Genomic DNA, 115,343 nt, shown 5'->3' on the forward strand with positions numbered 1-115,343 from the left:
TAAACATCCGCAAGCGTCTTCGTGATCGCCGCCGTCAGCGTCGTCTTCCCGTGGTCAACGTGACCAATCGTTCCAATGTTGCAGTGCGGCTTCGTCCGCTCGAACTTTTCCTTAGCCATATTTCCGCTTCCCTAAGCTCGTTAACGCCCTTGTGCGCCCGGTAGCGGGACCGCACCCTGTCACACATCCCGACATCCGTACCGCGCCCGCTTCGTTACCGTCCGGGGGCCCGGAACCGACGTCTTCAACCTGGAGCGGGTGATGGGAATCGAACCCACGTAGCCAGCTTGGAAGGCTGGAGCTTTACCATTAAGCTACACCCGCAAGACAGACCCTCCCGGGAAACCAACCCCGGAACATAACCAAGGACGCCCGTTCCGGAATTTCCGGACCGACCGCCCTTTTCGGGTCCCAAGCCATTCGGATCGGCCTACCTAGTCGGCTGGCGTGCCAACGGTGTCGTCGGTGGTGGAGGGAGTTGGATTCGAACCAACGTAGGCTAAGCCAACGGATTTACAGTCCGTCCCCTTTAACCACTCGGGCATCCCTCCACGGAACACCGACAAGACCGTTCCTTACGGCGGGACGGGGTTTAAGGTTCCGATCCGTCCTTGTCAACGGGCAATCTAACGGAAATCTGAAACCGGCTGCCTCTTGCCCGCGACGTCCGTTCGTCCTAAAGACGCAGGCATGAGCAAGCATCGGAAATCAGGACCTTCGCCGGATCGCGGCGGGCGCGGCCCCCGCGGCCCGAACCACGGCCCGAAGCGCGATTCGAAACGGGGCGGCGGCCCGCGCGCCCAGCCGCCCAAAGGCGCGGGCGGCAACCGCTATTGGCTGACCGGCACGCATCCGGTGCGCGCTGCGCTGTCGAATCCCGAACGCGCCTGCCACCGGCTGCTGTGCACCGACGGCGCGCGGGCCGATATCGAACCCTTGGCCCGTCAACGCGGCGTGCCGCTAGAGGTTACCGACCGCCAGGAAATCGACCGTTTGGCCGGGCCCGACATGGTGCATCAAGGCCTCGCCATGGAAGTCGAACCTTTGGAACCGCTGGCCCTTCAGGACCTGCCCGACGCCTCACCGGGCCGCCCGCTGCTGGTGTTGGATCAAGTCACCGATCCGCGCAATGTCGGTGCGATTCTTCGTTCCGCCGCCGTGTTCGGTGCTATTGCCGTACTGGTTCAGGACCGCCACGCCCCGCCGGAAACCGCCGCCCTCGCCAAGGCCGCATCGGGCGCCCTGGAATCCGTCCCTCTGGTGCGCGTCGGCAATCTGGCCCGCGCCCTGGACGAGGTGAAAGAGGCCGGCTACTGGACCGTCGGTCTGGCTGGGGAGGTAGACGATACGCTGAACGACGTGCCGTTGGATCGGCCGGTCGCCCTGATCCTGGGCGCCGAAGGCGACGGCATGCGCCGCCTGACCCGCGAAGGCTGCGATCAGGTCGTTCGAATCGATATGGTGCGGAACGAGGTCGGGTCCTTGAACGTCTCCAACGCCGCCGCCGTCGCCCTCTATGCCGCGACTCGTCCGGCGCAACCGTAATCCACGATTGATTGGCGATTGATTTTGGGGCCGCTTGGCAGTAGACCCTGCCTGCCCGACGCGGCACGCCGGATTAGCTCAGCTGGTAGAGCAGCGGTTTTGTAAACCGAAGGTCGCGGGTTCGATCCCTGCATCCGGCACCATCCTTTCCGAAAATGATGATCCCGAACGCTCTGCCGTCACGGCACCCGTGCGATCATTTCCACCTCGATCTGGAATTGCGGATCGGCCAGCGCGGCGACCCCGATTCCCGTGACGCTCGGTTGCGCCCCATCGAACAAGGCGAGAAGGCTGGGCATCGACGCATTCATGCGGTCCGGCGTCAGGTCGACCACATAAACCCGCACCATGACGAGATCCTGCGGCGTCGCCCCCGCCGCCGCCAGCGCCGCGCGGGCGTTACGAACGACAATATCCGTTTGATCCGCAAGACCGGACGGCACCGGCCCGCCATCCGGGTCAATCGCGACTTGCCCGGAAATATACGCCATCCGCCCCGGCTCGACGGTCGTGATCTGGGAATATCCGATCGCCCCGGCATCGGGGAGAGAGGGCGGGTTCATTCGTTGGATCATTTGTGTCATGGTCGTTCCTTGCAGAGCAGAAAATAACTAATGTCTCAATAATCACTACAAATGTAGAGTTTCGATGTCAACACAAGTTAAAGACCGCCGCACCGCCATTCTGGACGCCGTGATCCAACTCTTGGCGGAAAAGGGGCTTTCCGGCGTCACCCACCGCGCCGCCGATATGCAGGCCGGGCTGCCGCAAGGGTCCACGACCTATTATTTCCCCAAAAAAACGGCCCTGCTGCGGGAAGCGGCCGCGCATCTGGCCCTGGAATTGGAAAAGGATTGCGACGATCTGCAAATCGCCTTCGCCGATGTCGTGGCCAAACAGGGGATGGAAGCGGCGATCGACCGTGCCGCGCAGGGATTGTTGGCCTCCGCCGACAAGGGCAGGGAACTGCTGTTGGCGCGGATCGAACTGACGCTGGCGGCGGCGCGCGACGAAGACCTGTCGGATGTCGGCGAGCGATTGTCCGTGGCGGCACGGCGACCCATCGAATTTTTCGTGAATCTGGTGACCGGCGGCCGGAACACGGTGCCGATGGAAACCTGCGTCGGCCTGATCGACGGGATTGCCCTGATGTATGCGACGGGACAGGGGCCGAAACCGACCGTCGCGCAGGTTTCGACGGTCCTGCGATCGCTCACAATCGATTGAGGATGCGCAATTCGCTTTGATCCGGCGAAAAAAATGGCATCCTGCGCAACATATTTCGACGGATCGCGCCGCTTGCGGCGTCCTTTGTGAGATGTCCGGCAAAAAAATGCCGGACCGTAACGGGTGAGGGTAAAACGTTCGATGGGGATGCTGCGGCAGTTTTTCGTGATTCTGGTCCTCGCCGGTCTGGGCGCGGCGGCTTGGCATTTGGGCAAGCCCGATACGACCGCCGACAACGGGACCCGGGCGACGCGGAACGATACGATCACGGCGATCGCGGAATCCGTCGGCACGGCGTCCGAGCGAATCCGCCTGGAAGCCGTCGGCACCGCCCGCGCGACGCGATCGGTCACCCTGCATCCCGAAACGGCGGGAGAAGTCGTCGCCGTCAACTTCACCGCCGACTCCCTGGTCGAACAGGGACAAGTCCTCCTCGACTTGCGACAGGACGCGGAAAAGCTGGATGTCGACCTTTCCCGCGTCATGGTCGCCGATGCGCAGCGTACCTTCGACCGCCTTGAAAAGCTCAGCAAAACCGGAACCTCGACCCAGGTCGCGCTGGATGAAGCGCGCACCGCCCTGCAATCCGCGCGCATCGAATTGCAGCAGGCGGAAGTCGCCCTGTCGAAACGCAGTGTCCGCGCACCCTTCACCGGGCATATCGGGTTGAGCGATATCGAACCCGGCGACCGGATCGACTCCGATACCGTGATCGCCAGCCTGGACGACCGATCGTCCCTGCTGATCCGGTTCGACGTGCCCGAAGCCCTGTTGGGCCGGATCGAACCGGGATCGGTGATTCAGGTGTCCTCCTGGAACGACGACCGCAGCGCCGACGGTATCGTCGTCGATGTCGACAGCCGGATCGATTCGACCACGCGCACCTTCCCGGTTCGCGCCGAAATCGACAATGCCGACGATCGATTCCGACCGGGCATGAGCTTCCGCGTTGCAATGGATATCCTGGGGCGGACATGGCCGACCGTCCCCGAAATCGCCATTCTGTGGGGTGGAAGCGGCGCCTATTTGTGGACGATCCGCGACGGTAAGGCGGAACAGGTCGGCATTCGGATCATCCAACGTCAGGAAGCATCCGTCCTGATCGACGCCAAGATCGAACCGGGGGAACCGGTCGTGGTCGAAGGCCTGCACCGCATGCGCGAGGGCCGTCCTGCGGAAGTGACCCTGCGCGACAATCCGGTAGCCGCGGGGAACGGGTCATGAGTACCGAACAATCCGAAGACGCGAAAGTCGACACCGGCAAGGAGGATCTGTCCTCGCTAAGCGTCCGGCGGCCCTTGCTGGCGCTGGTCATGAATCTGCTGATCGCGCTGGCCGGAGTTGCCGCCATCATGGCGGTGGAAGTCCGCGAATTGCCCAATGTGGACCGCCCGGTGGTGACCGTCCGCGGCATCCTGTCCGGGGCATCCCCGGAAACTCTGGACGCCGAAGTGACCAGCATCGTCGAAGGCGCGGTCGCAAGGGTCAGCGGGATCAAGGAAATCCGATCCGCCAGCGAGGAAAACAATTTCCGCGTCCATCTAACCTTTTCCTCCAATGTCGATCTGGATCTCGCCGCCTCCGATGTGCGCGAAGCCTTGAGCCGGGTCGAGCGCAACCTGCCCGACGATGTCGAGGAACTGACCGTCATCAAGGCCGATGCCGACGCCGACCCCGTGATCCGGCTGGCCGCCATCGCCGATACGTTGAGCGAGGAGGAACTGGCCCGTGTCGTGGAAACGGATATCGTCCCGGCGCTGATTTCCGTGGACGGAGTCGCGGACGTGACCCTATTCGGGGACCGGCGGCGCATGTTGCGCGTCGTCCTGGATCCGATGCGCCTGACCAGTTTCGGCCTATCCGTCGCCGATGTCGCCGACGCGCTGGAAAACGCGCCCTTCGACATTCCGGCGGGCAGTTTCGCATCGGTCGATCACGAACTGATCGTGCGTGCCGACGCCACCGCCGATACTGCGGCGGAAATCGCCGGTATCGTCCTGCGCGATCCGGTGCGGATCGGCGATGTCGCGGATGTGTTCTTCGGGCCGGAAGACGCCGAAAGCTATGTTCGTGTCGACGGCCATACCGTCATCGGCATGGGGGTCGTCCGGCAGGCGTCGTCGAATACGATCGAGATTTCCGACGGTATTCAGGCCGCCGTCGCTCGACTGGCCGACCGGCTGGACGGCGTCGACATCGCCATTGTCACGGACGACGCGCAATTCATCCGCGGATCCGTCCGGGAAGTGATCGTCACCCTGTTGCTGGCGGTGATCATCGTCATCGCGACTCTATGGCTGTTCCTGGGATCGCCCAGCGCGACATTGATCCCCTGCGTGTCGATTCCGATCGCCTTGATCGGGTCCGTCGCCGCGATCTGGGCCATGGGGTTTTCGATCAACATCCTGACCCTGCTCGCCCTTGTCCTCGCGACCGGGCTGATCGTCGACGATTCCATCGTCGTCCTGGAAAACATCCAGCGCCGCCGCGGACACGGGCTGCGTGGCCGCGCCGCCGCGGTTCTGGGCGCACGGCAGGTCTTCTTCGCCGTTATCGCAACCACCGCGACATTGATTTCCGTTTTCGTGCCGATTTCCTTCCTGCCCAGCGATGCCGGACGCCTGTTTCGGGAATTCGGCTTCGTCCTGGCCGTGGCCGTCGCAATTTCCAGCTTCGTCGCCTTGACCATCGTCCCGGCCCTGGCCGCCCGCATGGGCGATGCGCCGCCCAGCGTTTTCGGAATCCGAACGGCGATCGCCCGTCTGGGCAATGTGACCGTCCGTCTTTATACCGCCGTGCTGAATCTGACCTTGCGCGTGCCGCTGGTGGTTTTCTTCCTGGCCGTCGTCGGCGCCGGCGGCGCGTGGTTCGCCTTCCAGAATATCGACCGGGAACTGCTGCCGGTGGAAGACCGGGGTCGAATCCTGATTTTCGGTCAGGGACCGGACGGAACCGGCCTGTCCTATACCGACCGTCAGGCGCGCCAGATCGAAGCGATCCTGACCCCCTATCTGGACAGCGGGGAAATCGAAACCGTTTTCACCATCGTCGGGCGTTGGGACCCGAATCGCGTCTTCGCCAGCGCACAGCTCGCCCCCTGGCATGACCGCAGCCGCCCGCAAAGCGAGTTGATCGCCGAATTGCGACCGCTCATGAATCAGGTCACCGGCATGCGGGTCAGCGTGATCAGCCCCAACAGCCTGAACCTGCGTGGCAGTTCGACCGGCCTGCGCGTCGCCCTGATCGGCAACGACTATCTGAAACTCTATGATGCAACGCTGGCCCTGTCGGATGCCATCGAAGACGAATTGCCGCGCCTGTCCAATATCCGCATTTCCTATCAGCCGACCCAGCCGCAATTGAAGGTCCGCATCGACCGCCGACGCGCCACCGATCTGAACGTGCCGTTGACCGACCTGTCGGAAACCCTGCGCGTCATGATCAACGGGGACGAGGTCGTGGATCTGAGCATCGGCGACGAATCCGTGCCGATCCTGCTGGAAGCGCGCGGCGGCGCCATCGACGATCCCAGCGATTTGTTGAACCTCTATGTCCGAACCGGCGACGGCGCGCTGGTCCCGATGTCGTCTCTCGTCTCCCTTCGCGAGGAAGGCGTGGCGGCGCAATTGGACCGCTATGTCCAGCGACGCGCGATCCAAATCGATATGGACTATCCCAGCAGCTACCCGCTGCAACAGGCCTCCGCCGATCTGATGGCATTGGCGGAACGCACTTTGCCGCCGGGGATGGAGCTTGTCCTGCTGGGCGAGGCGGCCAGCCTGGCGGAAACCGAACACGACGTCGCCGTGACCTATGTGATCGCCATCGTCGTCGTCTTCCTGGTCCTGGTGGCCCAGTTCGAAAGCTGGACCAGCGCCGCCGTGGTCGTCCTGACGGTGCCGTTCGGCATCGCCGCCGCGCTCTATGCCCTGCTGCTGACCGGCACCACGATCAACATCTATTCGCAGATCGGGCTGGTGATGATGATCGGACTTATGGCGAAGAACGGTATCCTGTTGGTCGAATTCGCAGATCAGCTGCGCGACCGAGGGCTTTCCGTCTTCGACGCCGTGCATCAGGCCGCCATCGTGCGCTTGCGGCCCATCGCCATGACGTTGATTTCCACCGTCGTCGGCGGTCTGCCGCTGATCCTGAGCACCGGCCCAGGGGCGGAAGCGCGCGCGGCCATCGGCTGGGTCGTGTTCGGCGGTCTGGGCCTCGCCGCCGTGTTTACCTTGTTCCTGACGCCGGTCGTCTATCTGGGGCTCGCGCGTCTATCCAAACCGCGCGCTCAAGAGGCCGGACGGCTGGATGAGGAACTGGACCATGCCCGCGCTATTCCGGATCGGACGACGTGACGGCGACCAAATCCGCCGGCGAGATGCGCCCCCGTAGAATATAGTAAATGCTGCCCATCAGTTCGTAGCTCAACTGCGACCAAGCTGTCAGGCCGGAAACCGACGGCACGAAATCCACCCAACGCAATTCCGCCACACGCCTGCTTCGGGTCGGAACAACGGCGTCTATCGGCACATCCAAGGCCCGCATACAGGCGGCGAGGCGGCGCAGATGAATACCGTCGCTGACCAGGATATAACCCCCAGTCCAACCGTTTTCCTGGCGGATTCGCTGCGCCCCGACCGCGTTTTCCCAACTGTTCATCGCCCGGTCGTCCATAAGAATGGGCACGTCGGTCGCCAGATAACGGCTTAAGACTTCCGCTTCCGTCGTCTTATCGCGGTCCAGCGTCGGGCCGCCACTCAACACCATGGGAATCGACAGACGCCGCGCGACATCCGCGCCGACCACCCCACGCCGATAGGTTTCGATGGACGGCCAGTACAGACCGCGCCCGTCACGGGACACCCCGCCACCGGCGATGAAAACCGCGTCGCTGTCCGTCCTCTGCCATACGACGCGCGGCGTGCCGTCCAAGGTCCAGGCCTCAATTGCCCATTTCGGCAAGACGGGAACGGACAGCACCAACAGCAAAACCGCGAGAACGCGTCGCACCGTCGTCGCATGGGGCACGTTCCGGACAAGAACGGACGCGATCAATGCCCAAAACAAAAAATTGGGCAGTAAGGAGATGGCAAACTCTTTCATAAAGGAATCATTCGATGATGGTGGTTTCGATTTGTCCGGAATCGGTCGCGGCGGGCGGCGAGACCAGACGCCTAGTCAGGTCCTGGCGTGCCGTCAATTCCTGACGCTTCAGGCGGATGAGTTCCCGCAATTCCGGAAAAGCCCCGCGCGATCCTTGAACCGCCGCGCGGTAGGGATCCCGGATGCCGGCCCGCGCGGCGAATTCGGCGGCGATTGCGGTATAGTCATTGGGATCGGCGGGGACGCTTCCGCTCCGCGCCCGGTCCAGCCATGCGAAGACCGCCGCGACATCGACGCTACCGCCCAGCCTGGGATCGCCGTCTTCCAGCAAGGCACTGGCCAGATTGTATTGCGCGGCGGGCAAACCGTCTTCCGCCGCTAATAACAGCCATTGACGACCCAAGGAGCGATCCGCCGCATCAATCGACCGCCGTAACGCCAAACCGTATAGGTTCCGCGCCCTCGCATCCCCGTCTTCCGCCAGCAACCGCAACTTCGCCAATTGATCTAGCCCCGCCCCGGCATTGAGGCGGTCGCGCACCGCTTCATATGTGTCCTCAGGCAGAAGCACGGGATCGCCGATCCCTGTTTCCGACGCCGCCCCCGTTGCCGCCACGCCGGAAAGACTGCCCGGCACGATACCCGCATCTTGCGCGATGCGTTGCCGGATGTCGGGTTCCAATGTTGCGGCCATGGCAGTGCGTTGGGCAACCGCCCCCTCCGCCCCCAATGCCTCGGCCTTAAGGAACCAGAAATAAGCTTGTTCCCCATCTTTCGCGACGCCATATCCATTGGCCAGCATCCATCCCAGGTCCAACGCTGCGGCGGGATGGCCATTTTCCGCCGCCGCGCGCAACCATCGCACGGCCTCGAAATCATCTTGAACCTGCCCCTTCCCGCTTTCGAAGGCGCGCGCCAATTTGTACTGCGCCTGCGCATCGCCGGTTTCGGCGGCGGCGCGAATGGCGGTCCAATCCTGCGCCCATACCGGGACCACGGCAAAAATGCCGACCCAAACGGACAGGATTAAAGCGATTGTAAGGCGTATCGCGGTCATGCCTATTCATGCCCATAGGGGTGAAAGGCTGGCAAGCCCGAAGCGACGGCGAAACGCGGATTGATTGGACGAAGGGACGAATCACGGCGTAGGATGGAACAAGTTTCGAAGACTGGAAGAGTAGCGAAATGGCAAGCGAGAATGGAGCCCTGACAGAAGCCGCCGCCGCCGCAATCGGCAAGGCGGGCCGCGTCAGCGCCGCGAACAGGATCGGCGTGGAAATCACCGCCGTTCTGGGCACGGCGGAAATGAAGGTCTCCAACCTGCTGAAAATCGGTCGTGGCGCGGTTATCGAGCTGGACCGGCGGGTCGGCGACACGGTCGAAATCCGCTGCAACGGCCTGCCCATCGGACGCGGCGATATCGTGGTGGTGGAAGATCACCTAGCCGTGTCGATCACCGAAATCTACAGCCGGGCCGAAATCTTCGACTAATCCAGATCGCCCAGCGACGGATCATCCCGCTTTTCAATTTCATACCGGAACACACCATCCCGTTCGGTCGACGAATGCAGGATATGGCCCTGACCTTCGCAGAAGGCCCGCATATCGGCGGGTGAACCGGGATCGGTGGCGGATACGCGCAAGATATCGCCCGCCTGCAGGCGGTTGAGCGCGCGCCGGGCCTTCAATACAGGCAAGGGGCATTTCAACCCCGTCGCATCCAGTTCGGTTTCGGCCATCCGTGCCAGCACCTTCCATCACTTTCGTGAACCGCATCCCGATATAAAACACCCGCCGCATTGACGAACAAGCCCGGCGCGGGTCATGGTGATCAGGGATTCCGGAGAGTTACAGCGAACGCCACACCCCCCGGATAAAATTCGAGACAAAACAGACCGGCAGCACGTAAGGACCGGCGAGACAATGCACATCTATCTGCCGATCGCCGAGATTTCGGTGAATATCCTGGTCATTCTCGGGATCGGCGCGGGTGTCGGTTTTTTGTCGGGAATTTTCGGCGTTGGCGGGGGCTTCCTAGCCACACCATTGCTGATCTTCCTGGGCGTTCCGGCGGCGGTCGCGGTCGGAACCGGGGCCAATCAGATCATCGCATCCAGCGTTTCCGGCGTACTGGCCCATTGGCGGCGCGGCAATGTCGACATCGCCATGGGGCTGGTCCTGTTGGCGGGCGGCGTCTTGGGGTCCACCCTGGGGGTCTTCATATTCAAATGGCTGCAATCCCTGGGTCAGATCGATCTGGTGATCAAGCTGTGCTACGTCATCTTCCTGGGCATTATCGGCGGGTTGATGGCCTTCGAAAGCGTGGGATCGCTGCTGCGGTCGCGCCGCAAATCGGCGCTGGGCCAACATGCCAAGCTGCATCACCACAATTGGATGCATGGCCTGCCTTTCAAGATGCGCTTCCGGAAATCGAAACTGTATATCAGCGTACTGCTGCCCGCCGGGATCGGCTTTTTCGTCGGCATCCTGACCGCGATCATGGGCGTGGGCGGCGGGTTCGTCATGGTGCCGGCCATGATCTACCTTCTGGGCATGCCGACCAGCGTTGTCGTCGGCACCTCGCTGTTCCAGATCATCTTCGTCAGCGCCAACGCGACCTTCTTTCAGGCGACGCTGAACCAGACGGTGGATGTCGTGCTGGCCCTGATCCTATTGGTCGGCGGCGTCATCGGGGCGCAGTTCGGCACCAAGATCGGCGCGAAACTGAACGGCGAACAGATCCGCAGCCTGCTGGCCTTCATCGTGCTGGCGGTCTGCGGCAAGTTACTGCTCGACCTCGCCATCGAACCGTCCGACATCTATTCCATCGCGACCCTCACGCCGAAGGGGACGGTGCAATGAACCGCCGCATCGCCTTTTTCGCGATCTGTCTCACCGTCTTGACCGCGTCGCGTGAGACCGTTGGCGACGAACCGCTGATCGCGGATTTGGACAGTCATCTGGTTGCGATCACGGCGGGCTTCACGGGCACGGAACTGCTGTTGTTCGGGTCGATCCAGACGGATGGCGACGTCGTCGTCGTGGTCAGCGGACCGAAGCAGGACGTCACCGTCCGCCGCAAGGATCGCGTCGCCGGAATCTGGATCAACCGGGATTCTGTCGAATTCACCAGCGTTCCATCCTTCTACCGCGTCGCGACGACCGCGCAGGAAGGCCTGGATCTGCCGTCCAGCGCGCTGCGGCGGCACCAGATCGGCATCCAGAATATCCGCATGCGCGGCCCCGCCGGGGCGATGGCGGATCAGGTCGCCACGTTTGAGGAAGCCTTGTTGCGCAACAAGACCACGGTTGGGCATTACGACCCGATCCCCGGCGTGGTCGAACGGCGCGGCGGACGCCTGTTCCGCACATCGGTCCTGATCCCCGCAAACGTCCCCATCGGCACCTATACCGTCGAAACCCTGCTGGTGCAGGACGGCCGCGTGATTTCCGCTCAAACCACGCCTTTATTCGTGAACAAGGAAGGTTTCAGCGCCCAGATTTTCCGACAGGCCCATCTTCATCCGATGCTGTACGGCATCGTCGCCATCTTCCTGGCGGGGTTCGCCGGTCTGGCCGCGAACTGGGCCTTCCGGAAGATATAAGATATGTCCCCCGCGCCGTCACAGCCCCGCGACCGGGCCGACCTGACGCCGGACGCCATCGACCGAACGGAATTCACGACCTGTTACATGTGCGCCTGCCGCTGCGGCATCCGCGTGCATTTCAAGGACGACAAGCTGCGCTATATCGACGGCAACCCGGATCACCCGGTCAATCGCGGCGTCCTCTGTGCCAAGGGGTCGGCGGGGATCATGAATGTCCTGTCGCCCGCCCGATTGAAAAAGCCGCTGAAGCGGGTCGGACCGCGCGGATCGGGGCAATTCGAGGAAATCGACTGGGACGAAGCGATGGCGATCGCCGAGTCCTGGTTGGGCGATATCCGCAAAACCGATCCGAAGCGCCTTGCCTTCTTTACCGGGCGAGATCAGAGCCAATCGCTGACCGGCTGGTGGGCGGCTCGGTTCGGCACACCGAATTTCGCGGCCCATGGCGGGTTCTGTTCGGTCAACATGGCCGCGGGCGGTCTGTATTCCATCGGCAGTTCCTTCTGGGAATTCGGCGAACCGGATTGGGAGCGCACCAAACTATTCCTGATGTTCGGCGTTGCCGAAGACCATGACAGCAACCCGATCAAGATCGGCCTGGGCACCCTGAAAAGTCGGGAGGACGCGAAATTCGTGTCCATCAATCCGGTGCGCACCGGCTATTCCGCCATCGCCGACGAATGGATCGGCATCACCCCCGGCACGGACGGGCTGTTCGCGGGGGCGCTGATCCACGAATTGCTGCGCGCGGAAGCGATCGATTGGGATTATCTGGCCCGATACACCAATGCGCCCTGGCTGGTCTATCAGGCGCCGGGTCGACCGGAAGACGGGCTGTTCGCCCGCGACAAGGACGGTCATCCGCTAGTGTTGGACGGTATCACAAAGGCACCGAGCGACGCCCTGTCGCCGGATGCGAAACCGGTTTTCGCGGGGTCCGTCGAAATCGACGGGCTGCGCGCGGTTCCGGCCTTTCAGATCATGGCGGAACGGTTTCTGGACGACGCCTATGCGCCCGATACGGTCGCGGAGACCTGCGGCATTCCGGCGGCGACGATCCGGCGGCTGGCGGCCGAACTGTCCGAAATGGCGTTCAAGCACCAGATCGAACTGGATATCGACTGGACCGATTGGGCCGGAAGGAAACAGACGAAAGTCGTCGGCAGACCGGTTTCCATGCATGCCATGCGTGGGATTTCCGCGCATTCCAATGGGTTCCATACCTGCCGCATCCTGCATCTGTTGCAGATGATCCTGGGTACGATCGACGTGCCGGGCGGCTTCCGGTCCAAACCGCCCTTTCCCCGGCCCATCCCGCCCGGCCCGAAACCGGCGGGCCACGATGTCAAACAGTCGACCCCTTTAGATGGCATGCCGCTGGGCTTTCCGACCGGCCCGGAAGACCTGCTTGTCCATCCCGACGGGACGCCGAAGCGCCTGGACAAGGCCTATAGCTGGGATCATCCGCTGGCCGCCCATGGCCTGATGCAGATGGTCATCCACAACGCCTGGAAGGGCGATCCCTATCCGATCGACACGCTGTTCCTCTATATGGCGAATATGGGCTGGAACAGTTCGATGAACGTCCCGGCCACGCTGCACTATCTGACCGACACGGTGGCGGATGGCGGTTACAAGATTCCGCATATCATCGTGTCCGACGCCTATTATTCCGAAACCGTGCCTTATGCCGACCTCGTCCTGCCGGACACGACCTATCTGGAACGCTGGGACTGTATCTCGCTGCTGGACCGCCCGATCTGCAGCGCCGAAGGACCGGCGGATGCGATCCGTCAGCCGATCCTGAAACCCGACCGCGATGTCCGACCGTTCCAGGATGTCCTGATCGATCTGGGCGCGAGGCTGAAGCTGCCGGGTTTCGTGACGGCCTCCGGGGACCCCGCCTATCCCGGTCTCTATGCGGATTATATCGTGCACCACGAACGCGCGCCGGGAGTCGGGCCGTTGGCGGGATGGCGCGGCGAGGACGGTGACCAAAGCGGGCGCGGCGATCCGAATCCGGATCAGCTTCAACGCTATATCGACCATGGCGGCTTCTGGCACCATCCCTTCACGGAAGGTCAATCGTGGCTGAAGCACGGCAACCGGGACTACCTAACCCACGCCCAGTCCATGGGCTGGATTCCCGCCGCCGACCGGATAGTCATGCAGATTTATTCCGAACCGCTGCAAAAATTCCGTCTGGCCGCACGCGGCCATGGGCCGGTCCTGCCGCCGCCGGGACATCGGGCGCGGATCGACACCTATTTCGACCCGGTTCCCTTCTGGTACCCGCCGTTCGAAGGATCGTCGGCTGACATGGGGACGGGGGCGGACTATCCGCTGCATGCCGTCACACAGCGCCCGATGCATATGTACCATAGCTGGGGATCGCAGAATGCCTGGCTGCGGCAGATCACCAACCACAACAAGCTGTATCTGCATCCGGATACGGCGGCGGCGCACGATGCCCGCGACGGCGATTGGGTTTGGATCGTCAGCCCGATCGGCCGCGTGAAGGCGCAGATCAAGACCATGCAGGGGGTGGAACGCAGCACGGTCTGGACCTGGAACGCCATCGGCAAGCGGCGCGGCGCCTGGGGGTTGGAAGCGGGCGCGCCGGAATCCGAAAAGGGCTTCCTGTTGAACCATGTCATTTCCGAATTGCTGCCCGCGACGGATGGCGGCTACCGTCACGCCAATGCCGACCCGGTCACGGGGCAGGCCGCGTGGTACGACTTGAAGGTCCGGTTGGAAAAATGCCTGCCGGAAGAAGCCGGAACGACAGAGCCGATGTTCGAACGGTTCGACGCGCCGAACCTCGCCCCGTCCCACGCCGTTGCCGGAACGCTTCGTTTCGGGGCGGATAGTACCGGCACAGCATCCGGCAGGCCGCCAACCCCGCACCGCGAGTTCGTGCGGAAGGACGGGGGCGCATGACCAGCCTTCCCCACCAGACGGACAAAAAGCTGGGCCTCGTCATCGACTTGGATATCTGCGTCGGGTGTCATGCCTGCGCCGTGAACTGCAAGGAATGGAATACGGGCGGGCATTCCGCCCCCCTGACCGACAATGACGCGTACGGTCCCGATCCGTCCGGTGTCTGGTTCAACCGGGTCCATACGTTCGAGGTCGTGTCCGAAGACGGCTGCGGGCGAATGGTGCATTTCCCGAAATCCTGTCTGCATTGCGAGGACGCGCCCTGTGTGACGGTTTGTCCGACCGGCGCGTCCTATAAACGGGTGGAGGACGGAATCGTGCTGGTCGATGCGGACCAGTGTATCGGCTGCAAATTGTGCAGTTGGGCCTGTCCCTACGGCGCGCGGGAATATGACGAGGACGCGGGTGTGATGAAGAAATGCACCCTGTGCATCGACCGTATCTATAACGACACCCTGCCGGAAGACATGCGGGTCCCGGCCTGCGTCTCGACCTGTCCGGCGGGTGCGCGCTCCTTCGGCGATCTGGGCGATCCGGACAGCGCGGTATCCAAACTGTCCGACCGCCGGGGCGGTTATGCCTTGATGCCGGAACAGGGGACGAAGCCGGTTAACCGCTACCTGCCGCCGCGCAAGCCGCATCGCACCGACGCCCCGAACGCCCTATCTCCCGTCGCCGCCGATGGTGCCGGGACGGTGGCGCGGTGGCTGGATAAAATTCTGTCTCTATAGGGTCCGACATGCATCCCGCGAAGTCCGTCATTCTGTTCACCACCGTATCCGGCGCCGGATACGGTCTGGCCATCCTGTTCGCCCTGTTCGATCTGGCGGGCATGGTACCGCCGCATCCGGCGGTCAGCCTTGCCGGACTGGGCCTCGCGCTGTTGCTGGTGGTGATCGGTCTTGTCGCCTCCACCTTTCACCTCGGCCATCCGGAGCGGGCCTGGCGGGCGTTGACGCAATGGCGGTCGTCCTGGCTCAGCCGCGAAGGATGCATGGCGCTGATCACCTTCATGCCGACCGGCCTTTATCTCGCCGCCCGCCTGATGGGGAAAACGGACGTGATCCCCGTTCTGGCGGGGGCGACGGTGGTCTGTTCCGTGCTGACGGTTCAGTGCACGGCCATGATCTATGCCTCGTTGAAGCCGGTGCCTGCCTGGGCAACACCGCTGACACCCCTTACCTACCATGTCCTGGCACTGGCCAGCGGCGGGTTGGTCCTGAACGCGCTCGCCCACACTCTCGGTTTCTGGCGGTCCGACTTCGTGGATATCCTGTCGTTGCTGTTGCTGTCCGGGATGGTCGTGAAGATCGTGTATTGGCGGAAAATCGGCCGGGCCTCGGCGACCGCGACGGCGGAAAGCGCCACCGGTCTGGGCGAGATCGGCAAGGTCACGCTATTCGAAGGCCCGCATGACGCCGACAATTATCTGATGAAGGAAATGGGGTTCCAGATCGCGCGCAAACACGCGATGCGCCTGCGCCGCCTCAGCCTGCTCTGGGGGTTTCTGTTCCCGCTTCTCGCCGTCAGTTTCGCATCCTTCACGCAAGGCGTCGGCGCCAGCATTCTGGTCGGAGTCTCGCTCCTGACCGCCGCCGTCGGTCTGTTCGCCGAACGCTGGCTGTTCTTCGCCGAAGCGAAACACGCGGTCACCCTGTATTACGGGAATGACAAGGTTTAGCTTTTGCCGATCCCCAGCATGGCCCAACGGCGGTAATAAATCGACTTGAACGCCGTCGCGGCCCAGGAAATCGGGACCAACAATACGCGGAGCAGCGGCTGTACCGGCGAGGGGCGTAGGATATCCATGAAGACGACATAGCGCCGCCCGTCGTGATCGTTCACGGATCGGTGCATCAGCGTATCGTCGAAAATGAACAGAGGATTTTCCGCCCAATAGTGCTTCGTCTTGCCGCATTCGATGAAAACTTCCGCATCCTTCACCGGGGTCAGATTGAACAACACCCGCAAGGTGAGGCGCAGCGGCCCGAAATGGAAATTCGTCCGCTCCGTTCCCTGGAAAACGGAAACGGCGATGGTGCGAATATGCTTGAAGTCGCCGTTCAGGGCCTCGAATTCACGATTGTAGCGCTGTCCGTACCAGCGGAACAGGAACATGCCGCGCTTCTCATCGCCCAATTCCCGGTCGATCCGGGCGATGACGGCGTCCTTGTTGTCGCGAAAAAAGCCCAGGGTCCGGTCCAGTTCCTGCCGCGCTTCCCCGGAAAAATCCTCCAACCGATAAATTTTCCGGTTCCGATAGGACAGCAGGTCCAGCAGCAGGTTCAACGGCGACACCAGCCATGTGGTGAAGCCGTTGCCGCTGAAGTAGCGTTGGATCAGATACCAATCCCGCTTTTCATTGCGCAGGACGTCCAGAGACCCGGCCAAGATATAAATCGCGGTCGCGATCGGCGATAACGCGACAGCCACGGTCAGGAAGACCGCCGCAATGACGCCTTGTTTGATCCGCTTCCGGCTGACCCTGGACGCCATCCCGCCACTCCCTGCCGCTAAATCCTAGCGTCGCAGCTCGCCGCCGGTGCTCTTCGCCACATTGCCGACGATCTTTTCGGCAACGGCGTCGATTTCCTTGTCGGTCAGGGTCGCATCGACGGGCTGGAGGGTGACGGACAGGGCGATCGATTTCTTGCCGCCCAGTTCCTCGCCCGTATAGACGTCGAACACTTCCGCATTCACGACCAGGGCCTTGTCGGCGCCCAGCGCGGCGCGCACCAGCTTTTCCGCCGGAACGTCGCCATCGACCAGGAAGGCGAAATCGCGGTTCAGCGGCTGGAAGGCCGAATTCTTCAACAACGGACGTCCCTTGCCCGCGCCTTTCTTCACCTTCGGCTGCGGAATCGCTTCCATGAAGATTTCGAACCCGGCCACACGGCCCTTCAGGTCATAGCGCTTGGCCACCGCCGGATGGATTTCCCCGAACCGCGCGACCAGGATCGGGCCCAGACGGAAGGTGCCGGACCGACCGGGATGGTACCAATCGGGCAAATCGTCCGTGGATACTTGCAGCTTGTCCACCGGCGCGCCGCACACTTCCAGCACCGCCAGAACATCGGCCTTCGCATCGAAGGTATCCGGCTCCCGCGTCTTTTCCTGCCAATGGCGCGGGACCGCCTTGCCGCAGCGGATGCCCGTCGCGACCGTATCCTGATCCTTGGGGCCGCGCCCGCGATAGGCGGGGCCGACCTCGAACAGGGCGACATCGGGATAGCCGCGCCCGCTGTTGCGTTGCGCCGCCGCCAACAGGTTCGGCAGGATCGACGGCCGCATGGCGTCCAGATCCGCGCTGATCGGATTGGCCAGCGCCAGGGTTTGCGCGTTGCCGCCGAAGGCGACGGCCTCGCCCTTGGGCATGAAGGACCAAGTCACGGCCTCCAGCATGCCGCGCTGGGCGAGCTGCTTCTTGGCGAAGGCGACGCGACGCTGGGCCAAGGTCAAGACGGGCTGCGGCAGGGCGCCGTCCCGTTCCAGCGACACCGCCGGAATTTTGTCGAAACCTTTGACCCGCAACACCTCTTCGATCAGGCACTGTTCATGTTCCACGTCATTGCGCCAGGACGGCGTATTGACCGTGATCATGCCGTAGGGATGCATGGTGACAAAGCCCAGGCGTTCCAGGATTTCCGTCGCTTCCTTGTCCGGCACCGCCAATCCGCCGAAGCTTTTCAGCTTTTCCGGTCGCAGGGCGATGGTCTTCGTATTGTCGGGCTTCGTCCCGGCCTCGACCACGCGGGAGGTCTCGCCGCCGCACCATTCCAGGATCAGCTTCGCCGCAACGGCCGTGCCCCAGGTCAGGCCCGCCGTGTCCAGACCGCGCTCAAACCGGTAGCGTGCATCGGAATCGATGCCCAGCTTGCGGCCCGTTTCCGCCACCGCGACGGCGTCGAACCACGCACATTCCAGGAACACATCCGTCGTCTCGTCGGTGCAGCCGGACAATTCCCCGCCCATGACGCCGCCGATCCCTTCCGGACCGTTTTCGTCGGAAATGATCGGCATCCCTGCTTCCAAGGTATAGTCCTTGCCGTCCAGCGCCAGGATGGATTCACCGTCCTTCGCACGCCGCATCAGCAGCGTGTCGCCCTTCACCTTCGCCGCGTCGAATACATGCAGCGGACGCCCCAGGTCATGGGTGACATAGTTGGTCACGTCCACCAGCGCGGAAATCGGCCGCAGACCGATCGCCGTCAGGCGGCGCTGTACCCAGGCCGGGGACGGGCCGTTCTTCACGCCGCGGAAATGCCGCCCGGCAACATAGGGACAGGCATCCCCGATATCGTCCGACCGCGCCCATTTCAGCGGCGAGTCATAGGTGCCTTCAACCGGTTCCAGATCGATCGGCTTCAGGATACCCAAGCCTTTCGCGGCCAGATCGCGCGCAATACCGCGCACGCCCAGACAATCGCCCCGGTCCGGCGTGATGGCGATTTCGATCACCGGATCGTCCAGCCCGGCATATTCGGCGAAGCTCGCCCCGACCGGCGCGTCTTCCGGCAGATCGATGATGCCGTCGTGATCGTCGGACAGCCCCATCTCCCGTTCGGAGCACAGCATGCCGTTCGATTCCTCGCCCCGGATCACCCCCGGTTTCAGGGTCATGTCCGTCCCCGGCACATAGGCGCCGGACGGCGCGAAGACGCCCTTCATCCCGGTCCGCGCATTGGGTGCGCCGCAGACGACCTGCACCACCTCGCCGTCGCCGGTTTCGACCATGCAGACACGCAGACGATCCGCATTGGGATGCTGCTTCGCCTCCCGCACATAGGCGATGGTAAAGGGCTTCAGTTTCGCCGCCGGATCGTCGACGCCTTCAACCTCAAGACCCAACGAGGTCAGCGCCTCGGTGATCTCGGAGAGCGTCGCCTCGGTTTCCAGATGATCCTTCAGCCAGGACAGGGTGAACTTCATGGCGTAAGCCCTCGTACCAAAGAGGCCGCTTCCAGCGGCACGAAACCGTAATGCTTCAGCCAACGCATATCGGCGTCGAAGAAGGTGCGTAGATCGGGGATGCCGTATTTCAGCATCGCGATACGTTCGATCCCCATGCCGAAGGCGAAGCCTTGATATTCTTCCGGGTCGATACCGGACATGGTCAGGACCTTCGGGTTCACCATGCCGGAGCCGAGAATTTCCAGCCACCCGTCGCCGTCATCGCCCTGATGGCCGATGGTCAGCCCCCCGTCCTTGCGGTTGCAGCCGATATCGACTTCCGCCGACGGTTCGGTGAAGGGGAAATAGCTGGGCCGGAACCGCAACGGAATGTTTTCCACCTCGAAATAGGCGGAGCAGAAATCCTGCAAGCAGCCTTTCAGATGTCCGAAATGGGTTTTCTTATCGATGACCAGCGCTTCGACCTGATGGAACATCGGCGTATGCGTCATGTCGCTGTCGGAGCGATAGGTCCGCCCCGGCGCGATAATGCGGATCGGCGGCTTCTGGTTTTCCATGGTGCGCACCTGCACCGGAGAGGTATGCGTGCGCAGCACCGCCGCCATATTCGCGCCACCGGATTCATCGGCCATGTAGAACGTGTCGTGCATCTGACGCGCCGGGTGTTCCGGCGGGATATTGAGGGCGGTGAAATTGTGGTAATCGTCCTCGATATCCGGGCCTTCGGCGACGGCGAAGCCCATTTCGCCGAAGATCGCGATGATCTCGTCCAGGGTCTGGCTGATCGGGTGCAGGCGACCGATCGATTCCGGACGCGGCGGCAGGGAAACGTCGACGCGGTCGCTTTCCAGCTTCGCGTTCATTTCCGACAGTTCCAGCGCGGATTTGCGGGTTTCGATCGCGTCGGCCACACGGTCCTTCACCGCGTTCAGCGCCTGTCCGGCGGCCTTGCGCGCCTCCGGATCCAGACCGCCCAGCGTCTTCATTTCCGCCGTGATCCGACCCTTCTTGCCCAGGGCTTCGACCCGGACATCGTCCAGGCTTTTCAAATCCGCCGCCGCTTCGACCCGCGCGAGGAGTTCGTCGCCCAGCGCTTGCGCATCCACCGTCATATCCCGACCCCTAAAAGAAAAACGCCGGCTCTCGCATCACCCTGGTTTCGGGGGAGGGAGAACCGGCGTCTTACGTAACGTAAACCCGACTGTCCGTCGACAGTCTATCGCTGGCTTAGTTCGCCGCCAGAGCTTCCTGAGCCCGGGTCACCAGCGACTTAAACGCTTCCGGGTCGTGAACGGCGATATCGGCCAGAACCTTGCGGTCCAGTTCGATTTCGGCCTTGTTCAGACCGTTGATGAAGCGGGCATAGGTCATTTCATGTTCCGACGCATCGCGGACAGCGGCGTTGATGCGCTGAATCCACAGGGCGCGGAAGTTCCGCTTCTTCGCGCGGCGGTCGCGATAGGCGTACTGACCGGCCTTCTCCACCGCCTGAACGGCCGTGCGGAAGGTATTTTTCCGGCGACCGCGATAACCGTCGGCCTGCTTGATGATCTTTTTGTGTTTGGCGTGGGTGGTAACACCCCGTTTGACGCGTGCCATGTCTCGGCTCCTCGAATTCTAAAGTCTGATCGATGCGATCGGGGCGCTTACTGGCCGCGCAGCCAGTTGCGTTTCACCACGGTCGCGTCGGACGCGCACATGATCTGACCGCCACGGTTCTGGCGTTTCATCTGCGTCGGACGATTCGAGGTGTTGTGACGCAGGCAGGCGCTGTAGAAGCGGACCTTACCCGTGCCGGTGATCTTGAACCGCTTTTTGGCGGAACTTTTCGACTTGATCTTGGGCATTTTCAAACTCCATCACTGGGCGGATTGTCCCGGAAAACCGGTCCTTATCCGCTTGTTCATTCTGGCGGCCGGGCATACCCATCAGGCCCGGACGCGCCGCTCCACCTCCCCGACCGAAGTCGGGAGACGCGGGCTTATAGCCGTCCGCCTCCGATCATGCAAGGGCCGTCTCGACGAAGAAGGCCGGAAATCCGCCGATCAAGCCTTATCCCTCTCCAATGCCTCGACATAGCCGGTCAGCCAGTCGGTCAGGTCCTCGACCTCGTGATGGACGTGTTCGTTGCCCACCCCGCCATGGGACCATTCGTGATCGGTGCGCACCCAGACCGTCCGCATGCCCAGTTCCGCGGGTACGATCAGGTTTTGGGCGATATCTTCGACCATCACGGCACGGTCGGCCGAGACCTCGTGGTCCGCAACCATCCGATGATAGGGTTCGGCGTTCGGCTTCGGCACGAAATCGGCGGCGACGATATCGAAAATCCCGTCGAACCGGTTGGCGATTCCCAAGCGATCCAGCACGGCTTCGGCATGGGCGACGGTGCCGTTGGTGAAGATCAGCTTACGCCCCGGCAGCCGATCCAAGGCCTCCCCCAGTGCCGCATCGGCCGGAATCGGGCTGTAGTCGATATCGTGTACGAAGGCCAGAAAGGCATGCGGGTCCGCGCCGTGATGTTCCATCAAACCGCGCAGTGTCGTTCCATATTGCCGGAAATAGCCTTTCTGCAGCGCGCGGGCCTCTTCATAGGCGATGTCCAACAACTGCGAGATGTAACCGCCCATGCGGTGATCGACCTGCTGAAACAAGTTGCAGGCCGCCGGATACAGCGTGTTGTCCAGATCGAAAATCCAGGTATCCGCCCCCCGCAGGCCGGGATCCGCGTGGTGTGCCGGTACGGCGGGGGCGTCAGGCTTCTTCGTCATCATGTCTGGCTTCTTTTCTGTCACCGGCGGTCGCCCACCTAAGAACTTTCCATATCGCCGTTTCGGACCGTATTCGCGGCTTTCCCGATGCGGCGCGTCGATATCCTTGAATTAGTCAAGATCGGAACTTGCCGCAATCCCTTCGGACTTTTACCCTTTTTTCATCTTGTACTGCCTACTCTGTTATACCCATGTACTTAATAGGCAAATCCGGGCACCGTGTTGAATGGCCGTAAAAATCGAAAATAAGGCGGGAAACCGTCTGTCGGCGATGGCCGAGATATTCGATACCTATTCAGGGCCCGTGCTTCTGTTGGAAGACGACGCGCAATTGACGGCGCTGAACGGCCCGGGCGTCGAGGTCGTGGAAGCAATCGGCATCGATGAAGGCCTGAGCGTCATGCCCGCGGTCATTCAACTGGCGGTGAAGACGCGCACGGAAAATCGATCGCGGACCCGTACCTTCTCCCTTCCCGCATCCGGACGGCAGATCGAATTCACCATGCTGCCGCAGCGTGACGGCACGCAATTGATGATCGGCCGCGACGCGACCCTGGAAGTAAACATCCGATCCGCACTCGCCGAATCCAGAACACGCTTCAAGGATCTGGTCGACGTTGCCGCCGACTTCGCCTGGGAAACCAACCGTGACGGTCTGATCAGCTATATCTCCCCGCGCGGCGCGATGGGCTATTCGCCGGAGGAACTGTTGGGCGAACGGCCGCAATCCTTCCTGGTGGCGCCGGAAAGCGCGCCGACCCCGCTGCCGTTTTCCGCGCAAACCACGGTGCGGAACGTTGAACTGTGGGTGCGCACGCGCGACGGCGAGGATGCCTGTATCCTGGTATCGGCCGTGCCGGTCTTGGGGAAGGACGGCCTGCCGTCCGGCACGCGCGGCATCGCCATCGACGTCACCGAAGAACGAAACCGGCAGAGCGAGCTGGCACGACTGAAAATCCGCGAACGCCTGGTCGCCTATATCGTCGATGCGCTTCGTAATGAGGTCACGCCGACGGAAATGGTGCATTCGGCGGCGTCCGCCCTGGGCCGATCGACATCCGCGGCGGCCTGCAGCGTCCTGGTCCGCGGGCCGAAAGGCGGGGTTCTGGAATTCGCCGGATATGGTGAAGGACCGGCCCAGGAACTGGTCGACGAGATCGCGAACCGCCTGACCCGCGAGGACGGGACGGAGGAAGGCGTGATCGGGGAATTTTCCTACCTTGCCATGCAAACGGCCTATCGCGGCGCCGCCAACGGGTCGATCATCCTGTGGCAACGTCAGGGCGACGCCGTCTGGGAAAACGACGAACCCGCGCTGTTGAAGGCGATCGAACCGCAATTCGGCATCGTCTTCCGCCAAATTTCCGACCAGTACGTGTTGGAACATCTGTCGCGGACAGACGAATTGACCGGATTGCAGAACCGCCGGGCCTTCATGGAAGACCTGTCGCGGGAAATGTCGCGCTACGAACGCTACGGCAGCGGTGGATGCCTGTTGTTCATCGATCTGGACAACTTCAAGACCATTAACGACAAATACGGGCATGAAGCCGGGGACGACGCGCTTCAAGCCATCGCCCAGATTCTATTGGACGGTACGCGGACCTATGATCTGACCTGTCGTCTCGGCGGTGACGAATTCGCCGTCTGGATTGAAGGCGCGGATGCGGGTATTGCTAATGCCCGCGCGGAGGCGTTTCTTTCGAAGCTGGCCGCGTGGAAAAAGGCATATGGCAAAAATATTGACGATTTCGGCATGTCGATTGGTATTTCAGAATTTCATCCCGGCCTGAACGAGACGGTGGAAGGCCTGATCGCCAGAGCGGACAGGGCGATGTACGACGCGAAGAAGGGCGGGAAGCAAACCATTGTTTTCGCACCGGGGAAACGCGCCGATGGTTAAATCCGGACACAGGCAGGACGGTTCCGACACACCCTTCGTCGAGTTGCCCCTCGACCGCGTCGCACGGAATGGCGATTCTTACGAAAAGCAGAAAATTCAAGCGCGGGACCCGGATCCGGAAATCCGTGCCGCGCTGGCCGCCGCGCCGGATACCCTGCCGGAAATCCTTTACTATCTGGCAGAAGACAACAACGAACTGGTCCGGCATAAGGTCGCGTTGAACGATCAGGCGCCGCGTCAGGCCGATCTGCTGTTGACGCAGGATGCCAGCGGCGACATCCGCGGCGACCTTGCCGCGAAAATTGCGCGGCTAACTCCGGAACTTCCGGTCGATCGGCGCACCACGCTTTACAAACTGACGGTGCGCGCCTTGGAGGCCCTGGCGGAAGACCAGATGGTGCGCGTACGTGAAATTCTGTCCAACGCCCTGAAAGACGTGGCCAACGCCCCGGCGAGCGTCATCCTGACCCTGGCGAAAGACAAGGAACTGAGCGTCGCCCAGCCGATCCTGGAATTTTCACCGGTCCTGTCCGATCGGGACTTGATGGAAATCATCAATTCCGGCCCGATCCAAGGCGCGATGGGGGCAATCGCGAAACGGCGCGCCCTGCGCGACACGATTTCCGACGTTATCGCCCGGTCCGGGGACGAGGAAGCCGTCGCCGCCCTGCTGTCGAACGACAGCGCGCAAATCCGCGAAGACACGCTGGATTTCATCATCGACCGCGCCCCGCAGGCCGTCACCTGGCACGAACCGCTGACGATGCGTCCGCGCCTGTCGCCGCGCGCCGTGCAACGGATCGCCAGCTTCGTCGCGATGAATCTGCTGGACCGGATGCAGAAGCGGCTAGACCTGGACGACGCGACGCTGATCGCCGTCGCCGATACCGTGGAACGGCGCCTGGCCGAGGATTCGGCCCGTCAAACCGCCGAACCGGAATGGGCCACCGCGGATAATATCGGGGAAACCGTCGAACAGATGTACAAGGCGGGCGAACTATCCGCCGAAACGTTGGAAGCCGCCCTGGCGCGCGGTGAAAAGCGGTTCGTCCTGTATGCCGTCGCCCGGCTGTCCGATCTGCCCATCGATACAATTCACAAGGTCGTCGCGAACCGCAGCGCGAAAGCGGTCGTCGCCCTGTCGTGGAAAGCCGGCCTGACGCCGCATTTCGCATCGCAGATGCAAGCGCAGGTCTTGGGCCTGTCACCGAAGGAAATGATCGTCCCGCATGGCGAACAGTGGCCCCTATCCTTCGAAGCCATGCAGTGGCAGATCGATTTCTACGAAAAGGCCCAGACTTGACAAGGTCCTGCGATCCGCCGGGCAGGGGGCGATCCGGTCCCGTTAGTCGGATGTCGATAAGCTGACGATTTCGTTCCGCGCCCGGTTCAATTCGCTGGTCGTCAGGATCAATCGTCGCCCCAAGTCGCGCGTCATTTCAAACGCGAAATGTGGGTCCTGACGGGCCATTTCGGAGAAAACCTCACGATTGAGGCGCAGAGCCGTCGTTTTCTTCCGCGCCCGGACCGTCGCCGTCCGTTCGGAATCGCATAGCAGCGCCAATTCCCCGACCAGTTTGTTGGCGCCGAGTTCGAACAAAACCTGTTCCTTGCCGCCGCTGACGATCACGACCTCCGCCGCGCCGTCCAGGATAACATAGGCGGCCTCGCCCTCGTCGCCCTGCTGCATCAGAACCTCGCCGGGATTGTAGGTCAGGCGCTCGCTGGTAAAGGCCAGGAACTTGAGCTTGTTGGCGTCCAGATTCGAAAACAGCGGCAATTCGTGAAGACTGCGCGCTTCCGCCGTCAAGGCTTCGTCCGCACTGCCTTCCTCCCGCTCGTCGGCGTCCTTTTCGGCGGCGGTATGTTCCGTGATCTGCTCTGCGTCGCTTGCCTCGAACACGCGCCCGTTCTTCAGTTCCAGATAGCGATCGAAAGCCACACCGTCCGGCGTGGACGACCCGATCCAGATCGTCGTCGCCTGGGGCAACAGTTCCCGCAATCGGCGCATGATCCGGTCGCGCTGCGCGGTATCGACGCCGCTGAGTCCATCGTTCAGGATCAGCACATCCGGATTTTTCAAAAGACTGCGCATCAGGTTCAGTTTCTGACGCTGCGTCGTCGACAAGCGACCACCGCCGATCCCGACCTGGAAGTTCAGGGCCGTTCGGATGATGTCGTCTTCGAAATCCAGGTCGCGTACGACCTCATGCACCAGCGCCCCGACTTTCTCCCAAGCGTCCGCGCGGCCGTGCACGACACGACCGAACAGAATGTTGTCGAGAATGCTGAGCCCCTGGTTGATCCGGGCGGCATCATAGGATTCGACCCCGCCGCCCGGTTCGAACACTTCCGGGTGACAGTCGCGCAAATCCTTACGCAGCGCGACGAGGCGGCGCTGCATGGTTTCGTCGATCACTCCCAGGCGATGGCGCTGTACCGTCAGACTGAAGGGCAGGCTGGTTATAAGACGGCGTTCCTCCTCCGTCACGTCGCCGGCGCCGTTTTCCTGATCCGCCTTGCGGACGATCATCTTCAGTTCCGGCAGCAGCTCTTCGTTGACGAAACTGTACTGATCGAAAAATGGGTGTCCCGGCGGCACATCCTTGAACAAATCGACCATCAACCCCGCGATACGCAGGCCGATATCGTAGAATTCCTTAAGGAGTTCATGTTTCTTCATCATCGCCAACATGGTCGGATTGGTCATCCAGTTGGCATATTCCCATTCCGGCTGCGTCGCCTTGCCGAAGATGATATTGCCGCCGACGGAGGCATAGGTGTTGAAGCGATCGAAATCGTAGGTCTGAACCAGATCGTCCATCGCCCGCGCCGTCAGCGTTTCGTTGATGCGCGGCCGCGCCATGGCGATTTTCGCCGCCAAGTCTTCCATCCGGTCCGGATCGACCGTCAGGCGCAAACCCAAGGCGTAGAAATCCTCGCGAAGCTCGACACTGTCCAACAGGTCCGTAATGCGGTCGAGGACCGCATCCCGAGAGTCGAATCCGGCCGACCTGTAATCGATCCAGTCCGCCGAGGGGCTGAACGGGCTGTTGCCGGAGGCCAGCGCTTCCTCAATTTCGGACAGGCGCTCTTCATCCGCCTTTTCGGAGTCCAATTCATCGCGCGGCGGCAAGCGGGACAGGCCCAGCAGCACATTGTCCAGGATGGTCCCATTGAAGAAGGTCGCGTCGCCGTTGACCAATCCGACCCGCGCCCCGATGACGGATTCGTGCAGCCTGTCCGCATCCTTCCCGGCGAAGGACAGACTGCCGCCGGTCGGCAGCAACACCCGGCTGAGCAGACGCGAGAAGACGTCCTTCGCGGTGCCGCTGGCCGCGACGACGGCGACGGACTGCCCCTTGGACAAGGTGAAGGACGCGGAATCCAGAACCCGCACGCCGTCCTCATCGGCCCAGCTCAGGCTATTGGCGACGATATCGCCGTCCAGATGCGGAATCTCCTGCGGCGGGTTTTCCTGCAGTTCGGCGGGCAGCATGTTCGGCGGCTGGAACTGACCGATCAACTGTTCGTATTTGATCTTCGAATCCGCCAGCCGCTGATACCAGTTCAGTAATTCCTTCCACGGCGCAGCCAGGTCCTTGTATGCCGCCAAGGCGGCGACCAGCGCCCCGATGGACAATTCGCCATACAGAACCAGATAGCCGCCGATCGCGAAGAACAGGAACGGCGTCATCTGATTGATGAAGTTGTTCACGAACTTCATGAAGAATTTGCGCTGATAGATTTCCAGCCGGACCCAGAAAATGCGGCCCAATTGGCGCGACAGATCCGACAGAATGAACCCCGTATTGGCGTGGGCGCGAACATCGGTGACGCCGTTGATAACTTCCCCAATCCTATTGGACAGGCCGCGCACATGGCGCACCCGTTCCTTGCCCAGCAGGTTCACCTTCCGCTGAAGCTTCGGAATAATGTAGCCCTGCACCGGGACCAGCGCCGTCGCCGCCAGCCCCATCATAGGGTCCTGGGCGAACAAGAAATAGATGATCGTCAGGAAGGTCCCGCCCTGGAACGCGACAAGCACGATGGCGTCCCCGAAGAATCCGCCCAGCGGCTCCACTTCGGCGGTGACCATGGTCACGACCTCGCCGGACGAAGTTTTTTGGAACTGCGGCAGCGGGAAGCGCAGCGTGCGCTCCACCAGGATATAGCGCAGCCGCCGCAATAGGCGTTCCGACATGATGCCGACGAAGGTGTTGATGCGCATCTTGAAGACGCCGTTGATACAGACCAGCGCCAGGAACAACCCGCACAACAACAGCAGGTAGGTCAGACGCTCCACCTCTATCCCGATCAATTCCGTGAAGTCGTACCCGAAAATCTGAATATGCACGATTTCCGTCGGCACGGACGCGGCGTCGACTCCGGCTTCCGTCGGGTCCTTGATTGCCCGGTTGATGATCGTCTTCGGCAGATCGAGGGAGAAATACAGAAAGGGGAAGGACACCAGGGTCAGGGTCAGCGCAATCAGCTGCTCCCGTTTGGAATAGGCCCAGATGAAACCGTACATGGACTTATGCATTCACAACCTGCCCCCGGGCTCTCGCGACAAAGAGAGTAATGCGCAACGTCTTTTTGTAGCCCGTGGCGAGCGGCGCCCTTCCGAAAAGCCCCAACAAGCGCCTCGCCTGCAGCTTTCCGCATATTACCGAATTCGACCTAGGAGGCGAATTGTTCTTTCAGGATGCGTTCTTCCAGATTGTGTTCCGGATCGAACAGGATGATCGCGACCCGGTCGCGTTCTTCCGAAATCGCCACATGGCGGACATCGCGGACTTCCGTATCGTCAGCCACGGCGCTGACCGGTCGCTTTTCTGTATCGCGCACTTCGAATTCCACTTCGGCCCAACGGGGCAAGAGCGCACCGCGCCAACGGCGCGGGCGGAAGGCGCTGATCGGCGTCAGGGCCAGAACCCCCGCGCCCAGCGGCACGATCGGACCATGCGCGGACAGGTTATAGGCCGTACTGCCGGCCGGGGTGGACAGCAAGACACCGTCGCAAACCAGCCCGTTCAGCCGCGCGACGCCGTCGACGCGGATATCGATCTGCGCCGCCTGACGCGTCTCGCGGAACAGCGATACCTCGTTGATCGCCAGCGCTTCCTCGACATCGCCGGACACGGTGGTCGCGCGCATGCGCAGCGGATGCAGGCGCAATTGCACCGCGCCCGCGATCCGGTCCAGCAGCCCGTCGACCACGAACTCGTTCATCAGGAACCCGACCGTCCCCCGGTTCATGCCGTAGACAGGCTTGTCCGTGCCGATGAAGCGCCGCAACGTCTGCAACATGAATCCGTCGCCGCCCAGCGCGACGATGACATCCGCCGTACTAGGGTCGTCTTCCACCGGGAAGCGTTTCCGCAAGGCGGAGACGGCCTCTTTCGCGCGCGGCGTGTCGGACGCCACGATCGCGATTTTCAAATCGGCTTTCTTGGAAAGAATCGGATCGGTCATGGTTCTGTTCGTTCTGTCCGGGACAGGTCCGGCCGACCCGTTGGCGGCCACTCTAGTGTGGCGGGAAGCACATGTGAAGCACGCAAAGCCCAGACCGCGCGGTCAGCCTTCCAGTTCCTCACGCAGCATTTCCAGCTCCAGCCATGTCGTTTCCGCCATGTCCAATGCCGACAATGTGCTGTCCAGGGCCTTGGCCGTCTTGTCCGCCGCCTCGCGGTCGCGACTGAAGAATGTAGGGTCGGCGAGCGCGGCTTCCAGTTTTTCCTTTTGCGCGCGTAAACTCTCGATCCGACCCGGCAGGGTTTTCAGGGCCTCTCGCTCCTTCAGACCCAACTTCCGTTTCCCCGACGGACGCGCGGCGGTGCCCGACGGGGGCGCATCGGCAGGCTTGGACTTGGTCGGTGCGGCCTTGGCCGATGCGGGTGACGGTATGGGCGCGACGGGGGACGCCCCGCGTTGCCGCACCATATCCGAATAACCACCGGGGAATTCGCGCCAGATGCCCTTTCCTTCCGACACCAGGACGGATGTCGCGACCCGATCCAGAAAATCGCGGTCATGGCTGACCAGCAGCACCGTACCCGGAAAATCGGCCAGCATTTCCTGCAACAGGTCCAGGGTTTCCAGGTCCAAGTCGTTGGTCGGTTCGTCGAGGATCAACAGGTTCGCCGGTTGGATCAGCGCACGCGCCAGCATCAGGCGCCCGCGTTCCCCGCCGGACAATCGACCGATGGGCTGACGCGCCTGTTCCGGTCCGAACAGGAAATCCTTCATGTAACCGATCACATGGCGCGGTTTGCCGTTGATGACGACCTGGTCCGTGCCGCCGCCGGTCAGCGCGTCCTGCAACGACGTGTCGGGGTCGAGGCTGGCCCGGCGCTGGTCCAGGCTGGCGACGGTCAAACCAGTGCCCTGGATCGACGTGCCGGAATCCGGTTCCAGATCGCCGGTCAGCAGGCGCAGCAAGGTCGTCTTCCCCGCCCCGTTCGGACCGATGATGCCCAACCGGTCACCGCGCAACACGCGCAGCGACAGGTCCTTCACGATCGGACGGCCGTCGAAACTCTTGCACAGATTTTCGACTTCCATCACCCGCTTGCCGGATGTCGACGCTTCCGCCGCTTCCAGCGTCGCGGTCCCCTGCGCCTTGCGGTAGTCGCGCCGGTCCTGACGCATGGCGATCAGGTTGCCCAGGCGCTTCTGGTTCCGCTTACGGCGCGCCGTGACGCCATAGCGCAGCCAGTCTTCCTCCATCGCGATCTTGCGGTCCAGCTTGTGCCGGTCGCGTTCCTCATCCTCCAGCACCTGATCGCGCCAGGCCTCGAACGCGTCGAAGCCCTGTTCCAAACGCCGGGCGCGGCCCCGGTCAATCCACAAGGTCGCGCGGGACAGCCGCGTCAGGAATCGGCGGTCGTGGCTGATCAGCACCATGGCCGACCGCAGGGACAGTAGTTCCTCTTCCAGCCATTCGATGGCAGCGAGGTCCAAATGGTTCGTCGGTTCGTCGAGCAGCAGGATATCGGGTTCCGGCGCCAGGACGCGCGCCAGCGCGGCCCGCCGCGCCTCCCCGCCCGACAGGGTCGCGGCGGATAGGGATCCGGATATGCCCAGTCGGTCCAGCAGGTATTCGGCGCGATAACTGCCGGTTTCCGGATCCAGGCCTTCCTCGACATAGGACAGAACCGTGTCGTGGCCGCTCAGGTCCGGTTCCTGCGGCAAATAACGCAAAGTCGTGCCGGGATGGACCCAGCGGTCGCCGCTGTCGGGTTCCACCGTCCCTGCGGCGATTTTCAGTAAGGTCGATTTGCCCGACCCGTTGCGCCCGACAAGACAGAGGCGTTCGCCCTGCCCGACGGACAGGGTCGCGCCGTTCAGCAGGGCATGCCCGCCGAAGGTCAGGTGGATATCGTCAAGGGTAAGAAGCTGCCGCGCCATGGCCGCGGGTTTACGCGGACAAAGGCGCGGCGGCAAGCGGGATCAAACGATCCGCGGCACGATCCTTAGTCGGACAGCGTCTTCAGATAGGCGATGACGTCGGCGCGTTCCTTTTCTTTCTTCAGCTTGAACGTCATTTTGGTGCGACCGTCCGGCGTGCCACCGTTCGACGAAACATAGGTTTCGAGGAACTTCTGCGGATCGACCAGATAATCCATCAGGGTTTCGTCGTTCCAGACCAGGCCGACTTCCGACGCTTCGCCGTTCAGCTTGGAATAGGAATAGCCCTCGCCGGTACCGGCATGGCGCCCGAAGACGCCGTGCAGGGACGGGCCGACCTTGTTCACGCCCGGTTCGACGGAATGACAGGCGGCGCATTTCTTGAAGACCTTCTCACCCTTGGCGGCGTCGCCGTCGGCAAAGGCGGGGCCGGCGGCCAGCAGGGCGGCGGCGGAAGCGGCGAGACAGAGGCTTTTCAAACAGTTCATAACGGAATTCTCCCGTAGGTTCGGCGAAACGGCGTCCCCAGGCGCCCCCGGCCTTAGGCCGGGACACTGGAAATAATTGGATATACCTAAGGTCCTTCGGCGTCCAGACAACCGGGCGCGGCAAAACGACCGGGTCGATCCGTTCGCTTAAAAATTTTTCACCGACTAGTTTTGTGTACTATTTTTTCCAAAATGGGATTTCAGACCGCTTGGCGACGAAACGGCGCTCTGCTAGGAAGGCAAGTGGACACCCGGAAACCACCGGAATTTTTGGAGATCACGATGACGCGCACCCTTACCGGAAATTGGAATTACCCGACGCGGATGATGGTAGGCCCCGGCCGTATTGCCGACCTGCCCAAGGCTTGCGCGTCGCTGGGCATGAAACGCCCGATCCTGATCACCGATGCCGGTCTGCGCGATCTGCCGATGACCAAGAACGCGATTGCCTTGCTGGAAGCCGCCGGGATGCCCTGTGCGCTGTATTCCGATGTGAAGGGCAATCCGGTCGGTGCGAATGTGGACGGTGGGGTCGCCGCCTATCGCGCCCATGATGCAGACGGTGTCATCGCGTTCGGCGGCGGGTCGGGCCTGGACGCGGCCAAGGCCGTCGCCCTGATGGTCGGCCAGGATCTGCCGATCTGGGATTTTGAGGATGTCGGCGATAACTGGAAACGGGTGAAGCCGGAAGGCGTCGCCCCGATCGTCGCCGTGCCGACCACGGCCGGAACAGGCTCGGAAGTCGGCCGCGCCTCCGTCATTACCAACGAAGACACGCATGAAAAGAAAATCATCTTCCATCCGACGATGTTGCCGGGGATCGTCATTTCCGACCCGGAACTGACGCTGGGCCTGCCGCCGCATATCACGGCGGCGACCGGCGTCGATGCCTTCGTCCACTGTTTCGAGGCCTATAGCGCGACGTCCTATCACCCGATGGCGGACGGCGTGGCACTGGAAGGCATGCGGTTGATCGCGGATGCGCTGCCGCGTGCCTATGCCGACGGGTCGAACCTGGAAGCCCGCGCCGACCTGCTGACCGCCGCGTCGATGGGCGCGACCGCTTTCCAGAAAGGCCTGGGCGCCGTCCATGGGCTGGCCCATCCGATCGGGGCGGTCTTCGACACGCATCATGGCCTGACCAACGCGGTGCTGCTGCCCTATGTCATGCGTTTCAACGAACGGGCGATCAAGGACAAGGCGGACCTGCTGGGGCGCGTCCTGAATCTGAGCCGCACCGATTTCACCGGCCTGATGGATTGGGTCCTGCGCTTTCGCGACCGTCTGGGTATTCCGCACAAGGCCAGCGCCCTGGGCATTGACATGAACCGCAGCGCCGAAATCGCCAAGGCGGCGGAGGCCGACCCATCGACCGGCGGCAATCCGATCCCGGTTACCGCGGCGGATTACGAAAAAATCCTCGCCGCCGCCTATGAGGGCAAACTCTAAACCGAAAGCCGAAACTGGGGGTCGGCGGCGCTCATCGCCCCGTCGACCACCCGGATGCGGGTCGGCACGGGCATGCCTTGCGCCGTCATCCGCAAGGGCGGGTCGATCATGTCCGTCGCGTAATAGCGATCGGTACCGCCGACATCGCCCGGAACGGTGCAGCCGGACAAGGCGGCTACCGCCAGATTGGCAGCCCGTGCGATGCAGAAATCGTGCATGCCGCCGATCATGATAGGCAATCCGGCCTTCACCGCGCGGTCGTGCATCTTTTTCGCCTGCCACGGCCCGCCGACATGGGCGGGTTTCAACACGACCGCCCGACAGGCGCGCAGCGCAATAGCCGTGCGCAGATCGTTTTCGGATTGCAGGCTTTCATCCAGTGCCAGCGGCGTCTTGATCATCCCCTGCAGGGTGGCGTGGTCCGCGAAATCGTCCCAGGCCAGCGGCTGTTCCAGCAAGGTCAGTCCAATGGAATCCAATGCAATTAACGTCGCCGCATCCGACAGGGTATAGGCGCTGTTGCCGTCGGCGGTCAGGGACAGGTCAGGATACCGCGCACGGATCGGTTCCAGGATTTGGATATCCCGGCCCGGCGCTATCTTCACCTTCACGCGGCTATGGCCCGATGCCAGGGCGTCGTCGATCCGATCGAACAAATCTTCCGCCCGTTCCGGCAAGCCGAAGGTCGCCCCGGCGGCGACATGGGTTGCGGTCGCGCCCAGCAAGGACGCGTGGCTGATCCCGCGCAGTTGCGCGATCAGGTCCAGTGCGGCGGTTTCCAGGGCGTGTTTCGCGAACAGATTGCCCCGTACCGGCGCCATGGCCGCCGCCGCATCGTCCGGCCCGGTAAGGGCGACGCCCAACAGGCGCGGGATCAAGTGATGGCGCAACGCGTCCAACACGGTGGCCACGCTTTCCGGTAGGTAAAGAGGCGCCAGCGGAACCGGCGCCTCCCCCCACCCGATCAGGCCACCGGCCCTCACGCTCACAATCACATGCGTTTCGCGCTGAACCGTCTCGTTCGCGCTGCTGAACGGGGTCAAGCGGTCGAGGGTGAGGGTCCAAACCTCCACCGCCTCGACCGTCGGTCCCGATTCTCGTTCCGTCTTCCCGCTCATAACAAACTGGGCAGGTAGAGCGACAGAATGGGGAAGGTCAGCAACAGGATCATCACGACCACATCTGAAATCAGAAAGACGCTGACTCCTTTGAAAATCTTCTCCAGGGAAATCGTGTCCCCGACGATGGACTTGATGACGAAGACGTTCAGTCCGATCGGCGGCGTCACCAACCCGATCTCCAACAGTTTCACGACGATAATGCCGTACCAAATCAGATCCAGGCCATAGGCTTCGACCACCGGCAGGGTCACCGGCAGGGTCAAAAGGATGATCCCCAGCGGGTCCAACATCATGCCCAACACAACATAGAGAATGCAGATCAGGGCCATGACCAGGACGACCGACAATTCCGCATGCCCGATCCAATCGGTCAGCTGCGCGGCGATGGTCGACAGGGCGATGAAGTTGACGAACAGCTTGCCCGCGATGGCGATGGCGAACAGTTGCGCCGTCTGCGTCACCGCCTCACGCAGGGCTTCCGCGATTTTGGCAAAGGACAAGCGCCGCAGGACGCCGCCCAGGATCAGGGTCGCCACCGCGCCGACGCCCGCCGCTTCCGTCGGGGTGAAGGCGCCCATATAGATGCCGCCGATGATCACGGCGAACAGCAGGACAATCGGCCAGCAGCGGCCCAGCGCTTCCATCCGCTTTTCGGACAACCCGTCCGTTGCCGTCCGCGGCGCGTCTTCCGGGCGCAACCGGACCCAGATCATCACGACGACGATATAGCCGACCAGCGACAGAATGCCCGGCACGGCGGCGGCCAGGAACAGTTTCGCAATCGATTGTTCCGCGAAGACGCCGAAAATGATGAACAGGATCGACGGCGGGATCAGCGACCCCAGCGTCCCGCCGATGGCGACAGACCCCGACGCCATGGCCTTCGAATAGCGGCTTTGCAGCATTTCCGGGACGGCGATCCGGCCCATTGCCGCCGCGCAGGCGACGGATGAACCGCTGATCGCGCTGAAGCCGCCGCAGCCGACGATCGACGCGATGGCCAGCCCACCGGGCAGGCGCGCCAACCAAACGCGCGCCGCCGCGTAAATATCCGTGGTGAACCCGGCCTGAAATGCCAGATGCCCGATGAAGATGAACAAGGGCACTGTCGACAAGGCATAGGAATTGACGAAATCCACCGGTGTGGACGCAAGAAGCGCGCTGACCGGCGCCCAGGCCGCTTCCAGCGAAAACGGCATCCATGGCTGCCATGCATAGATCAGCAGCATGCCGCCCGCCGCGACACTGCCCAGACTGATGGCGATCGGCACCCGCAGGGCCAGCAGGACGAAAACCGCCGCGAAGCCCAGATATCCGACGAGATGAGGATCCATACCGAACGCGTCCCTACTTTTCAGCGCCGCGCGACGTCAGGCAGACGATCACGTCGCCGACCGCACAAAGGGCCAACCGAATTGCGAAAAGTCCCATGCCGATGCCGAAAACGACCTTCACCGGCCAGACGGGAATGAGAAGCTGCCCATCGTAGTAGTGGTTCTGCGCGAAAGCCTGCGGCACGGACGCGACGGTCAGCCAGGCAATCGCCCCGAACAGCAAGGTTCCGATCACATGCCCCAGGATACGGCCGCACGCGCCATAGCCCCAGGGCAGCCGGTCCGTGATGACGGTCACGGAAATCTGTCCCCGGTCGCGTTGAACATGCGACAGCGGCAGGCAGACGACCGCGACCATGGACAGGCCGACCAGCAGAATGTCGTCGGGAATGGTGACGCCGATCTGTTCCCGGGCCGCGACGCTGGCCGTGATCAGGATTCCCATGGCCAGCAGAACCAACCCGGCAACGAACGACATCGCGCGTTCTATCCGATCCAGGAAGCGATCCAGGATGCCGAGCCCGCTGCCAGGCGGCAGGCTCGGCATTCCGTCATTGGAACCACTCACGGTTAGTTACTGCCCGCCCAGGGGTAGCCGTTCGCGTCGCGTTCCGCCGTATACTTTTCGACCGCCGCATCGAACGCCGCCAACAGGGCGTCGGCTTCCGAAAGCCCCTGTTCCTTTTCCCGGGCCAGCCAGTCGAGACCGGCCTTTTCCGCGGCATCGTTCAGGCTCTTGGACAGGGCTTCGGCGCCTTCATGTTCGACGATGGTGTTGCCGTCGATCCCATCGCGCAGCTTCTGCATGATCGTGGTGCGGGATTCGTACATCTTCTGCGCCAGATACAGGGTCGTGTCGCGGCCCAACTGGGTCAGCAATTCCTGCTGTTCCGGCTTCAGGCTGGCCCAGACGCGGTTGTTGATGACGATGCCCCAACCCAGATTCTGCCCCATATTGATCGTGGTCAGGTTGCTGGCGACTTCATACTGTTTGTAGGAATTGATGACATAGGCATAGCTGGCCGTACCGTCGATCGTCCCGGTCGACAGCGCCTGATACACGTCGGGCTGACTCATGGACACGGCCGCCGCGCCGTTTTCTTCGAACGCCTTGCCGAAATTGCCGGTGGCGCGGATTTTCTTGCCTTTCAGCTCGTCCAGCGTGGTGATCGGCTCGCGGCTCAACAATTGCGACGGGCCGGTCGTGAAGTTGGCGACGAAACGCACGTTCTGCGCCTCGAAATCGGCCTTTGCGGCGTCACTCTGCGTCATCAGGTCATAGGTCGCCATCATGCCGATATATTCGTCGCTGACCGGACGAATATCGGACACGCGCCAGGCCGACAGTTTGCCCGGCTCGTAAACCGGCACGACGGAGGCCATATCGGCAACGCCGTTCCCGGCCCCTTCGATCGCGTTCTTCGCACCCAGCAGCGTTCCGCCCCAGGTGATGTTCAGGCCCAGCGCTCCGTCGCTGCGCGCGCGCAGTTCGCTATCCATCCACTTGATGGCGTCGGCGCGGGTGCCGCGGTCCGGCCCGAAATCCGCATACCGCAATTCGCGGGTTTGCGCCTGCGCCCCGGAAATGCCGGCGATGAGCGTCGCGGCCGACAAAATGACCGCCGCAAGATGACTGAAACGTAGCATCCTTCTTCCTCCCTTATAGTGAACGGACTTCTAACCCAATTTTCTTATTTGGTCCCTCAAACCCGGACAGCGAACGTTGTGCCCTGCCGTCCGGATCGCAACGCGTTATTCAGTCGTGACCTCCGCAGCAATTGCCCGGCAGGACCGGCGCGGAAACGCCGCTGTGTTCGCAGCAACCGCCCTTCCACCATTTCGCCCCGTCGCCGTGGCAATACTTGCCGTCGGCTTCGACCATTTTCATGAACAGCGGATGATAGTTGCGGCAGATATTCAGTTCCGACTTTACCCAGTGCAGCGGATCGTTCGCGTAGTGATCCCAGTAGTCGCCGGCCATGTTGATGCCCGGAACGGCAGGGTTCCAGCTTTCGTCCAGCCACATTTCCGGATCGCCGTAATTGGCGCATAGCTTGCGGATTTCCGGATCGTCCAGGGCCAACAGGCGGCCGTCCTTGATGATCTGTTCGTTGTCGCCGTCCCGTTCCGTGTCGTAGGTCGGGAAATACAGGTGCAGGTGCCAATGGCCGACCAGATGGCCCATGCGCGCCGCCTCGCGTTCCGCCATGGACGAAATGATCGTGCCGAAGCCCATATGGATGACGCCGGAACGCACCCGTTCGTACAGGCAATTGACGAAGCCCGACGGGAAATCCTTACGCGGACGGTGCACATGCGGGTTCGTGCCGATGGACGCTTCCCACCAATGCATGATGCCCTTGCTGGGGAAGGTCGGATACTGAATGTCCTTCGTGCGCTCCATCACGTCGCGCAGCTTGTCGCCGAATTCGCCGCCCTCGCGGATTTCCATGATCTTGGAATTTTCGACGACCAACTGGGTCCAGTCGCAGGGCGCGATATGGTTCGTCGTCCCCGCGATAATCCCGCACCCGTCTTCCTTGAACGGATGGAACATCCAGGGGCGGCCCGTAATATGGCCCGGTAGATACGTCTTGCCGAAATGTTCGTTGCCGCGCCAGGTCGCCGCCGTCAGTTCCGGGTTATAAAACTCGCGGTTCTCGTCCCAATATTCGTCATGGTTGGTGAAGGAAAGGTCGGTGCCTTCCGGGTCGGTGATGCGCGCGCGCTTCGCCGTGCGGATCCGGTCCCAGGTCCATTTATCGATGGCGTTCACCACGTCGATCGGCATGGCATGCGCGGGGGAGGCCAGGATTTCCGGGGTGATGAAGGGCATACGCTGAATCTTGATGAAGCGTTCGGCGAGCACCGGCCCGCCATAGCCCATCAGAATCTTGTCGTATTGCTGCTTCTTTTCCTCCTCTTCCCACATATCCATCCATTCCGCCAATTCCTTGGTGCGGAACAGGTAGTAATCGACCTCGTCGGCGCCGACCCAATCGGGGACCGGGCCGCGGTCGATATATTTGATCTCGTATTTGACCTTGTATTTTTCGAGGATCTTCTTGCAGGCCTCGATGGTCAATTCGCTGTGCCAGTTGTCGACGCGCAGCAGGACGCGCTCGCCTTCCTTCAGGTCCCAACATGCGTTCAAGCCGTGGTTATAGGGACGCTTCGCCACATGCTCCAAATAGGGCATCAGCTGATCGGAATTCGTCACCTCGACAAAGGGCGGGCAGCGCGGCGGCCGCGACTGCTTCAGCGGCGGGCTGTCAAATTTCGGTTTGGCGTCCGATACGATATGTTCCGAAAAGCTGTCCGGCATTGCGGCGTTCCTCCGATCCCATTCTTCCGGCCCGACCCGCGGGCTAAAATTGTTTGGCCCGATTTTGTCGTGCCCCTTCTTTCGCGTTCCGTGCAAATCGTACTTGCGTAAACAGGCAACGTCCGGCTTCCTAACCGTCGAGCGTTTGACGCAATATGCATGCAATTTTTGGCGACGCAATGATGTATTGGGGTTTTCGTAGTCAAAAAGATCGAATGTTGCATGCATTTCGTGAATTGATTGCATGCAGTTAGGAAATTGAACCTATGGCGACGCAATTGGACCAGATCACGCAGAACTTGCGAGAGATCCTGCTGGAGGGCGAATACGAACCCGGCGAGGCCCTGCGCGAAGTCGCCGTCGCGGAACGGCTGGGGGTCTCCCGGACGCTGGTACGGCTGGCCATGGGCGCCTTGGAGCAGGAAGGCCTGCTGAACCGCGCGCCGAACAAAGGGTTTCGGGTCCGGCTGTTCACCATCGACGAGGTTGCGGGGGCGATTGAGGTTCGCGGCGAGTTGGAAGCCTTGGCCGCCCGCAACGCCGCGGAAAAGGGTATCCCGAAAACGCTGCAGGATCGATTGCGTGCAATCTTGTCGGAAGCGGAAGTCCTGGTCGAAACGGGCCTGGGCGACCTTGAGGCGCGCACCCGTTGGATCGACCTGAACACCGCCTTTCATGCCGGAATCGTGGAAGGCGCGGGCAACCAATCGCTGGGCCCCGCCATCGACCATATCTGCCGCATCCCGCTGGCATCGCCGCGCGCCATCGTTTTCGACCGCACGCAACCGGATCGAAACGTCGAACAGGTGCGCGCGGCCAATGCGGACCACGTCCAAATCCTGGATGCCATCGTCAACCGGCAGGGGATGCGGGCGGCCTGCCTGATCCGCGAACACGCCTACCGCAGCGGCCGGAACAAGCGCACCAATTTCGACGCCTTGCAACAGGCGCGGCCCCTTCCCGCCCTGCCCGGATTGGCCCTGGTCCGGCGCGGGTCGAGCAACTAATTTACCCGGTAAAGACAGAGGCCCCGATTTTTTGGAGGACGATATGACCGTTACCTTGGAAAGCCTGTGCGACGACCTGCGAACCGCCTTGAAGGACGGCGAATCCGCCACTTCCCTGGAAAACGTCCGGACGCTGGTGGAACAGGCCCTGAGGGATGAGAACTTCATGACTACCGTGATGCGTGGCCGCACACCGCCGCCGGAACGGGTCGTCCTGTTCGAAGACCCAGATCTCGGCTTCTGCGTCTGCGCCCATATCTATGAAGGCGAGAAAATCGGCGGGCCGCATGATCACGGTCCGACCTGGGCGGTCTACGGCCAGGCGGAAGGCGAAACCGTCATGACCGACTGGCGGATTGTCCGCCCCGCGGCGGATGGAAATCCGGCCTTAGTGGAGGAAACGAAGCGCTACACCCTGAAACCGGGCGATGCGCATGCCTATCCGACCGGGGCGGTCCATGCGCCCATCCGCTATGGATCGACCCTACTGTTGCGCATCGAAGGAAAGAATACCGACAAGGTCGCCCGCACCCCGATTGAGGTCGCGGCCTGATCCTGCATCAAATTCCGTTATCCCCTTTCCGACGTCGGTTCCGCTTGCTACACCCGACGCCGAAATCTGCATTTACATAAGCGCGAGAGACCCATGTCCGACAAAGCCCGTCTGGAGCGGCACGGCCGCATTGCCGTCATCTTCATCGAAAACCCGCCGGTCAACGCGATGAGCGTCGGCGTGCCGGGCGCGTTGATCGCCTGCCTGGATCAGGCGCAGGCGGATGACGAGATCGATGCGATCGTCCTGACCGGCGGCAATAAGGGCCTGATCGGCGGCGCGGATATCAACATGCTGGGCAAGCCCTGGCCGGAAGGCGAGCCGACCCTGCATATGCTGATCGACGCGCTGGACGCCTGCAAAAAGCCGGTCGTCGCGGCGCTTCAGGCGCATACATTGGGCGGTGGGTATGAAATCGCGCTGGGCTGCCATTACCGCTTAATCCATCCGGCAGGTCAGGTCGGCCTGCCGGAAGTCAATCTGGGCATCCCGCCCGGCGCGGGCGGGACACAGCGCCTGCCCCGCCTGATCGGGCTGGAAAAGGCGGCGGAGGTCATCGTCGGCGGCAAGCCGGCGAAGGCCGCGAAAGCTTTCGACATGGGCATGGTGGACCGTATCGCAGCAGAGGGCGATCTGTTGGAACAGGCGATTGCCTTCGCGCAGGACGTGGCCGGTAAAGGCGCGGCAACGCCGATTTCGGCCCGCAGCGTAACTCTGCCGTCCGATGGATTCTTCGACGATTTGCGGGCGAGTTGGGCGAAGAAGGCGAAGGGCCTGCGCGCCCCGATGGCCTGTATCGACTGCCTGGAAGCGTCCCTGTTGCCCTTCCCCGAGGGGTATGCCGAATCCCGCCGCATCTTCCTGGATTGCGCCGGATCGGAAGAGGCTGCCGCCCTGCGCCATATGTTCTTCGCCGAACGCACGGCGGCGAAGATCGACGGCATCGACAACAAGCAGTCGACCCGCCCCGTTTCCACCGTCGGCGTCATCGGCGCCGGGACGATGGGGTCCGGCATCGCCATCGCCATGCTGGATTCCGGTTATTCCGTCATCCTGATGGAACGCAACAAAGATGCGTTGGACGCCGGATGCGCCCGCATCGACAAGAACTATGCCGGACAGGTCGCAAAAGGCCGCATGACGGAAGACGCGAAGGCGAAGCGCATCGGCGCGCTGACCGCCGTCACCGATATCGAGGCCATGGCCGATGCCGATCTGGTCGTCGAGGCCGTGTTCGAGGATCTGGGTGTCAAACAGGCGATTTTCGCCGATCTGGCGCGCGTTACGAAACCGGGAGCGATCCTGGCCACCAACACATCCTATATCGACGTGAACAAGATCGCGGAAGCGGCAGGCGAGCGTGTATCCGACGTGTTGGGCATGCATTTCTTCAGCCCGGCCAACATCATGAAGCTTCTGGAAATCGTGCGCGCCGACAAGGCCGCGCCGGACGCCCTGCTGACCGCCATGTCGGTCGGCCGCAAAATGGGCAAGACAGCAGTGGTCGCGGGCATTTGCGACGGGTTCATCGGCAACCGCATCTATAACGTCTACCGGCGGGAGGCGATCTTCCTGCTGGAGGAAGGGGCCAGCCCGTCCCAGGTCGACAAGGCGATGACGGATTTCGGCATGGCGCTGGGGCCTTTCGCCGTCATGGATCTGGCGGGGTTGGACATCGCCTGGGCGCAGCGCAAGGCGACGGCGCATCTGCGTGATCCGAACAAGCGATATTGCACCCTGCCGGACCGGCTGTGCGAACTGGGTCGGTTCGGCCAGAAAACCTCTCGCGGCTTCTATATTTACGAAGAAGGCAACCGCAAACCGATCCCCGACCCGGAAGTCGAGGCCTTGGCCGCCGAAACCGCGGCGGAAGCAGGCATTACCCGCCGGACGATTACCGACGAGGAAATCGTGCAGCGCTGCCTCTTTGCCCTGGTGAACGAGGCTTGCGCGATCCTGGACGAAGGCATCGCCCAGCGCGAAAGCGATATCGACGTTGTCTTCTGCAACGGATACGGCTTCCCGCGTCGCCGCGGCGGCCCGATGTTCTGGGCCGGGCGGGTAGGATTTGACAAGGTTCTGTCCCAAGTGAAACAGTATTCCCAGACGCACGACTTCTGGGATCCGTCTCCCGCATTGGTGCGTCTCGCGAATAACTAGGACGCCGCGATCGCCGGCGCGGGAGGGAGCCGGTGGAGGACGGCAGTATCGGGGGAGATTCAACAGATACCGTATCGGACGTTCTCAACCGTGTCCCATACGCCTTCGCCTTGTTCGCCTCGGACGGCACCCTTTTTCGCGGCAACCGGAAATTCAGAAACCTTCTGCCTGAGGACAACGGGGCGGCGCTGGAGCCGTTTTTAACCGGTGTGTTTCATCGCACGGCGGACACCGACCTCATTCTTGCGGGAATTTGTCATACCGCCGACCTCTATCATCGGGACGACCGAATCTTCGAAGCGGTCTACGACATCGACGCGTCGGGAACGGCGAGTCTGCTGCTGAAGGACGTCACCGACCGGCGGCAGGAAGCACGGCGGATCAAGGACAGCGAAGCGAAGCTTCTATCCCTGCTGGATATTGCCAGCGACTGGGTGTGGGAAACCGATGCGGACCTTCGCCTGTCCTATATCTCGCGGAAATTCGAACACGTCATGGGAGTGCCTGCCGCGACTTTCATCGGACGGCGTCGGGACGATTATTCGGCAGTATCGCCCGATCAGGCAAAACATCTGCGCGAGAATATCGACATGATGGAACGGCGCGAACCGTTTCGCGACTTCCGTTTCGACATTCAAGACGGAAGCGGAAAGCGGCGGCGGATCGCGATAAGCGGGGCACCAAGCTACGATGCCGCCGGCGTTTTCGTCGGTTATCAGGGTACGGGCCGGGATATGACAGAACTGGCCACGCTGTCCCGGGAATTGAGCCTGCAGGCAGCCCGCATTTCCGGACTGATGAAGCATTCTCCCGCACCGATCTATTTCAAGGACACGCATCATCGTTTCATCATGGCGAATGAGGCCTTTTGCCAAGAACGCGGCACGACCGTGGACGAATTGATCGGCCATTCCTCCGCCGAACTGTTCGAGCCGTCCGTCGCCCATGTCCTGATGGAGCACGACCGGGCAGCCCTGGAAAGTCAGGACGGCGTGGTGCGGGAGCAGAATGTGAACGGACGGATCGTGCGCAGCTACAAATTCCCCGTTTTCGACGAAGCCGGGAAGTTGATCGGCCTCGGCGGCGTCGACCTCGACGTCACCGATCGGGTGCTGGAAGCCCAGGCATTGGCGACGGCCAAGAACGACGCGGAACGCGCGAACCGGGCGAAATCCTTCTTCCTGGCGAAGGTCAGCCACGAATTGCGCACGCCGCTGAATGCCGTCATCGGCTTTGGCGAGGTTTTACAGAACGAAGTCTTCGGCGCGCATTCGATCCCGCGTTACAAGGAATATGCTGCGGATATCGTCTCATCAGGGCGCCATCTATTGGGCCTGGTGTCCGATATTCTGGATATCTCCAAAATCGAATCCGACGAGTTGGAACTGAAGATCGAAGCGATCGACCTGAGCGCCCTCGTCACGCGGGCCGTCGGGGTCGTCCAGGCGGGACGGGACCAGCCGCATGCCGATATCACCTGCACCTTGGGAAGTACCCCCATCATTGTGAACGGCGATTCCACCGCCTTGGAGCGGATCATCTTCAACCTTGTCGGAAACGCGATCAAATTCACCCCGCCGGACGGATCGATCGAAGTCGCGCTACGGCGCGGCAAGAAGAAGGAAATCATCCTAACGGTGTCGGATACCGGCATCGGCATCCCGGAAGACCGGATTCACGATATCCTGGAACCGTTTTCGACCGGGGCCAGCCCGTTGAGCCTGCAATACGAAGGGGCCGGGTTGGGCCTCGCCATTGTCAAGGCGCTGTGCGACGCCCACGGCGCGATCTTTTCCATACAAAGCACCGTGGATGTCGGGACGACCTGTATGGTGGTCTTCCCCAAGACCTGACAGCGAGTCGGCCGACAGCCGGGAAGGCAACAGCCGCTTAGGCGATCTCGATCACCGCGTCGATTTCCACCGCGACATTCAGCGGCAGCGATCCCGCCCCCATGGCGAACCGGGCATGCGCCCCTTTTTCGCCGAAGATATCGCCGATCAGATTGGACGCGCCGTTGATCACCTTCGGATGATCGGTGAAATCCGCCGGGCAATTCACGAAACCGCCCAGCTTCACGATCCGCACGATACGATCCAGATCGCCATCCAGCGCCGCCTTGGCCTGGGCGATGATGTTCAGGGCGCAAACCCGCGCGGCCTCCTGGCCTTCCTCCAGCGTCAGATCGCCGCCGACCTTGCCCTGATGGCGGATTTCGCCGTTCCAGATCGGGATTTGCCCCGCCACGAACAATTGGTTGCCGCTGCGGACATAGCCGACATAGGCGCCCGCCGCCGCCGGTGCCGTCGGCAGTTCAAGACCCAATTCCGCAAGCCGCGCGTCGATTTTTCCCGCCATGTCTTTTTCCATTCCCAAACACTGTTCCATCAATGGCACGGACTATAATGCGCCGATAGTCGATTTAGAAGCACCGGGCGCCCGTGAAAAGCCCTCCTTACGGCAGCGGTCGACAAAATCGCCTTAACCATTGGCCGGATGGGAATGACGCTCTAGACTGTAAACCAGACTGGATCGGATCGAAGGTTTTTCCCGACATATGCGTTACGATATTCCCGGCGTTCTCGACCTTACCCTGCCTGAGACGGAGACGGTTCCGCTGCTGCTGGACTCCCCGCATTCGGGCCGGGACTATCCGCCGGATTTCAAGCCGCTGGTGGATCGGGAAGAATTGCGCCGGGTCGAAGACGCCTATGTCGACGCCCTGTTTTCGCAGGCCCCGGAAATGGGGGCAACGCTGCTCTGCGCGCGATTCCCGCGGTCCTATGTCGACACGAACCGGGCGGAAACGGACATCGACCCCGCGATGCTGGACGGTCGCTGGCCGACCCAGCTGCGCCCGACGGAAAAGTCGCGGCTGGGACACGGTCTGGTTTGGAAAACCTACCCACCCGACCGCGCGCTCTACAGTGCGCGCCTGTCCGTGCAGGCGGTGCGCCATCGGGTGGATACCTATTGGCGCCCCTATCACGAGACGCTGGAAACCGAAATGCACAGGCTGCAAAGCGTGCACGGCGCGGTCTGGCATCTGAACTGCCATTCCATGCCGTCGACCAGCAGCCCCTTCATCCCCGGACGCGCGGGCACGCGGGCGGATTTCGTACTGGGTGACCGGGACGGAACCAGTTGCGAACGGGGCTTCACCCATTTCGTCCGCGATAAGCTGGAATCCATGGGCTACGCCGTTCGGCTGAACGACCCCTATCGCGGGGCGGAACTGGTGCGCGCCTATGCGTCCCCCCTGCTGGGGCGGCACAGTTTGCAGATCGAAATCAACCGGGCCCTTTACCTGGACGAACGCCGGTCCGAACCGGGCCAAGGTTTCGATGCGTTGAAGGAAAGCCTGACCCGCCTGACCCAAGCCATGGCGGCCTATACCCGTCGCCGATGCGAGGAAATCCCCGCCGCAGAGGCGGCGGAGTAGATCGGGCGTTACTTGGCAACCCAAGTAACACTAATTTTGTTTCCCGAATACGGAATAAAATACCGCTATATTTTATAAAATATAAGGCTTAGCGGAAGCCCTATTTCTATATTTTATAATTCACGTCACGTCATTTTTGTTCATGATTCACAAATGACGTGAAGAAAATTCATCTAACCCTAATTTTATTTGATTTGGAAAGAATCGATACTGGACAAAGAATACCCAGCGTGGAACCGTGCCCGCCGACATCCTCGTTGCGGCTTGGGAGGGCAGCCTGCGAGGGTCGATCAGCGATGGGCCGAACCATGGTCCGGAAGGCGTTGTTTCCGCCGTCAGTTAATGGCGGTCCGCCACAGTCATTTTAGTAGGTGTAAAGGTAGCTCACTCCCATGTCTGAAAATTCAAGCCGTTTCCTCGCCCTCTTCGCTGCGGGTGCACTGACCCTTTGCGCGCCGTTCATCCCCCTGCAGACCACTGCCCAGCAAGCCGCTGCTCAGACGGTCGCGCCGGAAGACATGACCGGCGCGCAGATCATGGATGAAGTCTCCGGCCGGCATGACCGTCCTTATGAGATGGAAAATCAGGCCATGACCCTGATGGACGATCGCGGCAATACCGAGGACCGCATGCTGCGGCGCTACGCGCGGGAAGTCGAAGACGACCTGTATCGTTATCTGCTGGTTTTCGACGAACCCGCCGGGGTTCGCGGCGTCGCCCTGCTGACCTGGCAGAACCGGGGGGCCAGCGACGATCAGTGGATTCACCTGCCTGCCTATGGCCGGGAAATGAAGCGGTCCGCCGACGGCGGTAAGCGGAACTATTTCATGGGAACGGATTTCGCCTTCGAGGATATGACCTCCGAAGACCGGTCCAAATTCAGCTATGAGCGTCAGGCCGACGAGACGGCGGAAATCAAGGACGAAACCGGTGCCGTCGTGGAAACCGTCGATGCCTTCGTCGTCGATGCCTATCCGAAGGACGAGGATCTGGCCGCCGAAACCGGGTATCAATATCGCCGCCTGTATATCAGCAAGGATCGGTTCTTCATCCGACGGATCGACTTCTTCGACCGTCGCGGGCGCTATCTGAAGACCCAGCATTCCCGCGACATGGTCCAGATCGAAGGCGACACCTGGCGCGCCAACACGACCGTCATGGACAATGACAAGCTGAAGCATAAGACCCTGGTCCGCGTCGAATCCCGCGATCTGTCGGAAGACTCGGTCCCGGCCCGAATGTTCGAACAGCGTTGGGTCACCAGCGGCAGGCACCTTCGTTAACGCGTTGATTATAGGCGGGGCCTGCCGGTAGTGGGACGGCGAGGCAGTGGAAAGCTGCCTCGGCATGAGGACCGGCATGGCGCCCGTTGGGGGAATTCCCATGCAGAATTTGCTGACTTTCGGGGCGCGGCACCGGCTGATTACCCTGATCATCCTGACACTCGTCACCGCGCTGTGCGCGACGGGCCTGGACAAGCTGCGTATCGATACCAGCTTCGACAGCCTGATCAGCGACAACGACCCGACCAAGATCGCCTATGAGACGATCAAGGACGAATTCGGGTCCGACAACACGACGATGATCTATGTCCGGTCCGAAAATCTGTGGACCGAAGACCGCATCGCCGCCCTTGAGGAAATGCATTACGCGTTGGAGGACCTGCCCTTCGTTCAGCGCGTGGAAAGCCTGTTCAACACGCGCAGCATCCGCGACCGCGACGGGATGATCGAATCCTCCACCGTTCTGGACGGCGTGCCGTTCGATGCGTCGGAAATGGCGGATGCGAAGGCCCGCGCCCTCTATTCCCCGTTGGTCGTCGGTAACTTCATTTCCGAAGACGGCACGGTCACGGCCATCAATGTCAGCATTGAAAAGGACCCGACCGACCCGGAATTCGACCGTCATGCCTTTGAGGCGATGAACGCTGCGATCGCCCCTTATACTGATGCTTTCGACGAAAGCTTCCAGGTCGGCCCGCCGCGCGTGAACGAGGAAACCACGGTCAGCCTCTTCGCCGATTTCTCGCGCCTGATTCCGTTGTCGCTGGGCGTGCTGATCGTGACCATCGTCATCTTTCTGCGCAACGGTCTGGCCTGCATCTTCCCGCTGCTGACCTCCGCGCTCAGCATCGTTTTCGCCTTCGGGCTGATGGGACATCTAGGCATCCCGATCAACATTCTGTCGGCCATGGTCCCGTCGCTGGTCATCGTCATCGGGTCGACCGAAGACACCCATATGCTGGCCAGCTATCTGCAAGGTCTGGGCGGCGGCGATGCGGACGCGAAGAAATCGGAACGGCGTCGCGCCGCAACCTTCTTCATGGTTCGACAATTGGGCCTGCCGTTGATCCTGACATCGGTGACGACGACGCTGGGCTTTTCCGCCAACGGTTTCGCGGAAATGGAACTGATCCGCGACTTTTCCTATTCCGCATCCATGGCCATCGCGGCGAATGCCGTCGTCACCATCCTGACGATCCCGCTGTTGCTGACGATCTTCGGGCCGTTGAAAAGCCGGTTGCACACGCACAATCCCAGTTCCGAAACCCCAGAAGAGGATTTGAGCGGCATTGTCGGCGCCATTCTGTCCGTGTTCCGCCGCATCGTCGAAAAGCCGAAAACCGTGATCGCGGTCAGCGCCGTCCTGTTCGTTGTCTGCACCGCCTTCGGCTTCCAGACAAAGGTATCGAACGACCCCATCGCCTTCTTCAAGTCGGACCATCCGCTGGTCCAGAACGTCGAACAACTGGCCGAAGACCTGTCGGGGATGGAGATTTTCTACATCAACCTGGATTCGACGGAGGATTTCGCCTTCCGCCAACCGGAAAACCTGCGGAAGCTGGCGGCCATCAAGCAATACATCATGGCGGACGGCCGTTTCGACAACGCCATTTCCATCGCCGACCACCTGTCCATGGTGAACCGCGAATTCCACGGCAGCGACCCGGCGATGATGACCGTGCCGGACACGCCGGAACTGGTGAACCAATATCTGCTGTTCTTCCAGCGCGGCGATCTGGAAAGCTATATCAGCGCGGATTACGAACGCGCGAATATGGTTGTGCGCCACAATATCCATAACAGCCACGACCTGAAGCTCGCTGTCGCCGACCTGACCGCAAAGGTTCACGAGATTGCGGGCCCCGGCCTGCGGGTGCATCTGGTCGGGCAGAACCTGATGATCAACAATGCGGCCGAAGACCTGATCGCCGCGCAGGTGCAGTCGGTGCTGCTGTTGCTGGCCGTCATCTTCATCATGATGTCGCTGGTCTATACCTCCGTCATCGGGGGGCTGTTGTCCCTGATCCCCAATATCATCCCGATCGCCGTGATTTTCGGGGTTATGGGGATTTTCGATATCCCGCTGAATCCGGGAACCGCGACGGTCGCGGTGATCGCCATCGGTATCGCCATCGACGACACGATCCATCTGCTGTCGACCTATGCCCATGAAAGCCGCCTGACGCCGGACCGGATGCTCGCCATCCGCCGGACCCAGACGCATCAGGCGATCCCGGCGATTTCGACCTCCGTCGCCTTGGGCGCGGGGTTCCTGGTGCTGATGGATTCGAATTTCACCATCATCTCGCAATTCGGCATGCTCTCGGCCATCGCCATGATCGCGGCCCTGGTCGCGGATTTGATCGTCACGCCGGTGCTGATGTCCTTCGTCCGATTGGTCGGCCTGGACGAAATCCTGATGCTGCGCGTCGGCAAGTCGGTCTTCGAAAACAGCCCACTATTCGACGGCATGACGCCCTATCAGATGCGCAAAACCGTCCTTCTGTCCGAAACCCAGCCTTTCAAGGCGGGCGACCGGCTGGTCGAACAGGGGACGGTCGGCGACGATATGATCATGATCCTGTCGGGGCAGGTTGTCGTGACACTGGACCAGAACGGCAAAACGACGCGTCTTGCCGAACGCGGGCCGGGCGGCATCCTGGGCGAAATCGGTTTCGTTCAGGAACAGGAACGCACCGCCAATGTCGATGCGGTGACGGATGGGGAAATGCTGGTCTTCAACGCAGAACGGGTGCGCCGAAACATGCTGCTCTACCCGCATATCGCCAGCAAGCTGAACCAGAACATCGCCCGAATCCTGGGCGCGCGGCTGGCCGCGACGTCGCAGCGCCTGGGTCAATTCGAAGAAGCCGGAAAGACGTCCTGATGACCGGAAAGACCGCCGCATGCCGCATTCTGCCCCCCGTGATCGGCGGGGCGGCCTGCCTTTTCGCCCTGCCGGCCATGGCGCAGGAATCGTTTCTGGGGGAGGTCGCCGACAACGCGCTCTATGAGGCGGAGACCGTCGTCAACTTTTTCCCCCGGAACGCCCATCAGGCGGAATCCAAGGATATCGAGGACGAAGCCGTCGAGGTCTGGACACATCTGAACATGTCCAGCGACACCTTCATCGGCGATTACTGGAGTTTCGGCCTCGGGGTGGATGCCGTTGCCTCCTCCTATCGCGGGGAGGAAGCGGGCGTCTTTTCCGCCCCCGGCACCCGCGCCGGTCAGGGCCGCTTCCTGGACATCAGCCGCCTGGTCCTGACCTATCTGGGCGATGCGGTGGAGGTCCATCTGGGCAAGGACGATATCCCCTTCGGCCTGGGCGAAATCTATTCGCCGACCGATCTCTACGCCAAACAGAACAGCGCCAATCCGCAGAACGCCATCGATTACGGCGTCTGGCAGGCGCGCGCCGACTATTATATCGGCAGCGACCGCCTCAGCGGCTTCATCCTGCCGTTCGAGGAAAAGGAACCCGGACCGGCCGATCATTCCCGTTGGGTCGGGGGGAATGGCGGGGCGGGCACGTCGGAATTCTCCAGCGTCGAAATTCCCGGCCTTCCGGCGGGTCTGAGCCCGGAGATTCGGGACGACCTGCGCGGCGCCAGCCCGACGGAATGGGGCTATCTGGTTCAGTATAAGGGCACGGCGACGGGCCTGGACTATTTCGTGTCCGGCTTCAACGGACCCAGCCCCTTTCCGGTGCTGAAACGCCCGGACGTGATCGACAAGCTCACCGAATACGACAAGGTCTATCCGCGCGTCACCATCGCCTCCGCCGGGGCGGCGATGACTGAAGGCTCCTGGAAATTCTATGCCGAAGGGATCGGCCTCTGGGCCATCAACGACACGGATGAGGATATCGCCCGCGCCCTCGCCGGGGTGAAATACCGCGAAACGACGCTGGCCAACCGCCTCGGCTTCGACGAGATCACGCCCATCGTGGAATATGCGAAGGAATGGCGCTTCGATCAGCAAAGCCATCCGCAATATGTCGTGTCCTCCGCCAAAGCCCGGCCCAATCCGAACAACCTGATCCTGTCCGTGACGGTGAAGGTCGACAGCGAATGGGAAGTCGGCGGCGGCTATAACGAATCCCTGACGGAACACGACTCGCTGACCAACGCCTATATCAAGTATTCCCCCAACGACAATCTGTGGATGGCGTTGAGCGGCACCGAATATGGCGGCGAAAGCGACACCCTGTTCGGCCGCTACAACCGCCACGACAATGTCGCGTTCCAGGTGAATTACAGCTTCTAACCCGCGCCGTTACCGTTTCCCGCCCTACCTTTTTCCATTTTTGGGCGGGCGGTGACGGCCCAGCTTGTCCGGCGGCTGCTTGCGCACCCAGCGTATGAAGGACTGAATCTCCTCCTCTGCCAGCAAGGCCTCCGGCGACGACAGCCGCACGGCCAGCGTCGCCTCGTCATACAGCGAATGGATTTTCTTGTGGCAGATCCGGTGCAGCCACGACCAGTCCGTCCCCTTGAACCGCTTCGGCACCCAATGATGCCGATCCACGGCCTCCCCTTTCACCATGGGACGCCCACACAGGGCACAGGGGCCTAAATCGTTGGTGGATGTCATCGAACGGCTCTTCGTGATGCTGAAACCGTTGGTGCGGGCGGCCGGGCTCGAACCGGCACGATCAAGGATCGAGGGATTTTAAGTCTGCAGCAATTGCACAAATTTCCAGTAAACCTGCGGCCTTCAGACTAGTACCGCCGTCAAAAATTGAGCTGGTAGCAACGTCACTTGCAACATTGCGATAAACTTCATTCGTCCGGCACGGCTTCCCTTGCGTTTTGAATACCGCGCTCGATTTTTGCGATCAGTACAAACAGGAAATTTGCAAGAGCCTCGGCAAACTCGACCGACTGAACCGCCTCATCATGAGACACATGCGGTCGATCCTCATCAGCATGCCGAGGACGATTCGATCCAAGCCGAACTTCGTGAGCCCATTCTCCCATCGCCTCGGTCAACAAGTGATCGGCTACGGCTTGGTCAATGCGGATATAAAGTGAACCATCTCGATACCCCTTCTCTTTGAGCATTGCGTCGACGGCACTACCGGCCATAACTGCTGCCGCATCAGGCGCATGCAGAGTTTCATAAGATTGTTGGAGGAACTGTCTAGCGACAGCTGGTATGTCTTCATGGGCCGTTTTTGGAGATGGAAATAGGTCCAGCACAAGAGGCTCACCGGACGTGTCACCTGGATATCCTTTTGCAGAAACCGCATTTCCACAAGAGGTGCACCTGTACAGAGCCCATCTGCTCATTGGGCCAAGAGTACTCCTATGGAGTAAATCGTCCGAGCGCCAGACCCTAATAAGTACGGGATGAGCAACTCCACAATGAGGGCATCGCGGAACATCGTCGAGTTGTTGACCCAGTCTCATAAAAGGATATCCTTCAAGTGTTGTGGGTGGCCGGACTCGAACCGGCATAGACAAAGCCCGAGGGACTTTCTTCAAACTATAGCTTTGGCTGCCGCCCATGCGGGCTTTGTGCGCTGGACAATGCCTTCACCGTAGCGTAGCTGCCTTAGGTGCTGCCCGTCTAGTCTCTACACCTTCCCCGTGCCGGGCTTTGCCCGGAACGCAATATTAGAGATTTCCCCGTTCACCAGCACTCGCCCGCCGAGAGGACAGGGGCCTAACATCGTCTGTTCATTTACCAAACGCAGCAGAAACAAACTTTCTGCCTAGTGCGTTGATTGAATAATATGTTCCCGGGTCGATTGAGGAGAATGTGTTATAGTCTTGCTCCGCTTCACTCACTAGCCCAAGAGCCGCCAAATATGGCAACGCATCTCCTTTCAGCTTTTCTTCGTCGTTTACGCCGGAAATATAAACTAGGTCAGGAAAGTGGGCTCTATCAACAATCATCGAAAATCGTCTTAACTCATCGCCTGTTATTCTGTTCTCTATTCTAGCCTTGTAAAGGCGCCCGATAATCGGAGGCTTGTCGAGGTCATCAAGCCGATCAATTAGCATCATTAAAGCAGCGCCAGCCTTTGCCCGAGTGCCAGAATCTTCTTCGAGCTCCCTGACAAATTTAATTCGCTTCTCCTGACTAACACTTTGAAGTTCATTCAAAAATGACGCGATTTTTTTCAGAAAAAGCCTGTCACGAATCGAGACTCCAGCACCAAGAATTCTCGCTATATTGCCAAAGACAGGTATCGCGGCAATCAGTTCATTTTTAGTTACTGCATCCAACCCAACCTCAGCTAGGTCCACAGCTATATCTTTAATATTAGACCTCGCAACAGAATCTATAAGCGCTACTTCTACAGTTTTCTCTTCTTCCGACACACCTATCCTCCTTCAATAAAATCACCGGATTGATGTATAAGGATCGTTCAAATTGGTGCGGGCGGCCGGGCTCGAACCGGCACGATCAAAGATCGAGGGATTTTAAGTCCCTTGCGTCTACCAATTCCGCCACGCCCGCAAAGACGGCCCGGATATCCGGTCGGCCGAATGCGGCGGAGAGTAGCGACGGTTTCGGGAGGGCGCAAGAATGCGCGTGAGGGCGTCCTGAAATCAGGCCTCCGGCACCGCGAAGAAGGCGGTGATGCGGGTCCAGATATCCTGGGCGGTCGGGATTCCCAAGCGTTCCATCAGGTCGGGTAACAGCAGCCACGCGCCGATCGCGGCGACCAGAAGCAGCCCGACGAACAGGCCGTAGACCCAGGCGGGTCGGGAATCCCGCCGATCCCTGTGCAGGAAACGACCGTTTTTGGAATTCGACGTCACGTGGTCGCGCAGCAAGAGGGAAACCGTGCCGCCCAGCGTGTCGCCGCGATCCATCCGTATCTTGCGCCGTTTCATTGACCACCCGAAGAGAAAGACATCCTGCCGAGCCGTCTTCATGCCAGTCAATTGCGGCGGAAGGGTGACGAGACCGCGACGATATGGGATCGTTTTACGGAATGAGTATTCGGCACCGGCCCACCCGGCCACCCCGGAATCGTAAACTATGGGTGAGGAGTGGGCTGGCGCGATTAACAATGGGTGACGCGTGGATCGAGGACCGATTTATTTTCTGGCGGTGGCCTTGGGCGGGGTCCTGCTGTGGCTGATCTATCGGCGCGGCATGGGGTTGCGCGGGCGCATGGTTCTGCTGGCCTGCGCCGTCGCGATTGCGGCGGCCATCGCGGTGCTGCTGGGTCTTTAGGACGCTGGACTTTAGGTCAGGAGTCGCCCAGGCGTTCCGGGACCTCCCCCAGATCGCGGATCAGGGATTCGACCGCCGCCGCCCCTGCCTCCAGCCGCGTCGGGTCGCTGCCCCGCACGACGATGGTCAATTGAAAGGCCGTGCTGGTCCAGGCGGGATAGGAGCCGAAGGACAGGTCCGGCATGGCCTGCGCCAGTTTCCCCAGCGACTCCGCCGCCTTGCCTTCCTGCAACGGGCTACGGACGGAGATGGACAGCAGGGGCGCGCCGCCCTTCAAGGTCGGCAGGATACCGGACAGCATCGCCTGCATGATGCGCGGCACGCCCGCCATGACATGGACATTGCCGATGCGGAAACCCGGCGCGGCGGACACCGGATTGTCGATCAATTCCGCGCCTTCCGGGATACGGGCCATGCGCAGGCGCGCGGCGTTCAATTCCAGGCCGGTATCGGCATAGTGGACTTCCAGCCGTCGCCGGGCCTCCGCATTCTCCCCGATCGGGACGCCGAAAGCCTCCGCCACGCAATCGGCGGTGATGTCGTCATGGGTCGGACCGATCCCGCCGGTGGTGAAGACATAATCGAAACCCGCGCTCATCTCCCGCACCGTTCGGACGATGACGGCGGGGTCGTCGGGGATGATCCGGGCCTCCCCCAAGCCGATGCCGATCGCGGACAGCGTTTCCGCGATATAGGGTAGGTTCTTGTCGTGAGTCCTGCCGGACAGGACCTCGTCCCCGATGACGATTACGGCCGCGCGTACCGACGCCATGCCAGCGCTTCCTTTCGATTAAGAGAGATTGTGGATTTCCAGATCCGCCATACCGTCTGCCGGGGTGAACCCGAAAATCCTGCCATAGAAGGTCAGTTCCGCGCCCAGTGCCGCCTGGATCGCGTCCGCGCCCCGGAAACCGTGGCCTTCCCCGTCGAACAGCAGATAGGCGACGGGCACGCCTTTTTCCTTCAGCGCCGCGACCATGCTTTCGGCCTGGTTCGGCGGCACGACCTTATCCTCGCTGCCTTGCAGGAACAGAACCGGGCAGTTCAGCCCGTCCGGGTGATGCAGGGCGGATCGCGCGTGATAGACCGCCGCCGCTTCCGGCCAAGGGCCGATCAGCTTGTCGCAATAGCGGCTTTCGAATTTATGCGTGTCGCGGACCAGGGTTTCCAGATCGCCGATGCCGTAGGACGACCGCCCCGCCTTGAACACGTCGCGGAAGGCCAGCGCCGACAGGCAGGTATAGCCCCCGGCACTGCCGCCGACGATGATCAGCCGGTCCCGGTCGACATCGCCGCGCTCGGCCAGATACAGCGCCGCTGCGCAACAATCGTCGACATCCACCACGCCCCATTGCCCGGTCAGACGTTCGCGATAGGCGCGGCCGAAACCGGTGCTGCCGCCGTAATTCACATCGCAGACGGCAAAACCGCGCGAGGTCCAGAACTGGATTTTTTCGGAATAGGCGCTGTGCGTCTGGCTGGTCGGGCCGCCGTGGCTCATCACGATCAGGGGCGGCTTTTCGCCGTCCGGCGCGCAATGGGTGGCGCTGGCGGGGGGATAGAAATAGGCATGCGCCGTCACGCCGCCTTCCGACGGGAAGGCGATGGTTTCCGGGAGCGACACGCCGCCGGGAGGCAGCAGGCTTTCGCTGGACCAGCGCAGCACGCGTTCCGGTTCCGCCCCACCGAAGGACAGCAACACCACGCCGCCCGGCCCGTCCGGCCGCGTGCCGACGAACAGCGCCCGATTGCCGGAGGCGACAATACCGTCGAAGCCCGTCCAGGGCAGGTCGATCGGCGTCGCGCGGCCCGTATCCAGGTCGAACAGGGCCAGCCGCCAATCGCCGTTCTGGGCGAAGGTGACGATGGCGGTGGAGGCATCCAGAAAGTCATAGGTCCGCATGCCCAATTGCCACAGCGGCTGTCCGAATTCCGCCATCGCCCGGAAATGCGCCGGTTCCGCGCCGTCGCGGTACAGGTTCCAATAGCCGCTTTCGTCCGACACGTAATAGAGCCGCCCGTCGGGGGCATAGGACGGCTGGAACACGCTGACCGCATCGCCGCCCGCGACAATGCGCGCCTCGCCCAACATGCCGTCTGCCAGGACCGGCGCCTCCCGGCAGGTCGTGCCGTCCCAGGGCATATTCGGATGCCGCCATTCGATCCAGACCAGCCGCGACCCGTCCGGCGACAGGCTGGGCGCGGCATAGAAATCCGCCCCTCCCGCCAGCCGCGTCACCGTACCGTCCGCGTCGATGGCGACCAGGAAATTTTCCGGTTCCTGACCCTCGCGCGGCTGTTCCGCCACGGCGATCAACCGGCGGCGTGCCGCATCGACAGTGAAATCCGCCAGTTCCATCGGCAGGGTCGCGGTGACGGGTTCCGGCTTGTCGGGCTCGGATACCTTATAAATACGACGGTCGCCGCCGTCGAAATACCATGCCGTTCCGCCACGTGCGGCAAAGGCCCGCCCGCCATATTCGTGCACGCGGCTGCGCACATTATGCGCCGCGCCGGACATATCCTGCGGCGCATCGGTCCCGCGCTGACGCACCAGGATGGACCGTCCCTTTTCCCAAGGGCGCGATTCCGTCCAATAACTGTCCGGCCCGTCCTGGGCGAGGAAGCGCAAGCCGACCGATCCCTTGGTCATCGCCGCCGCCGTCAGGGGGGAGGGCCAGGAACCACAAGGAGCGGGCTGTTTCGCGTTCGGGTCTGTTTCGGGCATGGAGTCTCTTCAACGCATACTGTGGAAGGGGATACTATGAATGGGTACGTGATGGGGATAGAGCCTAACCCGCAAATGCGGTTTGACAAGAAAAGCCATTTGACAAGCAGGGGGCCGGTCCATATGTTCCGCCGGTCTTTCATCCGGGGGCGGTTTCCGCTGTCGGCCAGGAACTATACGGAGAAGCGCCATGCGCATCGCTAGCTCGCTGAAAACGCTGAAAAAGCGTGAAAAAGACTGCCGCGTGATCCGCCGCAAAGGCCGGGTCTTCGTGATCAACAAGAAGAACCCGCGCTTCAAGGCGAAGCAGGCCTAATAGGCCTCTTTTCCGCGCGTTCCTCTGTTGAATTGCAGCAGCCGCGTCCGAATTCGGGCGCGGTTTTCGCTTGCCTGGAGTCCGGCCCCTATTCCGGGCGCCCCAAATCCGGTCGCAATTGAGAAGTTTTCGTCGCGGGGGGAGTTTCTCTTCCCGCCCAAAACGCCTATAGCCTAACCAGCGGTTTTTAAAACAGTAGAGGCCGAGATGGGCGATAGGGATTTGCGGGGGAAGCCGGTCGCGGATGCGATCCTGGCGGAAGTGAAGACGGCGGTCGCCGATATGGCCGACAGCGGCTGGGTGCCGAAACTGGTATCCATCACCGTGGGCGATGTGGAAGCGGTCGACGTTTATGTCCGCAACCAGCGCCGTGTGGCCGAACGGGTCGGCATCGCCTTCGAGGAACGGAACTTCCCCGGCGACGTGACCCAGGAGGAAATGGAAGTCGCCATTTCCACGATGAATGTCGATCCCCGCGTGACCGGCATCATCCTGCAACGCCCCGTTCCGCCACAGATTTCCATCAAGGCCCTGCAAAGCGCCGTGCATCCGTACAAGGATGTGGAGGGGATGAACCCGACCTCCATCGGCAATATCGTCTATAACGAATTGGACCTCGCGCCCTGCACGGCCGCGGCGTCCGTGGAATTGCTGAAAAGCACGAACCTGCCGCTCCAGGGGTTGGAAGTGGTCGTCATCGGCCATTCCGAAATCGTCGGCAAGCCCATCGCCTTCCTGTTGATGGCGGAAGGGGCGACGGTTACCGTCTGTCACCATATGACGCGCGCCCTGTCGGTGCATTCGCGCCGGGCGGACGCGGTTTTTGTCGCCGTCGGCAAGCCGAAACTGGTAACCGCCGATATGATCAAGCCCGGCGCGGCGGTGATCGATATCGGCATCAACGCCCTGAAAGACGAAAAGACCGGCGAAGAAACGATCTGCGGCGACGTCGATTATGACGGCGTGTCGGAAGTCGCGGGCTGGGTTACGCCTGTGCCCGGCGGTGTCGGGCCGGTGACCGTGGCGATCCTGATGCGCAACACGATGATCGCCCTGCAACGCCAAAAGAACGCCTATTCGTCGCAATTCCGGTCCGTCGCGACCGCGGAATAATCGTAACGGCTTGGGGAGGCCACGCATATGACCGAAACGCTGGATATCGATTTCTGCCGGGCACAGTTCCCGCCGCTGACCGAAACCGACCCCGGGGTCTATTTCGACAATGCGGGTGGGGCCTATGTTCCGCATCACGTGATCGACGCGATGACGGATTTCATGCGCGACAGCCAGACCCAGCCGGAATGGCCCTTCCCCCGCGCGCAGCGCGGTCACGCGCGGATCGAACGGGCGAAGACGGGAATCGCCGACCTGTTCAATATCGGGACCGACGAAATGGTCGTCGGCCCGTCGACGACGCTCAACGCCTATGTCCTCAGCCACGCTCTGCGCGGCGGATACCTGACCGAGGGCGACGCCATCGTCGTCACCAATCAGGATCATGAGGCGAATTCCGGCTGCTGGCGGCGGCTGGCCGAAACTGGCATCGAGGTCCGCGAATGGCGGATCGATCCGGTAAGCGGCGATTTGGACACGGCGGCCCTGACGCCGCTGCTGGCCGACGGCAAGGTGAAGCTGGTCAGCTTCCCGCACGTGTCCAACGTGGTCGGATCGGTGAACGATGTGAAGGCGATCACGGAAATCGCCCATGCCGCCGGGGCCATGGTCGTCGTCGACGGGGTGGCCGCGGTCGCCCATACCCTGCCGGACCTGAAGGACATGGGTGTCGATTTTTATATGTTCAGCTTCTACAAGCTGTTCGGCCCGCATCTGGCGATGCTGTATGCGCGGCGGGATCATCTGCCGCTGATCAAGAACCAGAACCATTTCTTTCATGAACAGAACGGCATCGCGAAACTGAACCCCGGCGGCACGAACTATGAATCGGCGGCCTCCATCGGCGGTGTTCTCGATTATTTCGACGCGGTTTACGACCACCATTTCGACAGTGGGGCAAACGCACCCCGCATCCGCGCGCTGAAAATCTTCGGCCTGTTCAAGAAACAGGAAGAAGCCCTGTCCCGGCATTTCCTGACCTGGCTGGACGCGCATCCGGAAATCCGTCTGATCGGGCGGCGCGAATTCGATCCGGCGCGCCGCGCGGCGACCTTTTCCCTGTCCATTCCGGACAAGAACCCGATGGACCTGGCCGAAGCCCTGGGCGACCAGGAAATCGGTGTCGGCTACGGTCATTTCTATGGCTATCGCTGTGTCGAGGCCCTGGGTATCGATCCGGAAGTCGGCGTCTTGCGCATTTCCATGGTGCATTATTCGACCACGGCGGAAATCGACCGCCTGACCGCCGCCTTGGAAAAACTGCTCTAGACCGAGCTACCGGGATCGGGCGACCGCCAGCATGGCATCCAGGTCGGCATGTGCCTCCATATGGTCGGCCAGCCGGTCCAGCGTTTCATCGACCAACGCGTCATAGCGGACGGTCGCCGACCGTCCCTGCCGGAATCGCGCCAGATAGGCCGCGCGGAAATCATCCGACGCGAACAAGCCGTGCAGATAGCAGCCGACGATCCGACCGTCCGCAGACACCGCGCCATCAGGCCGCCCGTCAATTTCCGCCGCCGGATTGGCGCAGCCCGGACCGTCGGTGCGGCCCATATGCATTTCATACCCGTGAACCGCCTGCCCCGTCGTCAGCTCCCGTCCCGATGCCTGAACCAGTCGCTTCGGCCCCTGCATTACCGTTTCCACATCCAGCAGACCCAAGCCGGCAACCTCTCCCGGCGGGCCTTCGATACCATCCGGATCGGCGATACGCTGCCCCATCATCTGATACCCGGCACACAGGCCCAGGACATGACCGCCGCGCCGCACATGGGCCGCCAAGTCGATATCCCAGCCTTCGGCGCGGAAAGCGCGCAAATCTTCGATCGTCGTCTTGGATCCGGGTAGCAGGACCAGATCGGCATCCCCCGGCAGGGCGCGGCCCGTCGACACGATATCCAAATCCACATCCGGTTCGGCGCGCAGCGGGTCCAGGTCGTCGAAATTCGCGATGCGGGACAGGCGCGGCACGGCGATCTTGATCGGCGCGGCGCCCGCCCCGGTCTTGCCGATGGTGCCGCGGTCCAGCGCCACGGCGTCTTCCGCCGGAAGCAACCCCGCCTGCGCGAACCAGGGCAGGACACCGAAACAGGTCAGACCGGTGCGCATGCCGATGGCCGCGACCCCGTTTTCGAACAGGGACGGGTCGCCCCGGAACTTATTGACCAGATACCCTTTCAACCGCGCCTGTTCCGCCGGGTCCAGCACCGCATGCGTCCCGACCAGGGCTGCGATCACCCCGCCACGGTCGATATCCGCGACCAGCACGACGGGCAGGTCGGCGGCCTCAGCAAAGCCCATATTCGCGATATCCCCGGCCCGCAGATTGATTTCCGCTGGGCTGCCCGCCCCCTCCACCAGAACGAGGTCCACCCGGGACGAAAGACGCCCGAAGCTTTCCAGCACGCGGGGCAGCAATTCGGCCTTCAGCTTGTAGTAATCCCGCGCCTTCGCCGTGCCGTAGACGCGCCCCTGCACGATAATCTGGGAGCCCATATCCGTCTGCGGTTTCAGCAGGATCGGGTTCATGTCGGTGGATGGATCGAGGCCCGCCGCCATCGCCTGGAGGGCCTGGGCGCGGCCGATCTCACCGCCGTTCGGAGTCACGGCGGCATTGTTCGACATGTTCTGAGGCTTGAACGGGGCAACGGAAAGCCCGCGCCTGCGATAGGCACGGGCCAGTCCCGCGACAAGAAGGCTTTTCCCGACATCGGACCCCGTGCCTTGCAGCATCAGGGCCGGAATGCGCCCTCCCATATAGTGTCGCCTCGTCTTACGGGGTGGTGACCAAACGCTTCAACGTCGCGCGCAGCTCATCCGCCTGCGGATTGCCGACAACGCCGTTCAGCACGATTTCATGCGGGGAAACCGACCGCCCGTAATAGTCGCGGTTCAGGCTTTCGCGCGGGATCAGGGCGGTGCCTTCCAGGCTGGCCCCGACGAACACGCCCTTCGCGATGGAATAGGCGATGATATCCGCGTCCATATTGGTCGTGGTCGATGCGGATGTGCCGCCGCCATAGGGTCCGAACGCGCCGGTCAGTTCCCCACCGACCTTCACCTGATCGTCCAGGATTGCCTGCAATCCCTTGCCTGTCATGACGATCAACAGCATTTCGGAACTCTGTCCGCCGATCTGGAACCCGATCGATGCGGATCCGACGGATAGGAAAGCCGGATAGCTCCAATCATTGTTCTGCGCGCGCGCCATGATAATGCCGGAACCGCCTTCGCCGCCGATAATGAAACCGCCCTTCAGCATGGACGGAACAATGACGACGGCCTTCGCCTGCTTCAGATAATGCCGCACATAGTCCGAAAAATCCGGATGATCCCACATCTTGCGGACGGTGATTTCGGATTCGGTGACCAGTTCTTCCGCATCCAGCTTGTCCGCCGCGCGAGCAGGCGCGGCGAGGTAGAGCGGCGCCAGCGCCAACAGCGCCGCAAGGGCCGTCGCGATACGCATGGATTCGATCCTCCTAGAATTCGATACCGATCTGCGCCTTCACGCCGGATCGGAACGGATGTTTCACCTGGGTCATTTCGGTTACCAGATCGGCGATTTCCAGTAATTCGTCCTTCGCGTTCCGCCCCGTGATCACGACATGCAGCATATCGCGCCGCGATTTCAATGCTTCCAGAACCTCTTCCAGGTCCAGATAGTCATAGCGCAGGACGATGTTCATTTCGTCCAGGATCACCATGTCGAAGCTGGGGTCGGCCATCGCTTCCTTCGCGAAGGCCCAGGCAGCCTGCGCGGCGGCGATATCGCGGGCACGATCCTGGGTATCCCAGGTGAACCCTTCGCCCATCGCCTTCATCACGCATAGATCGGGGAAGTGTTTCAACACCTCCCGTTCACCGGTATTCCACACACCTTTCACGAATTGAACGATGCAGACCTTCTTGCCGTTGCCGACGGCGCGCGCCGCAAGGCCCATGGCCGCGGTCGTCTTTCCCTTACCCTTGCCGGTATGGACGATCAGCAGGCCCTTTTCGATGGTCTTTTCCGCCAACATCTTGTCGCGGGCGGCCTTCTTCTTGGCCATCTTTTCCGCGTGGCGCTGGTTGATTTCCTCTTCGGTCATGCCGTCGGTTTTCATCGTCGCGATCTTTCATCCATCCCAAGAGCCTTGGCGCGCGGCGGTGCCTCTTTGAAGCTGCCGCCGCGCGCCGCAGCACCCTGGCACGATTCGTCTAAAGCACCATTTCGAAATCATTGAGTCGCAATAAAGGCATTTCCTTGACCACCCCTTTCCGCGCCGTATATCGATCAAAAGACGGCTGCCGAATTCGGCAGATAATTCGGGGAAATCATGACGATAGAAACCGACGATAGGGCGGTGCCCCGACAATTGCACGGCATCCTGCTGATGGCGGCGGCGATGCTGACCGTCCCCATGGTGGACGGGATCGCAAAATATCTCAGCGCCGATCATTCTCCGCTGTTCCTGGGTTGGGCCCGTTACGCGACCGCCAGTCTGGTCGTCGTCCCCTTCGCCCTGTTGCGGGCACGGCAAGCGCGGCCCGGCCGCGAATTACGAGTCTTTCCACGCCGGAATCGGAGCATGCATTTGATCCGCACCCTGTTCCTGGTGTCGGCAATGACATGCTACTTCTATTCGATTTCGCTGATCCCGTTGGCAACGGCGGCAATTGTGTCTTTCATCGGACCGGTCATTGCCGTTCTGATCGCCGTGCCGTTGTTGAAGGAAAAACTGACGGCGACGAAACTGCTGTCGCTCTGCCTCGGCTTCGGCGGGGCGCTGATCATGCTGAATCCCGGTGGGACCATCGGCGCGAGCGTCGATCCGGGCATCCTGCTGGCCCTCGGCGCCGGAACCTTTTTCGCCTTTTACCTGATCGCCACGCGACAAGCATCCCAGGGCAGCGACCCCGTCGCGACCCTGGTCTTTCAATGCGTCGTCGGCACGATCGTGCTCACCCCGCTTGCGGTTGCCAATTGGTCGATGCCATCGCAAGCGGATATCCCCTTCTTGCTGATGCTGGGGACGATTTCTTGTCTGAGCCACGTGATGTCGATTGCCGCTTTCCGTCATGCGGAAGCATCGGTCCTGGCGCCCCTGGTCTATCTGGAATTGATCGGGGCCGCCGCCATTGGATTTTTCGTCTTCGGGGATTTCCCAACCGGACAATCACTGGTCGGCGCGACGCTCATTGTCGGGGCCGGTTTGGTGCTGACCCGACGGCGTAGGGTCTAGGGGCTATTCCGCGGCCAGAAGCGGCGGCTCGCCGGATTTTCCGGGCAGCGTTTGCGCCGTGCCGCCGGACGCCTCCGCATTTTCCCGCTTCACCCGCGCGAGGTCGCGTTCGGCCTGGCGCAGCTTGGATTCGGCGGACCGGGCGCGGCTGCGGATTTTTCCGGCACCGATAAAGGCCGTCAGCGCCCCCAGTAGGAAGCCCAGAACCAATACGACGAACACCAGCAGTGCCACCGGAAGCGCGGCCTCATAGCTGAGCGGCCACAAGCGCAGCGTCACGGAATCCGTATTGGATATCGCAAAGGAGACCGCAACCACCAGAATCGGCAGGGTAATCAAAAAGGCGATCAGATTGCCGAGCGCTCGCACGGCTTCAGCCCTCCGTATTCAGACGCTCGCGCAGTTGCTTGCCGGTTTTGAAGAAGGGCACGACCTTCGCGTCGACCGCGACGGCCTCGCCGGTGCGGGGGTTACGGCCGGTACGGGAATCGCGCTGCTTCACGGAAAAGGCGCCAAAACCGCGCAGTTCCACCCGATCACCGCGCGCCAGCGCTTCCGTGACCTCTTCGAACACGGCGGAAACGACCCGTTCAACATCGCGTTGATACAAGCCCCGTCGTTGAGCAATCCGGGCGATTAAGTCCGATCGCGTCATACCTGTCTCCCGTTCGTTTGCTCGTCCACACCAGGAAATCGTTTCGTCACAGCCGAAAGACGTGATCGATCCACGCGTCTGCCGTCGTGCCGGACTAGTGCTTTCCGCCGCCCCCACCTGGGCCTTCGGCAAGAAAAACCCTGCCAAACCGTTGATTTCCCGTCAAGAAGAAACACCCTCCGCGATGTCCCAGAACTCGACACGGTTTCGTCCGGACTGCTTCGCCCGATACAGCACGCGGTCCGCCCGATCCAGACATTGGGCCGGGTCCAATCCGGATTTCCATTCGGCAACGCCGATGCTTGCCGTAACCCTGAAACGGGCAAAGTCCGGATCGTCCAGCCGCAGGGCTTCGATATCCTCGCGAATGCGTTCCGCCAGAACACGCGCGCCGCGCAGATTGGTTTCCGCCATGGTGATGGAGAATTCCTCACCCCCCAATCGCCCGAAAACGTCGATTCCGCGCAGCCGGTTCCTCACAACCTCCGTGATTTTGACCAGCACACGATCCCCCGTCGAATGCCCATAGGTATCGTTGACGGATTTGAAGTGGTCGACGTCCAACATGGCGACGCTAAGGGGGTGTTTGAAGCGCGTCGCGCGCTGGACCTCCAGTTCCAAACGGTCGAGATAGGCGCGCCGATTCAGGATTCCGGTCAGGGCGTCCGTCGTCGCCATTTCCTGCAACCGACCGATTTCCTGCCGCAATTCGCGCGTCGCCTTGATCATCGCCGCGATATTTTTCAGCCGTGCGGTCAACTCGACGACATCGAATGGCTTTTCCAGGAATTCCGTCGCCCCGGCCTGAAGGGCCTGCAGCCGGAACTGACGATCCGTTTCCGCCGTCACCAGAAAGATCGGTGCATTGTCGAAGCGCGGATTGTTGCGCAAGGCCCGCAGGATTTCGACGCCTTCGCCATCCGGTAGATAATGATCCAGCAGGATCAGGTCGATATCCGGCGCTTCCAGCTTTTGCTGAAACTCCGAATAGGTGGTGCAGAGATCCGCTTCGATTTCCGGGATGGATTCGGCACAACGTTTGACGAGACTTCCCATGGTCTCGTTATCTTCCAGGATGAGGGCTTTCACAGCGTTTTCCCCAACGATTATTGTTTTCACCTGCCAGTTCGAACCGAGGCCCCCACCCCGCGATTATCGGCACGATTCGGTTAGTTTAAGGAATAATACGATCGAAACTCAATTTAAAATCCCCCGACGATCAAAATACTACCGTTGGATGCAACAAAGGCCGGTCCCATGGGACCGGCCTTTGCCGTAATCTGTATCCGGTGGGGACGAAACCGCCCGCACCGGGAAGTCAGCCTCAGGCGTCGCCCGACTGTTCTTCCCGCTTCTTGAGCGCGGCACCCAGGATGTCGCCAAGCGACGCACCCGAGTCCGAAGAACCGTAAGCCGCCATGGCTTCCTTTTCTTCGGCCGTCTCGTAAGCCTTGATGGACAGGGTCAGCTTGCGCGTCGCCTTGTCGATCGCGGTGATCTTCGCATCGACCTTTTCGCCCTGGGCGAAGCGGTCCGGACGCTGTTCCGAACGATCGCGGCTGAGTTCCGCCTTGCGGATGAAGCCCGGCAGCGAGTCCTTCGCGGTCACTTCCAGACCGTTTTCGGTCACGGCGGTGACGGTGCAGGTCACGACGTCGCCCTTGCGGACGCCGTCCATGGCTTCTTCGAACGGATCGCTTTCCAGCTGCTTGATGCCCAGCGAGACGCGTTCCTTTTCGACGTCGACGTCCAGGACCTTCGCCTTGACGCGATCACCCTTGTTGTAGCGGGCGAGCGCTTCTTCCGGCGCGGCGTGCCAGTCGATGTCGGACATGTGGACCATGCCGTCGATTTCTTCGGTAAGACCGACGAACATGCCGAATTCGGTGATGTTCTTGATCTCGCCTTCGATTTCGGCACCCACCGGATACTTCTCGGTGAAGGTATCCCAAGGGTTTTCCTGGCACTGTTTGATGCCCAGCGAAATGCGGCGTTTGTTCGGGTCGACGTCCAGGACCATGACTTTGACTTCCTGGGACGTGGACACGATTTTGCCGGGGTGGACGTTCTTTTTCGTCCAGGACATTTCGGAAACGTGGACCAGACCTTCGATCCCGGCTTCCAGTTCGACGAACGCGCCGTAGTCGGTGATGTTGGTCACGCGGCCTTCGAAGGTCGCACCCACCGGGTATTTGGCATCGACGCCTTCCCACGGATCGGCCTGCAGCTGCTTCATGCCCAGCGAGATACGCTGCGTTTCGGCGTTGAAGCGGATGACCTGAACGTTGACGACCTGACCGATCGACAGTTCTTCGGACGGGTGGTTGATGCGGCGCCAGGAGATATCCGTGACGTGCAGCAGACCGTCGACGCCGCCCAGATCAACGAACGCACCGTAATCGGTGATGTTCTTGACGACGCCTTCCAGAACCTGGCCTTCCTTGAGGTTTTCGACCAGTTCGGCGCGCTGTTCGGCGCGGGTTTCTTCCAGAACGGCGCGGCGGGACACGACGATGTTGCCGCGGCTGCGGTCCATTTTCAGGATCTGGAACGGCTGCGGGGTGTTCATCAGCGGGGTGATGTCGCGCACCGGACGGATGTCGACCTGGCTGCCCGGCAGGAACGCCACGGCGCCGTTCAGGTCGACGGTGAAGCCGCCCTTGACCCGGCCGAAGATCACGCCGTTCACGCGTTCGTTCGCGTTGAACTGCTCTTCCAGCTTGATCCAGCTTTCTTCGCGGCGGGCCTTTTCGCGGCTCAGCATCGCCTCGCCGTTCTTGTCTTCCATACGGTCGACGAAAACTTCGACGGTGTCGCCGGCTTTCAGATCGGCGGGCTGGCCCGGCATGCCGAATTCCTTCAGCGGCACGCGGCCTTCGGCCTTGAGCCCGACATCGATCAAAACCATATCGTTGTCGATGGAGATCACGGTACCCTTAACAACCGTGCCTTCGAGCGAGTCGCGCTCACCCAGGGATTCTTCCAGAAGCTCGGCAAAGCTCTCATTTGCCATGGTGTGTGTATTCCTTTCAGTCTGCTTCGGTTTTCCGGCCGTCCGGTTGTCTCCGGCGGTCTCGCCCCAATACGAATTCGGGCCACCGCGCGCTTGAGGCTTATCGCACGGCCGCCCGTAACACTGATGCTGTTGTCCTACGGACGGGAGGATCAGTCCTCCCGGGCCTCCAGAGCTTTCTGCACCGGCCCTTCGACAATGCGCAGGGCTGCCGCGAAGGCTTCGTCGATGCCCAGATCCGACGTGTCCAGCACGACGGCATCCGAAGCCGCGACCAAAGGGGCTGCCGCGCGGTTCATATCGCGGGCGTCCCGGGCCTTCAACTCCTCCAGAACGTGCGCGTATATACTGGCCTCGCCCCGATTGATCAACTCTTTGTGCCGTCGGTCGGCCCGCACTTCCACGCTGGCGGTGGCGAACAGCTTCACCGTCGCGTCCGGCGCGATCACCGTACCGATGTCCCGACCGTCCAAAACCGCACCCGGCTTCCCGTCCGGCGGGACGGCGGCGAAGGTGCGCTGAAATTCCAGCAAGGCCGCCCGGACGCCCGGAATGGCCGCGACCTTGGATGCCGCGGACGCCGCGTCGTCACCGCTCAATGCCGGGTCCTCCAACTCGCTGATATCCAGGGCGCGCGCGGCGGCTTCCGCCGCGTCTTCGTCTTCCGGATCGCCGCCGGACCGCACGACCTTCATCCCCACGGCGCGATACAGCTTCCCCGTATCCAGATAGGCGAAATCGAATTGTTTCGCCAGACGCCGGGCCAGGGTTCCCTTACCGCTGGCGGCGGGACCGTCGACAGCGACGACCGGGGGGGCGGGGGTATCGGACATACGGAACCTTTCCTTACTCTTGAACGACAAATCGGGTGCCGAGGCAGGCGGAAGCATCCGCCACCATGCCCTCGACGATCGCGGCGGCCGGATCAACACTGCGGATCAGGCCGATCGCCTCCCCGCAGATCGGTGCGGAATTGTCGGCATCGCCCGCTTCCAGCGCCGCCTGATAACGCGCGGCTTCCGCCTCGACGGCGGTGCTCAATCCCGTCTCATTTCCGTCCCAGCGGTCGGTAAACGCGTTGCGTTTCACCCGGATGGAGAAATCCTTCGGCCAGTCCTTCTGTCGGACGATATCGACCGTGGCGGTTTTTACCGTATCGTCGCCGCCTGCCGGGATCGCGGCCTGCCGATGTCCTTCCGGCGCCAGCGATTCCGCCGCCGCCCAGAAGCGCGTCCCGACCAGCACGCCGTCAGCGCCCAACATCAGACTCGCCGCCAGGCCGCGACCGTCGGCAATGCCGCCCGCCGCCAGCAGTAGCGTATCCGGCGCATGGGCGGCCAAGTGGTCCGCCACCTCCGGCACGAAATTCAATGTTCCCCGGATCGCACCGTGACCGCCCGCCTCGCCGCCCTGGGCGACGACGATCTGCGCCCCGCAATCCAGCGCCGCGCGGACATGATCAAGCGTCTGACATTGACAGATCAGCGTGCTGCCCGCCGCGCCGATCGCATCGGCAAAGGGGGCCGGGTCGCCGAAGGACAGCATCACCGCCGCGGGATGATGATCCAGGACGAGATCCAGCAGCGCCGGATTCCGCGCCAGGGACCAGGTGATAAATCCGGCGCCGACGCGGGTATTGCCCGCATCCCGGAAGGCCGTTTTCAGAAAGGTCTCGTCGCCGTAACCGCCGCCGATCAGCCCCAATCCGCCCGCATCGGACACGGCCTTCGCCAGGATCCCGCCGGAGGTGAAGGCCATCGGGGCCAGCACGATCGGGTGGCGTATTTCCAGCCGTTCGGTCAGGCGTGTCGCAATCCGCATCGTCATGACATCAGGCCTCCGCACCCAGGCCCTGCATCAGCGTCCGGAAATTCGGGAAACTGGTGCGGATCGGCGCTTCATCGTCAATGGTCACGGGCTTCTTCGCGATCAGGCCCAAGACATAAAAACTCATGGCGATACGGTGATCCAGATGGGTCGCCACCGTGGCCCCGCCCGGCACGTCGCCGGGGCGCCCCTCGACTTCCATCCAGTCTTCCCCGTCCGACACCGCGACGCCGTTGGCGCGCAGACCGGCGACCATGACCGCGATCCGGTCGGATTCCTTGACGCGCAGCTCCTCGACCCCGCGCATGACGGTTTTGCCTTCCGCCTGGGCCGCCGCGACGGACAGGATCGGATATTCGTCGATCATACTGGCGGCACGGTCCGGCGGCACCGCGACGCCTCTCAGCGACGAATGCCGGACCAGCAGGTCGGCAACCGGCTCCCCGCCCGCGACACGCTCGTTTTCAATGGCGATATCGCCACCCATCTCGATCAGCGTTTGAATCAAGCCGGTCCGCGTCGGGTTCATGCCGATATTCGGCAGACGGACTTCCGATCCCGGCACCAGCAAGGCCGCGACCAGCGGGAAGGCCGCCGAAGACGGGTCCGCCGGGACGACGATATCCGCGCCGGTCAGTTCCGGTTCGCCCTGCACCGCGATACGCGCCGCACCGCCGGACAGTTCCTCGCGGCTGACCGTGCCGCCGAAATGGGTCAGCATCCGTTCGGTATGGTCGCGGGTGGCGACGGATTCGATCACCGCCGTTTCGCCGCGCGCCGTCAGCCCGGCCAGCAGCACCGCCGATTTCACCTGGGCGGAAGCGACGGGCAATTCGTAGGTAATGGGCAGGACCATGTCCGCGCCCTGGATCATCAACGGCATGCGCCCGCCTTCGCGGGAATAGACGCGCGCGCCCATGGCGGTCAGCGGATCGATCACCCGTTTCATGGGGCGCGACCGCAGCGAGGCGTCGCCGGTCAGGAAGGTGCGGATCGGTTGCCCGGCCAGGATGCCCATCAACAACCGCGCGGCGGTGCCGGAATTGCCCATATCCAGGATATCGTCAGGTTCCTTCAACGCGCCCAGACCGACGCCGTTCACGACCCATTCGCCGCTGTCCTGCCGTTCAACCTGCGCGCCCAAACGCCGGAACGCCTCCGCCGTCGCCAGCACATCCTCGCCTTCCAGCAGCCCTGTGATACGTGTTTCCCCGACGGCCAGCGCGCCCAGCATCACCGACCGATGGGAAATCGATTTGTCGCCCGGCACGCGGGCAGTTCCGGATAGCGGGCCGCAGGCCCGGACGGTGAGCGGCGCGGCGGCCGTATTTGCGGCGGAATGTTTGGATTCGGACATGAATACGGGCTTTCGATCCGGCAAAGAAATTCGCGCATGCCGCCCACCCGGCCCCAACATCACCCAAGGTCGCGCCGACGGCGACCGGCTTTTAACATGCCAGACCCAACCTGAAAACGCGCAGCATGGACCCGGCCCCGTCCGGTCGAAACCGGGACAGCCTAAATACGGTGTCAAATCCTGTCGTTAAAGATAGAAGGGCGTGTTGCTATCGTCGGGATCGCGCAGAATTCCCGGCTGACGGCGCGCATCGTCGCCGGCCTCGTCCGGATCCGCCTTGCCCGTCGCATTCGCGGAATTCTTTTCCTGTTCCTGCAAAAGCACCGTCATCGCGGTCGGGCCGACAGCGGCAATATTTGCCGACTGACCCATTTTGCCCATATCGGTCGAGAACGCGCCGGCCGCATTTGCCGACTGTGCCGGGTTCAGGGATTGGCCGGACGCTTTCTTGCCGACCTCCACCGATCCGGCGGCAAGGCGTTCCTGAATCTCCTGGGCGATCATCTCTTCGATGGAGGCCCGCGCATCGGGATCCATTTTGCCCAGGTCTTCTTCCGTCAGCCCCATGGCGGCAAGAATTTCCTGGCGCATCTCCTCCAGTTTCTTCTCGCGCAGTTCCTCGACCCATTTGCCGAAGCCGATTTCCTTGATGCGATTGACGTCTTCCTGCGCCGGTGTGTTCGACGCCTCGGAAGTCCCGGATTTCTGCGCGGTCGCTGCGGCGCCCTGATAATCCTTGCGAATGCCGGACCCGAAGAATCCCGCCGCCGTGGACATGCCGCCGCCCATTGATACAGAATCGAACATCACCCAATTCCCCGAATGCTCTTGCACATGCGGAAAAGTTGAAGCAAGAAGCATGCCCGTTCGCCAACCGGCGGTCCGACACGCGTCTTGGGACCGGCGTTCGGGAAATAGCTTTTGACAGGGCCGCGTGAAACTGGCAAACGCGCGCGCCATGGGTTTGTTCGGCGGCTTGGCCGACACATGGTACCAGGGTTGCGACGGCGCTACCGTTCTTCATGTCTATATATAAGGACGGGACGGCGCGTCGGGACGGAACGATTTTCGCGGGGTCCAATCGGGCCTTGCTCTAAATGCCAGGGGAACCGTCGGCTTGTCGGCGGGCTCCGATCCCGAAGGAGGAGAGCGGCATGGCGAAACCGGAATGGGGCTTCAAGCGGACGTGCTTGAGCTGCGGCGCTAAGTTTTACGATATGCAGAAGAACCCGATCGTCTGCCCGTCCTGTGAGACGGTCTTCGATCCGGAGGCGGCGACGAAACTGAAACGCGGCCGCCAGCAGATCGCCGAAGAAAAGGCGAAAAAGGTCGTCGAGACCAAAGAGGCCGACACCGAGGACGATGACGATCTGGATGCCGACCTGGACGACGATGACGGCGTCCTGGAAGACACGTCCGACCTGGACGACGACGATGTTCCGGTGGTCGGCGCCGGCGGCGACGACGACGACAGCTGATTTTCGCGGACGTCCAAAAAACGTCACGAAAAGAGCTTGTCAGTCGGCGCGCGGCGTGTATAACGCACCGCTGAAAACGCCGGAGCCAAGACTGCCGAGACCCTCCCAGGGGTCGAACGGCTAGGCTGACGGCGAAAAGGGGCCATAGCTCAGCTGGGAGAGCGCTACACTGGCAGTGTAGAGGTCAGGAGTTCGATCCTCCTTGGCTCCACCATCGAAGCCCCTCGGGAAACCGGGGGGTTTCGTCGTTTCGGATACTCCCCGTCGATACAAACCTATCGACCCGTCCGGTCCCAGGGTCTAAGCACTGGCCATGACATCCGACAATCAATCCATAGAGACAGATTTCGACCTCTTCCTCGTCGCCCCGCCGGGATTGGAAGGCGTGTTGTGTGCGGAGGCGCGGGAGCAGGGGTTTCGCAAGGCGAAGCCGGTGCCCGGCGGCGTGACCTGTTCCGGCGATTGGGCGGAGGCGTGGCGGGCCAATCTGGTCCTGCGCGGGGCGTCGCGGGTGCTGGTCCGCATCGCCGCGTTCAAGGTGCAGCATCTGGCCCAGTTGCAGAAGAAGGCGCAGGCCCTACCCTGGACGCAATTCCTGCGGCCCGGCATCCCGATCCGGGTCGATGCGTCCTGCCGCAAATCCAAACTGTATCATTCCGGCGCGGTGGCGGAGCGCATCGGCAAGGCCGCCGCCGAGGCTGCCGAAACGGCGCTGTCCGACGGCGCACCGATCCGCATCCTGGCGCGGCTGGACAACGATCTCTGCACGATCAGCCTGGATACCAGCGGGGAGCCCCTGCACAAGCGCGGACACAAGCCCCGCGTCAACAAGGCCCCGATGCGCGAGACGCTGGCCGCCCTGTTCCTGCGGCAATGCGGATATAAAGGACAGGAGCCGGTGATCGACCCGATGTGCGGGTCCGGCACCTTCGTGATCGAGGCGGCGGAACAGGCGGCGGGCCTCGCCCCCGGCCGGTCGCGGGATTTCGCCTTTCAGCACATGGCCGGGTTCGACCCCAATGCCTGGAACGAAATGCGGAATGCGGTGACGCCCTCAGCCCCGCCGCTCCGCTTTTACGGCTATGATCGCGATGCGGGGGCGGTAGAAATGAGTCGCTCGAACGCCGACAGTGCCGGGGTCGCCGCCTGGACAGACTTCGCACAGCAGCCGATCAGCGACCTGACCCCGCCGGAAGGCACCCCGCCCGGACTGGTCATCGTCAACCCGCCCTACGGCACCCGGATCGGGGAGGCGAAGAAGCTGCACCCGCTCTATCACACGTTGGGCAAGGTCCTGACGGAGCGTTTTTCCGGCTGGCGCGTCGGCCTGATCACGACCCAGCCGAGCCTCGCCAAGGCCGCCGCCCTGCCCTTCACCCGCGACGGCGGCCCCATCGACCATGGCGGGCTGAAAGTCACCCTCTATGTGACGGGGACCTTGCCATGACCGACATCCCACAACGTCCCCTGATCGGTATCGGCACCATCGTCCTGCGCGACACGCCGGGCGCTGTCGAGGTCCTGTTGATCCGGCGCGGGACGGCGCCGGAGATCGGCCGATGGTCCCTGCCGGGCGGGAAGCAGGATTTCGGGGAGGGTGTGCGCGACGCCGCGCGGCGGGAGGTGTTGGAGGAAACCGGCATTGCGGTCGAAATCCAGGCATTGCTCGACGTCGTCGACATGCTGCCCAGCCCGGCGAACGGGGATCGTCACTATACGCTGATCAATTTCCGGGCGCGGCCCGTCGGCGGGACCCTGCAGGCGGGGGATGACGCCATGGATGCGCGCTGGGTGCCGTTGACCGACCTGGACGACTATAATCTGTGGGTGGAAACGCGGCGCGTGATAGAGCTGGCGGCGCGGCACAAGTCCTGACACCGGACGGCCACGGCTTCCCGCTTGATCCCCGCCGCCGGTTCGGCGAGCATTCCGAGAATCCTTCCGAAACCTCCTTGCATGAAATAGGTGTCCGATGCCCCTGGGTCATATTCGTCCGGCCGTCGCCGGGATCGAGGAACAACAGATTCTCGCGGTTTCCAAACTCGCCCTGGGCGATCCGTCGGTGATTGCGCTGTGGTACGGGGAAAGCGACCTTCCGACCGATCCGGCATTGCGCCGACCGGCCATCGACTCCCTGAATGCGGGGGAGACATTCTATACCCATAAGCGGGGCCTGCCGGAATTCACGGATGCCTTGGCGGCCTATATGACCGGCCTGCACGCCAAGCCGGTGGCGGCGAACCGGGTGACCCTGACGCAATCCGGCATGTCCGCGATCATGCTGATTTTCCAAATGATCCTCGACCCGGGCGACAACGCGGTGATCGTCAGCCCGGTCTGGCCGAATGCGCAGTCCGTCGTGCGTGCCCTGGCCGGGACGCCGCGTTTCGTCGCTCTCGACAATAACGACGCGCAGGGCTGGCATCTGGATATGGAGAAAATCCGCGCCCAATGCGACGGCCGCACGCGGGCGATCTTCGTCAATTCGCCGAACAACCCGACGGGCTGGGTCATGCCGCCGGAACAACTGGCCGAAATGCTGGAATTCGCGCGGGAGCGCGGCATCTGGATCGTCGCGGACGAGGTTTACAACCGCATGGTCTATGACGGCCGCGCCGCGCCCAGCTTCCTGGATATCGCGGGGCCGGACGACCCGGTGCTGGTGGTCAACAGCTTCTCCAAATCCTGGGCCATGACGGGTTGGCGCATGGGCTGGATCACCCATCCGGCGGAATTGGGGGAGCTTCTGGGGAACCTGATCGAATTCAACTATTCCTGCGTGCCGGTCTTCCTGCAGCGCGGCGGTATGGCGGCCGTCCAGCATGGGGAACAGGCCGTGGCGACGATGATCGACCATTGCCGGGCGGGACGCGCCATTTGCGACCGCCGCTTACCGTCCCTGCCGCATGTCACCGGCTATCGCAGTCCGACGGCCAGTTTCTATGGCTTTTTTCACATTCCGGGCACGGAAGACCGGACCCTGCAAATCTGTCAGGACCTCGTGCGAGCCGCGAAGGTCGGCATCGCGCCCGGCACCGCCTTCGGCCCCGGCGCGGAAGGCTGGTACCGCCTCTGCTTCGCGCAGAGCCCGGACCGGCTGGAAGAGGCCTTTGACCGGCTACAGATTGGATTGGGAGCAATTTAACCCGCTACCGAGTTCGTGAATCGCGGTACTCTGCGTCAATTCGTCGACAGGGAGGGTAACGCGTGATCACGCGCAGACACTTTCTTTCGGGATCGGCATCCGCGATTTCAATATTGGCAACAGGACGGATGTCTATTGCCGCAACCGTGAGCAGCCCCTTGCGATTCGGTTTTGCGGACGCGGTTTTGCCGATCAGCGGCACGAACGCGGCCAATGGCAAGGTGGATGGCATCCTTCCCGCATCGATTGAACTGCTGTCGCAAACAGCCGGAATCAATATATCGATGATTGCGTGGCCCTGGAACCGAACCCAGCAAATGTTCGAGGACGGGGCGGTGGACGCGCTGTGTACGACGGAAACGAACAAGCGCCGCGAGATCGCGCTGTTCTGCCGCGAACCGTTGACCCTGATGAGTCAGGTCATCGTTCATCGCCGCAATGACCGTCGGTTCGACAATATCAGGACCATGGAACAGCTTTTGTCTTTTCGCCATGTGAACTATCGAAGCAACGGGTGGGCGCAGGAAGCGCTGCCCGCAGACCGTGCGATTTGGGTCTTGTCGCCGCAAAATGCGTTCAAGGTCGTCGCGGCGGGGCACGCCGATGTCTTTATCAACGACGAGGTGTTTACCCGGCATCAAATGAACAGCCAAGGATTGACGGATTCGTTGACCTTCAGCCGCACGGACGCATTGAAGGAAGTCAAATTCAAGATATGCATCCGAAAAGATCTGGATGAGGCGTTAATTTTCGCCGACGCCTATGACCGCGCGATTTTGTCGAAGCGCGAAGCCCTTCAGACGCTCAAAGAAGACTGGATCGCGGGACGTTACGACTGAACACGTCCCGCGACACCCGGTACCAACCGCCAGCCCGTCGCGGATTACTCCGCCGGTTGCGCCACCGCCTCTTCCAGACCCAACGGGTGGTCCAGCATCGACAGAATCTCGCGCGGGGCGACATGTTTGATCGCCGCCCGTGTCAGGTCCCAATCGTCCAGCAGGCCCGTCGCCCATTTGGAATGGGTCGCCTTCACATGGTCTTCGATCATCTTGCGGCAGACGCCGGCCCAGTGATCGGTTTCCAGCGCATAGACGTCGACCGATTCCGTATTCAAATGCAGGGTCAATTGGTCGTCCGGGTCGTAGACGAAGGCCATGCCCCCGGTCATCCCGGCGGCGAAGTTGTCGCCGACCGTGCCCAGAATGCAGACCAGACCGCCCGTCATATATTCGCAGCCGTTCGATCCGACGCCTTCGACCACCGCCACCGCGCCGGAGTTCCGTGCCGCGAAGCGGTCGCCCGACATGCCGGCGGCATAGAGATGCCCGTCCGTCGCGCCGAACAGGCAGGTGTTGCCGATAATGGCGTTCCGGTTGCTTTCCAGCGGGCTGGCCGTGATCGGGCGCACGACGATATCACCGCCGCTAAGACCCTTGCCGACATAGTCGTTGGCGTCGCCCAGGACCTCCAGCTTCAACCCCTGCACCGCGAAGGCGCCCAAAGACTGACCGGCGGAGCCGCGCATGCGCACGGTCAGATGTCCGGGCTTCAGCACCTTCATCCCGAATTCCCGCGTGATCTTGGACGAAATCTTCGTCCCGATGGCGCGGTAGGTGTTCCGGATATTGTACTGAAGCTGCATCTTCTCCCCTTCGCGGAACAGGTTTTCCGCATCCTGGATCATCAGCGCGTCCAGGGTTTCGGGGACTTCGTTGCGGCCTTCCGCTTCGGTCGGATGGGTGGCGCGATCGTGACCCGGTTGCGTCAGCAGCGGGTTGAGGTCGAGATCGTCCAAATGCGATGCACCGCGGCTGACCTGGGCCAGCAATTCGGTGCGGCCGATCACTTCCGACAGGCTGCGCGCGCCCAGGCTGGCCAGAATCTCGCGAATTTCCTCCGCGATGAAGCTGAACAGGTTCATCACCTTTTCCGGCGTGCCCGTGAACTTCTCGATCAGGCGGTCGTCCTGAGTACAGACGCCGACGGGGCAGGTGTTGGAATGGCACTGCCGCACCATGATGCAGCCCATGGCGACAAGGCTGGCGGTCCCGATGCCGAATTCATCGGCCCCCAGGATCGCCGCCATGACGACGTCGCGGCCCGTCTTGATGCCGCCGTCGACGCGCAGGCGTACCCGGTGGCGCAGACCGTTCAGGGTCAGCACCTGATGCGCTTCCGTCAGGCCCATTTCCCAGGGCAGACCGGCATATTTGATCGACGTCTGCGGCGACGCGCCCGTCCCGCCGGAATGGCCGGAAATCAGGATCGTATCCGCATGCGCCTTGGCGACGCCCGCCGCGACCGTGCCGATGCCCGCCTTGGACACCAGTTTCACGCAGACCCGCGCTTCCGGGTTGATCTGCTTCAGGTCGTAGATCAGCTGCGCCAAATCCTCGATCGAATAGATGTCGTGATGCGGCGGCGGGCTGATCAGCGTCACGCCCGGCGTCGAATGCCGCAGCTTGGCGATCAGCTTCGACACCTTGAAGCCCGGCAATTGCCCGCCTTCGCCCGGCTTCGCGCCCTGCGCCATCTTGATTTCGATTTCGCGGCAGTTGTTCAGGTATTCCGCCGTCACGCCGAAACGGCCCGACGCCACCTGCTTGATCGCGGACGACGCGTTGTCGCCATTCGCCTTCGGCTTGTAGCGCGCGGGGTCTTCGCCGCCCTCGCCGCTATCCGACTTGGCGCCGATGCGGTTCATGGCAATGGACAGGGTTTCATGCGCGATCGGCGACAGGGCGCCCAGCGAAATCCCCGGCGCGACGAGGCGTTTGCGGATTTCGGTGATGCTTTCCACCTCGTCGATCGGGGCGGCGGGACCGTTGTAGTTGAAGTCCATCAGGTCGCGCAGGCTGATCGGCGGCAGATTCGCCACCTGCTCCGCATAGCGGCGATAGACGGAGAAACTGTCCGACGCCACGGCGGATTGCAGCGTATGGATCAGGTTGCCTTCCCAGGCATGCGCCTCCCCGCCCCGGCGATAGCGGAAGAACCCGCCCACCGGCAGGGCCACGACAGCGTCATCGAAGGCCGTGTTGTGCCGCTGCACCACGTTTTCACGCAGGCCGGTCAGGCCGACGCCGGAAATGCGGCTGGGCAGACCGGGGAAGAATTCCGCGACCAGGGAACGGCTCAAACCGACCGCTTCGAAATTGTAGCCGCCGCGATAGGAGCTGACGATGGAAATGCCCATCTTGGACATGATCTTCAGCAACCCGTCCTCGATGGCCTTCTTGAAGTTCGCCAGCGCCTTGTCCAACGGCACGCCGCCCAACAGGTTACGGCGATGCCGGTCGGCAATCGCTTCCTGCGCCAGATAGGGGACGACGGCCGTCGTACCGACGCCGATCATGACGGCGAAGGAATGGGTATCCAGGGCCTCGGACGTGCGGGCGATCAGGCTGGCGAAGGTCCGCAGGTTGGCGCGGACCAGATGCGTATGCACCGCCCCGGCGGCCAGGATCATCGGTATCGCCACACGTTCCGGGGAGACACCGGAATCGTCCAGGATCAGGTGCTGCGCGCCTTCGCGCACCGCCTCTTCCGCGCGGGCCTGGATGGCATGCACGGCGTCGCCCATGGCATTCGGGTTGTCGTCGACGGCAAAGGTGCAGTCGATTTCGACCGCCGCGCCCCCCAGATGGTTGCGCAGCGCGCGATAGTCGCCTTCCAGCAGAACCGGGGACGGCAGTTGCACGATCTGAAGCTGACGCGCGTCTTCTTCCAGGATGTTGCCCAGATTGCCCAGGCGCGTCGCCAGCGACATGACATAGCGTTCGCGTAAGGAATCGATCGGCGGATTCGTCACCTGACTGAAATTCTGCCGGAAATAGTGATGCATGCCGCGATACAAGTCGGACAGAACGGCGATCGGCGTATCGTCGCCCATGGACCCCGTCGCTTCCTTGCCGGTTTCCGCCATCGGCTGAAGGATCAGTTCCAAATCCTCCATCGACCAGCCGCTCAACAGCATGCGACGGCGCAGTTCCTCACGGGAGAACGTACCGGACTCGCCGGGGCCGTTGCCGTCCAGCGCGGACAGGTTGACGATGTTCTTAACCCATTCGCCGAACGGGCTGAGCGCCGCGACGTGATCCTTCAGTTCCCGGTCGTGGCACAATTTGCCTTCCCACAGATCGACGGCGATCATCTGCCCCGGACCCAGGCGGCCTTTTTCCACGACGTCGGTTTCACTGATTTTCACCATGCCGACCTCGGACCCGACGATCAGCAGCCCGTCGCCGGTGACGACATAGCGCAACGGCCGCAGGCCGTTCCGGTCCAGCCCGGCCAGGGCCCAGCGACCGCCATAGGCGCATATCGCCGCCGGACCGTCCCAGGGTTCCATCACGCCATTGGCATATTGATAGAAATTGCGATGCGCCTGCGGAATCGTCTTGGACTGTTCCCAGGCTTCCGGGATCAGGAGCGACTTCACTTCCGGCAATTCGCGATGCGTGCGTACCAGAACCTCGAACACCGCGTCCAGGGCGGAGGAATCGGAACTTCCCGGCTGCACGATCGGCTTGATATCGTCGACATAGGGGCCGAGCTGCGGGTCGTCCAGCTTCGTCTCATGGCTCTTCATCCAGTTGATGTTGCCGTCGATCGTGTTGATCTCGCCGTTATGCGCCAGGACGCGGAACGGCTGGGCAAGGCTCCAACTGGGGAAGGTGTTGGTCGAATAGCGCTGGTGATAGATGGCGAAATTCGACGTGAAGCGTTCGTCGTTCAAATCGGGATAGAAGGCCGTCAACTGTTCGGCGAGGAAAAGGCCCTTATAGATCACCGACCGGCAGGACAGGGAGCAGATATAGGCTTCCGTCAGGTTTTCGGCCAGAACCGCCTTTTCGATGCGGCGGCGGATGACATAGAGGTCCGCCTCGAACTGAGCGTCCTTCACCTCGCGCGCGTTTTCCACCATGATCTGTTCGATTTCGGGGCGGGTCGCATTCGCCTTGTCGCCGATGACGGAGACATTCACCGGCACCTGACGCCAACCGTAAATCCGGTGGCCGAGGCGCAGGATTTCGCTTTCCACGATCTGACGCACGCGTTCCTGCCTGCCCAGATCGGTGCGCGGCAGAAAGACCATGCCCACGGCCAGACGGCCCTTGCCCAACTGATGGCCCGTGCGCTGCACGTGTTCCTTGAAGAAGTCCTGCGGAATCTGGACATGGATGCCCGCACCGTCGCCGGTCTTGCCGTCGGCGTCGACTGCGCCCCGATGCCACAGGGCCTTCAACGCCTCCACCGCGCGCAAGACGACGTCGCGGCGAGGCTGACCGTCGATCGCGGCGATCATGCCGACGCCACAGTTGGCGGTTTCGGTCTGCGGCAGATACATGCCCTCCTTCGCCAAACGCTCCGCGTCCGCGCGATATTGGGAGACCCAGCTTTGGCCGTAGGTCGTGTCCGTCATGTCTCTGTTCCTTACTCGGCGGCGGCCGGCGCGGCGGCGCGGGCCTTCAGATAGTCGTGAATGCTGGCGGCGGCGTCCCGCCCGTCGCGGATCGCCCAGACGACGAGGCTGGCCCCGCGAACGATGTCGCCCGCGGCGAAGACGCCCGGCATGGCGGTCATCTGGGTGCGATGGTCAACCTTGACCGTGCCCCAGCGCGTGACGGGCAGTTCCGGTTCGCCCCAAAGGACCGGCAGGTCTTCCGGGTCGAAGCCCAGCGCCATGATGACCAGATCGGCCTCATGCGTGTCGATTTCGCCGTCGATCGGCTGTGGGCTGCGGCGGCCGGTCGCGTCGGGACGGCCCAGGCGCATGCGCTGGCTGCGCACGCCGGTCACCGTGGCGTCGCCGGTGAAGCCTTCCGGCTGGGCCAGCCAGACGAATTCGACGCCTTCTTCTTCCGCATTCGCCACTTCGCGTTGGGACCCCGGCATATTGGCGCGGTCGCGACGATACAGACATTTCACCGATTTCGCGCCCTGACGAATGGATGTCCGGACGCAATCCATCGCCGTGTCCCCGCCGCCGATGACGACGATATTCTTACCCGCCGCGTTCAGCGCGCCGCTGTCGAAATCGTCGACCGTATCGCCCAGGCCGGTCCGGTTGGACGCGGTCAGGAAGCGCATGGCCGGGATGATGTTTTCCTGGCCGACGCCCGGGGCCTTCAGGTCGCGCGCCTTGTAGACACCGGTCGCAATCAGGACCGCGTCATGCTTCGCGCGCAGATCGGCAAAAGAAATCGTCGTGCCGACTTCGGTGTTCAGGGCGAATTCGACCCCCGACTCCTCCAGCCAGCGCGCCCGGCGCAGGACCACGTCCTTTTCCAGCTTGAAGTTCGGAATGCCGTAGATCAGCAACCCGCCGATACGGTCGTACCGGTCGTAAACGGTGACCTTGTAGCCGCGCCGCCGCAACTGTTCCGCCGCCGCCAGACCGCCCGGCCCGCCGCCGATGACGCCGACGCTTTCGCCGCGCTCGCGCATCGGCTTGATCGGCGTGATCCAACCTTTTTCCCAGGCCGTGTCGGTGATGTATTTTTCAATGGATCCAATGGTGACCGTGCCATGACCGGATTGTTCGATCACGCAATTGCCCTCACACAGGCGGTCCTGGGGACAGATGCGTCCGCAAACTTCCGGGAAGGTATTGGTCGCACTGGACACTTCATAGGCCTCTTCCAACCGGCCTTCCGCCGTCAGCATCAGCCAGTCCGGGATATTGTTGTGCAGCGGACAGTGGACCTGACAGAAGGGCACGCCGCACTGGCTGCATCGCCCCGCCTGAGACGCCGCGCCGGTATCGGAATAGCCTTCATAGATTTCCCCGAAATCCCGGCGCCGTGCATCGGCGGCACGTTTGTCCGGCATCGCCTGCTGGCGGTCCACGAATTGAAGCATGCGGGGCGTCGTCATCTGGCCATTCCCGTAAATTTTTCCGTGATCGGGAGGCGCTGGGCGGTTTTAGCCGCCTTCCCTCCTCCTTTTCGGCGCTCGGCGCGATATGCGCCTCACCACCAGCCTAGGGTCTATACAGTCCGAAATCGCGGATATCCAGTAAAATCTTCAATATGGTAAACAATTGTGTACTATTATTTTTCTGCAATCGCTATATCGGCGCGATTAAAGGCAACCCCTGGTATCGCAAAACAAAATTAAGTACCGTTTCGGACCTTTTTCCTCGACATCGCCACTGATGCATCCGGGTCGACTCAGTGCTATACAAACATCACTACTCTTACTGGGGGTCCCTCCGTGTTACTCCACCACATCTTGGTCCTCGCTGCGGTCCAGGGCATAACCGAATTTCTGCCGATCAGTTCGTCGGGCCATTTAATCGTCACAGGCCATATTCTCGGCTGGCCGGATCAGGGTCTGGCGATGGATATTGCCGTGCATATCGGCACGCTGTTCGCCGTCATGATCTATTTCTGGCGCGATGTCTGGCAGATGACGGTCGGCGTGGGACGTGCGGCAACCGGTCGCGGCGGCCCTCCGGTACGTCTGATCGTCAATGTGATCGTGGCGACGATCCCCGTGGTCATCGCCGGATTCTTCCTGAAAGACATGGTGGAAACGCAATTCCGATCCGTCGAATTGATCGGCTGGACGACGCTGGGCTTCGGCATCGTGCTATGGATCGCCGATCATGTCGGCATGACCATCCGGCGCATCGAACATATCGCCTGGCCGACGGCCCTCGTCATCGGATTGGCGCAGGTCCTGGCCTTGGTACCGGGGACCAGCCGATCCGGCATCACCATGACCGCCGCGCGGTTCCTGGGATTAGAACGGGAAGACGCAGCCCGCTTTTCCATGCTGATTTCGATCCCGACGATCGCCGGGGCCGGATTGCTGGCCGGATACGACATTTACAAGGCCGGCGACCTGACCCTGACCGGTGATTTCGTTATCGCGGCAGGCCTTTCCTTCGCCACGGCACTGATCGCCATCGCCCTGATGATGGCATGGCTGCGCCGGTCGGGTTTCGGGATTTTCGTCCTGTACCGCATCGCGCTGGGCGGCGGTCTATTATATTGGGCCTATTCGGGCGCCACCCCGCTTTAAGGGTGATGCCGCCGCCGCTGGTCAGACCGGCTGCATCGGGCTGAAGCGGCCGCCCTTGCGGTAGATATCCAGGTAAGACGGCAGCACGACTTCCGCCGCCGTCGCCTCGATCCCCAAATCCTTCAGGCCGGGCAGATCGCCGCTGCAGACATTGTCGTATTTCAGCAGTTCGACCTGATCGCGGGTCAGCGGCGGGACGGGCAGCAGTTCGGCAAAGAACGCCTTCACCTTCGCCAATTCGAACGGTACCGACACAAGGCCGACATGCCGTCCGGTTTCGTTCATGGTCAGGGTCATCAGCTCTTCGAACGTATAGACCGTCGGCCCGCCCAATTCGTAGGTCCGTCCGGCGCAGGCCGGATTCATCACGGCGCGCACGATGGCATCCGCCGCATCGCCGACATAGACCGGTTGGAATTTCTGCTGCCCGCCGCCGATCAGGGGGAGCAACGGCGTGAACCGCATGATGGACGCGAACCGGTTGAAGAAGCTGTCCTGCGGCCCGAAGACGATGCTGGGCCGGACCACGACGGCTTCCGGGATCAGGGATCGGACGGCGACCTCACCGGCGGCCTTGCTGCGCGCATAGGCGGCGGTGGAATCCGGCGCCGCGCCCAGGGCGGACATCTGAACGAAGCGGGTGATCCCTTCCGCCTTCGCGGCCTCGGCCACGCGGCGCGCGCCCTGTTCGTGCACCATGTCGAAGGTCTGCATCCCGCTTTCATACAGGATGCCGACTAGGTTGATGACGGCGTCGGCGCCCTTCACGGCGGCCCGAACGGATGCATCGTGACGGATATTCGCCTGAACCGGCGTGATCTGGCCGACATCGCCCGCAGGCTTCAACGGCAAGGCGTCTTCCGGATCGCGCACCGCGACGCGAACGCGACACCCTTGCCTGGCCAATTCGCGCACGACCTGCCGACCGATGAAGCCGGAACCGCCGAAAACCGTGACCAGAAGCGATGCCATTTTCCTATCCTCTGAAACGCCGAAACCTGCACCCGGTATACTCAAATCCCGGCGGCCTTCCAAGGTTAAAGAAGTTGGCCGCGCCTTACGCGCTTTTAATCAGTTTGCTGTTGAATTTTTCAAATTCAAAGATACGGTCGCCGCGACAATGAAGTGAAATGGGAGGGGTGTTTTTTCATGGCGAGTTCTAGCAATCAATTCGCGTCGGCAGATCGCCAACGGAAAATCGCAACGAAGGCACTGCCTCTGTTGGAACGAGAGCTACCCGGCATCCTCAAGGAATTCTACAAATGGGTCGCCGCCAACCCAGCCTTGAACGAAATCCTGGTCAAGAGTGGCAAGAGCCCCGACCTGCTGGCGAAAAAGCAGTACGATCATTGGATGGCCCTGATCAAAACGGGACCCTCCGCGGAAGGCGACGAAATCTCGCGCCGGATCGGCTTGATCCATAGTCGGATCGGCCTGACCCCGCAATGGTACTGCGCCGGCTACACTTTCGTATTGCAGAAACTGAACGAGAAACTGGGGCGCAGCCACCGTTTCAGCGGCAGCGAGACCGCCGCCGCGATTTCCGCCGTCGCCGCCATGGCATTGGACGATATGGGCAACGCGCTCAGCAGTTATGCGTCCAGCGAATCCACATCGGAGGTTACGCGGTCGTCCAACGAATTCGCCCATGACATGATGGATTCGTCGGTGGAGGTTTCCATCGCCGTCAACGAATCCTCGATCAACTCGGTCCAGATGCTTTATGCGGTGCAGCAAGTGGACCAGCAGGCACAGACCATTAGCGCGGCGGTCGAAGAAACCGTTACCGGCATTCGTCAGATTTCGGAAACCACGGATCAGGTCGCACGGATCGCCGCTGAAACCGATGGGCACGCGCGTCAAGGCGCGGACATCGTCAACGAGGCCGGCACCCGTATGAACGAAATCACGCGGGTCGTGGCCTCAACCGCGGACCTCGTCTCCAACCTGTCGGAATCGTCGCGGGCGATCGGCGATATCGTGGAAACCATTCAGGAAATTGCGGCCCAGACCAACCTTCTGGCGCTGAACGCCACGATCGAGGCCGCCCGCGCCGGGGAAGCCGGAAAGGGATTCGCCGTCGTCGCCAACGAGGTGAAATCCCTATCCAACCAAACCGGCCGCGCGACGGAAGAAATCCGCAGCCGGATCGGCGGGTTGTTGAGCGAAATGGACAAGATCGTCGCCAGCATGGACAGCGCCAATCAGGCAGTCGATCTGGGCCAAACCGCAATGGATCAGGTATCCGAAACAATGGATACGTTACGCACCAATATCGCCGATGTCTCCGAACGGATGGAACAGGTATCCACGATCCTGCAGGAACAAACCAGCGCCGCAAACGAAGTATCGGCCGGTGTCGGTAAAATCGCCCAAGCCTCGACGGAAAATGTCACCTCGCTGACGGATATGGCCGACAATATGTCCGCCGTCGAAAGTCAGATCGGGCAACAACTTGCGCGTTTCCTGAAATACGACGTGCCGCACAAGGTTCTGCGCATCGCAAAATCGGATCATGTGATCTGGAAAAAGCGGTTGGCCGACATGATTTCCGGCCGACAGGCCCTGCGCCCCAACGAATTGGCGGACCATACCCAATGCCGGTTGGGCAAATTCTATTATGGAAAGGATTCCGACCCCTATCGGAACCTCGCGCCGTTCAAGGATTTGGAACAGCCGCATTCGGAAGTCCACAAATGGGGTATCAAGGCGGTCGAATTCTACAACAACGGCGATATGGAAGGCGCCTTGGACGCGATCGGCAAGGTGGAAAAGGCGTCCGTCGACGTCTTGCGCCTGCTGGACGCCACCATCGCGGAAAAAACCCGTCTCGACGGCTGACGACAGAACCGCACCATCCGCGAAATTACCCTGAAAATCGGGCGATTTCGCGGGACGCAAAAAAACTTTCAAAAAAAGCTGCGGCCGCGCGAAAGCACCGCTTGACATTACCCCTTCTTATCGACATTTTCCGCGCCGCACCGACAGATGCCCCTAAGCCCAGGTGGCGGAATTGGTAGACGCGCAGGTTTCAGGTACCTGTGCCCGAAAGGGCGTGGAAGTTCGAGTCTTCTCCTGGGCACCATCTTCTCTGATTAAAATGTTGGGTATTGAAAGTTTGGAGGGCATCCCTCCAAGCGGACCGTCCCGGTTGCCCAATTTCTGACGGGACCAAGGTCAGGCGAAGGTCCGGAAGAAATATACCAGCGACAGGACGAGACCGAAGGCGATGACGACGCCGCGCAGATAGCGCGTGTTCACACGCCGCGCCAAACGGCCCCCCACATATCCCCCGATCGTGCTGCCCACCATCATCGCGACCGCTTGCGGCCATGCGATCAACCCGCCGACGCCAAAGACGATGATGCTCAAGAGGGTGAAGCTCGTCGCCAACAGGTTCTTGATGCTGTTGGCGGTGTGAAAGTTGGTGAACCCCATCAACTGCGCGATCGCCAATAGGATGATCCCGAGACCCGCCCCGAAATACCCGCCATAGATCGACGACACGAAAAGCGTCGCGTAGATCGCGGTGCGACCATGGCCGTCCCCGATCTTTCTCAACAGCCAAGCGCGCAGAGCGTCCCCAAAGGCGAAGAGACCCGTCGCCAGAAGGATGAGAAACGGTATGAGCGCGACAAAGAAGTCGGGATCCGACGCAAGCAGCAGGAGCGACCCGACGACGGCGCCAAGGCCCGACACGACCAGCAGCGGCAGCAGCTGTCCGCCAACGCCGCGCAACTCCTCCCGATAGGCGGGGAGGGCCGCGGCATTCGACGGGAATAGGGCGACGTAGTTCGTCGCATTCGCGACGACGGACGGCAGCCCGACGGCCATCAGGGCCGGAAAGGTGAACAGCGTGGCCCCGCCCGCAACCGCGTTCCATATCCCCCCGAAAAGTCCGATCCCGACCAAAATGACGGCTTGCGTCGCGTCCATGACATTCCCTTTTCCGATGGGAGGACAATATGGCCGACATCCTTTCAAATAGAACGAATAAACCCTTCCGATATCGCCGGGAGCAGCCTTGTTCCGATCCATCCTGTCACGCAATTGCCCGAACGAAAAAAGCCCCGCCAACACGGCGGGGCCTTTCTGTAACGAATCTTGGAGTCCTGTATAGTGATCGGCCCTACCGCGCGGGCAATTGGCGCAGATAGGCGACGATCGCGTTCATATCCTCTTCCTTCATTCCGGCGTAATAGGCATAGCCCATCGGCGGCATCAGGCGGTGGCCGTCGGGATGAACCCCCGTGCGGACCATGGACTTGATTTCGTCATCGGAATAGTCGGACAGGCCGGTCGGCGTCAGATTTGCCGATACGCTTTGTCCCCAGGGGCCGTCGAAGGCGAGACCGCCCGCACCGGCTTGGTTCTGCCAATCCGGGCCCTGGTCCCCCATCGGCGAATGACATTCCACGCAATGCGCGACCGGACCCGCGAGATAGGCGCCGTAAACGACCGGATCGTCGGACGGAACGTCCGCCACCGAACCGACTGGCGGACCATAGGACGGCGGCAGCGGCATGGCGTAGACGGATCGCGGAACCGCATTGCGAACGGCGGGAACCGCACGGATATAGGCAACGATCGCTTCCACGTCCCGATCGGACAGGCCGCGATACAACGCGATCGGCATCGGCGGGCCGACGATCGTGCCGTCCGGGCGGACTCCTTCGCGGATCGCCTTGATCAATTGCGCGTCGGTCCAGGCGCCGATCCCGGTTTCGACATCCGGCGTGATATTCGGAGCATGCGCCGTGAAGCCGGGCGTGACCATCAGGTTTTCCATCCCGGCCAGTTCCATGTCCGGGATATCGCCTTGCGGCCCCTTCGGCGTGTGACAGTTGGCGCAGGCCGCGACCGACCGCATCAAGTAAGTGCCGCGTTCAAGCAGCGTTTCGGCCCCGGCATTCACGCCACCGAGAGCCATTGCAACGACGAACCCGATCCCCCCGATCAGGCTGCGACGATACGATTTCGTCATTCTGGATTTTCTCCAATTGGAACGCCCCTCCAAGCGCCGGCTCATTTATTCTTCCCGGCCCCGAAAGAAAAGCACAATCCATAGCATCCTACCGCAGAATCGCCTCAGCGTCCGCAACGCCAAAAGGCTGTACGAAATGGGAGGAATCTTGTTAGAATCCAGGGAATTGGAACAATGATTTCTTTGTGCCGGTCGGTTCGCCGTGCCGGTTCGCTCGGTTTTGGAAATTGCCGCATCGGTCGGGTGTCGCGGAAAGAGTCCGGAAGGAGAGGTGGGTTTGACGATTCATTTGCACAAAGGCGATCTTCCCAACGGGATCGATTTCGGCGACGCGGTGGCGATCGATACGGAAACCCAAGGGCTGAATCCCCTGCGCGACCGGCTGTGCGTCGCACAGCTCTCCGCCGGTGACGGCACCAGCCATCTGGTGCAATTCGCACCCGGCGCCTACGAGGCGCCGAACCTGAAGCGCCTGCTGGCCGACCCGTCGGTTCTGAAAATCCTTCATTTCGCGCGGTTCGACGTCGCCATCTGCCGCCAATGGCTGGGCGTTACGATGGGCCCCATCTATTGCACCAAGATTGCCTCCAAGCTTGTTCGAACCTATACGGACCGTCATTCGCTCTCCACTCTTGCGAAAGAGCTTCTGGGTATCGATATGTCGAAGCAGCAGCAAAGCTCCGACTGGGCCGCCCCGGATTTGAGCGATGCGCAACTCGCCTATGCCGCGTCCGACGTCCTGCACCTGCATGCGTTGAAGGACAAGCTGGATGGGATGCTGAAGCGGGAAGGCCGGGATCACCTGGCCCAGGCCTGCTTCGATTTCCTGCCCGTCCGGGCGGAACTGGATCTGATGGGTTGGGCCGAAACGGATATTTTCGCCCATTCCTGACGCAAGCCCGTTCCGACGTCCGGCGGGCCGGGAGAAGACCCGGCAAGGCATTCGTCGGATCGGCGTCAAATGCCGCCGAACGAAATTCGGTAGTCAAAAGAAGATTAGCAATCGAAAGAGAGTTGAATGTCCCAAACCGTGTCGAAACGGGCACTGGGGGCCGCCGAAGGGGCCAACACCGCTCACACAGATTTGGATGCCGGGCGTGCCGTCCTGGAGGCGGAAGCCGCGGCCCTTCTGCGGATGGCATCGGAGTTGAACGGTGACTTTCTTGCCGCGCTCGATATCCTGGCCGCCCTGACCGAAGAGGGTAAGGGGTCGGGCCGCCTGATCGTCAGCGGCATGGGGAAAAGCGGGCATGTCGGGCGAAAGATCGCGGCGACCTTCGCCTCCACCGGAACGCCCGCGCAATTCGTCCATCCGGGAGAGGCCAGCCACGGCGACCTGGGCATGATTACCGAACGCGATGCCGTTCTGGCGATCAGCAATTCCGGCGAAACGGCGGAACTGACGGACCTTGTCCTGCATGTAAAACGATTCCGCATTCCGATGATTGCCGTGACGGGACGTGCCGGGTCCACCCTTGCGAAGGAGGCGAGTGTCGCGCTGATCCTGCCGGACGAACCGGAAGCTGGGGCGTTGGGCCTGGCGCCGACGACGTCGACCACCATGACCCTGGCGCTGGGCGATGCGTTGGCGGTTGCCTTGCTGGAACGGAAAGGTTTCACGGCGGCCGATTTTCGTATTTTCCATCCGGGCGGCAAGCTGGGACGGCAACTGTCCCGCGTCCGCGATCTGATGCATTCCGATACGGAACTGCCCTTGATTACATCCGATCAACGCATGGATCAGGCGGTGATCACCATAACCTCGAAACATTTCGGGTGCAGCGGTGTCGTGGATGCCGACGGGCGCTTGATCGGCATCGTCACGGACGGCGACCTGCGGCGCCATATGTCGGCGGATCTGATGCAGCGGAATGTCGAGGACGTGATGACAAAGAACCCGATCACCGTTTCCGCGGACGCCTTGGCAGCGGAAGTTCTCAATCAGATGAATACGCGCAAGATCACGGCGATCTTTGTCGTCGACGCGGACAATCGGCCGGAAGGGATCGTCCATGTTCACGATTTCCTGCGCGCCGGGGTCGCCTGACGAGGACGGGCCGTGGCGGCGACAGGATATGAAGAAGGCGCGGCGATGGCGGAAACCGAACCGAAAGGATCCCGCATTCCGCTGACCATCGGTCAGCGGAATTTCGACCGATCCTATGGTCGGTTGGTCGGATGGCTGAAAATCCTGCTGCCGACGCTTGCCGTCGTCCTGTTGGCGTTGCTGGCACTCTGGCCCTATCTGGAACAGGAAGGTCGCGAAGTCGGCGACAAGTTGACCGGCGCCGGGCGGTTGGTGTCCGAACATTTGGAAGTCAGCGAAGCGCGCTATTCCGGCACCGGGGAAGACGGGCAGCGTTACACCGTGACCGCCGCATCCGTGCAACAGGCATCCATCGACGCAACCCTGGTCCAATTCACCCAGCCCCGCGCGGATATCAACCTGACGGATGGAAGCTGGGCGCTGGTCACGGCAAAGACGGGATCCCTAGACCGCGACACTCAAATTCTGGAACTGCGCGATGCCGTGAATCTGTTTCACGATCAGGGGTACGAATTCCTGACCGAAAGCGCGACACTGGACCTGATGGGGGGCAGCGCCTATGGGTTCGACCCTGTGACCGGTCAGGGCCCGTTCGGTTATCTGGAGGCCGAGGGATTTCAAATTGTCGACCGAGGGGCGCAGGTCCAACTGACCGGCCATGCCCGGGTCATCATTTATCAAACGGATTAAAACGCCGCCATGACCAGCCGGTTCTTTCCCATTCTCGCACTTCTATTGGCGCTGGCCGTTCTTGCCCCGCCGGGCATCGGATCGGCAATCGCGCAGGACGCGACGCTGGGCGGCGACGGCGGCATCGAAATCGAGGCCGATGACGGCATCGAATGGATTCGCGATCTTCAGCAATACCGGGCCTATGGCAACGCGACCGCGACACGGGACGGAATGACGGTCACCGCCGACACGTTGACCGCGTTCTATCGGGAAGAGGACGGTCGTCAGGTGATTTTCCGCCTCGACGCGGACGGTCATGTCGTGATCACCGCGAACGGGTCCGAGGCGTCCGGCGACAAGGCCGTTTACCATATGGACAAACGTGTTGCCGTGCTGGTCGGCGAGGATCTTCAGATGGTCACGGACCGGGGCACGATCACGGCGGATGAAAGCCTGGAATATTGGGAAGAACGTCAGATCGCCGTTGCCCGCGGCAACGCCCTGGTCATCCAAAACGACCGTCGCCTGCAGGCCGGTGTTCTGACCGCCTTCCTGGAGGCGGGCGCCGACGGCGGACAAACGCGCGTCAAACGGATCGATGCGACCGGCGGCGTCCATGTCTCCACCCCGACGGATATCGTCACCGGCAATGAAGGCGTCTATATGGTGGACGAGGAAAAGGCCACGATCTGCGGCAAGGTCAAAATCACCCGTGACAACAACCAATTGAACGGGGAATGCGCGGTCGTGAACATGAAAACCGGCCGCAGCACGCTGCAAGGCGGCGGTAACGGCGGCAAGGTTAAAGGCCTTATTCTGCCGACGGAGTGACATCCCATCCTACCGCCTATCGTCACTTTAAATGCAATTCCGGTGCCAATTTGATTGCTTTGCTTGGCGTCGGCGCCATAACCGGCTAGACTCGTCCCCGCGAGCCTGTTGATGAGTGTTGTATTTAGGTAAGGAACGATCGGGCAAATGGCGGATCGCGAAGACGAAGACCGCAAGGGACGGGAACCGAAGCTGGAACGGCGCGGCGGCGAAAGCCGACTTGGCGACGGCGAACACGGCAACATCGGGGAAGCCGACAATCAACGCGGATTGTTTGCGGACCGGCCCGACGATGCCGGTCGTCCGGTGGACCGCGCGGACACCCAGCCGCCGCGCCTCAGGGAGCCGCGTTTGTCGCGCCCGCCCAGCTTTTCCGGATCCATTGCCGGTATTCCGCACCGGCCCAGCGCCTCAACGAACAACAGTGCCTCACCCAATAATGCGGAACCGCCCCGAAAACCGGTTTCCAACAATCCCGCCCCGCATCCCGGCGACCGTTTTCAGGACTTGCCCGAACCGCCGAAACCGCGTTTCGAGGATGATGGCCTGAGACGACCAGACCCGTATCAACACGGAAAGCCACCGGCCCAACGCGAGGATAGGCACGCGACACGCGGCCCGTCGCAAACCGAAAGAACGGCATCGCCGGAACCGCGCCATACCGCCGCCGAACCGCCGCTGCCCCGACATCCGACCGAAGCGCGGCAATCCGAAATCGATGCCCCGTCCATGGATCGTCATGCGCGGGAAGACGGGCACCGGCTGGAGCAGGATATCGATCCGATACGCCAGCCCCGGCCGCCCCAACCGACACGCGCCCCTGCGACGACACGCCCAGCCGAGACGACACGCCCGCCCGAGACGCATCATACACCGGAGGTGCCTCGCGCACCGGAAACGCCGCCGCGCGCCGCATCGGATCGCAATCCGCCGCAACGCGAAACGGTTCGCGACCCGTCGCGTACGGCCGCCCCGATTCCGATGAAGCCGAAATCGGTCCAGACAGCGTCTGCGGATGCCGACCGTCCCGCCCCGCGCAAGCCCGTCCTGATCACCAAGAATGAAGGTCTGGTGGTCCATTCGCTGGGCAAGCAGTTCAAGAAGCGCCCGGTCCTGCGTGACGTTTCCCTGCGCGTGCAGCGGGGGGAGGCCGTCGGCCTGCTGGGTCCGAACGGTGCGGGCAAGACGACCTGCTTTTATATCGTGACCGGTTTGATCCCAACGGATTACGGTCAGATCGTGCTGGACGGCGTCGATATCACGGAATTGCCGATGTATCGGCGCTCCCGCCTGGGCATTGGATATCTGCCTCAGGAATCGTCGATTTTCCGGGGCCTGTCCGTCGAACAAAACATCATGGCGGTGCTGGAACTGATCGAGAAGAACCGCGAAAAGCGGGAGGTGACCCTGGAGGCCCTGCTGGCCGAATTTTCGATCACCCATCTGCGCCGGACGCCCGCGATCGCACTGTCCGGCGGGGAACGCCGTCGGCTGGAAATCGCCCGGGCGCTCGCCAGTCAGCCGAATTTCGTGCTGCTGGACGAACCGCTGGCCGGGATCGACCCCATCGCGGTCCGCGATATCCGTGGATTGGTCAGCCACCTGAAAGATCGCGGCATCGGCGTTCTGATCACCGATCACAATGTCCGGGAAACCCTCGACATCGTCGATCGTGCCTACATTCTGCACGACGGCAATGTTCTGATGGAAGGCACCCCCGACGAGATCGTCGCCAACCAGGAAGTACGGCGGGTCTATCTCGGGGATAAGTTCTCCTTGTAGCGATCGGGGCGGGGGGACGCATGTCGATCACACAAAGGCTGGATCTCAGGCAAAGTCAGAACCTGGTCATGACGCCGCAATTGCAGCAGGCGATCAAGCTGCTGCAATTGTCCAGTCAGGACCTCGTCGCCTATGTCGAGACGGAGCTTGAACAAAACCCGATGCTGGAGCGCGATGACGCGACCAGGACCGGGCGCGACGAGGAAGTCCGCGACCCCTATGACGGCCCCGCCGTCGACGCCGCCCGCACGGACAGCGCGGAGCTTCTATCCCCCGACGCCATGCCCGGCGCGGGTAGCGACAGTCCGCTGGATACCGACTATTCGAACACCTATGACGGCGAAATCGCCGGACCGGGTGCGGATTTCGGATCGGATCGCGGACGATCCGGGCCGGATTTCGCCCAGCGCGGTTTCGACGACGACCTGCCGGATCTGGAAGCGACGTTCAGCGAGGCGCGCACGCTGGTCGATCACTTGGAAGACCAATTGCAATTGGACCTGAAATCGCCGGTGGAAAAACTGATCGGCCGTCATCTGATCGACGCCCTGGACGGGAACGGACGGTTGGTCGAGGACACGGCCGATATCGCCGAACGTCTGGGCTGCGACATCCAATTGGTCGACGGCGTGCTTGCCCGGATGCAGCGGTTCGATCCGCCGGGCCTGTTCGCAAGATCGCTTCAGGAATGCCTGAAGCTGCAATTGGAAGACAAGAACCGGTTCGACCCCGCCATGGCGGCGCTGCTGGACAATCTGGACCTGTTGGCGCGCCAGGAAATCGGCAAATTATGCAAGCTGTGCGGCGTCGATTCGGAAGACTTGATCGAGATGGTGGCGGAAATCCGCGCCCTGGACCCGCGCCCCGCCGCGGCCTTCGGGTTCGAGGATACGCAGCCGGTCGTGCCGGATGTCCTGGTCAGCGTCGGGCCGGATGGCGATTGGCTCATCGAACTGAACCAGGACACGCTGCCGAAAGTCCTGGTGAACGAACGCTACTATGCGACCGTCGCCGCCAGCGCCCGCGATAAGACGGAAAAGGAGTTCATCGCCGAACGCTTCCACACCGCGAACTGGTTGGTGAAAAGCCTGCAACAACGGGCGACGACGATCCTGAAGGTGTCCACGGAAATCGTGCGTCAGCAGTCCGGCTTCCTGCGGCACGGGGTCGGCCATCTGAAGCCCCTGATCCTGCGCGATATCGCCGAAGCGATCGAAATGCACGAATCGACGGTCAGCCGGGTCACGTCCAACAAATACATGGCGACACCGCGTGGGCTGTTCGAACTGAAATATTTCTTCACCACCGCCATCGCCGGAACGTCGGGCGACACCCATTCGGCGGAATCCGTCCGTCATCGGATCAAGACGCTGATCGATGCGGAAGCCCCCGATGCGGTTCTATCCGACGATCGGCTGGTCGAAATGCTGAATGACGAAGGCATCGATATCGCACGGCGCACGGTGGCAAAATACCGCGAGGCGATGCGGATTCCGTCCTCCGTTCAACGGCGACGCCAGAAACGCGCCGCCCTCTGATCAGTTTTTCCCCTATATAACAATATCTTAAGATAGAAACCCCTGCGCTTGACAAGGCGGGCGCGCATCGACTAGGTTCCGGCCCCGTTCGGTGGCGTGAGGTGGTGAAGCTGCCTCCCGGAATGGATCGCGAAAAATATCGTGATGTCCGGAATCAAAAAAGTGATGCGACCCGCCGAGGATTCGAAGTACGATATACGGCAAGAGGGCGGCCCATTCAGTCAATCGGGCCCTTCCGATACGCGGGCCGTCAATAATGGCCGTCGACACAGCGGCGGCAATGAGACCGTGAAAGGTATCGGGCGCACTATGCAACTCTCCGTAAAAGGTAAACAGGTCGATATCGGTGATGCACTCCGCACACATATCGAGGACACGCTGCCGGACGCGATCGGGAAGTATTTCGACAATACGACCGACACGGCGGTAACCATAACCAAAGACGGTGGGCGCTTTTCCGTAGATATCCAGGTCCATGTTTCCAAGCGGGTATTGGTCCATGGCCACGGGGCAGGAAATGACGCCTATGGCGCGGTCGACGAGGCGACCCAACATGTAACGAAACGTCTGCGCCGCTACAAACGGCGGCTGCGCGACCATAAGCACAAGCTGTCCACGGCGGAAGCCGTGCCGGCCCTGCAATATGTTCTGCGCGCCGAACCGGAACCGAGCGCGGACGAAGAGGACCATAACGAGCAGGATGAACCGATCATCGTTGCCGAAATGCCGACAGAGGTCGAAACCATGACCGTCGGCGAGGCGACGATGCGGATGGATCTGGCGAACCATCCGGCCTACCTCTTCCGGAATACGAAGAACGGCCGGATCAATATGGTTTATGTCCGACCGGACGGAAATATCGGCTGGGTCGACCCCGAATCGGGGGCCTGACCGGCGGAGAACCGTTCGACCGGAGATAAAACGAGTCGCCGCGCCGATTTCCCGTGATAGGGTCGGTCGGCGTGGCGAAAAGGGTGATACTGGGACTCCGCCTCCGTCAGGGAAGCGGATCCCGAGGGGCAAATCCCTGGCGTTAACCCTGCGTAGGCAGCCGTCCGGCCTCATGGCACGGACGGTTCCCTTGCGCGGACGGGCAACTTCGAGGCTGAGTGACAGGTAATGGAACTGTATGATCTTCTTTCCGCGGAGTCGGTGATCGAGAAGCTGAATGTCGCTTCGAAAAAACAGGCCTTGCAGGAAGTGGCGCGCCGCGCGGCCCGCGTTACCGGTCTGGAAGAACGGGCGATCTTCGATACGCTGCTGGAGCGGGAACGCCTGGGCACCACCGGTGTCGGCAAGGGCATCGCCATTCCGCACGGCAAACTGGCGGGCCTCGACCGTCCCTATGGGATTTTCGCCCGTCTGACGAAACCGATCGATTTCGACGCGATCGACGACCAGCCGGTGGATATCCTGTTTGCCCTTCTGGCGCCGCTGGACGCGGGCGCCGACCATCTGAAAGCCCTGGCCCGGGTGTCCCGTCTGTTCCGCGACCGCGACATGTGCGAAAAGCTACGCGGCTCCGATCAGGCGGACGCGCTCTACGGCCTTTTGACGGAGCCGTCGACCTCGGCCAGCCACGCGGCTTAACAGGATCGTACCGTATCCGTCAGACCGTTTTTGGGCGGTTAATCGCGCCTAAAAGAACGCATCCATCTCGGCAAATCCGATGCTGCCGTCGAAACTGGTAAACCTACCGTTTTCGGCCAGTTCGCGGGCCGCCTTGACGAAGCCGCCCCAAGCAAAGAGCGACAAGGCCGCGCCGACGCTGACTCTCGCAACGCCCGCTTCGGAAAGTTCCTGAAGGTCGAATGTTCCACCCGGAACTTCATTCAGGAAGTTCACGGGCTTGCCAATCGCACAAACCTCCCTCACGGCGCCGATATCGGGAAGCCCCGGCGCATAGAGCACATCGGCGCCCGCCTCGGCGAACGCGCTAAGGCGACGCACCGTGTCATTGAGGTCGGGCCGGTCCCAGAGGAAGTTCTCGCACCGCGCCGTCAGAACGAAATCTCGGCCAAGCCCGCGCGCTGCTTCGACCGCGGCGGCGATACGCTCCACCGCCAGTTCGAAGTCGAAGATTGGCGACCGGCTGTTTCCGGTGTGATCCTCAATCGAACAGCCGGCAATGCCCGTGGCAGCGGCGGCCCGTATCGTTTCCGCCGCACTGTCCGGTGTGTCGCCGAACCCTTTTTCCAAATCCGCGGAAACCGGCAGCGACGTGGCGGCCGCCAAGCATCGGCAATGGTCGAGCACCGCATCGCGCGGAACGCTCCCATCGCGCATCCCCATGGAATGGGCCATGCCAGCGCTGGTCGTCGCCAGGGCTCGAAACCCCAATTTCGCAAGAACCCGGGCCGATCCGACATCCCATGGATTCGGGATGACGAAGGCCGTCCCTTCGTAATGCATGGCCCGAAACACCGCGCCTTGGTCCATCGTCGTCGGCACAGTCATGCCCAACTCCCCAGCTTTCATTTCTGTCCTCCGACCCTATCCGACCTTTCGAGGGACGGAAGAACAAAGATGCCTGGGCATGAATGATGCTGACATGTCCCGACAGGCGTCGTCAGGCCGTCCCATCATTCCGATACGGGCCGGTCGCGGCCAGTTCCTCGCGATACTGCGCCTCGTGCCGCTGTTCCGCTTCCAGAAAGCGGGCCACGGCATCGCGGAAATTCGGATCGGGCAGCAGATGCGCCGAATAAGTCGTGACGGGCATATAGCCGCGTTGAATCTTGTGTTCGCCCTGGGTCCCCGCCTCCACGCGCGGCAGGCCGTGTTCGATGGCGAAATCGATGGCGCGGTAATAGCACAATTCAAAATGCAGAAACTTGTAGTCGGCCAGACAGCCCCAATTCCGGCCGAAAATGGCATCCGTCCCCAATAGGTTCAGGGCGCCTGCAATCGGCACCCCATCATCGAAGGCCAGGACCAGCACGACCCGGTCGCGCATCCGGGCATGCAGCAGGTCGAAGAAGGGCCGCGTCAGATAGGGGCCGCCCCATTTCCGGTCATAAGTGTCGGTATAGAAGGCATAGAACGCGTTCCACAATTCCGGCGTGATCGCATCGCCGGTCAGGGTTCGGATATCCAGCCCCGCGTCGATGACCGCCGCCCGCTCCTTGCGGATCGCCTTGCGCTTGCGGGACGACAGGGCCCCTAGAAAGTCGTCGAAACTGCCGTAGTCGCGATTGTGCCAATGGAATTGATGGCCGTGCCGGATCAGGAACCCCGCCTGTTCCAGTTGGTCGGCCTGATCCCGGTCCAGGAAATTCACGTGCAGGCTGGAAACTTCATGCCGTTCCACCATCTGGGCCATGGCGGAAATCAGGTATTGCGCCGCCGCCGCCGGGTCCGGCGCGTTGCTCAACAGCAGCCGGGGGCCGGGCACCGGCGTGAACGGCACCGCCGACAGAAGCTTCGGATAATACCGCCCCCCCGCGCTTTCATAGGCATGGGCCCAGTTATAATCGAACACATATTCGCCCTGGCTGTGCCCCTTCAGATACAGCGGCATGGCGGCAATCAGTTGGCGGTCCGCATCGCGCAGCAATAGATGTTGCGGCAACCAGCCGGTATCCGGCTTTACCGACCCGCTTTCTTCCAGCGCGGACAGGAAATCGTGACTGACGAAGGGATTCTCCGGCCCCGCGCAGGCGTCCCACGCCGTCCGGTCCACACCGGCGAGCGATTGGCAGACTTCAACGATCGGGCCTTCGCCGTCAGGCATGGCGCTTCCCCTGATTTTGCAGTGCAATGATAAGGAAGTTTGGGCGCGGATGGCCCGAAATCAAGACGACGATCCCGATCCGCCCGATGCGCCTTGTTTTCGCGTGCCCTCCGGTCCGGCAGGCCCTGCGTCCGAAACGAAGGCATACCGGTTCTTACCAGCCTCTTTGGCGATATAGAGCGCCTCGTCCGCCCGGGCGAATAGGTCCGACACCGTTTCCGCGTCGCCCGGCAGAAACGCGCCGCCGACACTGCATCCGATATGGGCGGTCTGCCCATCCCGCATATAGGGTTTGGCCACGCCTTCCACGATGCGCGCGGCAATGTTTTCCGCCTCCACCTGGCCTTCCTCTTTCGAAACGAAGGCCACCATCACGAATTCGTCGCCGCCCAGTCGCGCGGCGACCTCGCCCCCCCGACACATACCGGACAAACGCACGCCGACTTCCTGAAGCACGAAATCCCCCATCGCATGCCCCATAGTATCGTTGACCGGTTTGAAATCGTCCAAATCAATATACAACAGCGCAATGGAAGACTCGTCCCGACGCGCGCGCGGTACCGCCGTTTCGAAGAACACATCCAAGGACAACCGATTGGGCAGACCGGTCAGGCGGTCATGATGGGCATGCATTTCCATTTGATCCAACGCACTTTCGGTCTTCCGCAATCCGTGGATCAGTTTGTTCAGCCCATCCGACAAGGCGGCGATCTCCATCGGGCGATGGAAGATCGGGATGTCGATTTCCTCCCCCTTGCGGATTCGGTCCGCGGACGCCGCAATTTGGGCCAGCGGTCGCGTCAAAACCCCGACCGCGATCCATCCGGTTGCCGCGACCAGGACGGCGAGCCCGATTCCCCAAGCTTCAATCCGACGGGACATGTCCTTGATCGGCGCAAAGGCCTCCGTCACCGGCTGACGTGTTACCACTGTCCAGCCGAAACCGTCGAAATCGCCATACCCTTCCGCCACGGCATACCCGGTCACATAATCCTGTCCGTCGGGCCATGTTTCAACCGTCCAACCGGGCCCCTCGCTGCGAGCCTTCGCCACCGCATCCAACGATAACGTCTGTCCGATTTTTTCATCACTGTCGGCCAAGAGAACAAGATCGTCTCGGGCGACGATGAAGATATCGACATTCTTTCTGTTTTTGGATCGGGTCAGCAGCGCCTTCTGAATTTCCCGCGCCCAGCCCCAGCTTAGATGTGTGGCCAGAACCCCGACCGTTTCGCCCGCCGGGTTGAAAATCGGATAGGCGATGTCGACGAATTTCATCGCTTCGCCGGTCGGATTGGGCAGCAGGTTTGCCAGCAGAACCGCTTCATGCACGTCGCCGACGAATTTTCCCTTTATGCCTTCCGAAAAGACGGGACGCTGCGCGATATTCCGACCTTCCAGAATGCCCCCCGATGCGGCCACCACCGTGCCGTCGGACGACAGAACGCCCAGCCAGGAGAAGGCCGGAACCGCGTTTTGCAATGCGTCGAGCATTTCCCGAGACAGGGAGGGTTCGTCCGGATGGCGTAATTCGTCCACGACTGTCAGCGTGTAAACCTCCGCGGAACGGGCGGCCATGTCCCGGTCCAACTTGTCGCCCATGATGAAAGCGAGTTCGGCCAGGGAGCCGCCGATATCCTGCTCCAACCGGTCTGAGGTAATGCGCGTCACGGCATAGCCGATGCCGAGGCTGACCGCCAAAATCGCGATCGCCAGCGCCAATGCCGTTTGCAGCCGCAGGCTCATGGAATCTTGTCCCGTCTATTATCGAACCCTACACTATCCATCCCGAAAGCAGCCTAGCATGGGAATTGCCCGTAACCAATTGACAATATTCGACAATTCTTCTTTCGGTTGTTATAGTCGAAAGATCACACACTCTGGGAAAGGCATTGCGCGATGCAGCCGGAACTTCAGATCGCATTGTTGGCCTATCTGATCGCCACGGCCAGTCCGGGCCCGGCGACGATCGGCATTATGGCGACGGCGGCGTCGCACGGACGGTCGGCGGGGTTGCAATTCGCCGCCGGGGTGATGACGATATCGATCTTCTGGGGCGTTTGCGCCGCCTTCGGTCTCGGCATGATCATGGCGCAATTCGCGTCCTTCCTGATCTGGGTGAAGATCGTGGGCGGGCTTTACCTCCTCTATCTCGCGGCGAAGGCATTCCGCTCGGCCCTGACGCCGGGCGGCGCGTCCCTGCGCAAGGTGAAGGACACCGGATTCTATCGTCAGGGCATGGCCGTGCACCTGACCAATCCGAAATCGGTCATGGCCTGGGCGGCGATCATCTCGTTGGGCGTCACGGCGGAATCCTCGCTCTCCGCCATCGCGCTGTTGCTCTCGGGTTGCGCCATCCTGGGCAGCGTCGTATTCGGTGGATATGCCATCCTGTTTTCAACGAAACGCATGATGGCGCTCTATGCCGCCGCGCGGCGTCCGATCGACGGATTGCTGGCGGCATTTTTCGGCTTTGCCGGGGTTAAACTGATCGCCTCGCAGACCTGATCCGCCGCCCCACGCAATCGCGACGGTCGGGCTCCGCGTCGCGATACGAAGTGGGGAGAATGCGGGATGAGTGTCGAAACCGTCGATGCGGTGGTGATCGGGGCCGGTCACAACGGGTTGACCTGTGCGGGTTATCTGGCGCGGGCCGGTTTGAACGTGACCGTGGTGGAGCGCCGCGACGTGGTCGGCGGCGCGGCCCTGACGGAGGAATTTCATCCCGGCTTCCGCAATTCCGTCTTTTCCTATCTGGTCAGCCTTTTGGACCGCAGCGTCATTCAGGACCTGGATCTCTACAAGCATGGCCTGACCCTCCTGCCCCGTCCGGGCGGCAGCCTGTCGATCCTGAAGGACGACCATATGTATCTGCCGCGCGATCTTTCCGCCGCGCAGAAGGCCCTGTCGCGGTTCTCGAAGGCGGATGCCGAGGCCTTTCCCGAATTCGAGGACACGCTGGAATCCCTGGGCGATGCCATCCGCGCCATCGCGTCGGAAGTTCCGCCCAATCTGGGCGGCGGGCTGGGCGACCTGTGGAAGCTGCTGAAACAGGGCAATGTCCTGCGCAAACTGTCCAGGGATCAGCAGGAGGATTTGGCCGACCTGATGACCATGTCGGTCGGCGACTATCTGGACCGCTGGTTCGAAAGCGACCCGATCAAGGGGCTTTACGGATTCGAAGGGATCATCGGAAATTTCGTCGATCCCTATGCGCAGGGTTCCGCCTATGTCCTGCTGCACCATGTCTTCGGGCAGGTCGACGGGCGCACCGGGGCCTGGGCCTATGCCAAGGGCGGCATGGGGGCGATCACCCAGGCCATGGCGAATGCCTGCCGCGCATCCGGCGTCGATATCCGAACCGGATCGGGCGTGGCGGAGGTCATCGTAGAGAAAGGCCGCGCCAAGGGCGTCGTTCTGGAAGACGGCACGACGATCCATGCAAAGCTGGTTTCCGCCAATGTCCATCCGCAGGTCCTGTTCGGTCAGTTAATCGACCCGGCCTTGACGCCGCCGCGTTTCGCCAAGCGGCTGAAAGGCTGGCGCAGCGAAAGCGCGACCTTCCGTATGAATGTGGCGCTGAGCGAGTTGCCGAAATTCGATACGGTCGATCATGACGAGGCGGGTCTGACCGCCATGAAGAACACGATCGATATCTGCCCGTCGCTGGATTACATCCGGCAGGCGTCGGACGATGCGCGGGCCACCGGCTGGGCCAAGGGGCCGGTCGTGTCCATGTGCATTCCGACCCTGGTGGACGACACGCTGGCGCCGGACGGCTGCCATGTGATGAGCCTGTTTTGCCAGCATTTCCGTCGGAACCTGCCGGACGGGCGCAACTGGGACGATGTGAAGGAAGAGGTCGCCGATCACATCATCGATACGGTCGCGCTATACAGCCCGAATCTCCGTCAGGCCATCGTCGGTCGGCAGGTCAACAGCCCGCTGGATATCGAACGCAAGCTCAACATGATCGGCGGCGATATCTTCCATGGCGCCCTGCATCTGGATCAGATTTTCTCCCTGCGGCCGGCGCCCGGCTTCGCCGACCATAGAATGCCGGTCGACGGGCTCTATCTTTGTGGGTCCGGCGCCCATCCCGGCGGCGGCGTCAGCGGCATTCCCGGCCGAAACGCCGCGACGGAAATCCTGAAAGACATCAAGCGGAGACGGATCGCGTGAACGATACCCCCCAAGCAAACAGCAAGCAAAGCCTCCCGGAGTTCATCGGTCTCGTCGCGTTGCTGTTTTCCATGGTCGCCCTGACCATCGATTCCATGCTGCCTGCCCTTCCGGCCATCGGAAGCTCGCTGGGTGTCGCGGATCAGAACGAAACCCAATTCGTCGTTTCCCTGTTTTTTCTGGGCTTCGCGATCGGGCAGTTGGTTTACGGGCCGGTCTCGGATTCCATCGGGCGTAAGCGCGCGATTATGGCAGGGCTATTGCTGTTCGGATTCGGCTGCATCCTGTCGCTGGTATCGCACGATTTCGAAACCATGTTGATCGGCCGCATCCTTCAGGGATTGGGCGTTGCGGGTCCGCGCACCGTAACGATGGCGGTTGTCCGCGATCGTTATGCCGGTCGGGGTATGGCGCGGATCATGTCTTTCGCCATGGCGGTGTTCATCCTGGTTCCGGTCGTCGCGCCAAGTATCGGTCAGTTGATCCTGACCCTGTTCAACTGGCATGCGATCTTCATCTTCCTGATTGTCCTGGGATGCATTGCCGCGGCTTGGATGACGTTGCGCTTGCCGGAAACCTTGGCGCCGGAAAATCGGATGCCGCTATCGTTCCGCCGGATCGGGCATGCGGCGATCGAAACCTGCACCACCCGCGCCGCCCTGGGCTACACTATCGCCGCCGGTCTGATCTTCGGCGCCTTTATCGGCTACCTGACCAGCGCCCAGCAGATTTTCCAGGACATCTATGCCGTGGGTGAGATGTTCCCGATCTATTTTTCGGTCATGGCCTTGTCCATCGGCGTGTCGTCCATCCTGAACGCGGGCTTGGTGGACCGATTCGGGATGCGGCTTCTTTCCTTCATCGCGTTGAGTGCCATGGTCCTGATTTCGATCCTGTTTTTCGCAATCGAATTATCGATCGGCCACGACTTGCCGCTATGGGCCTTTATGGTCTGGGGCGTATCCAGTTTCTTTTGGGTCGGATTGCTGTTCGGCAATCTGAACGCGCTTGCCATGGAACCGTTGGGCCATATCGCCGGCACGGCCTCTGCCGTTGTCGGGGCGGGCAGCACCATGCTGGCCCTGATCTTCGGCAGTCTGCTGGGGCAGGCCTATAACGGTACCGCGCAGCCCATGCTGGCGGGGTTCGCCGTCCTGGGCAGTCTCGGAATCCTCACCATGCTGATCACCAATAAGGGGTTGAAGCACGGCACGATAGGGTAGCTTCGCGGATATTGCGGCGCGTTGCCGCGAAAATGCCCTAACTTCCAGATGCTTTGGCCGTTGCCGCCGCTTCGGATCGGCGGTATATGCGAAGCGTCATGATGCTCCTTTATCATCTCTGGCTTTCCCCCCATTGCCGAAAGGTCCGGCTGATGCTGGGGGAAAAACAGCTGCCCTTCGAAACCCGGATTCAGAAAACCTGGGACCGGGACGAATCCTTCCTGGCGTTGAACCCGACCGGGGAGGTCCCGGTTCTGGTCGACGAGGACGGAAATCGGGTCTGCGGGTCGCAGCCGATCTGCGAATATCTGGACGAGATGTATGGCGACCAGCCCCTGATCGGCACCGGCGCGGTAATGCGCGCGGAGGTCCGTCGGCTGATCGACTGGTTCGATGTCAAATTCAACGAGGAAGTCGGCATCAATCTGGTCGAGGAAAAGATCATGAAGCGCTTCCTCGGCCTGGGGGAGCCGAGCTCCTCCGCCGTGCGCGCCGGAGGCCGGAACATTCACACGCATCTGGGTTACATCGATTGGCTGGCGGAACGCCGAACCTGGCTTGCGGGCGAGGACCTGACTCTGGCGGACCTGACCGCGGCGGCGCATCTGTCCTGCGTCGACTATATCGGCGACGTCCCCTGGGACGAACATCCGGAAGCGAAGGACTGGTATGCGCGGATCAAATCGCGTCCGTCCTTCCGCCCGATCCTGGGCGACCATATTCCCGGCGCGCCGCCGCCGCGGCACTATGCGGATTTGGATTTCTAGCCAAACATAATTCCGGCTTGCTAACGAAAATTCTGGGGGAGGAAGACCATGATTATCGACGGAATGCCCGCCATCGTTACCGGCGCGGCCTCCGGCCTGGGCGAAGGCACGGCCCGCGCGCTGGCCGCCAAGGGGGCGAAGGTCGCGCTGCTGGACATGAATGCGGAAAAGCTGGAAGCCGTCGCCTCGGAAATCGGCGGTCTCGCCATCGCCTGCGACGTGACGAGCGCGGAAAGTGCCGAAGCCGCCGTCGCCAAGGCGCATGAAGTCCACGGCGCCTGCGCCATCAACGTCAATTGCGCCGGGATCGCGCCCGCCGCGAAGATCGTCGGCCGCAACGGCGCGATGGATCTGGATGCCTTCCGCAAGGTGATCGAGGTCAACCTGATCGGCACCTTCAACATGCTGCGCCTGACCGCCGCCGACATGGCGGACCGGGAACCGAACGAGGACGGGGAACGCGGGATCATCATCAACACCGCCTCCATCGCCGCCTTCGAAGGCCAGATCGGTCAGGCGGCCTATGCCGCGTCCAAGGGCGGCGTCGTCGGCCTGACCCTGCCCGCGGCCCGCGAATTCGCGCGCACCGGCATCCGCGTCAACGCCATCGCGCCGGGCCTGTTCGGCACGCCGATGTTGTTGGGCATGCCGCAGGACGTGCAGGACAGCCTGACCGCCACTCTGCCGTTCCCGTCCCGCTTCGGGAAACCGTCGGAATATGCGGCGCTGGCGATCCACATGATCGAAAACGCGGTCATGAACGGGGAATGCGTGCGCCTGGACAGCGCCCTGCGGATGCAGCCGAAGTAACGCCCTTTTACTGCTGGATCGTTTCGCCCGGCTCGACGCCCCAGACGTCTTCCCGCTTCAACCAGCCGTCATAGCCCTGAACGGTGACGAGGCACCAATCGGCCTCGCACAGGTCGACGCGGGCCACCATACCCATGGCCAGACGCGCTATCGCGGGGGACGCATCCGCCGCCAAGCGGCGCAGGGTGGTTTCGGGACTGGTGACGATCACCGTGCGGCGAGAACTCAACAGCGCGAAATGCACCCAGCCCTCGTCGCCTTCCCAATCGCGGATTTTCCGCCATTTGTCGAATTCCGCGATAACCTGGACCGGCATGTCCAGACGCTGATAGACCCAACGGATCGGATAATCCACGCCGGGTCCGGTCCGGACATTCGCCTCGCTGGCCTTGATGGACACCATGCGAGGGACGGGCAAGCCGCTGGGCTGCGCCGTCGACTGTGCGACGCCCGGCATCGTCCAACCCGCCAGGGCCCCGCCGAACGCGGTCAAAAACGTCAATAGAACCAGCAGAGAACGCATCGGTATTCCGTCAGCACTCCGGCCAGGGTGGAAAATCGCGCGGGGATACTGGTTTTCTATACCGCGATTCTTCTATAAAGAAAGCGCAAGAAGCCTCGTACCCGCTGGCAAATCCAGCCATTGTGCGGGAAACGGGAGGATAAGGGGAAGTCAGCGCCATGACGATTCGCAAACCGAAGGTCATCGTCACCCGGAAACTGCCGGACATTATCGAAACCCGGATGATGGAGTTGTTCGACTGCGAATTGAATCTCGCGGACGACGCCTTCACGCGCGATCAGATGCTGGATGCGGTCAAGCGCGCCGAAATCCTGGTCCCGACCGTAACCGACCGGATCGACCGCGACATTATCAACGCGGCGGGCGAGAATTTGAAGATGATCGCCAGCTTCGGCACCGGCGTCGATCACCTGGATTTCCCGGCGACCCGAAAGAAGGGCATCATCGTTACCAACACGCCCGACGTCCTGACCGAGGACACGGCGGATATGACCATGGCCCTGATCCTGGCCGTGCCGCGCCGCCTTGTTGAAGGCGAGCAACTGGTGCGCGACGGCAAATGGACGGGCTGGAGCCCGACCGGCATGCTGGGCCACCGCATCTGGGGCAAACGCCTGGGCATTATCGGCATGGGCCGCATCGGCACCGCCGTCGCGCGCCGGGCCAAGGGGTTCGGCCTCTCTGTGCATTACCACAACCGCAACCGCGTGCCGGAAGAGGTCGAAAAGGACCTGGAAGCGACCTTCTGGTCGTCTCTGGATCAGATGATCGCGCATATGGATATCCTGTCGATCAACTGCCCCCACACGCCCGCGACCTATCACCTGTTGAATTCTCGGCGGCTGGGCCTGATGAAAAGCCACGCCTATATCGTCAACACGTCGCGCGGCGAGGTGATCGACGAGGCGGCCCTGGTCAAATCCCTGTCCCAGAACCAAATCGCGGGGGCGGGCCTCGACGTTTACGAGAAGGAGCCGGAAATCAATCCGAAGCTCATCAAGCTCTCCAACGTCGTGCTGCTGCCGCATATGGGATCGGCGACGATCGAGGGGCGCATCGCCATGGGCGAACGCGTCATCATCAACATCAAGACCTGGGTCGACGGCCATAATCCGCCCGACCGGGTCATCGACACGATGTTTTGATCGAAAACACTCATTAAGAGTGCTTGCAGACCGGCGCGGCATGGGTCAAACGGTAAGGCATGACCGACCCGTCCCCCCACCCGTCCGTACATCAGACAGGACTGCGCTGGCTTTTTGCCCGTTTTCTGCGACATAGCGGAGAATTGGCACGGCTTGCCACACCCGTTGTGGTCAGTCGCGCCGGAATCGTTTCTCTCGCCCTGGTAGATACCGTGATGCTCGGTCCCCTGGGCGCGGAGGAAGTCGGGCGCTACGGTCTGGGCAGCGCCGTTTTCGCCGTGCTGATCGTCGTCAGCATCGGCCTGATGTTCGGCGCGGCGGTGGAAACCAGCCATCTGCGCGGCGCGGGTCTCCTGTCCGAAACCGGGGCCGTGTGGCGGCGGGCCTTGCCCTATGCCACGCTGATCGGCCTGTTCGCCGGCATCATGACCCAGTTTACGGAAGAATACTTCCTGATGACGGGGCAGAGCCCTCATGTCGCGTCGATGAGCGCCAGCGTCGCCCGCATCCATGGGATCAGCGTCCTGCCGTCCCTGATCTTCGTGACCAGCAACCTGTATCTGGAAGCCATGGGCCGCCCGCTGCCCGGCATGATCGCGGTCTGGATCGCGAACATCCTGAACGTTCTTCTGAATTTCTGGTTCATCGACGGCGCTTTCGGCTTTTCCGGCGCGGACGGCGCGTCGCTGGCCACCGCCGCCGTGCGCTTTCTGATGATGTTCATCGTCGTCGGCTATGTCTGGTATCTGGGCGGAAAGCACGATTTCGGTATCCGGCAGAGGCCGAAGCCGGGCTGGATTGTCGGCGGTGCGACGCAACGCCGCCACGGCTATGCCGCCGGTCCGGCCTATGCGGCGGAAAGCGGCGCGTTCCACATCATGCATATCTTCGCCGGATGGATGGCGGTGGAACAGCTGACATCCTTTTCCATCAACATGAACCTGCTGGCCATGTTGTTCATGGCGACACTAGGAATCGGCAGCGCCTCCGCCGTCCGGGTCGGCGTCGCGCATGGCCGCCGCGACTGGCCGGATCGCGCCCTGGCCGGATGGACCGGGTTTTTCTGGGGCATGGCGGTGCAGGCCATCCCGGCAATCGTGCTGGTGACCCACCCGGAGATGATTCTGTCCGTCGTCTATCAGCTGAAGGACCCCGCCCTGATCGCCATCGTCGCCCAGGGCACGGTCGTGGTCGGTCTGCTGGTCATTTTGGACGCGGGTCAGTTCATTCTGGGTAACGCCCTGCGCGCGACCGGCGATGCCTGGATGCCGACGGCGCTGAACATCACGGGTTTCCTGTGCATCATGGTGCCCACCGCCTATTGGTTCGGGGTCCATGAAGGCGGCGGCGCGGAAGGGCTCTATACAGGGGTATTGATCGCCACGGCATTGATCGTTGCCGGAGATGTCCTGCGCTGGACGGTGATCTGCCTGCGGTCGCTAAAGAAGACCTTTAGCCCGTAACGCCCGCAATCCGGCGACCATGGACAGGGAATCGTCCATCGCATCATGGGCGCGGCCTTCGGCGTCCACCCCGGCCAGCGTCGCGATACCATAGGATGTCGACGCACCGAATTCCGGACCGCAGCGTTTGCCCAACACGGCTTGCAATTCGCTGAACCGGGAAAGGCCCGTGACCTTCATCCCATTGATGGTCATGTTTTCCGCGAGCACATCCTGATCGCCGCTATAGCAGAGCATGGCCCGCGCGCCGTCGCAGAAGTCGGTAAAGACGTCCCAAGCCTCCGGGAAGTCGAAGCCTTCTTCGTCGATTTGCTCCTGCCCGATTCCCGTCAGCGCGGTGATATAGTCCGACAGGGTCGGATTCCGGACAGGACTGACGAAACACAGGAAGCGGCCGACCTCGGTAAACGCCGCGTCGTCGCGCACCCGAACGGCACCGATCTGAATGACCTCTCGGGCCTCCCACGGTTCGGACCAGCCGCGTTGCAGGCTGCCCTCCCAGGCGGTGAATTCCAGGTCATAGAAAACGATTTCCCCGCCGCGCTTATCCGGTGAAAAGGGGTCGGCGCTCGGTGCGGTAACAATGCTTACATCGGATGTCATGGGGTCAGAACGCGGCTCAATTTATCCAGGGCGGCGGGCATGTTCTCGACCGGCACCGCGGAAAAGCCCAGCAGCAATCCACGCGCGTCGGTCGGCGCCGCATAGTAGGCGCTTAACGCCGAAACCGTAACCCCCTCTTCCGCCGCGCGGGCCTGAATATCGCGGTCGCTCAAACCGGGTGCCAGATCGGGCGACAGATGGGCCAGCAAATGCATCCCCGCCTCCGACGGGGCAAGGTCGATCGCCGACCCGTACCGGCCCGTCAACGCCGCCGCCAGGGCTTCCCGCCGTTCGGCATAGAGCCGCCGCATGCGGCGCAGATGGGCGGCGAAATGGCCTTCCTCGATAAAGGCGGCCAGCGCCGGCTGGGCGATACTGGACGGATGGTCGTCCAGGGCGGCGCGGGCCTGCCGGAACGGGGCGGCCAAATCCGGCGGCACCACCAGATAGCCGATGCGCAGGGTCGGGAACATGACCTTCGAGAAGGTCCCGGCATAGACGACCCGCCCGTCGCGGTCCAACCCCTGCAAGGCCGACAAGGGCCGCCCGACATAGCGGTATTCGCTGTCATAATCGTCCTCCAGCACCCAGCCGTCATGCCGCTGCGCCCAATCGAGCAACCGCAGGCGGCGGGCAAGGCTCATCGTCACACCGATCGGGTATTGATGGGACGGCGCGACGCAGACCAGCCGTGCATCGGGGGCCACGGCTTCGCCCGCATCGATATCGAAACCTTCCTCATCCACCGGGGCGGTGGCGATATGCACGCCCGCGCCCAGCAACGCGCCGCGCATCCCCAGATAGCCGGGGTCTTCCATCAACGCGGTGTCGCCCTCGTCCAGCAGGACATGGCAGGCCAGCGCAATCGCCTGCTGCACACCCGCGACGATGATCACCTGTTCCGGTTCGCAGCGCACGCCGCGCGCGGTCCGCAAATAGTCCACAATGGCGCGACGCAGCGGCAGGTAGCCCGCCGGTTCCGCATTGGCCAGCAGGTCGCGCGGCGGCCGCCGCCATGCCTTCGTCATCAGGCGCGACCAGACGTCGAAGGGGAAACCGTCCAAATCGGGCAGGCCGATGGCAAAAGCCGTCGCCCGGCGGGACGACCGTGTCCCGTGCAGCGCGGCCAATCGGGCCCCGCGTCGCGACAAGCCCTGACGGCGTGGTGACGGGGCGGGCGAATCCGGCATCTGAGACGGTCCCATGGACAGGCTTTCTTCCGGCAGTTCGTCGGATACGAAAGATCCGGCCCCGACCTTCCCGGAAAGGTACCCTTCCGCGAAGAGTTGATCGAAGGCGGCGGTCACCGTGTTGCGGGATATGGCCAGTTCCTTCGCCAAGGTGCGGCTGGACGGCAGGCGCGACCCGGCGGTCAAACGACCGTCCAGAATCAGTTCCCGTAACTGATCGTATAGCTGTCTGTGCAGGGGTTCCGCGCTGTCCCGGTCCAGGGCGAGCGGCAGAACCGCCCCATCCGAAACGCGGCGCGCCATGTGATCCTCCTAATTGGACCTAAAGGTTTTCCCAATTCGGCCCTTTTGAGCAAGCCATTTTAAGAGGTAGAACCGTCGCGAACACGACATTCATCGGACAAGGTTTCATGACCCAGCAGCACGATATCGCCGGGGGTGCGGCACAAAGCGGCCGTTACACCCCGACCGACCGGTCGCGCATTCGGCGCAACCATAAGCGCGCCGTCTATGACCGGGCCACCATCCACGCCATCGTCGATGCGACGCCGCTCTGTCACATCGGGTATGTCATCGACGGGCAGCCTTTCGTCACCCCGACATTTCATTGGCGGGACGGCGATACCCTGTATTGGCACGGATCGTCCGCCAGCCGGATGCTGAAGGCGCAGAAAGGCGGCATTCCCGTCTGTGTGACCGTGACGCATTTCGACGGTCTGGTTCTGGCGCGCACGGCCTTCGATCATACGGCAAACTTCCGCACCGCGATCCTGTATGGAAAGGCGCAGGCGATCACCGGATCGGCGGAAAAGAACGCCGCCTTGCACGATATGATGGATCTCTACTTCCCCGGCCGGATGGCGCAATTGCGCGAAAATACGGCCAAGGAATTGAAGGCGACGAGCGTGATCCGCATGGAGATCGAAGATGCCGTGGCCAAGGTCCGCAACGGCCCACCGGGCGACGACGAGGACGGTCTGTCGAACAAGGACGTCTGGGCGGGTGTCCTGCCGCGCACCGAAACCTGGGGCACGCCGGAGCCGGACGAACACCTGTCGTCGAACATTCCCGTGCCGGTCTATCCGCGATTTCGCTGACGCCCCAGTTATTGCCCTGTTGCCAAGGCCGCGCGATCCATGAACCGGGCGAGCTTGAGGTCCAGGGTGCTCAACCCGTCGCAGTCATGCGTCGTCAGCGTGACGTCGACGCGGTTGTAGACGTTGAACCATTCCGGATGGTGGTCCAGCCTTTCCGCCTGCATGGCGACCCGCGTCATGAAGCCGAAAGCCTGATTGAAGCTTTTGAACCGGAATTCGCGTCGGATCGCATCGCGGTCCGGCACGTCCGTCCAGTCCGGCAGCCCGGCCAGACCTTCCTTGCGTTCCTCTGCGGTCAGTTTCGCGGCCATCTGGATATCCTCTTCCTGTCAAACGGGCACTCGATTCCTGCGGTCGGGGCGAGTATATCAAAGCCATGAAACACGTCACCGACTTCCCCCGCCGTGAACGCCACCGCTTGCGCGAGCGGCAACACCATCGCCACGGATCGCACCGACATGCCGCGCCGCCCACCCTGGACGATATCGAGGCTATGGCGACGCAGGCCCTGGCGGACCTCCCGGCGGAATTCCGACAGCATCTGGGCGACATCGTCTTCCGGGTTCAGGATTTTCCGGACGATGAGACGCTGGAAGCCCTGGGTCTGGAATCGCCGTTCGATCTTCTCGGCCTCTATCACGGGGTCGACATGGCGCGGAAATCCTTCATCGATCCACATCCGGGGATCGATCAAATCTATCTCTACCGCCGTCCGATCCTGGACTATTGGGTCCATGAGGGCCACCACCTGGCGGATATCGTGCGACATGTCCTGGTCCACGAAATCGGCCATCATTTCGGCCTGTCCGACGACGACATGCACGCGATCGAAGACAGCGCCGACGAGGAAGACCAATGAGTGACGGCATCGATTCCCGCTTGGCGGCCATGGATCTGCTGGAATCCGTTCTGCACCGGGGTCTCAGCTTCGACGACGCCTTGGCGCAGAGCAAACCCCTACAGAAGCTGACGCAGCGGGATCGGGGATTCGCCCGCACCATCGCGCTGACCGCGTTGCGGCGCATGGGGCAGATCGATGCGCTGTTGTTCGACTATCTGGAACATCCGCCGAAGGGAAAGGCGAAACGCGTCCTGGACGTCCTTCGGGTCGGATTGACGCAGCTCTTGTTCCTGAACACCCCGTCCCATGCCGCCCTGGCGGCGACCGTCGATCTGGCGAAATCGCAGAACATGCGAAACATGGCGGGCATGGTGAATGCCGTATTGCGCCGCGCGGATCGGGACGGCAAGGCGACCCTGGCGGCGCAGGATGCCGGCCGCCTGAACACACCGGATTGGCTGTGGTCCGATTGGGAAGCCCAATTCGGCGCCGATACCGCAGCGGCCATCGCGACGGCGCATCTGGCCGACGCCCCCATCGACGTTACCGTCCCGATCGACCGGGACCTGTGGGCGGAACGGTTGAAGAGCGATCCGATCGGTCCGCAGTCGGTGCGCTTGCGCGAAAGCCGCGACGTCACGAAGCTGCCCGGTTTCCTGGAAGGCAAATGGTGGGTTCAGGACGTGGCCGCGACGCTCCCCGCGCTGTTGCTGGGCGATGTGTCCGGAAAGCGGGTAATCGACCTATGCGCCGCGCCGGGCGGCAAGACGCTGCAACTGGTCGCCGGCGGCGCGGAGGTTACCGCCGTCGATCGATCCAAGGCCCGCTTGCAACGGTTGCAGGATAACCTGAAGCGTCTGCGGTATACGGCGAATGTGGTCGATGCCGACGCGACACAATGGCGGCCCGACGCTCCGGCGGACGCCGTTCTGCTGGATGCGCCGTGCAGCGCGACCGGCACCTTGCGCCGTCACCCGGAAATCGCCTACCGCCGCGATGCGGGGGACAGTTCGAAACTGGCCGCCTTGCAAAAGCGGCTCGTCGAGGCCGCGGTCGAGATGCTCGCCCCCGGCGGCACGCTGGTCGTCGCGACCTGTTCGCTGCAATCGGCGGAGGGGGCGGAGCTTCTATCCTTCGCGAAATCGCTGGACGGGGTGAGTTTCGATCCGGTCCAAGCGACGGAGCTCCCCGACTTGCCGGGCACAATTGCCGAGAACGGAACCTTGCGGACCCTGCCGTCGATGCTGTCCGACAAAGGCGGAATGGACGGTTTCTTTGCGGCGCGGTTCAAGCGGGAAGATTGAAGCACGGTCAATGGCGGGCTGTTATCGGGGCGTGCCGGGCCATTGCCAATGATGGCCATCGATCACGAACGAATGTTTGTGGCGGATGGGCGCGTGGCGGTGGGGATGGCGATGCGGCTCCGGCCCCTCCCAGCCGTCATGGTCGTGTTGATGATGTTCGTCGTGAACATGATTGTGGACATGATCCAACGCGCCATGCCTGTGTTCCAGTTCGGACGGGTCTTCCCTGGGCCAAACCCTAGCTGCCACCAAAGTCGCAACCACTGAAACTCCGGCAAGAACAGCGAACGCGGTTTCGTATCCGAACATGCCTGCGGTCCACCCGGCCAGCGGATAAGCAAGAAGCCAACATCCATGGGTCAGGGCAAATTGCGCCGCGAAATACGCGGGGCGGTCGGTGCCCTTCGCGGATCGTCGCAACAACCGTCCCACCGGCACTTGAATCAACGACGACCCCGCGCCCAGGCAAAGCCAAATCAGAAGAAAGGGGACGAATCCGGGGCCGGTCAATCCAAGAAAAAGACCGGTCGCGGACAGCGCACCGCCGATAAGCATAAACGAACGGTCCGGAAACCGGGGCAAGACATGCGGCAGCGTAAGTGCCACAATCATCGAGCCCAATCCGGTCGCCGCGAAGGCAATAGCGGTGTCGGTTTCCGATCCGCCGAGACGATCCCGGATATAGACCACGGTATTGACGATCACCATTGCCCCCGAGCAGGCGACCACGACAGACAATGCCAAAAGACCGCGCAAGCGGGGTGTTTTCAAATAAGCGCGCACCCCGAAGCTGATATTCGTCCACACGCCGACATCCCGATCGCTCGGCTGCGCGCGCGGCAGACGCACGGACAGAACGAACCCGGCGGACGCGAGGAATGCCATCGCATTACCGGTAAAAAGGGCGTCGTAGGGTACGACAACCAGCAGT

General features: G+C 62.0%; 101 protein-coding genes, 6 tRNA genes and 1 pseudogene (1 of these 108 running past the window's edge). 54 read left to right on the top strand and 54 right to left on the bottom strand.

Features of this window, described 5'->3' with window-relative positions; genetic code table 11:
• From HH303_RS09460 to HH303_RS09470, 3 genes are all read right to left on the bottom strand, one after another.
• A partial coding sequence (locus tag HH303_RS09460) for a GTP-binding protein (protein WP_169625108.1) occupies positions 1-119 on the bottom strand: 119 nt, incomplete at its 3' end.
• Positions 120-250: 131 nt separating this feature from the next.
• Positions 251-324 (bottom strand) — tRNA-Gly (locus HH303_RS09465).
• Between the two features lie 142 nt (positions 325-466).
• Positions 467-551, bottom strand: a tRNA-Tyr gene (locus HH303_RS09470).
• Between the two features lie 139 nt (positions 552-690).
• Between HH303_RS09470 and rlmB the strand changes: the two genes are divergently transcribed.
• Together rlmB and HH303_RS09480 are read left to right on the top strand one after the other, a co-directional pair.
• On the top strand, positions 691-1,545 hold the full coding sequence (rlmB, locus tag HH303_RS09475; RefSeq protein WP_169625109.1) for a 23S rRNA (guanosine(2251)-2'-O)-methyltransferase RlmB: 855 nt from the start codon (positions 691-693) through the stop codon (positions 1,543-1,545).
• Between the two features lie 67 nt (positions 1,546-1,612).
• A tRNA-Thr gene (locus HH303_RS09480) sits at positions 1,613-1,688 on the top strand.
• Between the two features lie 36 nt (positions 1,689-1,724).
• On the opposite strand, the gene HH303_RS09485 is transcribed toward HH303_RS09480, so the two are convergent.
• Positions 1,725-2,129, bottom strand: a complete 405-nt coding sequence (locus HH303_RS09485; RefSeq protein WP_169625110.1) for a RidA family protein — start codon at positions 2,127-2,129, stop codon at positions 1,725-1,727.
• Between the two features lie 64 nt (positions 2,130-2,193).
• On the opposite strand from HH303_RS09485, the gene HH303_RS09490 reads away from it, so the two are divergent.
• The 3 genes from HH303_RS09490 (at position 2,194) to HH303_RS09500 (ending at position 7,130) form a co-directional block, all read left to right on the top strand.
• Entirely contained in the window at positions 2,194-2,772 is a 579-nt protein-coding gene (locus tag HH303_RS09490) for a TetR/AcrR family transcriptional regulator (protein WP_169625111.1), read from the top strand.
• 141 nt (positions 2,773-2,913) lie between these two features.
• Complete coding sequence (locus HH303_RS09495; RefSeq protein ID WP_169625112.1) at positions 2,914-3,996, top strand: efflux RND transporter periplasmic adaptor subunit; 1,083 nt, start codon at positions 2,914-2,916, stop codon at positions 3,994-3,996.
• Positions 3,993-7,130: an efflux RND transporter permease subunit gene (locus HH303_RS09500; protein WP_169625113.1), complete on the top strand. Its 3,138-nt coding sequence runs from the start codon at positions 3,993-3,995 to the stop codon at positions 7,128-7,130. The genes HH303_RS09495 and HH303_RS09500 overlap by 4 nt, the downstream gene beginning before the upstream one ends.
• Here HH303_RS09500 and HH303_RS09505 read toward each other — a convergent pair.
• Together HH303_RS09505 and HH303_RS09510 are read right to left on the bottom strand one after the other, a co-directional pair.
• A complete protein-coding gene (locus HH303_RS09505) occupies positions 7,108-7,785 on the bottom strand; it encodes a YdcF family protein (protein WP_169625114.1) in 678 nt (225 codons plus the stop codon). The genes HH303_RS09500 and HH303_RS09505 overlap by 23 nt on opposite strands.
• Positions 7,786-7,885: 100 nt before the next feature.
• Positions 7,886-8,935, bottom strand: a complete 1,050-nt coding sequence (locus HH303_RS09510) for a tetratricopeptide repeat protein (protein ID WP_169625115.1) — start codon at positions 8,933-8,935, stop codon at positions 7,886-7,888.
• A gap of 128 nt (positions 8,936-9,063) precedes the next feature.
• Between HH303_RS09510 and HH303_RS09515 the strand changes: the two genes are divergently transcribed.
• On the top strand, positions 9,064-9,369 hold the full coding sequence (locus tag HH303_RS09515) for a FliM/FliN family flagellar motor switch protein (RefSeq protein ID WP_169625116.1): 306 nt from the start codon (positions 9,064-9,066) through the stop codon (positions 9,367-9,369).
• Here the strand turns inward: HH303_RS09515 and HH303_RS09520 are convergent.
• Positions 9,366-9,617, bottom strand: a complete 252-nt coding sequence (locus tag HH303_RS09520; RefSeq protein ID WP_169625117.1) for a sulfurtransferase TusA family protein — start codon at positions 9,615-9,617, stop codon at positions 9,366-9,368. The genes HH303_RS09515 and HH303_RS09520 overlap by 4 nt on opposite strands.
• A 184-nt stretch (positions 9,618-9,801) precedes the next feature.
• On the opposite strand from HH303_RS09520, the gene HH303_RS09525 reads away from it, so the two are divergent.
• From HH303_RS09525 to HH303_RS09545, 5 genes are read left to right on the top strand one after another with little or no spacing between them, the layout of a single operon-like run.
• Positions 9,802-10,740, top strand: coding sequence for a sulfite exporter TauE/SafE family protein (locus tag HH303_RS09525; protein WP_169625118.1), 939 nt, complete (start codon positions 9,802-9,804; stop codon positions 10,738-10,740).
• The gene (locus HH303_RS09530) at positions 10,737-11,483 is read left to right on the top strand and encodes a TIGR02186 family protein (RefSeq protein ID WP_169625119.1); all 747 of its coding nucleotides are present in this window, start codon (positions 10,737-10,739) and stop codon (positions 11,481-11,483) included. Before HH303_RS09525 ends, HH303_RS09530 begins: the two co-directional genes overlap by 4 nt.
• A 3-nt stretch (positions 11,484-11,486) precedes the next feature.
• Positions 11,487-14,426 carry a molybdopterin oxidoreductase family protein gene (locus tag HH303_RS09535; RefSeq protein ID WP_169625120.1) on the top strand — a complete coding sequence of 980 codons (2,940 nt, stop codon included), beginning with the start codon at positions 11,487-11,489 and terminating at the stop codon, positions 14,424-14,426.
• Positions 14,423-15,157 carry a 4Fe-4S dicluster domain-containing protein gene (locus HH303_RS09540; RefSeq protein ID WP_169625121.1) on the top strand — a complete coding sequence of 245 codons (735 nt, stop codon included), beginning with the start codon at positions 14,423-14,425 and terminating at the stop codon, positions 15,155-15,157. Before HH303_RS09535 ends, HH303_RS09540 begins: the two co-directional genes overlap by 4 nt.
• 8 nt (positions 15,158-15,165) lie before the next feature.
• A complete protein-coding gene (locus tag HH303_RS09545) occupies positions 15,166-16,107 on the top strand; it encodes a dimethyl sulfoxide reductase anchor subunit family protein (RefSeq protein ID WP_169625122.1) in 942 nt (313 codons plus the stop codon).
• Here HH303_RS09545 and HH303_RS09550 read toward each other — a convergent pair.
• The 6 genes from HH303_RS09550 to HH303_RS09575 all read right to left on the bottom strand — a co-directional run bounded on the left by HH303_RS09550 (position 16,104) and on the right by HH303_RS09575 (position 22,111).
• A complete protein-coding gene (locus HH303_RS09550) occupies positions 16,104-16,922 on the bottom strand; it encodes an aspartyl/asparaginyl beta-hydroxylase domain-containing protein (RefSeq protein ID WP_169625123.1) in 819 nt (272 codons plus the stop codon). The two genes, HH303_RS09545 and HH303_RS09550, sit on opposite strands and share 4 nt — an antisense overlap.
• Positions 16,923-16,946: 24 nt before the next feature.
• Positions 16,947-19,355 (bottom strand): phenylalanine--tRNA ligase subunit beta, encoded by a 2,409-nt coding sequence (pheT, locus tag HH303_RS09555; protein ID WP_169625124.1) that lies wholly within the window; start codon positions 19,353-19,355, stop codon positions 16,947-16,949.
• Positions 19,352-20,449, bottom strand: coding sequence for a phenylalanine--tRNA ligase subunit alpha (gene pheS / locus HH303_RS09560; RefSeq protein ID WP_169625125.1), 1,098 nt, complete (start codon positions 20,447-20,449; stop codon positions 19,352-19,354). Before pheS ends, pheT begins: the two co-directional genes overlap by 4 nt.
• Positions 20,450-20,564: 115 nt before the next feature.
• Positions 20,565-20,936, bottom strand: coding sequence for a 50S ribosomal protein L20 (rplT, locus tag HH303_RS09565; RefSeq protein ID WP_169625126.1), 372 nt, complete (start codon positions 20,934-20,936; stop codon positions 20,565-20,567).
• 47 nt (positions 20,937-20,983) lie between these two features.
• Positions 20,984-21,184, bottom strand: coding sequence for a 50S ribosomal protein L35 (gene rpmI / locus HH303_RS09570; protein ID WP_169625127.1), 201 nt, complete (start codon positions 21,182-21,184; stop codon positions 20,984-20,986).
• Between the two features lie 198 nt (positions 21,185-21,382).
• Positions 21,383-22,111: a pyrimidine 5'-nucleotidase gene (locus HH303_RS09575; protein WP_227421700.1), complete on the bottom strand. Its 729-nt coding sequence runs from the start codon at positions 22,109-22,111 to the stop codon at positions 21,383-21,385.
• A gap of 223 nt (positions 22,112-22,334) precedes the next feature.
• On the opposite strand from HH303_RS09575, the gene HH303_RS09580 reads away from it, so the two are divergent.
• Complete coding sequence (locus HH303_RS09580; RefSeq protein WP_169625128.1) at positions 22,335-24,011, top strand: sensor domain-containing diguanylate cyclase; 1,677 nt, start codon at positions 22,335-22,337, stop codon at positions 24,009-24,011.
• Entirely contained in the window at positions 24,004-25,314 is a 1,311-nt protein-coding gene (locus tag HH303_RS09585) for a DUF2336 domain-containing protein (RefSeq protein WP_169625129.1), read from the top strand. The genes HH303_RS09580 and HH303_RS09585 overlap by 8 nt, the downstream gene beginning before the upstream one ends.
• A 42-nt stretch (positions 25,315-25,356) precedes the next feature.
• Here the strand turns inward: HH303_RS09585 and HH303_RS09590 are convergent, their stop codons facing one another.
• The 4 genes from HH303_RS09590 to HH303_RS09605 form a co-directional block, all read right to left on the bottom strand.
• Positions 25,357-28,557, bottom strand: a complete 3,201-nt coding sequence (locus tag HH303_RS09590) for an ABC transporter transmembrane domain-containing protein (protein WP_169625130.1) — start codon at positions 28,555-28,557, stop codon at positions 25,357-25,359.
• A gap of 137 nt (positions 28,558-28,694) precedes the next feature.
• Positions 28,695-29,489, bottom strand: a complete 795-nt coding sequence (locus HH303_RS09595; RefSeq protein ID WP_169625131.1) for an NAD kinase — start codon at positions 29,487-29,489, stop codon at positions 28,695-28,697.
• 102 nt (positions 29,490-29,591) lie between these two features.
• Positions 29,592-31,424, bottom strand: a complete 1,833-nt coding sequence (locus HH303_RS09600; protein WP_169625132.1) for an ABC-F family ATP-binding cassette domain-containing protein — start codon at positions 31,422-31,424, stop codon at positions 29,592-29,594.
• Between the two features lie 65 nt (positions 31,425-31,489).
• Complete coding sequence (locus tag HH303_RS09605) at positions 31,490-31,912, bottom strand: c-type cytochrome (protein WP_169625133.1); 423 nt, start codon at positions 31,910-31,912, stop codon at positions 31,490-31,492.
• A gap of 282 nt (positions 31,913-32,194) precedes the next feature.
• Between HH303_RS09605 and HH303_RS09610 the strand changes: the two genes are divergently transcribed.
• Positions 32,195-33,361, top strand: coding sequence for an iron-containing alcohol dehydrogenase (locus tag HH303_RS09610; protein WP_169625134.1), 1,167 nt, complete (start codon positions 32,195-32,197; stop codon positions 33,359-33,361).
• On the opposite strand, the gene menC is transcribed toward HH303_RS09610, so the two are convergent.
• From menC to HH303_RS09635, 5 genes are all read right to left on the bottom strand, one after another.
• Complete coding sequence (menC, locus tag HH303_RS09615; RefSeq protein WP_169625135.1) at positions 33,358-34,479, bottom strand: o-succinylbenzoate synthase; 1,122 nt, start codon at positions 34,477-34,479, stop codon at positions 33,358-33,360. The two genes, HH303_RS09610 and menC, sit on opposite strands and share 4 nt — an antisense overlap.
• Entirely contained in the window at positions 34,476-35,816 is a 1,341-nt protein-coding gene (locus HH303_RS09620) for a TRAP transporter large permease (RefSeq protein WP_169625136.1), read from the bottom strand. The genes menC and HH303_RS09620 overlap by 4 nt, the downstream gene beginning before the upstream one ends.
• A gap of 13 nt (positions 35,817-35,829) precedes the next feature.
• Complete coding sequence (locus HH303_RS09625) at positions 35,830-36,384, bottom strand: TRAP transporter small permease (protein ID WP_169625137.1); 555 nt, start codon at positions 36,382-36,384, stop codon at positions 35,830-35,832.
• Between the two features lie 2 nt (positions 36,385-36,386).
• A complete protein-coding gene (gene dctP / locus HH303_RS09630; protein ID WP_169625138.1) occupies positions 36,387-37,463 on the bottom strand; it encodes a TRAP transporter substrate-binding protein DctP in 1,077 nt (358 codons plus the stop codon).
• Positions 37,464-37,572: 109 nt separating this feature from the next.
• On the bottom strand, positions 37,573-39,141 hold the full coding sequence (locus HH303_RS09635; RefSeq protein WP_169625139.1) for a hypothetical protein: 1,569 nt from the start codon (positions 39,139-39,141) through the stop codon (positions 37,573-37,575).
• 266 nt (positions 39,142-39,407) lie between these two features.
• On the opposite strand from HH303_RS09635, the gene HH303_RS09640 reads away from it, so the two are divergent.
• From HH303_RS09640 to HH303_RS09655, 4 genes are all read left to right on the top strand, one after another.
• Positions 39,408-40,148, top strand: coding sequence for a GntR family transcriptional regulator (locus tag HH303_RS09640; RefSeq protein WP_169625140.1), 741 nt, complete (start codon positions 39,408-39,410; stop codon positions 40,146-40,148).
• A gap of 43 nt (positions 40,149-40,191) precedes the next feature.
• A complete protein-coding gene (locus HH303_RS09645) occupies positions 40,192-40,701 on the top strand; it encodes a cupin domain-containing protein (RefSeq protein WP_169625141.1) in 510 nt (169 codons plus the stop codon).
• Between the two features lie 93 nt (positions 40,702-40,794).
• Entirely contained in the window at positions 40,795-42,861 is a 2,067-nt protein-coding gene (locus tag HH303_RS09650; protein WP_169625142.1) for a 3-hydroxyacyl-CoA dehydrogenase NAD-binding domain-containing protein, read from the top strand.
• A gap of 32 nt (positions 42,862-42,893) precedes the next feature.
• Positions 42,894-44,714 (top strand): PAS domain-containing sensor histidine kinase, encoded by a 1,821-nt coding sequence (locus tag HH303_RS09655; RefSeq protein WP_169625143.1) that lies wholly within the window; start codon positions 42,894-42,896, stop codon positions 44,712-44,714.
• A gap of 37 nt (positions 44,715-44,751) precedes the next feature.
• Here the strand turns inward: HH303_RS09655 and HH303_RS09660 are convergent, their stop codons facing one another.
• Positions 44,752-45,219, bottom strand: a complete 468-nt coding sequence (locus HH303_RS09660) for a RidA family protein (RefSeq protein ID WP_169625144.1) — start codon at positions 45,217-45,219, stop codon at positions 44,752-44,754.
• Positions 45,220-45,418: 199 nt separating this feature from the next.
• Between HH303_RS09660 and HH303_RS09665 the strand changes: the two genes are divergently transcribed.
• The 4 genes from HH303_RS09665 (at position 45,419) to HH303_RS09680 (ending at position 51,855) form a co-directional block, all read left to right on the top strand.
• A complete protein-coding gene (locus HH303_RS09665; protein WP_169625145.1) occupies positions 45,419-46,303 on the top strand; it encodes an N-formylglutamate amidohydrolase in 885 nt (294 codons plus the stop codon).
• A gap of 392 nt (positions 46,304-46,695) precedes the next feature.
• Complete coding sequence (locus HH303_RS09670) at positions 46,696-47,586, top strand: outer membrane lipoprotein-sorting protein (protein WP_169625146.1); 891 nt, start codon at positions 46,696-46,698, stop codon at positions 47,584-47,586.
• 100 nt (positions 47,587-47,686) lie between these two features.
• A complete protein-coding gene (locus HH303_RS09675; protein ID WP_169625147.1) occupies positions 47,687-50,473 on the top strand; it encodes an MMPL family transporter in 2,787 nt (928 codons plus the stop codon).
• Positions 50,473-51,855 (top strand): hypothetical protein, encoded by a 1,383-nt coding sequence (locus HH303_RS09680; RefSeq protein WP_169625148.1) that lies wholly within the window; start codon positions 50,473-50,475, stop codon positions 51,853-51,855. Before HH303_RS09675 ends, HH303_RS09680 begins: the two co-directional genes overlap by 1 nt.
• Before the next feature lie 24 nt (positions 51,856-51,879).
• On the opposite strand, the gene HH303_RS09685 is transcribed toward HH303_RS09680, so the two are convergent.
• The 5 genes from HH303_RS09685 to HH303_RS09705 form a co-directional block, all read right to left on the bottom strand.
• Complete coding sequence (locus tag HH303_RS09685; protein ID WP_169625149.1) at positions 51,880-52,182, bottom strand: HNH endonuclease; 303 nt, start codon at positions 52,180-52,182, stop codon at positions 51,880-51,882.
• Positions 52,183-52,370: 188 nt separating this feature from the next.
• The gene (locus HH303_RS09690) at positions 52,371-52,790 is read right to left on the bottom strand and encodes a DUF4145 domain-containing protein (RefSeq protein ID WP_169625150.1); all 420 of its coding nucleotides are present in this window, start codon (positions 52,788-52,790) and stop codon (positions 52,371-52,373) included.
• Positions 52,791-53,270: 480 nt separating this feature from the next.
• Positions 53,271-53,918 (bottom strand): hypothetical protein, encoded by a 648-nt coding sequence (locus tag HH303_RS09695; protein ID WP_169625151.1) that lies wholly within the window; start codon positions 53,916-53,918, stop codon positions 53,271-53,273.
• 53 nt (positions 53,919-53,971) lie between these two features.
• Positions 53,972-54,057 (bottom strand) — tRNA-Leu (locus HH303_RS09700).
• A gap of 92 nt (positions 54,058-54,149) precedes the next feature.
• Positions 54,150-54,437 (bottom strand): hypothetical protein, encoded by a 288-nt coding sequence (locus HH303_RS09705; protein ID WP_169625152.1) that lies wholly within the window; start codon positions 54,435-54,437, stop codon positions 54,150-54,152.
• A 190-nt stretch (positions 54,438-54,627) separates the two neighbouring features.
• On the opposite strand from HH303_RS09705, the gene HH303_RS09710 reads away from it, so the two are divergent.
• Positions 54,628-54,783 carry a hypothetical protein gene (locus HH303_RS09710; RefSeq protein WP_169625153.1) on the top strand — a complete coding sequence of 52 codons (156 nt, stop codon included), beginning with the start codon at positions 54,628-54,630 and terminating at the stop codon, positions 54,781-54,783.
• Positions 54,784-54,799: 16 nt separating this feature from the next.
• On the opposite strand, the gene HH303_RS09715 is transcribed toward HH303_RS09710, so the two are convergent.
• Together HH303_RS09715 and HH303_RS09720 are read right to left on the bottom strand one after the other, a co-directional pair.
• Complete coding sequence (locus tag HH303_RS09715; protein ID WP_169625154.1) at positions 54,800-55,555, bottom strand: competence/damage-inducible protein A; 756 nt, start codon at positions 55,553-55,555, stop codon at positions 54,800-54,802.
• 18 nt (positions 55,556-55,573) lie between these two features.
• Positions 55,574-57,511 (bottom strand): S9 family peptidase, encoded by a 1,938-nt coding sequence (locus tag HH303_RS09720; protein ID WP_169625155.1) that lies wholly within the window; start codon positions 57,509-57,511, stop codon positions 55,574-55,576.
• 190 nt (positions 57,512-57,701) lie between these two features.
• On the opposite strand from HH303_RS09720, the gene ykgO reads away from it, so the two are divergent.
• The 3 genes from ykgO to HH303_RS09735 all read left to right on the top strand — a co-directional run bounded on the left by ykgO (position 57,702) and on the right by HH303_RS09735 (position 60,209).
• A complete protein-coding gene (gene ykgO / locus HH303_RS09725; protein WP_169625156.1) occupies positions 57,702-57,827 on the top strand; it encodes a type B 50S ribosomal protein L36 in 126 nt (41 codons plus the stop codon).
• Positions 57,828-58,034: 207 nt separating this feature from the next.
• On the top strand, positions 58,035-58,940 hold the full coding sequence (locus HH303_RS09730; protein ID WP_169625157.1) for a bifunctional 5,10-methylenetetrahydrofolate dehydrogenase/5,10-methenyltetrahydrofolate cyclohydrolase: 906 nt from the start codon (positions 58,035-58,037) through the stop codon (positions 58,938-58,940).
• A 27-nt stretch (positions 58,941-58,967) separates the two neighbouring features.
• Positions 58,968-60,209, top strand: coding sequence for an aminotransferase class V-fold PLP-dependent enzyme (locus tag HH303_RS09735; protein WP_169625158.1), 1,242 nt, complete (start codon positions 58,968-58,970; stop codon positions 60,207-60,209).
• Positions 60,210-60,215: 6 nt separating this feature from the next.
• Here the strand turns inward: HH303_RS09735 and HH303_RS09740 are convergent, their stop codons facing one another.
• Genes HH303_RS09740 through cobO form a run of 3 tightly spaced genes read right to left on the bottom strand, consistent with a single transcriptional unit; the run spans position 60,216 to position 63,049 of the window.
• Positions 60,216-61,700 carry a cobyric acid synthase gene (locus tag HH303_RS09740; protein WP_227421701.1) on the bottom strand — a complete coding sequence of 495 codons (1,485 nt, stop codon included), beginning with the start codon at positions 61,698-61,700 and terminating at the stop codon, positions 60,216-60,218.
• Between the two features lie 16 nt (positions 61,701-61,716).
• A complete protein-coding gene (locus HH303_RS09745; protein WP_169625159.1) occupies positions 61,717-62,412 on the bottom strand; it encodes a lipid-binding SYLF domain-containing protein in 696 nt (231 codons plus the stop codon).
• A gap of 13 nt (positions 62,413-62,425) precedes the next feature.
• Complete coding sequence (gene cobO / locus HH303_RS09750) at positions 62,426-63,049, bottom strand: cob(I)yrinic acid a,c-diamide adenosyltransferase (RefSeq protein ID WP_227421702.1); 624 nt, start codon at positions 63,047-63,049, stop codon at positions 62,426-62,428.
• A gap of 213 nt (positions 63,050-63,262) precedes the next feature.
• On the opposite strand from cobO, the gene HH303_RS09755 reads away from it, so the two are divergent.
• A complete protein-coding gene (locus HH303_RS09755; protein WP_169625160.1) occupies positions 63,263-64,168 on the top strand; it encodes a DMT family transporter in 906 nt (301 codons plus the stop codon).
• A gap of 3 nt (positions 64,169-64,171) precedes the next feature.
• On the opposite strand, the gene HH303_RS09760 is transcribed toward HH303_RS09755, so the two are convergent.
• The 8 genes and pseudogenes from HH303_RS09760 to HH303_RS09795 all read right to left on the bottom strand — a co-directional run bounded on the left by HH303_RS09760 (position 64,172) and on the right by HH303_RS09795 (position 71,827).
• Positions 64,172-64,537, bottom strand: coding sequence for a lipopolysaccharide assembly protein LapA domain-containing protein (locus HH303_RS09760; RefSeq protein WP_169625161.1), 366 nt, complete (start codon positions 64,535-64,537; stop codon positions 64,172-64,174).
• 4 nt (positions 64,538-64,541) lie between these two features.
• Positions 64,542-64,823, bottom strand: a complete 282-nt coding sequence (ihfB, locus tag HH303_RS09765; RefSeq protein WP_169625162.1) for an integration host factor subunit beta — start codon at positions 64,821-64,823, stop codon at positions 64,542-64,544.
• 162 nt (positions 64,824-64,985) lie between these two features.
• Entirely contained in the window at positions 64,986-65,912 is a 927-nt protein-coding gene (locus HH303_RS09770) for a GGDEF domain-containing response regulator (protein WP_169625163.1), read from the bottom strand.
• Between the two features lie 235 nt (positions 65,913-66,147).
• Positions 66,148-67,860 (bottom strand): annotated as a pseudogene (gene rpsA / locus HH303_RS09775) (30S ribosomal protein S1); the annotation flags it as partial.
• 128 nt (positions 67,861-67,988) lie between these two features.
• Positions 67,989-68,669: a (d)CMP kinase gene (gene cmk, locus HH303_RS09780; protein ID WP_169625165.1), complete on the bottom strand. Its 681-nt coding sequence runs from the start codon at positions 68,667-68,669 to the stop codon at positions 67,989-67,991.
• 13 nt (positions 68,670-68,682) lie between these two features.
• A complete protein-coding gene (locus HH303_RS09785; protein ID WP_227421703.1) occupies positions 68,683-69,663 on the bottom strand; it encodes an NAD(P)H-dependent flavin oxidoreductase in 981 nt (326 codons plus the stop codon).
• Between the two features lie 4 nt (positions 69,664-69,667).
• Complete coding sequence (gene aroA, locus HH303_RS09790) at positions 69,668-71,020, bottom strand: 3-phosphoshikimate 1-carboxyvinyltransferase (RefSeq protein WP_169625166.1); 1,353 nt, start codon at positions 71,018-71,020, stop codon at positions 69,668-69,670.
• 186 nt (positions 71,021-71,206) lie between these two features.
• On the bottom strand, positions 71,207-71,827 hold the full coding sequence (locus HH303_RS09795) for a hypothetical protein (RefSeq protein WP_169625167.1): 621 nt from the start codon (positions 71,825-71,827) through the stop codon (positions 71,207-71,209).
• A 347-nt stretch (positions 71,828-72,174) separates the two neighbouring features.
• Between HH303_RS09795 and HH303_RS09800 the strand changes: the two genes are divergently transcribed.
• From HH303_RS09800 to HH303_RS09825, 6 genes are all read left to right on the top strand, one after another.
• Positions 72,175-72,498: a TIGR02300 family protein gene (locus HH303_RS09800; RefSeq protein ID WP_169625168.1), complete on the top strand. Its 324-nt coding sequence runs from the start codon at positions 72,175-72,177 to the stop codon at positions 72,496-72,498.
• Between the two features lie 138 nt (positions 72,499-72,636).
• Positions 72,637-72,712, top strand: a tRNA-Ala gene (locus tag HH303_RS09805).
• A 99-nt stretch (positions 72,713-72,811) separates the two neighbouring features.
• Entirely contained in the window at positions 72,812-73,945 is a 1,134-nt protein-coding gene (locus HH303_RS09810) for a THUMP domain-containing class I SAM-dependent RNA methyltransferase (protein WP_169625169.1), read from the top strand.
• Entirely contained in the window at positions 73,942-74,373 is a 432-nt protein-coding gene (locus HH303_RS09815; protein ID WP_169625170.1) for an NUDIX hydrolase, read from the top strand. The genes HH303_RS09810 and HH303_RS09815 overlap by 4 nt, the downstream gene beginning before the upstream one ends.
• Before the next feature lie 97 nt (positions 74,374-74,470).
• Positions 74,471-75,643, top strand: coding sequence for a pyridoxal phosphate-dependent aminotransferase (locus tag HH303_RS09820; RefSeq protein ID WP_169625171.1), 1,173 nt, complete (start codon positions 74,471-74,473; stop codon positions 75,641-75,643).
• A 128-nt stretch (positions 75,644-75,771) separates the two neighbouring features.
• Positions 75,772-76,482, top strand: coding sequence for a substrate-binding periplasmic protein (locus tag HH303_RS09825; protein ID WP_169625172.1), 711 nt, complete (start codon positions 75,772-75,774; stop codon positions 76,480-76,482).
• Between the two features lie 44 nt (positions 76,483-76,526).
• On the opposite strand, the gene gltB is transcribed toward HH303_RS09825, so the two are convergent.
• Both gltB and HH303_RS09835 read right to left on the bottom strand, forming a co-directional pair.
• Positions 76,527-81,071, bottom strand: a complete 4,545-nt coding sequence (gene gltB / locus HH303_RS09830) for a glutamate synthase large subunit (RefSeq protein ID WP_169625173.1) — start codon at positions 81,069-81,071, stop codon at positions 76,527-76,529.
• Positions 81,072-81,082: 11 nt separating this feature from the next.
• Positions 81,083-82,525 (bottom strand): NAD(P)-dependent oxidoreductase, encoded by a 1,443-nt coding sequence (locus tag HH303_RS09835; protein WP_227421704.1) that lies wholly within the window; start codon positions 82,523-82,525, stop codon positions 81,083-81,085.
• A 339-nt stretch (positions 82,526-82,864) separates the two neighbouring features.
• Here HH303_RS09835 and HH303_RS09840 point away from each other — a divergent pair, with 339 nt between their 5' ends.
• Positions 82,865-83,677 carry an undecaprenyl-diphosphate phosphatase gene (locus HH303_RS09840; protein WP_169625174.1) on the top strand — a complete coding sequence of 271 codons (813 nt, stop codon included), beginning with the start codon at positions 82,865-82,867 and terminating at the stop codon, positions 83,675-83,677.
• A gap of 21 nt (positions 83,678-83,698) precedes the next feature.
• Here the strand turns inward: HH303_RS09840 and HH303_RS09845 are convergent, their stop codons facing one another.
• Complete coding sequence (locus HH303_RS09845) at positions 83,699-84,649, bottom strand: complex I NDUFA9 subunit family protein (RefSeq protein ID WP_169625175.1); 951 nt, start codon at positions 84,647-84,649, stop codon at positions 83,699-83,701.
• 177 nt (positions 84,650-84,826) lie between these two features.
• Here HH303_RS09845 and HH303_RS09850 point away from each other — a divergent pair, with 177 nt between their 5' ends.
• A complete protein-coding gene (locus HH303_RS09850) occupies positions 84,827-86,518 on the top strand; it encodes a methyl-accepting chemotaxis protein (protein WP_169625176.1) in 1,692 nt (563 codons plus the stop codon).
• A gap of 157 nt (positions 86,519-86,675) precedes the next feature.
• A tRNA-Leu gene (locus HH303_RS09855) sits at positions 86,676-86,762 on the top strand.
• Positions 86,763-86,854: 92 nt separating this feature from the next.
• On the opposite strand, the gene HH303_RS09860 is transcribed toward HH303_RS09855, so the two are convergent.
• Both HH303_RS09860 and HH303_RS09865 read right to left on the bottom strand, forming a co-directional pair.
• On the bottom strand, positions 86,855-87,613 hold the full coding sequence (locus tag HH303_RS09860; protein WP_169625177.1) for a sulfite exporter TauE/SafE family protein: 759 nt from the start codon (positions 87,611-87,613) through the stop codon (positions 86,855-86,857).
• Between the two features lie 193 nt (positions 87,614-87,806).
• Positions 87,807-88,661, bottom strand: a complete 855-nt coding sequence (locus HH303_RS09865; protein WP_169625178.1) for a cytochrome c — start codon at positions 88,659-88,661, stop codon at positions 87,807-87,809.
• A gap of 277 nt (positions 88,662-88,938) precedes the next feature.
• Here HH303_RS09865 and HH303_RS09870 point away from each other — a divergent pair, with 277 nt between their 5' ends.
• The 8 genes from HH303_RS09870 to ptsN all read left to right on the top strand — a co-directional run bounded on the left by HH303_RS09870 (position 88,939) and on the right by ptsN (position 97,121).
• A complete protein-coding gene (locus tag HH303_RS09870; protein ID WP_169625179.1) occupies positions 88,939-89,553 on the top strand; it encodes a ribonuclease D in 615 nt (204 codons plus the stop codon).
• A gap of 126 nt (positions 89,554-89,679) precedes the next feature.
• Positions 89,680-90,708 (top strand): KpsF/GutQ family sugar-phosphate isomerase, encoded by a 1,029-nt coding sequence (locus HH303_RS09875; RefSeq protein ID WP_169625180.1) that lies wholly within the window; start codon positions 89,680-89,682, stop codon positions 90,706-90,708.
• Positions 90,709-90,720: 12 nt separating this feature from the next.
• Positions 90,721-91,398, top strand: coding sequence for an LPS export ABC transporter periplasmic protein LptC (gene lptC, locus HH303_RS09880; RefSeq protein ID WP_169625181.1), 678 nt, complete (start codon positions 90,721-90,723; stop codon positions 91,396-91,398).
• 9 nt (positions 91,399-91,407) lie between these two features.
• Positions 91,408-92,211, top strand: coding sequence for an LptA/OstA family protein (locus HH303_RS09885; RefSeq protein ID WP_169625182.1), 804 nt, complete (start codon positions 91,408-91,410; stop codon positions 92,209-92,211).
• Positions 92,212-93,192: 981 nt separating this feature from the next.
• Complete coding sequence (gene lptB, locus HH303_RS09890) at positions 93,193-93,993, top strand: LPS export ABC transporter ATP-binding protein (RefSeq protein WP_169625765.1); 801 nt, start codon at positions 93,193-93,195, stop codon at positions 93,991-93,993.
• Positions 93,994-94,013: 20 nt separating this feature from the next.
• Positions 94,014-95,531, top strand: coding sequence for an RNA polymerase factor sigma-54 (gene rpoN, locus HH303_RS09895; protein ID WP_169625183.1), 1,518 nt, complete (start codon positions 94,014-94,016; stop codon positions 95,529-95,531).
• 309 nt (positions 95,532-95,840) lie between these two features.
• Positions 95,841-96,422, top strand: a complete 582-nt coding sequence (gene hpf / locus HH303_RS09900) for a ribosome hibernation-promoting factor, HPF/YfiA family (protein ID WP_169625184.1) — start codon at positions 95,841-95,843, stop codon at positions 96,420-96,422.
• Positions 96,423-96,650: 228 nt separating this feature from the next.
• Positions 96,651-97,121: a PTS IIA-like nitrogen regulatory protein PtsN gene (gene ptsN / locus HH303_RS09905; protein WP_169625185.1), complete on the top strand. Its 471-nt coding sequence runs from the start codon at positions 96,651-96,653 to the stop codon at positions 97,119-97,121.
• A gap of 48 nt (positions 97,122-97,169) precedes the next feature.
• On the opposite strand, the gene HH303_RS09910 is transcribed toward ptsN, so the two are convergent.
• From HH303_RS09910 to HH303_RS09920, 3 genes are all read right to left on the bottom strand, one after another.
• Positions 97,170-98,009: an isocitrate lyase/PEP mutase family protein gene (locus HH303_RS09910; protein ID WP_227421705.1), complete on the bottom strand. Its 840-nt coding sequence runs from the start codon at positions 98,007-98,009 to the stop codon at positions 97,170-97,172.
• Positions 98,010-98,100: 91 nt separating this feature from the next.
• Complete coding sequence (locus HH303_RS09915; protein ID WP_169625186.1) at positions 98,101-99,264, bottom strand: GNAT family N-acetyltransferase; 1,164 nt, start codon at positions 99,262-99,264, stop codon at positions 98,101-98,103.
• A gap of 60 nt (positions 99,265-99,324) precedes the next feature.
• Entirely contained in the window at positions 99,325-101,010 is a 1,686-nt protein-coding gene (locus tag HH303_RS09920; RefSeq protein ID WP_169625187.1) for a sensor domain-containing diguanylate cyclase, read from the bottom strand.
• Positions 101,011-101,163: 153 nt separating this feature from the next.
• Here HH303_RS09920 and HH303_RS09925 point away from each other — a divergent pair, with 153 nt between their 5' ends.
• From HH303_RS09925 to HH303_RS09945, 5 genes are all read left to right on the top strand, one after another.
• Positions 101,164-101,772 carry a LysE family translocator gene (locus HH303_RS09925; protein ID WP_169625188.1) on the top strand — a complete coding sequence of 203 codons (609 nt, stop codon included), beginning with the start codon at positions 101,164-101,166 and terminating at the stop codon, positions 101,770-101,772.
• Positions 101,773-101,838: 66 nt separating this feature from the next.
• Positions 101,839-103,446 carry a phytoene desaturase family protein gene (locus HH303_RS09930; protein ID WP_169625189.1) on the top strand — a complete coding sequence of 536 codons (1,608 nt, stop codon included), beginning with the start codon at positions 101,839-101,841 and terminating at the stop codon, positions 103,444-103,446.
• On the top strand, positions 103,443-104,669 hold the full coding sequence (locus HH303_RS09935) for a multidrug effflux MFS transporter (protein WP_319637367.1): 1,227 nt from the start codon (positions 103,443-103,445) through the stop codon (positions 104,667-104,669). The genes HH303_RS09930 and HH303_RS09935 overlap by 4 nt, the downstream gene beginning before the upstream one ends.
• A gap of 98 nt (positions 104,670-104,767) precedes the next feature.
• Entirely contained in the window at positions 104,768-105,436 is a 669-nt protein-coding gene (locus HH303_RS09940) for a glutathione S-transferase family protein (protein WP_169625190.1), read from the top strand.
• 48 nt (positions 105,437-105,484) lie between these two features.
• Positions 105,485-106,246, top strand: a complete 762-nt coding sequence (locus HH303_RS09945; RefSeq protein ID WP_169625191.1) for an SDR family NAD(P)-dependent oxidoreductase — start codon at positions 105,485-105,487, stop codon at positions 106,244-106,246.
• 7 nt (positions 106,247-106,253) lie between these two features.
• On the opposite strand, the gene HH303_RS09950 is transcribed toward HH303_RS09945, so the two are convergent.
• Positions 106,254-106,769 carry an SH3 domain-containing protein gene (locus tag HH303_RS09950; protein ID WP_169625192.1) on the bottom strand — a complete coding sequence of 172 codons (516 nt, stop codon included), beginning with the start codon at positions 106,767-106,769 and terminating at the stop codon, positions 106,254-106,256.
• A 158-nt stretch (positions 106,770-106,927) separates the two neighbouring features.
• On the opposite strand from HH303_RS09950, the gene HH303_RS09955 reads away from it, so the two are divergent.
• Together HH303_RS09955 and HH303_RS09960 are read left to right on the top strand one after the other, a co-directional pair.
• Entirely contained in the window at positions 106,928-107,914 is a 987-nt protein-coding gene (locus HH303_RS09955) for a 2-hydroxyacid dehydrogenase (protein WP_169625193.1), read from the top strand.
• A gap of 143 nt (positions 107,915-108,057) precedes the next feature.
• Entirely contained in the window at positions 108,058-109,377 is a 1,320-nt protein-coding gene (locus HH303_RS09960; RefSeq protein ID WP_169625194.1) for an MATE family efflux transporter, read from the top strand.
• On the opposite strand, the gene HH303_RS09965 is transcribed toward HH303_RS09960, so the two are convergent.
• The gene (locus HH303_RS09965) at positions 109,354-109,980 is read right to left on the bottom strand and encodes a 3'-5' exonuclease (protein ID WP_169625195.1); all 627 of its coding nucleotides are present in this window, start codon (positions 109,978-109,980) and stop codon (positions 109,354-109,356) included. The genes HH303_RS09960 and HH303_RS09965 overlap by 24 nt on opposite strands.
• Positions 109,977-111,473 (bottom strand): MocR-like pyridoxine biosynthesis transcription factor PdxR, encoded by a 1,497-nt coding sequence (pdxR, locus tag HH303_RS09970; protein ID WP_169625196.1) that lies wholly within the window; start codon positions 111,471-111,473, stop codon positions 109,977-109,979. The genes HH303_RS09965 and pdxR overlap by 4 nt, the downstream gene beginning before the upstream one ends.
• Positions 111,474-111,580: 107 nt before the next feature.
• Between pdxR and HH303_RS09975 the strand changes: the two genes are divergently transcribed.
• Positions 111,581-112,267 (top strand): pyridoxamine 5'-phosphate oxidase family protein, encoded by a 687-nt coding sequence (locus HH303_RS09975; protein ID WP_169625197.1) that lies wholly within the window; start codon positions 111,581-111,583, stop codon positions 112,265-112,267.
• Between the two features lie 8 nt (positions 112,268-112,275).
• On the opposite strand, the gene HH303_RS09980 is transcribed toward HH303_RS09975, so the two are convergent.
• The gene (locus HH303_RS09980) at positions 112,276-112,578 is read right to left on the bottom strand and encodes a 4a-hydroxytetrahydrobiopterin dehydratase (protein WP_169625198.1); all 303 of its coding nucleotides are present in this window, start codon (positions 112,576-112,578) and stop codon (positions 112,276-112,278) included.
• A gap of 65 nt (positions 112,579-112,643) precedes the next feature.
• On the opposite strand from HH303_RS09980, the gene HH303_RS09985 reads away from it, so the two are divergent.
• Positions 112,644-113,126: a metallopeptidase family protein gene (locus tag HH303_RS09985; protein WP_169625199.1), complete on the top strand. Its 483-nt coding sequence runs from the start codon at positions 112,644-112,646 to the stop codon at positions 113,124-113,126.
• Complete coding sequence (locus tag HH303_RS09990; RefSeq protein WP_169625200.1) at positions 113,123-114,412, top strand: RsmB/NOP family class I SAM-dependent RNA methyltransferase; 1,290 nt, start codon at positions 113,123-113,125, stop codon at positions 114,410-114,412. Before HH303_RS09985 ends, HH303_RS09990 begins: the two co-directional genes overlap by 4 nt.
• 21 nt (positions 114,413-114,433) lie before the next feature.
• Here HH303_RS09990 and HH303_RS09995 read toward each other — a convergent pair whose 3' ends face one another.
• On the bottom strand, positions 114,434-115,343 hold the 3' portion of the coding sequence (locus tag HH303_RS09995) for an MFS transporter (protein WP_319637368.1). 584 nt of this gene lie beyond the right edge of the window; only the last 910 of its 1,494 coding nucleotides appear in the window; its start codon lies beyond the right edge, outside the window; it ends in the stop codon at positions 114,434-114,436.

It is taken from the genome of Pacificispira spongiicola (assembly GCF_012926505.1).
Classification (GTDB): domain Bacteria; phylum Pseudomonadota; class Alphaproteobacteria; order UBA8366; family Aestuariispiraceae; genus Pacificispira; species Pacificispira spongiicola.

Coding starts and splice junctions, on each gene's coding strand:
- HH303_RS09520 (WP_169625117.1), bottom strand. CDS start 9,617: ATGGCCGAAACCGAACTGGATGCGACGGGGTTGAAATGCCCCTTGCCT.
- HH303_RS09645 (WP_169625141.1), top strand. CDS start 40,192: ATGACCGTTACCTTGGAAAGCCTGTGCGACGACCTGCGAACCGCCTTG.
- HH303_RS09620 (WP_169625136.1), bottom strand. CDS start 35,816: ATGGATCCTCATCTCGTCGGATATCTGGGCTTCGCGGCGGTTTTCGTC.
- HH303_RS09610 (WP_169625134.1), top strand. CDS start 32,195: ATGACGCGCACCCTTACCGGAAATTGGAATTACCCGACGCGGATGATG.
- HH303_RS09820 (WP_169625171.1), top strand. CDS start 74,471: ATGCCCCTGGGTCATATTCGTCCGGCCGTCGCCGGGATCGAGGAACAA.
- HH303_RS09845 (WP_169625175.1), bottom strand. CDS start 84,649: ATGGCATCGCTTCTGGTCACGGTTTTCGGCGGTTCCGGCTTCATCGGT.
- HH303_RS09875 (WP_169625180.1), top strand. CDS start 89,680: ATGTCCCAAACCGTGTCGAAACGGGCACTGGGGGCCGCCGAAGGGGCC.
- HH303_RS09955 (WP_169625193.1), top strand. CDS start 106,928: ATGACGATTCGCAAACCGAAGGTCATCGTCACCCGGAAACTGCCGGAC.
- cobO (WP_227421702.1), bottom strand. CDS start 63,049: ATGAAAACCGACGGCATGACCGAAGAGGAAATCAACCAGCGCCACGCG.
- HH303_RS09490 (WP_169625111.1), top strand. CDS start 2,194: ATGTCAACACAAGTTAAAGACCGCCGCACCGCCATTCTGGACGCCGTG.
- HH303_RS09990 (WP_169625200.1), top strand. CDS start 113,123: ATGAGTGACGGCATCGATTCCCGCTTGGCGGCCATGGATCTGCTGGAA.
- HH303_RS09665 (WP_169625145.1), top strand. CDS start 45,419: ATGCGTTACGATATTCCCGGCGTTCTCGACCTTACCCTGCCTGAGACG.
- ptsN (WP_169625185.1), top strand. CDS start 96,651: ATGGAACTGTATGATCTTCTTTCCGCGGAGTCGGTGATCGAGAAGCTG.
- HH303_RS09810 (WP_169625169.1), top strand. CDS start 72,812: ATGACATCCGACAATCAATCCATAGAGACAGATTTCGACCTCTTCCTC.
- HH303_RS09850 (WP_169625176.1), top strand. CDS start 84,827: ATGGCGAGTTCTAGCAATCAATTCGCGTCGGCAGATCGCCAACGGAAA.
- HH303_RS09680 (WP_169625148.1), top strand. CDS start 50,473: ATGACCGGAAAGACCGCCGCATGCCGCATTCTGCCCCCCGTGATCGGC.
- rplT (WP_169625126.1), bottom strand. CDS start 20,936: ATGGCACGCGTCAAACGGGGTGTTACCACCCACGCCAAACACAAAAAG.
- HH303_RS09595 (WP_169625131.1), bottom strand. CDS start 29,489: ATGACCGATCCGATTCTTTCCAAGAAAGCCGATTTGAAAATCGCGATC.
- HH303_RS09525 (WP_169625118.1), top strand. CDS start 9,802: ATGCACATCTATCTGCCGATCGCCGAGATTTCGGTGAATATCCTGGTC.
- HH303_RS09605 (WP_169625133.1), bottom strand. CDS start 31,912: ATGAACTGTTTGAAAAGCCTCTGTCTCGCCGCTTCCGCCGCCGCCCTG.
- HH303_RS09495 (WP_169625112.1), top strand. CDS start 2,914: ATGGGGATGCTGCGGCAGTTTTTCGTGATTCTGGTCCTCGCCGGTCTG.
- HH303_RS09930 (WP_169625189.1), top strand. CDS start 101,839: ATGAGTGTCGAAACCGTCGATGCGGTGGTGATCGGGGCCGGTCACAAC.
- HH303_RS09685 (WP_169625149.1), bottom strand. CDS start 52,182: ATGACATCCACCAACGATTTAGGCCCCTGTGCCCTGTGTGGGCGTCCC.
- HH303_RS09545 (WP_169625122.1), top strand. CDS start 15,166: ATGCATCCCGCGAAGTCCGTCATTCTGTTCACCACCGTATCCGGCGCC.
- rpmI (WP_169625127.1), bottom strand. CDS start 21,184: ATGCCCAAGATCAAGTCGAAAAGTTCCGCCAAAAAGCGGTTCAAGATC.
- HH303_RS09815 (WP_169625170.1), top strand. CDS start 73,942: ATGACCGACATCCCACAACGTCCCCTGATCGGTATCGGCACCATCGTC.
- HH303_RS09670 (WP_169625146.1), top strand. CDS start 46,696: ATGTCTGAAAATTCAAGCCGTTTCCTCGCCCTCTTCGCTGCGGGTGCA.
- HH303_RS09535 (WP_169625120.1), top strand. CDS start 11,487: ATGTCCCCCGCGCCGTCACAGCCCCGCGACCGGGCCGACCTGACGCCG.
- ihfB (WP_169625162.1), bottom strand. CDS start 64,823: ATGACGCGATCGGACTTAATCGCCCGGATTGCTCAACGACGGGGCTTG.
- HH303_RS09640 (WP_169625140.1), top strand. CDS start 39,408: ATGGCGACGCAATTGGACCAGATCACGCAGAACTTGCGAGAGATCCTG.
- HH303_RS09915 (WP_169625186.1), bottom strand. CDS start 99,264: ATGCCTGACGGCGAAGGCCCGATCGTTGAAGTCTGCCAATCGCTCGCC.
- ykgO (WP_169625156.1), top strand. CDS start 57,702: ATGCGCATCGCTAGCTCGCTGAAAACGCTGAAAAAGCGTGAAAAAGAC.
- HH303_RS09540 (WP_169625121.1), top strand. CDS start 14,423: ATGACCAGCCTTCCCCACCAGACGGACAAAAAGCTGGGCCTCGTCATC.
- gltB (WP_169625173.1), bottom strand. CDS start 81,071: ATGACGGACACGACCTACGGCCAAAGCTGGGTCTCCCAATATCGCGCG.
- HH303_RS09550 (WP_169625123.1), bottom strand. CDS start 16,922: ATGGCGTCCAGGGTCAGCCGGAAGCGGATCAAACAAGGCGTCATTGCG.
- HH303_RS09650 (WP_169625142.1), top strand. CDS start 40,795: ATGTCCGACAAAGCCCGTCTGGAGCGGCACGGCCGCATTGCCGTCATC.
- aroA (WP_169625166.1), bottom strand. CDS start 71,020: ATGTCCGAATCCAAACATTCCGCCGCAAATACGGCCGCCGCGCCGCTC.
- HH303_RS09530 (WP_169625119.1), top strand. CDS start 10,737: ATGAACCGCCGCATCGCCTTTTTCGCGATCTGTCTCACCGTCTTGACC.
- HH303_RS09975 (WP_169625197.1), top strand. CDS start 111,581: ATGACCCAGCAGCACGATATCGCCGGGGGTGCGGCACAAAGCGGCCGT.
- HH303_RS09515 (WP_169625116.1), top strand. CDS start 9,064: ATGGCAAGCGAGAATGGAGCCCTGACAGAAGCCGCCGCCGCCGCAATC.
- HH303_RS09585 (WP_169625129.1), top strand. CDS start 24,004: ATGGTTAAATCCGGACACAGGCAGGACGGTTCCGACACACCCTTCGTC.
- menC (WP_169625135.1), bottom strand. CDS start 34,479: ATGAGCGGGAAGACGGAACGAGAATCGGGACCGACGGTCGAGGCGGTG.
- HH303_RS09580 (WP_169625128.1), top strand. CDS start 22,335: ATGGCCGTAAAAATCGAAAATAAGGCGGGAAACCGTCTGTCGGCGATG.
- HH303_RS09740 (WP_227421701.1), bottom strand. CDS start 61,700: ATGGGAGGGCGCATTCCGGCCCTGATGCTGCAAGGCACGGGGTCCGAT.
- HH303_RS09575 (WP_227421700.1), bottom strand. CDS start 22,111: ATGATGACGAAGAAGCCTGACGCCCCCGCCGTACCGGCACACCACGCG.
- HH303_RS09715 (WP_169625154.1), bottom strand. CDS start 55,555: ATGGCGTCGGTACGCGCGGCCGTAATCGTCATCGGGGACGAGGTCCTG.
- HH303_RS09635 (WP_169625139.1), bottom strand. CDS start 39,141: ATGCCGGACAGCTTTTCGGAACATATCGTATCGGACGCCAAACCGAAA.
- HH303_RS09735 (WP_169625158.1), top strand. CDS start 58,968: ATGACCGAAACGCTGGATATCGATTTCTGCCGGGCACAGTTCCCGCCG.
- HH303_RS09485 (WP_169625110.1), bottom strand. CDS start 2,129: ATGACACAAATGATCCAACGAATGAACCCGCCCTCTCTCCCCGATGCC.
- pheT (WP_169625124.1), bottom strand. CDS start 19,355: ATGAAGTTCACCCTGTCCTGGCTGAAGGATCATCTGGAAACCGAGGCG.
- HH303_RS09800 (WP_169625168.1), top strand. CDS start 72,175: ATGGCGAAACCGGAATGGGGCTTCAAGCGGACGTGCTTGAGCTGCGGC.
- HH303_RS09510 (WP_169625115.1), bottom strand. CDS start 8,935: ATGACCGCGATACGCCTTACAATCGCTTTAATCCTGTCCGTTTGGGTC.
- HH303_RS09965 (WP_169625195.1), bottom strand. CDS start 109,980: ATGACATCCGATGTAAGCATTGTTACCGCACCGAGCGCCGACCCCTTT.
- HH303_RS09950 (WP_169625192.1), bottom strand. CDS start 106,769: ATGCGTTCTCTGCTGGTTCTATTGACGTTTTTGACCGCGTTCGGCGGG.
- pheS (WP_169625125.1), bottom strand. CDS start 20,449: ATGACGGTGGATGCGCAAGCGCTGGGCGACGAACTCCTCGCGCGGGTC.
- HH303_RS09745 (WP_169625159.1), bottom strand. CDS start 62,412: ATGCGTATCGCGACGGCCCTTGCGGCGCTGTTGGCGCTGGCGCCGCTC.
- hpf (WP_169625184.1), top strand. CDS start 95,841: ATGCAACTCTCCGTAAAAGGTAAACAGGTCGATATCGGTGATGCACTC.
- HH303_RS09945 (WP_169625191.1), top strand. CDS start 105,485: ATGATTATCGACGGAATGCCCGCCATCGTTACCGGCGCGGCCTCCGGC.
- HH303_RS09795 (WP_169625167.1), bottom strand. CDS start 71,827: ATGTTCGATTCTGTATCAATGGGCGGCGGCATGTCCACGGCGGCGGGA.
- cmk (WP_169625165.1), bottom strand. CDS start 68,669: ATGTCCGATACCCCCGCCCCCCCGGTCGTCGCTGTCGACGGTCCCGCC.
- HH303_RS09920 (WP_169625187.1), bottom strand. CDS start 101,010: ATGAGCCTGCGGCTGCAAACGGCATTGGCGCTGGCGATCGCGATTTTG.
- HH303_RS09885 (WP_169625182.1), top strand. CDS start 91,408: ATGACCAGCCGGTTCTTTCCCATTCTCGCACTTCTATTGGCGCTGGCC.
- rlmB (WP_169625109.1), top strand. CDS start 691: ATGAGCAAGCATCGGAAATCAGGACCTTCGCCGGATCGCGGCGGGCGC.
- HH303_RS09705 (WP_169625152.1), bottom strand. CDS start 54,437: ATGAAACGGCGCAAGATACGGATGGATCGCGGCGACACGCTGGGCGGC.
- HH303_RS09730 (WP_169625157.1), top strand. CDS start 58,035: ATGGGCGATAGGGATTTGCGGGGGAAGCCGGTCGCGGATGCGATCCTG.
- HH303_RS09910 (WP_227421705.1), bottom strand. CDS start 98,009: ATGAAAGCTGGGGAGTTGGGCATGACTGTGCCGACGACGATGGACCAA.
- HH303_RS09925 (WP_169625188.1), top strand. CDS start 101,164: ATGCAGCCGGAACTTCAGATCGCATTGTTGGCCTATCTGATCGCCACG.
- HH303_RS09500 (WP_169625113.1), top strand. CDS start 3,993: ATGAGTACCGAACAATCCGAAGACGCGAAAGTCGACACCGGCAAGGAG.
- HH303_RS09835 (WP_227421704.1), bottom strand. CDS start 82,525: ATGACGACGCCCCGCATGCTTCAATTCGTGGACCGCCAGCAGGCGATG.
- HH303_RS09590 (WP_169625130.1), bottom strand. CDS start 28,557: ATGCATAAGTCCATGTACGGTTTCATCTGGGCCTATTCCAAACGGGAG.
- HH303_RS09825 (WP_169625172.1), top strand. CDS start 75,772: ATGTCTATTGCCGCAACCGTGAGCAGCCCCTTGCGATTCGGTTTTGCG.
- HH303_RS09755 (WP_169625160.1), top strand. CDS start 63,263: ATGACGATAGAAACCGACGATAGGGCGGTGCCCCGACAATTGCACGGC.
- HH303_RS09980 (WP_169625198.1), bottom strand. CDS start 112,578: ATGGCCGCGAAACTGACCGCAGAGGAACGCAAGGAAGGTCTGGCCGGG.
- HH303_RS09865 (WP_169625178.1), bottom strand. CDS start 88,661: ATGACGAAATCGTATCGTCGCAGCCTGATCGGGGGGATCGGGTTCGTC.
- HH303_RS09985 (WP_169625199.1), top strand. CDS start 112,644: ATGAAACACGTCACCGACTTCCCCCGCCGTGAACGCCACCGCTTGCGC.
- HH303_RS09660 (WP_169625144.1), bottom strand. CDS start 45,219: ATGGCGGGAAAAATCGACGCGCGGCTTGCGGAATTGGGTCTTGAACTG.
- rpoN (WP_169625183.1), top strand. CDS start 94,014: ATGTCGATCACACAAAGGCTGGATCTCAGGCAAAGTCAGAACCTGGTC.
- pdxR (WP_169625196.1), bottom strand. CDS start 111,473: ATGGCGCGCCGCGTTTCGGATGGGGCGGTTCTGCCGCTCGCCCTGGAC.
- HH303_RS09675 (WP_169625147.1), top strand. CDS start 47,687: ATGCAGAATTTGCTGACTTTCGGGGCGCGGCACCGGCTGATTACCCTG.
- lptB (WP_169625765.1), top strand. CDS start 93,193: ATGAAGCCGAAATCGGTCCAGACAGCGTCTGCGGATGCCGACCGTCCC.
- HH303_RS09940 (WP_169625190.1), top strand. CDS start 104,768: ATGATGCTCCTTTATCATCTCTGGCTTTCCCCCCATTGCCGAAAGGTC.
- dctP (WP_169625138.1), bottom strand. CDS start 37,463: ATGCTACGTTTCAGTCATCTTGCGGCGGTCATTTTGTCGGCCGCGACG.
- HH303_RS09785 (WP_227421703.1), bottom strand. CDS start 69,663: ATGACGATGCGGATTGCGACACGCCTGACCGAACGGCTGGAAATACGC.
- HH303_RS09860 (WP_169625177.1), bottom strand. CDS start 87,613: ATGGACGCGACGCAAGCCGTCATTTTGGTCGGGATCGGACTTTTCGGG.
- HH303_RS09600 (WP_169625132.1), bottom strand. CDS start 31,424: ATGGCGCGGCAGCTTCTTACCCTTGACGATATCCACCTGACCTTCGGC.
- HH303_RS09720 (WP_169625155.1), bottom strand. CDS start 57,511: ATGCCCGAAACAGACCCGAACGCGAAACAGCCCGCTCCTTGTGGTTCC.